Below are 115,343 nucleotides of genomic sequence, written 5' to 3' on the forward strand. Positions count from 1 at the left end.
TCGGAAGCAGCAATCACATCTGCCAGCTCCTGCGCCTTTTTCATGATGTCGCCGCGGACATAGAGGTCGCGGACATGAACCAATTTCAATTCTTGTGCTTGTTCAGACATGGGATACACTCCTTCTATTCAGCGCTGGCCGCTCACGCTTCCAAAGCGTGGACCGCTGCGATTTCACCTTTGAACAACCAGGTCTGAACCTCGGTGATCTTGACATCGATGAATTGACCTGTAAGCGAAGCCGGTCCCTTGAAATGAACGAGTTTGTTCGTTCTGGTGCGGCCGGAAAGGAATTCGGGATTGTTCTTGCTGACGCCTTCGACGAGCACTTCTACCGTCTGACCGCTCAGCTTCATGTTGTCCTTCAGACTGAGTTCAGCGACCAATTCATTCAAGCGATTCAAGCGCTCTTTCTTCACTTCCATCGGCACATCATCGGCCATCTTGGCTGCTGGCGTGCCCTCACGCGGAGAGTAGATGAAGGTAAAGGCTGAAGCGAACTCTGCTTCGCGCACCAGAGACATCGTCTCCTCGAACTGCGCATCGGTCTCGCCTGGGAAGCCCACGATGATGTCCGTTGTTAAGACCACGTTCGGAATCGCTTCTTTGATCTTGCGCACCAGCTCAAGATAGGACTCCCTCGTATACTTGCGGCTCATCTTCTTCAGGATCTCATTGCTTCCCGACTGCACAGGCAGGTGGATATGTTCGACCATATTGCCGCCGCGGGCCAGCACTTCGATCAGCTTATCATCGAAATCGCGCGGATGGGAAGTCGTGAACCGCACACGCGGAATATCGATCTTCTGAATATCCGCCATCAGATCGGCAAAGCGGTAGTCGATATCCTCGAAATCCTTGCCGTAGGCATTCACGTTCTGGCCAAGCAGCGTGATCTCCTTGTATCCTTGGCGAGCCAGCTCGCGTACCTCCGCGATTACGTCCGCCGGCCTCCGGCTGCGCTCCTTCCCTCTCGTATAAGGAACGATGCAGTACGTGCAGAACTTATCGCAGCCGTACATGATGTTCACCCATGCTTTCAAACCGGCGCGCTTCTTCGGCAGGTTCTCGATGATGTCGCCTTCCTTCGACCAGACTTCGACAACCATCTCCTTGGCGAACACCGCTTCGCGAAGCAGCTCCGGCAAGCGATGGATATTATGGGTGCCGAAGATCAGATCAACGTACTGATGTCTGGTCAAGATGCGATTGACCACGCCTTCCTCTTGCGACATGCAGCCGCATACGCCGAGGATGAGATCGGGCTTTTCCTTCTTCAGCGATTTGAGATGACCGAGTTCGCCGAACACCCTGTCTTCCGCATTTTCACGAACCGCACAGGTGTTCAGCAAGATGACATCCGCTTCCTCCCGGTTATCGGTCCAAGTGTAGCCCATCTCCTCGAGCATGCCCATCATCATCTCGCTGTCATGCTCGTTCATCTGACAACCGTAAGTTTGGATATGATAGAATTTGCCCTTGCCCATAGATTTAAGATCATCAGCGATCTTAAAATCATAATGAACACGAACATCCTCCTTACCGCGTCTCTTCGCGTCTCGGTAGGATGGCGGTTGAAAATATATCGAATAGTCCTTTGCAGGTTTCTTACGATCCGTCACACTGCGCACATCCTTTCTCTCGCAAACCTTTCACCATTATAGCACCACTGTGTGAATAAGATCAATTTCTAGCTTACACCAGCAAGGAAGCCGCAGTGCAACGGGTTCTGTGCGTAATTACGCTGAGATTGCAGCTCTGATCCAAAGAGCTGACCAGCAGGTCCGGCAGATCCTCTCACTGCTGCGATTATTCGTCGAGGATGATCGCTTCCCCGCCGTTTTTGACGCCGGCAGCATTGGCCTCATCCGTATCGATATGCATGTCCAAAGCGAATTGGTCGGAGACACGCGCGATGACATCTTCAAAGATGAGCGGGCGTTCACCGATGACTCTGACGCGCAGCTTCTGCTTGTCTTCGATGCCCCACTTCTTCGCATCCTCCGTATGGAAGTGGATATGGCGCGCTGCGACGATCACTCCTTCTTCAATCTCTACTTCACCGGCAGGTCCGATGATCTTCACGCCCGGCGTGCCGGCGATATCTCCGGATTCACGCACCGGTGCTGGAATGCCCAAAGCATAGGAATCCGTACGCGAAATTTCAAGCTGCGTCTTGCTCCGTGCAGGACCAAGAATACGAACTTTGTCGAATCTGCCCTTAGGACCGACAACGGCGACGGTTTCTTCTGCAGCATATTGCCCCGGCTGCGAGAGGTCTTTCAAGACCTTGAGTTCATAGCCCTTGCCAAACAGAATCTCAATATGTTCTTGAGAAAGATGGATATGTCTTGCCGATACGCCTACTGGTACTTTTTTCATAAACGATCACTTTCCTTTCTAAGTTCGATGGCATAAAAAGTATAGTATCATCATGCGTTATACAATTATAATTATACGCCAATAAATCATTATAAGCCAAAAACAAACAAGCGGCATACGGTCTTACCCGTTGCCGCCGGATGTTCATAAATTTATCTAAATTCCACCATCAATTCTTCAAAATCTTCCTCTGTTAATCTGATATCCTGATTGACAAGGGGTTCTTTCTTGAAACCCGGTACGAGATCTTCATAGGACTTGCGTGATGTATCTTGATAGATCAAGCCTGTCAGCAGCCCGTTCGTCTCCATGATCTTGCTCATCGCCATTACCCGGTTGGACGGGTCATAGTCCTCGAATTCGGCGAGATCAACGATATTCTCCTTGAACCAATCGTAGGTATTGATCTTGTTGAAGGTGACGCAAGGGCTGAATACGTTGATAAAGGCGAATCCTTCGTGTTTGATCCCCTGTTCGATCAGCTCTGTCAGCTGTTTGAGATTGCTGGAAAAAGACTGGGCAACGAAGGTTGCGCCGGCAGCCATCGCGATCTCAAGGGGCGAAAGCGGGGATTCCACGGAGCCCTCCGGAGTCGACTTCGTCTTGAAACCGAAGGCGCTGCGCGGTGAAGTTTGACCCTTCGTCAAACCATAGATCTGATTATCCATCACGATGTAAGTAATATTCACATTGCGCCGAATCGCATGAATCGTATGCCCCATCCCGATGGCAAAGCCGTCCCCGTCACCGCCGGAGGCGATGACCGTCAGATCACGGTTAGCCAGCTTCAATCCCTGAGCGATGGGCAGAGCGCGTCCATGGATGCCATGGAAACCATAGCAGTTGATGTAACCGGAGATGCGGCCGGAGCAGCCGATACCGGACACAATGGCCAGATTCTCCGGCTCTAAGCCTGCATTGGCCGCTGCCCTTTGGATCGCAGCCTGTACGGAGAAGTCCCCGCATCCCGGGCACCAGTTCGGCTTGACATTATTGCGGAAGTCTTTAAACGTAGCCATCTTAGATCAGCTCCTTACAAGCATGGTACAGTTCAGAAGGCAGGAACGGATTGCCGTCATACTTTAAGATATTGCGAATCTTCTCATGTGATCCGACATGTAATTTGATCTGATCAGCCAGCTGACCGGTGGCATTGTTCTCGACAACGGCGATGACCTTCGCCTTCTCGATATATGGTCTAAGTTCTTCTGCCGGGAACGGGCAGATCTGGCGAATCGTGATATGATTCGTCTTCGCATCGAGCCGGCTGCGCGCCTCATCGATCGTTCCGCCCGTGGATCCCATGCCGATGATCAGGAGATCCGGTTCTTCATGCGGCGCGTCTATCTTGATCGCATCGGTGATGCGCAGGTTCTTCAGCTTCTTCAGACGCTTCTCCATCATCTTCTTGCGGTTCACATGATTCTCAGAAGGCCTGCCTTCCTGGTCATGTTCGACACCTGTAACATGATGCAGACCATGCTTGTCGCCGGGGAGAACACGCGGCGATATCCCGTCCTCTGTGAATTCATACCGCTTGAACAGCTCATTGGCAGCAAGCGGCGGAAGGTCCCTTAACAATTTACCGCGTTCAATCTTTACCCGGCTGAAGTCAAGTTTCTCAGCCGACTGCTTGCCCAGAGACAATTGCAGATCTGTCATGATGATGACCGGGCATTGGTACTTCTCTGCGATATTGAAGGCTTCCACTGTATCATAGAAGCATTCCTCGATCGTGCTCGGAGCGATCACGACTTTCGGGATCTCTCCATGTGTGCCGTATACAAGCGCATTCAAATCACTCTGCTCTTGCTTCGTCGGCAGTCCCGTACTCGGGCCGCCGCGCTGTGTATCGACGATGACGATGGGCGTCTCCGTCATGCCGGCAAGGCCGATCGCTTCCATCATCAGCGACAATCCCGGACCGGCGGAAGCCGTCATCGCCCTGACACCGCCGTAGTTGGCGCCGATCGCCATCGTCACTGCAGCGATCTCATCCTCCGTCTGCACGACGGTGCCGCCGTACTTCGGCAGTTTCCTGATCAGGTACTCCATAATCTCGGAAGCCGGTGTAATCGGATAAGCTGCCATAATCCGACATCCGGCTGCAAGCGCTCCCAGTCCAATGGCGTCGTTGCCGATCATGAACAGCCTCTCCGCCCCGTCCCCCGGTGCCAAACGGAACTCTTCCAGCGGACCGCCCGTCAACTCTAAGATGTACTGCGCGCCCCGCGATACCGCTTCCACGTTTTTCTCAACAACAGCAGGTCCTTTGCGTCCAAACTCCTCTTCCACGACTTCCTTGATGACATCAATCGACAAACCCAGCAAAGCAGCAGATGCCCCCGTAGCCACCATGTTCTTCATCAGCGAAGTGCCAAGCTCCTCCGCGATGCCGGTGAAGGGTACAGCATACAACTTCGCAGACAGGTTTTCAGGAATGGTCGGGTTAAACTTTGCATCCGCAATAATAATTCCGCCTTCCCTTAATTCATGCGCGTTCAGATCGATCGTTTCCTGATCGAACGCAACCAGAATGTCCAGGTCGTCGGAGATCGCGCGGATTGGATAGGTGCTGATGCGAATCTTGTTGTTGGTATGACCGCCCTTAATCCGAGAAGAGAAATGACGATAACCGTACAGATAATAGCCTAGACGGTTAAGGGCTGTCGAGAAAATTCTGTCCGTGCTTTCCAAGCCTTCCCCTTGTTGTCCCCCGATCTTCCATGATAGCTGGCTGATCATGCAAGTTCATCTCCTAGAATTATTTTAATTTTAGTCTCTATCTCACCTTAAATATATGATTAGAGTATGGAAAAAGCAAGGGGTGGATAGATAGCTATTTTAGATTGAATCGATGTCGAATTGAGATCGATTAAATCGACATGCTTCGCGGTTTTCGGCCATATGAGAGGTGCCGAATAAATAAGAGATGAACCGAAGTTCATCCCTCTTATTCCGGCAAGTTGGCCTCGAGAAACCGCCGCCAATTTTGATGCAGAAATTTCTCAACTTGTTCGCTGCTGTAATGTTTGTGCAAGGCTTCAGTCAACTTCACATATTGTCCTGGATGAGTCAGTCCGTGTAGATATTCATCGATGCCGTCGAAATCCGAGCCAAAGCCGACATGATCTTCCCCTCCCAAGGAACATACGTGGTCAAGATGCTTCAGCACATCAGCGATCCCCTGCCCGCCGCCGATAAAATCCGGGACGAAGGTAATGCCGATGCATCCGCCGCGAACGATCACCGCTTGGATCTGCTCATCGCTTAGATTGCGAGGATGACCGGTGACCGCTGCTGCGTTGGAATGAGATGCGATGACCGGCCGCTTGCCAAACTCCAGCACCTCCCAGAATCCCGGCTCATTCAGGTGAGAGATGTCGATGATCATCCCGATCTCATCACAGCGGGCCACAAGTTCTCTTCCCTTAAGCGTAAGTCCCGCCCTCCTCTCCTCCAACACGCCGTCCGCCGCCCAGTTCGCATAGTTCCATGTCAGCCCGAGACAGCGCACACCCAGATCATAAGCCCGCTGCAAGTATTCCAGGCTGCCCATCAGTCCTTCTGCGCCTTCGAGGGTGAGGAGAGCGCCGATTCCGCCTTCCCGCTCTGCGCGGCTGAGGTCCTCACGGCTCTTGACGAAGACCATCTTCGGCCGGCTTAAGATCGAAGTGTGGAAGGCATGCACCGCTTCTTCTACCATCTCGAAGGTCGGCACCCGGTCCTCCGGCAGGAAGATGGCAAAGGCTTGCAGTCCGATCCCGCCCTCCACCAGCCGTTCATAGGTCACATCCAAGGTCTTGTCATCCGAGAAACTGAGTCTCGGCTCCAGCAGCATCTTATATAACACATCGCAATGCAGATCATAGATTCGCATGGGATCCCTCCGTAATTTCTTTGATGTTATCGCTGATCAAATGACATAAAAAAACCTGTTTACAACCGTAAACAGGTCGATGGATTATCTTCCACTCATACTTTATCTAGGTTCTACGATGAGCTTGATCGCTGTGCGATCTTCCCCGTCAATGACGATATCAGTGAAGGCAGGAATACAGATCAGGTCAACTCCACTAGGCGCTACAAATCCTCTTGCGATAGCGACTGCCTTTATCGCTTGATTAAGCGCACCTGCACCGATCGCCTGTAATTCAGCGGCGCCGCGTTCACGCAGAACGCCAGCAAGTGCACCAGCCACCGAGTTTGGGTTGGACTTTGCAGAAACTTTTAATACTTCCATGAACAGTACCTCCTCGGGAACGATGATGATTCCTGTAGTAATACTTATTCGAGAGAAGCAAAAAAATTCCTTCATTCCAGCGCCCGATTAATCGAAATATTTTGACACTTTGTTGGTTTTCAGTATGATTCGAACATCAGTTCATCCTCATACTGGCGAATGAGCTTGATCGCCTGCGCTTTGCCCGATGCCTCGTCAATTTCTATATATACACCATGGAACTGCCACTTTCCTTCATCCACCGTAAAACGTACGGGCAGCTGCGTAAGAAATTTCTGCAGAATGGGCTGTTTCTGCATGCCCAAGATTCCCTCATAGGAACCAACCATCCCGACATCGGTCACATAGGCGGTACCATTCGGAAGAATGCGTTCATCATGGGTCTGCACATGGGTATGGGTGCCCAGCACAACGGATACACGGCCGTCCAGATACCAGCCAAGTGCGATTTTCTCAGAGGTCGCTTCCGCATGGAAATCCACCAGGATGCACTTGTGCTTCTTCTTAATCTCTTCTTCCAGCAAAAGATCCATCAAGCGGAACGGGTCCTCCAAAGGCGGCAGATAGGTGCGGCCCTGCAGATTGACGATCACGAGTTCCTTGCCGTTGGCGCTGATGACTGTATATCCTCTTCCCGGTGTGCCCTTGGGATAATTCGCGGGTCTTATGATCCGCGGCTCCTCATCGATAAAGTCGAAGATCTCTCTTTGATCCCATGCGTGATTGCCCAGGGTCAAACCGTGTATGCCTGCCTCGAACAATTCATGGGCGACCGCCTGCGTCAACCCTCGGCCCCCGGCTGCATTCTCGCCGTTAGCGATAATGATATCCGGATTATACTTCTGTTTCAACAGGGGCAGGTATTGTTTAACGGCTCTGCGTCCTGATCTACCGACGATATCTCCAATAAACAGAACTTTGATCGTACTTCCTCCTATCTATTCTACGAGAAGAAAAGTGGCCGAATCAGCCACTTTCCCCCAATTACTTAGCGTATTCAACTGCTCTTGTCTCGCGGATCACCGTAACCTTAATATGTCCAGGATAATCGAGTTCGCTCTCGATCTTCTTGGAGATCTCACGCGCAAGACGGACGCTTTCCGCATCATCGATGCGGTCAGGATACACCATAACGCGAACTTCCCGACCGGCTTGGATCGCGAAGGATTTCTCGACGCCTTCGAAGGAGTCGCAGATCTCTTCGAGCTTCTCCAAGCGTCTGATGTAAGTTTCCAGCGTCTCCCGTCTTGCTCCGGGGCGAGCCGCAGACAGAGCGTCAGCTGCTCCTACCAGCGTAGCGATCACGGATGTTGGTTCCGTGTCCCCGTGGTGGGAAGCGATGCTGTTAATCACGACAGGATGTTCTTTATATTTTTTGGCCAGTTCTACACCGATCTCGACATGGGAGCCTTCCACTTCATGATCCAGCGCCTTGCCGATATCGTGAAGAAGACCGGCACGTTTCGCCAATGTAATATCTTCTCCCAATTCAGCTGCCATTAAACCTGCCAAGTATGCGACTTCCATCGAGTGCTTTAACACGTTCTGACCGTAGCTTGTCCGGAACTTCAACCGTCCCAGTATCTTGATAAGATCTGGATGCAGTCCGTGCACACCGACTTCGAAGGTGCATTGCTCACCGTATTCACGGATGCGTTCATCGATTTCCTTGCGGGATTTCTCCACCATCTCTTCAATCCGCGCTGGATGAATCCGGCCGTCCGCCACCAGCTTCTCCAGAGAAGTTCTGGCGATCTCGCGGCGAATCGGATCAAATCCAGACAGGATCACAGCTTCTGGAGTATCATCGATGATGAGATCAATGCCGGTAAGCGTCTCGAGTGCACGGATGTTACGTCCCTCACGACCGATGATTCGTCCCTTCATTTCTTCGTTCGGCAGCGTAACGACGGATACGGTCGTCTCAGCCACATGATCCGCTGCACATCTTTGAATCGCGAGCGCGATTATCTCTCTCGCACGTTTGTCGGCTTCTTCTTTTGCTTGCTGTTCGATATCTTTGATCATCTGCGCAGCATCATGGCGAACTTCCTTCTCAACGTTGGAGAGGATGATCTGCTTCGCCTCTTCCATCGTCAAGCCGGATACACGTTCCAGTTCGCGCACCTGTTGTTGCAAGATCTGATCGATCTGCGCCTGGGTTTCTTCGATTTGCTTTTCTTTGTTGGTGAGCTTCTCTTCTCTGCGCTCTAAAGATTCTAATTTTTTATCCAGCGTTTCCTCTTTTTGCAATAAACGGCGTTCTTGTCGGCCGATTTCGTTGCGTCGTTCACGAATGTCCTTCTCAGCTTCGGTTCTCAGCTTATGGATTTCATCCTTCGCTTCCAGAACCATTTCCTTCTTCAGTGCCTCGGCGTCCTTCGCTGCATCCTCCAAGATGCGCTGCGCCGCTTCTTCCGCACTGGAAATCTTAGCCTCAGCAAGAGACTTGCGGATAAAATAACCAATCCCAAAGCCTAGAGCTACACCAACGAGTGCTGCGATGATTCCAACAACAGTAGTGGGCATACTGTTTCACCTCCTCGTTGAGGACACCATGGGTCGCTTGGGATTTTCGGTTGTTCTGGAATAGTCAGTCCGTACATTTACCAATCTTCACAAGTCATACATACCGGCAAGAGCCGTCTTACATTCGAGCTTATGGTCAAGCTTACTTGGGGCGATGGTATCAATTGGCGGAATGTAGTCGCAGAATAGAGAGACTGCGAATATACCATCTTATTTATTGTATATTTTGTAAAATGAAATTGTCAAGGAGCAGACAGCGTAATCTTCGATAATATTCACAATAAACGCCTCAATCGTTCCATATCCTCCAAGAATCCTCCAGCAAGTGCCAGAATAGCTTCAAAAATCCTTGTGAATTCTCGGGACTATTAAGTTCAGGCGGATGCTATACGTGAGACAACAATAGGTGTTGTCTCAGACCGCAGCCAGCAGATTCTATCCGTGAGACAACACGATCTGTCGGTTCAGGTTATTCCCACTCTTCGTATGAATCGGACTCGACCTGATTCCGTTCCTGCTCCGCACATTCGTTCACCACTTTACGCACAATATCTGCAGGAAACCCCCTTCGCATCAGATAACCAGCTGTCTTATGCCTACGGACCATGCGTTCGCCTTTGGTTTGCCGCCATTTTTTGAGTCCTAGATGAAGGGCTTGCTCGTATTCCGTCTCATCGTCCAATGCGTTGAGCGCAGCATCGATATGCTCCTTCGCCACCCCTTTTTGCATCAGTTCATGGCGAATTAGATTCCTTCCCTTCTTCTGTGCGCGCACGCGCTGTTCCAGCCACTGTTCTGCAAAAAGACGGTCATTCAACAATTCCAGCTTGCGCAGCTTCTCTGTTACCGCCTCGATAACATCTTCTTGTTCGAATCCCGCTCGCCGTAATTTGTTCACGATCTCCTGCTCGGTATGCGGTCTACCCGCGAGCCAGCGGAGCGCCCTGTCCATCGCTTCATTGATACGTTCTTCCTGTTCAAGCCGAGCCAAATCCGCAGCATCCAGTTTCCGTCCTTTAAGCAGTTGCATCGTCACCAACGTATCTTCATGCACCGTATAGGCGAACTCTCCGTTCAGATAGATATCATAATGCCCGGCCTTCCTGAGATGCTGTTCGACCCGCGTAATCTCGTACTCTGTTTGATCTTCCTGCGGCAGTTCGCTGCGCAGATCTGCCATGTCAGCTTTCATGCCATGAGATTTTCCCATTCCAGCTTTCAAACGATCTCCCATGAACCTTGTATTGTCCATCGGCCACTCCTTATTTCAGATCAATCACATAAAAATAAAAGGGAAGAAAGTCCGCAATCAACGCACCGAATCGGCATGCGTGCAGGCTGATTACGAACTTCTGCCCTTTACATTGTACTCTTATTCGCAGCAAATGAACAGGTTTTATTCGAGTTCCAGTTCATCTGCAAATTCTTCAGCGTCATCGCCGGCACTGAAGGTCGCCGAAATCCCTTTGATCGTGGTCACTTCGCGGATGCGACTCTCGATGAGTTGAGCGATGTCTGGATTATCCTTTAAGTATTGCTTCGCGTTCTCACGCCCTTGACCGAGTCGTTCTCCATCAAAAGAGTACCACGCGCCGCTCTTCTGCACGATATCGAGATCCGTGCCGATATCAATGATGCTGCCCTCACGGGAAATTCCTTCCCCGTACATGATGTCAACTTCAGCTTGTTTGAACGGAGGCGCCACCTTGTTCTTAACAACCTTGATGCGAGTCCGGTTGCCGATCACTTCGCTGCCTTGTTTGATCGACTCCACTCTTCTTACCTCAAGACGAACGGAAGAATAGAACTTCAGAGCGCGGCCCCCCGGCGTCGTCTCGGGATTGCCGAACATGATGCCGACCTTCTCTCGCAGCTGGTTAATGAAGATGGCGATGGTCTTCGACTTGCTGATCGCACCCGACAGCTTACGCAGCGCTTGGGACATCAGGCGCGCCTGCAAGCCGACATGGGAATCTCCCATATCCCCCTCGATCTCAGCCTTCGGTACGAGTGCGGCAACGGAGTCGATCACGATGATGTCGATCGCACCGCTTCGTACGAGTGCCTCTGCGATCTCCAAAGCCTGTTCTCCGGTATCCGGCTGAGAGAGCAGCAATTCATCGATATTCACGCCCAAATTGCGAGCGTATAACGGATCCAACGCGTGCTCCGCATCGATGAAGGCTGCTTGTCCGCCAACTTTCTGCACTTCTGCGATCGCATGCAAAGCGACCGTCGTCTTACCGGAGGATTCCGGTCCATAGATCTCAATGATCCGCCCGCGGGGGAAACCTCCAACGCCGAGGGCTATATCCAGTGCCAACGCACCGCTGGACACCGTTTCTACCTGCATTTGAGCGTTCTCGCCCAGTTTCATAATAGATCCTTTACCGAATTGTTTCTCAATCTGGCGCAATGCCATCTCTAATGCAGCTTGACGATCTGTCACAAGCTCACTTCCCTTTTCTATCAATTATACGTATATGATACCGTCTTTCTCGGTCCTTGCCAAGTACTTTTCGAACATACATTCGGTTTATTAAATCATATGCACCTTGAATGCGTGTCTGTGGCTGGTGTGTGACAGGAACTGATGATATGCATAAGTGATATGCATATGTATGTGAATCAGCGCGCATGGGATGGTATCGGCTAAGGCGTATATATGTCTATGTTCGCTGATCTGTCGATGTGGGTCAGCGATCGATGCTTCGGTTGTATGCATATCAGTTGACGCAAATCAGTATCCGTCGAAGGAGATCAGTGAAATGTCTATCATTTGAACCCAGATAAGTTGAGCGTATGTTGGTTGTATAGAACAAACAGTTGCCGGCAACAAAAAAACCGCAGCATCTGGCGAGCAGTTGCTACGGTTCTTCCGCTAAGTTTGATTATATCATACAGAAATTTCAATAGACAAGAAGTTTTATGTACATTTTTGTGTTTGTTGTATAGCGATGCTATGACGATCTTATTTTCGTTCCGCATAGAGGCCCGCGCTCTTCCGCAAGCAGATATAACGGATTTTGCAATCTTAACACGTGGTCACGTCTGTCTGCACACTGAAACGGCATAATTTGTCGGCTCACGACTGAGTCGCGCCAGTACGCACACTGTATCGACACATTTTAGCGTCTCACGACTCGGTCACACCTGTCTGCAGTGACCCATCGTATTCGTCCGTATTAGCATCGATCATCCTAAACCGATCATCCTAAATGATGCCTCAATCACCCGCCCCGGCCGCTCCCTCTTTCAAATGCTGCCAAAGACGATAGAGCACCGACTTCGCCGCACGCAGCCGAATCATCTCGCGATCCCCGGCGAGCCGCAGGGCATAGGAGCAGACTCCCGCCTCGCCGGCTACTGCGATGAATACGGTGCCCGGCGATTTACCTTCGGATGGCCCCGGCCCGGCAACGCCGGTAACCGCAACTGCCCAATCTGTATGGAAGGCCCGCCTTGCCCCGAGCGCCATCTCCTCAGCGGTCTCTGAGCTGATCGTACCGTGCTTCGCGATGGTCTCCTCGCTTACGCCAAGTTGTTCGTGCTTCGCGCGAGCGGAATAGCTGATCACTCCACCTGCGTATACTTGCGAACTTCCCGGTATACTGGTAAGCAATTGTCCGACTAATCCGCCGGTGCAGCTTTCCGCAGCGGCTACCGTTTGTCCAGTTTGCTGCAACCATTCAACGACGGCCTGTTCTAAGGGAATATCCCGCTCCGCATAAAGATAACGACCGACGCGGCCTGCGATCGCTTCGATCGTCGGCTGCAGCTTTGCTTCGGCTTTTTCTTGACTTGGCGCCTTCGTAGACAGCCTAACAGCCACTTCCCCATCTTTCGCATATGGTGCGATCGTTGGATCCGTCTGCCCATCGATGAGATCGATCAACTCCTGTTCCAAAGCTGATTCGCCGATTCCTGAGAACTTTAAGGTGATCGAATACAAAGCTTCTGCCGATCCGTTCCGCGACTGGATCCATGGAACTGCATACCGCTCGAACATCACCTTCATCTCGCGCGGCGGTCCAGGCAGCAGCAGCCAATGCTTTCCTTCATGGGTTAGAGCAACGCCGACAGCCATACCGTTGTCGTTCGGGAGAACATCTGCTTCGGATAATATCATCGCTTGCCGAGCATTATTATCCGTCATGGTTAAGCCGCGAACAGCATAATATTCGGCAATCGATTCCAAGGTCGGCTCATGCATCAATAATTTGCGCCCCGTATATTCAGCCAGTACTTCCTTGGTGATATCATCCTGTGTCGGTCCCAGCCCGCCAGTAACGACGATGAGATCAGAACGGGCTGCCGCCGTCTGAAAGGCAGCGTTAATCCGCCCTGGATTATCACCAACGACGGTATGATAATAAACATCAGCACCGATGGCATTTAGTTGCTGCGAGAGATATTGGGCGTTGGTATTTACGATCTGGCCCAACAGAAGTTCTGTTCCGATCGCGATAATCTCCGCTTTCAAAGTCGCTGCACCTCTTCACTGCCGAAGCAAAGTATCACATATCACACCTTCTAACCCATCTTAATCTGATCCGTCTATGTGATCCATCTTCATGATCTATCCATTGATTCAAGCCTTGCTCCCAACTTTTGTTCCAATATCTTTCGCACAACAACATCTTGTGTTCCAGCATCTATTTCCTTAATCGAACAGATCCAGTCCCGCACCGCAAACCGCTTCTATTCCGCTATTGCGCTTATCAGCTGCACATACTGCGAGGCAGCTTACTCGATCGGGATAAGATCTCGATTTTTCACGAAATAGTCAATGCCCGAATAGATCGTGATCACCGCCATTACCCAGCTCGCGATGACATCGAATGGGAAGTTGATGAAATGGAACGGAAAGTTGTTGATCAATAAGAAAATAATCGCCGTGATCTGAACGGCCGTCTTCCACTTGCCCCACTTGCTGGCGGCCAGAACTTTGCCTTCTAAGAGGGCGATCTGGCGCAAGCCGGTTACCGCGAATTCGCGGCTGATGATCACGACGGCGATCCACGCATCCAGCTTGCCCATCTCGACGAGCGAGATCAAGACAGCCGCGACGAGCAGCTTGTCAGCCAACGGATCCAAGAGCTTGCCGAGGTTTGTGACCAGCTTATGCTTACGTGCTAGATAGCCGTCGATCCCATCGGTGCTCGCTGCGATGATGAAAATCAGCGCAGCGATAATCTGATTGTATGTAATCTGGAACGTTTCGATGCGAATCGGCGGCAGCTGCAGATTCACGAGCAGGAAGAACATGATCAGCGGCACCAGGAAGATCCGCGCTATCGTTATTTTATTCGCTATATTCATCCGATCCCAACCCCCGACAAGTCAAAATCATAAGCATGCGTGATATGTACAGGTATGATCGTGCCGATCTCGGCATGATCCGTCTTAACATATACCTCACCATCGATCTCCGGCGCATCATACTGTGTCCGGTCTATATAGACATCGCTGCGCCCATCATATTGCTCGATCATCACATCGAGGACTTGACCAACTTTACGGCTGTTGATCTCTCCCGCGATGGTTCTCTGCAGTTCCATAAGATAGGCTGCACGATATTCCTTCACCTCTACAGGCAGTTGATCTGACAGTCTGGCCGCCGGTGTATCCTCTTCCTGCGAGTAGGTGAACACACCCAAGCGATCGAACTGCATCTCCTCAACAAACTCGCACAGCCGCTGGAAGTCCGCTTCCGTCTCCCCCGGGAAACCGACGATCAACGAAGTCCGATAAGCCCGACATGATCTCCGAATCGACGAGGTTCTTCTCACAACCAAGCGTTACAACCTTTACTCGTTCAGTCATGGTTTCATTCCTCCTGTTTCCAAGTACGGATGTGATCTAAGTTCATATAGATGAGCCTAGATTTCACCGTCATTAAATGGACAAATGCCCCTAAACAAGGGGCTTCCATGCCCCATAAACCTGAACGAACGTTTCCTGTCCTCAATCGTTTCATCCTCGACCATATTCAGCCTCGACCGCCGCCAATACGACTCTTTATTACCAGCCAAAACCTCACAGATCCCTAGGACTATCTCAGGTTAACAAACTGAACATCTACGGGCAGATCGGCTTCCCTGCACATCGCCATCACTCGCTGAAGATCGTCCTTGCTCTTGCCGGACACGCGAATCTGATCTCCTTGAATCTGACTTTTCACCTTCAGCTTAGAATCGCGGATCATCGTGTTGATCACTTTCGCCGTTTCCTTGTCGATGCCTTGTTTGATCGTGATCGTCTGTCTTACCGTCCCGCCCGCAGCCGGCTCCATCTTGCCGTATTCGAGGCTTTTCAAGGAGATCCCGCGTCTGACGAGCTTGGATTGTAAGACATCGATGACGGCATTCAGCTTGTATTCATCGTCGGATATGACGATGACTTCGCTTTTCTCCTGCTTGATCTCACTCTTGCTTCCTCTAAAGTCATACCGGGTCTCAATCTCGCGCATCGCTTGATTGATCGCATTCGATAACTCCTGCAGATCCACCTTCGATACGATATCAAAAGAATATTCACTCATCCGTGATCTTCCTTTCTTGATTAAAGTCCACGTACAAATTATATCAAAAGTAATCCACTAAGGAAAAACCTGCACCATCTGCGGCCGCTTATTACACAAAAAGAGACTGCTGCCGAAGGCAAACAGCCTCTTGTTCAATGCGAAATCTTATTCCCGAGTCATCATTCTGACTTCTCAAGCTGGATCATGACATGGAACGAACCTTCCCTTTCGCTCGGTTTGAATTCGATGCCGTTCACCGTCAACTTGATCGTCTTCGCAAAACCGAGATGAAAGTGGCCGACTTCCTCGAATTCATAATCCTTTGCCTCTCCCGGCTTCAACATTCCGGTATCGATCTGATTCTGCCTGTACCCGCCGTCATAAATGGCATACCAACAGTCATTGCTCTCCGACTCCATGCGAATGTGAAGTTTGTCGACATGCTTCAGAACATAAAGATCCGCCCCGTTTTCGGTGCCTACTTTGGCCAGCACCGGCTCAGGCTGAGGTTCGGGTTCCGGCTGAAGAGGAATGGCGGGATCAGCGGAGGTGTCAGGTTCTATAACATGATCGCCGATGGTGCCGTCAGGATCTTCGGGCATCTCCTCTTTCTGAGTAATGGGGATATTCTCATCAATCTCGTTGCGAGGTTCGGCATTCTGATCAAGATAATAGTAGATGACGCCGACAACAACCGCAAGAAAACAGATGAAAACCAGCGTCGAAGCAAGCTTCGACCATTTCTCTGCGTTGATATTCTTGCGGCGGCGTGATTTTGTGTAGATCTCATTGTGGGTTTGGGAGTCGGGATCAGGCACCACATTGCGGTATAAGCGCATGACTTGCTCTGCATCAAGTCCTACGGTTTCAGCATAACTCTTAATAAATGCTCGAACATAGAAAGTTCCTGGAAGTACCTTGAAATCCCCTTTTTCGATCGCTTCTAGATACCGCTTGCGGATCTTCGTGATGTTCTCGACATCTTCCAGCGTCATTCCTTTCTCAAGTCGAGCTTCTCGCAGCAAATCTCCTAACTCCTTCACACTTTCACCTCCTAAAGCTCATATAATAGTTCATTTCCGTGTAAGCCACGATCGATCTAGATATCGGTTCCAAGTTATGAAAGCTGACATCCCAGGGATGATACCAAGAAATTCTGCATCATTCATCCGATAGAACGATGTTCCCCTAGGATCTCCAGTCCTATCCGCTTCAGCGCTTCTATGTAAGGATCAACCGCACAGGATTGATCCGAATATTCATTCTTCAGGTTCAGATCATAGAATCTGTGAACATTGAGATTCATAATCATAAGACCTATAAACTCATGCTTGCTATGAATCCAAAGAAGGATGATGGTTTGGGATAGTTTATGATCATAGACCCGTACCAAAGTCTTAATTAACACTCACCTTTATGAATGAGATTCTACAAAGTTCGTGGAATTCCTTCTCTAATCTACAAGAGGTTTAAAATTTCTAATAAAGGCAATGCCTTCCGGAAAGGAAGGCATCGCTGGACAAGCTTATTTCTGATCAACCAGCTTAACCATCAGCCTAGCAAGGGTTTTCCTTTCTTCCTCCGTACTGACATCCCACAGATCTTTGAGAAGGCGTTCCTCATTGTTCTGAGGGTCAACCTTCTTATCCAAAAATTCACCGATCTGGAAGGCGAGCTCTGAGATCGTCTCATCGCTCATGCCTACAGCTTGAGCTTGGTTCACTCGCTCTGCAAGGAAGGCCTTCCATTTCTCGAAGGTCTCAAGAACCGTATTCATACCAGTACCTCCTTGTACAAGAGTTTTGATGAACAGTCGTAATATTCGCAACTCTCGCCAAGAATATACCGGTATGCGTTGTTTTTTGGTGGTAAGCTGCAGAGACTGACCGTCTTAACTGCTTCCATCCCTTATGTTAACCATCCCCCGTTCGGACTGATGATCTGGCCGGTAATATAGCCCGATTCAGGCAAAGACAGAAAGTACACCAGTGCCGCAATTTCCTCTGGGCTCGCCAGGCGGCCGGCCGGAATCTCCTCCTTCAACGCCTCTAAGTCGTCGGTTTCCAGGTGCTGAAGCATCGAGGTATCCACCGCCCCGGGCGCCACAGCATTCACCGTCACGCCCGACGGTGCAAGCTCCTTCGCTAAGGCCTTCGTGAAGGCATTCAACCCTCCCTTGGCCGTTGAATACAGAACTTCGCAGGACGCGCCGGTTAGTCCCCAGATAGAGGATACATTGATGATTCGGCCGTACCGCTTGCTTACCATCTCCGGCATAAAAGCCTGCGTCATGAGGAAGACGCCTTTGAGATTGACGTTCATGACGTCATCCCATTCTTCTTCGGTTACATCGATCAGCATCCCGTAATGGGCGATGCCCGCATTGTTCACCAAGACGTCGGGCAGCATCCCGAGAGATTCCAGGTGTTGTTTCATCTGTACGATCTGCTGCTTTGATCTTAAATCCGCCGTCACCGTCACGGCCCGTGCACCGAGCTCTTCACATTGCCTGGCTGTTCGCTCAGCCTCCTCATGCGAGCGATTGTAATGGATGATGACATCCATCCCCTTGGCAGCGAAAGTTCGGGCGATGGCGGCTCCGATTCCCCTGCTCCCTCCTGTGACAAGTGCTGTATGATTCTTGCTGTGTTCAGCCACGTGTTTCCCCGCTTGTCACGATCGATACGGACATCCGATTCACAGCGAAGTGTTCCCGGATGCGCTTATTCACTTCATCAACGGTCAGGGCTTCATAGGTTGGGAGCAGTTGGAACCAATCGATGCCGCGGTATTTGTACTTCGTATATTCACTGACGATCGCCTCCGGCGAGTTCATCGAGCGCAGAAGCACGCCGATCCGCTTCCGCTTGCTGCGCTCGAAGGACGGCTCATCAACGCCTCGCTCGATATATCTTTGGATAAACTCCAGAATGCGTGTCGTCAGGCGGTCCGGATCCTTCGTATCGCCGCCGACTGCCGAATAGGCGAAGTCCGGATACAGATTAAACTCATGTCCAAAGTTATCCGTGATCAACCCTTCGTCATACAGTGTTTGATAACATTCGGAACTCGGACTGAACAGCACATCGAGCATCACGCGGCTTGCCGCTTCCGTCTTAAGCGGATCTTTGTTCGCTATACTGTTTACTTCTTTGAAGCCGATGAGGCACTTCGGCAAAGCAACAGGCAGCTGCGTGACCCTTCTGCTTTCAAGAACTTCTTCCGGTTCCGCTTCATAGAATCGCTTGATCCCGCCTTGCGGAGCAAAGGATTTCGCCGCTTGGTTGTCGCGGACCAGCTTGGCGATACGCTGTGGATCGACGCCGCCCGCAACGAAGACCATCATATTGCTCGGATGATAGAAGGCCTTGTGGCATGCAAGCAGCGTGTCGCGGTCGATCTGGCTGATCGATTCGATCGTTCCCGCGATATCGATGCGCACGGGGTGTTTCTGAAACAGCGCTTCGACCAATCCATAGTATAGACGCCAGTCCGGATGATCCTGGTACATCTTGATCTCTTGGCCGATGATGCCTTTCTCCTTATTCACGCTCTCCTCGGAAAAATACGGCCGCTGTACAAAATCAAGCAGCGTCTCCAGATTCTCTTCCACATGACTGGTTGCAGAAAACAGATAAGTCGTACGGTCAAAACTGGTGAAGGCATTCGCCGACGCCCCGCGTGAAGAAAACTTCGCGAACACATCGCCGTCCGGCTCTTCGAACATCTTGTGCTCCAGGAAATGCGCGACCCCGTCCGGCACGCGGATCGGTTCCCCGCCTTCCACCTGAAAATGGTTGTCGATCGATCCGTATCGCGTCGTAAATGTCGCATACGTCTTGCTGAAACCTTGTTTAGGGAGCACGTACAGTTCTAAGCCGTTGTCAAGCTGCTCAACATACAGTGTCTCGCGAACCGCTTCATAGTGAATCTGTTTCATTGCCCTGCCTCCCCGCCTTCATCGTTGCGTAAGAAATAGACGGTATCGAGTTCGACTTGCTTCGCAATCTCGACAACCGCCGCCGCATCCGCCGCCTGAATCTGATCGATCAACTCCTGTTTGCTGCGGGTTCTGCCGGATAACACCGTGTTAAAATGATACCCGATTTGCTCAAAAGCAGAATCATTCATCTCATGCAGAGTATTGATGATCATCGCCTTTGTTTTGTCCAATTCATCCTCTTCGAAACGCCCCTGCTTCAGATCCTCCAGCTGCTGACGGATGATCGCCTCTGCCTTCTCCTTATTCGCGATCTCGATCCCCGTCTGGATCGTCAAGATCCCTTTATGTCCGTCATAACGAGAAGAAGCATAATAAGCAAGGCTTTCTTTCTCCCGCACATGGATGAATAACTTGGAATGCGGATATCCGCCAAGGAGACCGTTATAAAGAAGGGCAGCCGGATAGGCATCGTCCCCGTATGTCACATAAGCACGCAGCCCCATGTTCAGTTTGCCCTGATTCACATCAAGCCGCTCGATTACTTCGCGGGGTTCGACCGCCTGGATTCTATCCCTCACCGGTTCATAGACAGAGAGCTTCGAGCGTTCCAGATCAAACTCCCTGCGGATAAGAGGTTCAACATCTTCCAAGGTCGTATTGCCTACGATATAGATATCGAAACAAGCTTGATCTAACAGCCTGCGGTAAGCATCATACAGCTGAGAAGCATCGATGCCATCCAGGTCATCGGCTATTCCAAGCGGCGATAAGCGATAGGGTTCATCCTTGCACATCTCCGCAATGCAGCGTTCCGCCGCATATTGAATCTTGTTGTTAACGATAGATGCAATCCGCTTGCGCAGCGTTTCCTTCTCAGCGCGCACATAGGATTCCTTGAATTTGCCGTCTTCAAGCACCGGGCGCAGCAAGGTATCCGCCATGAACTGGATGGCTTCCTGCAGCAGCGAATTCGATTCACTGCTGAGATAAGTGTCATCTACGATGTCCATGCGCAGGATGACGATCTGGTAGTTCCCCCGCTTCACGATATCGAAATTGAAGCCCGCGCCGTACAAGTCATCGAGCCGTTCACGAAACTGCTTCGTTTCCGGGAAGTTCACATTCCCCCGCCGGAGAACATAAGGAATAAGCGCCGTCGTCGTCACCGTATCCTCATTCAAAGGAACCCCCATGTAGACTGCAAGGGAATAGGTTTTGAACTGTTTCGACGGCAGCACGTGCAGACGCATGTGATTGACTTCAGCGCTGGCGAATGTTGGCATAGAGATCTCCTCCATTAACTTCCATTCTAACATACAAAAAAACGAATACCACCCTGCTTATGAGAGTCATATTCGCTTAGACCGGATTCCATACGAAAAAGTTTCTTGGCTCTAGATGGCTAGAACTTATCCTGAACTTATCCTGAACTCTGCTCACATACAGAAGATATGTTTGCCGATGCGCTTCACTTGCGGCCGGGACCAGATCCAAGCAGAGGTAGCGGTATCCGGATTAAAATAATAAACACAGCCGCCCGTCGGATCCCATCCGTTCAGCGCATCGCGCACCGCTTTCATCGCCTTTTCATCCGGCGTCAGCCAGATCTGCCCGTCGGCCACGGCGGTGAAAGCCCGCGGTTCGAAGATCACGCCGTAGATGGTATTCGGGAAATTGCTGGATTTAAGCCGGTTCAAGATCACAGCCGCGACGGCAACTTGACCTTCATAAGGCTCTCCCCGCGCCTCTCCGTAGACGGCATTCGCCATATAGCGCAGATCCGTCTCCGATAATCCAAGATGGCTCGAAGCGGTCATATTCAAGCTGCTTTGGTTCCCTTGCTGGGCAGACTTCGGCGGCGAAGCTGCATCATCCTGCCCAGGGCGCCAGGCTTTGGTCGCCTCCCACAGCTTCAACTTCGTCTTGCTGCCCGCGATCCCGTCAACTTTCATGCCGAAGGCGCTTTGGAAATGCTTGACCGACTGCAAGGTTTTATACCCGAAGATGCCGTCTACTTCTCCATGATAATAGCCGAGGTATTTGAGCCGGCCTTGCAGTTCACGCACATCACTGCCCGTGGAGCCGTACTTTATCGTCGCTTTGCTGAAGGTCGTCTCCGTCCGCCACAGATCGTAGAGGTTAAGTCCGCCTGCTGTGCACAATATGAAACTGATCAGGACCACGATAAGTCGTGTTCTATTATGCATGAGCGCTAACAGCCTCCCTTATCTCATCGAAACGATTGAGTTTAGTATGAGACAAGGGCCGAACTGCTATTCACTATTGAAGATTCACTAGTTATATCATGAACTGATGCGGCGCTGCTGATACTGTTCCATCGTCATCAGGACTTCACGCGGCTTGCTGCCCTCATATGGCCCGATGATGCCGTTCGCTTCCATCGCATCGATGAGACGTGCGGCCCTCGTATAGCCGATCCGCATTCGGCGCTGCAAGAGGGATACGGAAGCCTGCTTCGCCTCGATGACGATTTGCACCGCTTGATCATAGAGTTCGTCCTCATGTTCTTGTGCCTGTTCCTGCACTTCTTCGATCTCCGGAACAAGATCGGTGCGGTACTCAGCTTCGCCCTGCCTGCGGACAAAATCGCACAATGCTTCGACTTCCTGTTCGGTGAGGAAAGCGCCTTGGATGCGCAGCGGCTTGCTAGCGCCGACGGGCAGGAACAGCATATCCCCGCGGCCGAGCAGTTTCTCTGCACCGGCGCTGTCGAGGATCGTCCGCGAGTCGACCTGGGACGATACGCCGAAGGCGATCCGCGACGGAATATTCGCTTTGATCACCCCGGTGATCACATCCACCGACGGCCGCTGCGTAGCGATGATCAGATGGATGCCGGCGGCACGGGCCATCTGCGCAAGCCGCGTGATCGCTTCTTCCACATCGCCTGCAGCTACCATCATCAAGTCCGCCAACTCATCGACGATAACGACGATATAAGGAAGCGGCGCCTCGCTCTCGTCGCCGGAAGCGATTCGCTCCTGAATCAGCGCATTGTATCCCTCAATATTGCGCGTACCAGACTTAGAGAATAACTCATAGCGCTTCTCCATCTCAACGACGATCTTCTTAAGCGCGAGAGAAGCTCTGCGCGGATCGGTGACGACAGGGCTGAGCAGATGGGGGATGCCGTTGTATACATTCAGCTCCACCATCTTCGGGTCGACGAGCAGGAACTTAACTTCCGTAGGTTTGGCTTTGTATAGGATGCTCGTGATGATGCCATTAATGCATACAGACTTTCCGGAACCCGTCGCACCAGCTACCAAGAGGTGCGGCATCTTCGCGAGATTGGCGACGATTGCTTTGCCGCTGATATCCCTGCCCAGAGCAATCGACAGCTTCGAAGAAGATTCATGGAAGGCCGAGCTCTCCATCACTTCGCGCAGCGTGACGATCGAGATCTCATCGTTCGGCACCTCGATGCCGATCGCGGATTTGCCGGGGATCGGCGCCTCCATTCGGATATCCTTCGCTGCCAAGGCCAGGGCGATATCGTCGGTGAGATTGACGATCCGGCTGACCTTCACACCGATATCCGGCTGGATCTCATACCGCGTAACGGCCGGACCGCGCACGACTTCGAGGACCCTTGCACGCACGCCGAAGCTTTCCAGCGTCGCTTCCAGCTTGCGTGCATTCGCCATATAATCGGCCTGTCCCCCCTTGCCGCCCGGCGTGCTGGGTTTGTTCAACAAACTGAAGGGCGGCAGCTGATAAGGACGCTGCTGCTTCTCCGGCTTCGCGGAGATCTGCACGCGTATGCTGCCAGTTTCCGATGAAGCAGTCCCTTCTTCATCCTGCGCGTCTCCTTCCCGTGCAGGTTCGTCAGCGAACGCATCTTCATCTGCCGTGCTTGTCTCTGCAGGCAGTTCGTTAAAGGTTTCATTTTCCGATGGATCCCTTTGAAGAACGTCGGCCGGAACATCCAAGTTTTCCGAATCTTCGGCAGCATCCGCCTGCTCCGTTCCATTCACTTGCAGTTCGACACGGTCAAGGAAGTCGCGGAACACCGGCTCCGCAGTTTCTTCTCCATAATGAACGCCCGACATGCCGTCCAGTTCCTCATCATCATACGCCATCGCCTGCGTCTCATCGGTCCAACCGTCTTCATCCTGCTCATCCTTCTTCTGCTGATCCGGGAAGAACAGGTTGAAGAAAGCCGGACGCCGCTTCGGCTTGCGGTAAGGATTATAGGTTTCCTCGTCGATCACCGCCGGCACGGCCAGCTCATCCGCATCATCGGGATCGATTCTCTCAAGCTCCCGTTCAAGCCTCTTATGCTTGTTATGTTTCCTCCATTCGCGCCATCTGATCTTCAGCACCTTATAGAACTCACGAAGTTTAAGGCGCGTTGACTTGAAAATCTCGGTATAGGTAATACCGGTTATGTATACGAAGCTGATCGCAAAGAGCGCAATGACCATCAGGGAAGCGCCCAGATCGGCGAAGAGAAGATACAGCACGCCGTAGCTCAGCGCTCCGATTAATCCGCCGCCGGCATTCTGGCGGAAGGTGTCGTGATCGATCCCCATCTTGAGCACATCGCGTAAATTTTCGAAGGGCTTGCTGATGATATCACCGGCTGTATATGGCACCTCTAGATGCTGCATGAGGTTCATCTGATAGGTGATGAGCACCGCGATCACAGCCAGCAGAAGGCCTGTCCTGCGCGCTGTCCAACGCTTCGGCCACCTGCGATAGATCATCACATACAAGCCGATATATATAAAAACAAGCGGTATGACATATGGTATTCTCCCCGCTAAAAAATAACATATCGCTCCTAAACTGCGCCCAACACTCCCAACGCCGGCATCAGTGCCGCCGGTGCTAGCTAACGTAATGACCGAGAATATAAGGAATAATATACCGTAAACTTCGTATTTGAGCGTTTGTTTTACTGATTTTTTCTTGCGTTTCCTGGTTCCGGCCAACGTTCTACACCTCCGCCATCATTATAGCACAGAACGAAAACCGGAACACATATTTGGTCAATCGAATTTCGGTTCGAAGCGGATCGTATTGCCCGGCATATACGCAGGATTCAGATAATCATAGGGATTGCCGCTGATCAGCCGTTCAATCCGCACCCGTCCATCCGGCAGCGCCGATACCTGCATCGTGACGCTGCCGATCGTCACTTCCTGCAGGGGATGAATCGCTGACTCCCAGCCGGCATAGAACAGTTCCTCCGCCGGGACGATGGAATAATGGGTCATTGAACCACGCCTCCTGCAAGTTTTCTTCTCTCCTCGATACGTTTGTTCAGCTCGCTGATCGCATCGGCGATTCCCCCCACCTGTTTGATCAGCCCCTTCTTCACCGCATCGGCGCCGATGACCGTTGTCCCGATGTCGCGGGTTAATTCCCCCGTCTTGAACATCAGGGACTTCAGTTCCTCTTCTGTGATCGATGAATGATTCAGGATGAACCGAAGGACCCTCTCCTGCATCTTGTCCAGATATTCGAAGGTCTGCGGCACGCCGATCACCAGGCCGTTAAGCCGGATCGGGTGGATCGTCATCGTCGCTGTCTCGGCGATGATCGAATGGTCGCTGGATACAGCGATCGGCACACCGATGCTGTGGCCGCCTCCGAGCACCAAGGTCACCGTCGGCTTCGACATCGAAGCGATCATCTCCGCAATGGCCAGCCCCGCTTCGACATCACCGCCCACGGTGTTCAAGATGATCAGGATCCCCTCGATCTTCGGGTTCTGTTCCGCGGCGACGAGCTGCGGGATGATATGCTCATACTTCGTCGTCTTATTCTGCGGCGGCAGGATTATATGTCCTTCGATCTGTCCGATGATCGTCAAGCAGTATATATTCGAGTCCGTTTGCGTCGCTGTGATATTCGCTTGGCCCAGCTGCTGAATGCTGTCCACAATGCCCGACTTTCTCTTCTCATCATCGGTATGCGGTGCGTTGCTTTGATACGGGATCCGATGCATGATGTATTCCTCCGATTCTCTATCATGCTGATTACTGTGCAGCTTACTGTTCCGCGAACACATGGGCAGCAAACCTGATTCGACCATGCCGCATGTGCTTAGCGGACCCTTCCTAGTATTGAAGTGCAGGGGTGAATTTATGCATCGCCTGTTACACCTGGTGAGCTGATGCAAAATAAAAAAGCTTCCCTGCAGCGAAATCGTCAACACTGCAAGAAAGCTTCTTGTTCACTTAAGCTTGATTCATATCATGAATGTTGTTCTTTGTGCGTGCTGGTATGCTGGTAGCTGTGTATCTTCTTACACTTCCATGATGATCGGCAGGATCATCGGACGTCTTCTGGTTTGTTCATATAAAAATCGTCCTAGTGCTTCTTTAACATGGGTCTTAAGCGAGGCCCATTCACTGATATTCTCTCCAGTTAATTTCTGCAATGTGCCGCTTACGATGCGGTTTGCTTCGTCGAGCAGTCCTTCGGACTCACGTACATACACGAAGCCCCGTGAGATAATATCCGGCCCGGACACGATCTTGCCATCCTGCTTGCTGAGCGTTACCACGACCACGAGGATTCCGTCTTGCGAGAGCAGCTTGCGGTCCCTTAGCACGATGTTCCCCACGTCGCCTACGCCGAGGCCGTCGATCAGAACATTGCCCACTGGGATCTTACCCGCCTTGCGGGCGACACCGTTGTGAATCTCCACCACTTCGCCCAGATCGCAGATGAAGATGTTCTCCCGATCGATGCCGACGGATTCCGCTAGCAGTCCGTGTTGACGCAGCATGCGATACTCACCGTGGATCGGGATGAAGTACTTCGGCTTCATCAAGTTCAGCATCAGCTTCAGCTCTTCCTGCGATCCGTGGCCGGATACGTGAACGCCGCCTCCTCCGTTATAGCCGTAGATCACATTTGCTCCCAGGCGGAACAGTTCGTCCACTGTGCGCCCGACATACTTCTCATTGCCTGGGATCGGATTGGCGGCGATCACCACCGTATCTCCCGGCAGGATCTCGACCTTCTTATGGGTGGAACGCGCCATACGAGTTAAGGCAGACATCGGTTCGCCCTGCGAGCCCGTAGACAGGATGGCAACTCGATGGCTCGGCAGACGATTCACTTCATCCAGCTCGACGAGCATGCCTTCCGGAATATGCAGATAGCCAAGTTCTGCCGCGATTGTGATGACGTTCACCATGCTGCGGCCAACGATGGCCAACTTGCGGTTCGTATAAGCCGCTGCGTCAATCACTTGCTGCAAGCGGTGAACATTGGAAGCGAACGTAGCAACGATGACGCGCTGTTCGGCATTGCGGAACACTTCCTTGAGGGAAGCACCGACGGATCTTTCCGAGCCGGTGTATCCAGGCCGCTCTGCATTGGTGCTGTCCGAAAGAAGAGCAAGCACACCGCGCTTGCCGATCTCGCTCATCCGGTGGATATCTGCGAAGTCATTATTCACGGGTGTCTGATCGAACTTGAAGTCGCCCGTGTGAACGACGACGCCCTCCGGTGTATCGATACAGATCCCAACGGAATCCGGGATGCTGTGATTCGTCTTGAAGAACGAAACTTTGACCTTGCTGAATTTCAATACCGAATCCGCATGAACCAAGATCCGTTTGGTCTCCCCAAGCATTCCTGCCTCTTTCAGCTTGCTCTCAACAAGCCCCAAAGTCAGTTTCGTGCCGTATACTGGAACATTGAGATGTTTTAACACATATGGCAGTCCGCCGATATGGTCCTCGTGTCCGTGCGTCAGGAAGATTCCGCGAACCTTCTCCTTATTCTCAAGGAGATAGGTAATGTCCGGAATGACTACATCGATTCCAAGCATGTCCTCTTCAGGGAATTTTAGGCCGGAATCAATTACGATGATCTCTGAGCCGTACTGTACGACATACATGTTTTTACCAATTTCGCCCACGCCGCCCAGTGCGAAAATGGATAGCTTTTCAGCATTTGATTTTGATGGTTTCAAGAGAAAAATAACCCTCCCTAGTAATGAATTGACGACGATTTTTATATATGGAATATACAAACCAAAAAAAATACCGCACCAGTCACTTAAAGAACATTATACATGATCGAATTCGCATAATACAAGCAAAGGGCAACATCCTGTCCAAGATTAGCTCTATCTAAAGTGTTGCCATTCTGCCTTAGAACATGCGGAATTCCGTTGTCCGGACTGGGAAAACCGTTCATCACGCGAAGTACAGATCGCGGATAAAAGCTTCATCCTCTTCCGTTCCATCGACCAGCGGCAGACGTACGCTGCCCACATCGAAACCGGCTTGCCGCAGCGCCATCTTCACCATGACGGGATTGGTCAAACGGAACAAGCCGTTAAACTTGGGCTGCAGTTCACGATGCATACGCGCAGCTTCTGCTGTCCGCCCTTCCAAGTAATGATCCATCATCCGGCGGATCTCTTGTCCGATCAGATGGCTGGCTACGCTGACTACGCCGTACGCTCCGACTGCCATCATCGGCAGAGTCAGGATATCATCGCCGCTGTAGACGCGGAAGGATTCCGGCGTCTCGCTGATGATCGTCGTAATCGCATCGAGATCATCATGGGCTTCCTTCGACGACGTAATATTCGGAACATCCTGCGCAAGACGCACGATGGTCTGGGCCTCGATCTTCACGCCCGTCCTCTTAGGAACGTTGTAGAGCATCACAGGCAAACTGGTGGCCTCAGCGACCTTGCGGAAATGGGCATATAAGCCATCCTGCGTCGGCCGGTTATAGTAAGGCGACACAAGCAGCAACCCGTCCGCACCCAGTTTCTCCGCTTCTTGTGTCATTTCTATGGAGTAAGCCGTATCATATGTCCCTGTGCCCGCGATGATCTTGCAGCGGCCTTTCGCCTTCTGTACCGCGAAGCGTATGAGTTCCAATTTCTCTTCCGTTGTCAGCGTCGGAGATTCACCCGTCGTACCGCATACGACGATGCTGTCAGAACCTTGTACATCGATGAGGTGGTCAATGAGACGTTCAGCAACTTCCCAGTTAATCTTGGATTGTTCATCGAAGGGCGTTACCATGGCTGTAATCAGTCTGCCGAATTCCAATGTTATAACCTCCTTACATACTTGCTATCTCTCTGACAATGCAAATTGATCATGCAGTGCGCGCAATGCCAACTCCATCTCGTCCTGGTGTATGAGCACCCAGATCGTCGTATTGGAATCGGCAGATTGCAGGATGGATATATGATGAGCAGCAAGTGCAGAGACGATCTTCGACATGATACCCGGCACGCCGTTAATCCCGCCGCCGATGACGGCCACCTTCGCGCAGCCGGGGTTGAGCTCGGGAGCGTATCCGAGTTCCTCCAGGATGGTCTTCGCTCGAAGGGCTTCGCTGTCGCGCACCGTGTAAACGACGCCGGAGGGGTTCACATTGATGAAATCCACGCTGATCCCCGCCTTCGCCATCGCCTGGAAGACCTGCACTTGCAGATCGGGTTGATGGCTTTCAGCCGATACTTGAACCTGTGTCAGACCCTGCGTATGCGCAATCGCCGTCACATGGCGATCACTGACCCTTTCGTATTGCGGCAGTAAAGCGGGATCCATCACCCAAGTTCCCTCCGAGAAGGAGAACGTCGAGCGAATCCTGAGCGGGATTCGCGCATGCATGGCGATCTCCACCGCCCGCGGATGAATCACCTTCGCTCCATAATTCGCCATCTGACACACTTCATGGTAGGAGATTGCCGGCAGCGGTCTGGCATCCTGGATGATCCGAGGGTCTGCGGTAAGGATGCCGTCTACATCGGTGTAAATCTCCACTAGGGATGCCTGCAGGGCGGCGCCGAGGGCTGCCGCCGTCGTATCACTGCCGCCTCGTCCAAGTGTCGTGATCTCGCCGTCGGCTGTACTGCCCTGAAATCCGGTCACGATGACCACTTCACCGCATTTAAGCGATGCAGTAATACGCGCTGGAATGACCTTCATGATGCGAGCGTCGCCGAATCTCGCGTCGGTGCGGATGCCCGCCTGCCCGCCCGTTAAGACCGTGGATGGGATCCCTTCCGCCCGAAGAATGCTGCACAGCACAGCCGCGGAGATGATCTCGCCGCAGCTAAGGAGCAGATCCCGTTCCCTTGACGGCAGGCTGTCTCCGTTCTCATGGATAATTTGAAGCAAGGAATCCGTCGCATAAGGGTCGCCGTTTCTGCCCATGGCAGAAACGACGACGACGACTGCATCATATTCTTGGCGTGCACGTTTGATATGTTGAACGGCTTGGTTGCGGGCTTGTTTGGTGGACAGCGACGTACCTCCGAACTTCTGCACGATGATGCGCATACGGTACTTTCCCCCTGACTGAACCTTGGCTGTCTGACAAGCTGATCCTGTCTGACTGAACTTAAGTATGAGCGCCGATCCATGCCTTGGATCAAGCCCGCGTGCGTTCTACCAAAACGGGCTGCAGCTGCCGGCCTTGGAGCGCAGCCTCACAGGTCTCCATGATCAGATCCATGCGCGATACTAAGGAATTCGGCTTAGCGAAGGGATTATCCTGTCCGAAAGGAACAAAATAGATATGTTTGGCGAAGATTAGTTTCGCGATGTTCGCCATATTCAAGCCGAGTCCATCGTTGGTCGAGATTGCGAGAACAAGCGGACGTTGATTGCGCATCTGCGCCTTCGCCGCCATGAGCACCGGACTGTCCGTGATCGCGTTCGCCAGCTTGCTCGTCGTGTTTCCCGTACAAGGGGCGATCACCATCACATCCAGCAGTTTCGATGGTCCAAGGGGTTCCGCGTCAACGATCGACGCGATGATCCCATGACCGGTGATGTCCCTCAATCTCTTCTGCCACTGGGCGGATTCCCCAAATTTCGTATCCGTTGACATGACCGTATGGGATGCGATCGGTATGACATCGGCTCCCGCATCGACGAATCTCTGGATCTGCGGCATCACTTCATCATAGGTGCAGTGCGATCCAGTCAATGCGAAGCCAACCTTAATTCCTTGCCAATTCAATGCGTACTCCCCCGCTTCCTGTAATCATCTAGAATCAACTGGCTGAGCGTATTCGCTAGGATCCGGCCAGCTGTCTTCGGCGCGACGATTCCAGGCAAACCCGGGGCAAGAATCGCTTTGATTCCACGCTTCTCCGCATATCGGAAATCCGTTCCGCCCGGCTTCGACGCTAAGTCGATAATCACAGCGCGGTGCGGCATTCCAGCAATTACTTGCGCTGTGATAATCATAGTCGGTATTGTATTAAAAAGCAAGTCGATCTTCCTCGCTTGCGCGAGCAGATCATCCAGATAGAAAGGGTTAAAACCCGACTCCCATGCTCTCGCATAATGCTCCGGCCGTCTCACGCCAACAGAGATGTTCGCTCCTAACCCCTTAAGGGTGCGGGCCAATGTTAAGCCGGTGCGTCCCATGCCAAGCACCATGCAATTCGAACCATGAAGCGTGATGTCCGTGTTCTGAATCGCCAGCATCACCGCTCCTTCCGCTGTGGGAATGGAGTTATAGATGGCCACATCGTCCCGTTCCAGAAGTTCTACGATGGTGATGCCCGCCTTCGCACTCAGCGCCTTAAGATAGTCCGTCGCCATTCCTGTATAGATCTTGGCGTGCTTAGGCAAGGAACTTAGATGCTGGTCCGTCAGCACGAGATCTTCTGTAGAAAACACCGTCTGCACCTTGCCGTGTTCATCCGTCCCTACAACCGGCAGGATGACAGCGTCCACATCTTCGAACAACTCCGGCGTCAGCGGGCGTTTGGTGGCTCCGCTGAATTCATTTTGCAAGTTGTCAAAGCCGATCAGCGACACAGAAGCATCCAGCTCAGCCAGCTTTTGTATGACTTCTAACTGTCTGGCGTCACCCCCGAGGACGGCCGCATGTATGCCCGTCAGCATGCAGATCAATCAGCTCCTTTCCCATCGCTGTAAGATAGTTCATCCTATGCATGGACGCGCAAAAGGTGCCTGCCCGCCTTTGTCCCGAAAAACACGAAAAAAGGACGGGCTTCGTTAAACCCGTCCTCTATATACAAAGTTTAAGTTCCTGAGAGATTCCAGTCAGGGATATGGCTGCGATACAAAAAATCCCTTACTTCAAATTCATTAGTTTCTTCTAAATTACTCCTTATTTTGTCCCTGTGTGGCCGAAGCCGCCTTCCCCGCGGATCGTCTCGCTTAGCTCCTCGACCAGTTCAAACTGCACTTGCGGTACGAGCTGGAATACCATCTGCGCAATGCGCTCATTCCGTTCAATGGTGAACGGTTTTTGTCCCAAGTTGATGAGCAGCACCTTGATCTCCCCGCGGTAGTCGGCATCGATCGTACCCGGGGTATTCAGACAGGTGATCCCATGCTTCAGCGCCAAGCCGCTGCGCGGGCGGATCTGCGCTTCAAGCTCAGCGGGCATAGCGATGGCGATGCCGGTGGGAATCAATCTCCGCTCGCCCGGCTGCAAGGTCACCGGCTCCGGGACCGCTGCATAGAGATCGAAGCCGCTGGCATGTTCTGACATTTTCTGCGGCAGATGAATATCCTCGTTTCCTGGCAAGCGTTTCAGTTGTACGTTATACAAGTTGAACCCTCCTAAAGTTGGCGATCGCGTCATCGGAATCCCCTACCATCGCCAAAGCGAAGGGATGAGCGAACATCATTGCGATGGTCTCTTCGATCATCTCATGGGTGACGCGATCGATCTTCGCGATCATCTCATCGATCGTCTCATGCCTGCGCATCATCAACTCATTCTTCCCCTGTCGATTCATGCGGCTGCTCGTGCTCTCAAGTCCGATGATGAGATTGCCTTTGATCTGCTCCTTGGACTTGTGCAGTTCACTGTCCGTGATCCCATTCTGCTTGATGTCCTGCATGATGTTCATCGTCAGCTCAAGCACCTGCTGCGTCTGCTCCGGCGCTGTTCCTGCGTAGATTGTGAACATCCCGCTGTCCGCATGGGCGGTATGATAGGAATAGACCGAGTAGGCTAACCCGCGGTTCTCGCGGATCTCTTGGAACAGACGGGAACTCATGCTGCCGCCGATGACATTGTTCAGGATCAGCATCGGCATCTGCCGCTCATCATGCAGCGAACACCCGGGAAGTGCCAGACAGATATGATGCTGTTCCGTCTGTTTGGGATGGAAGATCGTATCCCCGCGGAAGACGGGCTTAGGAGACTCCGCCTGACTTCCCTGGCGCGTGAACTTGCCGAAGTGCGCCTCTAACAGATCGACGATGGTATGATCGACGTGACCAGCTGCGCTGATCACGATATTATCCACATGATAGTGTTGTTCGATATATTCTTTAAGATGTTCACGGGTCATCCTCTCCAGCTTCTCTTCCGTGCCGAGGATCGGATAGGCCAGCGAGTGATCCCCATACGCTGCTTGGGCGATCAGATCATGCACCAGGTCATCGGGGGTATCTTCATACATGGCGATCTCTTCGAAGATCACCTTCTTCTCCTTCTCTAAGTCTTCCTCGTCAATCCGCGCATGCAGGATCATCTCAGAGAGCACATCCACTGCCAGAGGAAGATGAGTATCCAATACTTTAAAATAATAACAAGTATACTCCTTCGCGGTGAAGGCATTCACGTTGCCTCCGATGCCGTCGAAGAGTTCGGCAATATCCTTCGCACTGTACTTGTCCGTGCCCTTAAACATCATATGTTCAACAAAATGGGAAATCCCATTCAACTCTTGCTGTTCGGTTCTTGATCCTGCTTTCACCCATATGCCGAAGGAGATCGAGCGAACCGTCGGGATCGGCTCGATCACCACCCGTATACCATTGGACAACGTATATCTCTCCATGCTGCCTCCTATAAGGTACGATGATGACGATGATCACGCCTGTCTAAACTTCTCTAATACTATCAAAAATCAAACCCACCCTCAATATCAAGCATACGCTTTGAAGATAGGACTTCCGACACCGTTCCAAAGGCATACCCCTTGCTGCGTATGGTCTCGATCAACCCCGGCAGCGCCTGTGCTGCCGATGATGTCGGGTGCATCAGGATGAGTGAACCTGGTTCCAGGCGGGCAGCGATGCGGCGAACGATCCAGTCCGGCTCGGGATTCTTCCAATCCACCGTATCGATCGTCCAGAGCACCGTGCGAAGACCATGCTGATAAGCGATCTCGACGGTCAACTGGTTATAATCGCCGGAAGGCGGCGCAAACCAGCGATTATCAACGCCCAGCTCGTCCTTTAACAGTGCTTCCGTCTTTAAGATCTCCTCTTCCTGTTTGGCCCGCGATAACCGGCTCATATTCGGGTGGGAGTACGCATGGTTCGAACATTCATGTCCGGCTTCACAGATCTCCTTCGCCTGCTCGATGTTCTTCGCCAGCCATGAACCGTCGAAGAAAAAGGTCGCCTGGATCCCTTCCTTCTCCAGCGTCGCCAGCATCCCGGGCAGATGTTCATCTCCCCAAGCTACATTGATCATAAAGCCGACCATCTTCTTCTTCGGATTGCCCTTATAGATCGGATGAGCCCCCAGATCTTCCAGCTGAATCTTCGGCTCAACTTCGCGATAGACGAAGATAAGATCTTCTGAAGCTCCCCTGCCCCGATTTGCCGCCAGGGTGGCATCCAGGTCCACTTCGATTCCGTTATACCCGGGAATGGCATGCCACACGCGGTCCACCCTCGCATCGATCGGCGCTTCCCGGAGCCGCTCAGCCTCGGCGCGGATCCTCGCCAGCAGCGCTTCCTCCAGCTGATCTTCTTCCCGGTCCGAACGCTTCTGCGGCTCTCCGCTCCGCATCCATGCTGCGGCATCCCCATCCACCGGAAGTTGCTGGACCGCAGCGATAAACTGCGCTACAGGCGAATATTCCAATAATATGTACATGCCGATGATGACTATGGCTGTAATGAACAGCAACCTTCCCCTCATCCCTGGTCCTCCTTCCGGCATTGGAGCCCCTTCGCTGTGTAACATGAAGGTGCGGAGTACATGGAGCTTTGTCCTATGCGTATGTATGATGGAGGACGATTATGACATGAAAGATCATCTAAGGGCACATGGAGATTCTGCTGTGTTTGAACATTGGAGAAACATCGTTAGAGAAATGAAAAAAGAGACAGATTCTTATGCTCCATCTCTTTCGTGTTAAGGTATGGTAAGGGATTATGACCTAAGTTTCCGGCTAGGGTCTCCTCCTTTGTCCGGGTCTTTCAGACCCTGTCGTTCTCGGAAGCTGCGGCAGCGTAGCCTTGCGGGACAGATTCACGCGGCCTTGGCTGTCGATCTCCGTCACCTTCACAGTGATCGGATCGCCAATCTTCACGACATCCTCCACTCGTGCCACGCGTTCCGTTGACAGCTGCGAGATATGAACCAGCCCTTCCTTGCCGGGCAGGATCTCGACGAATGCGCCGAATTTCTCGATGCGCTTGACGGTACCGAGGTAAGTCTCTCCGACTACAACTTCCCTCACGATATTCTCGATGATCTGACGCGCCTTCTCGTTGCTGGCCTCGTCCGTGGAGGCGATATAGATGCGGCCGTCCTGTTCGATATCGATCTTTACGCCGGTTTCATCGATGATCTTGTTGATGATCTTGCCTCCGGCGCCGATGACATCGCGAATCTTCTCAGGATTGATCTGCATCGTCAAGATCTTAGGCGCATACTTCGACAACTCCTTGCGCGGTTCTTGGATGACTTCCAGCATCTTATCCAAGATGAACATGCGGCCTTCACGTGCTTGCTCAAGCGCTTGCTGCAGGATGCTGCGGTCGATGCCGTCGATCTTGATATCCATCTGGATCGCCGTAACGCCTTTGGCGGTACCAGCAACTTTGAAGTCCATATCCCCCAGATGGTCCTCCATGCCTTGAATATCCGTCAGAATCGAAACTTGATCGCCGTCCTTGATGAGCCCCATCGCAATTCCAGCGACCGGCGCCTTGATCGGCACGCCTGCATCCATCAGCGCAAGAGTGCTGGCGCAGATGCTCGCCTGCGAGGTGGAACCATTCGATTCCAGAACTTCGGATACCAGACGAATAGTATAAGGGAATTCGCTTTCCGACGGGATAACCTTCGAGAGCGCGCGTTCCCCAAGGGCTCCGTGACCGATCTCGCGTCTGCCCGGTGGACGGATCGGACGTGCTTCTCCCACGCTGAAAGGAGGGAAGTTGTAATGGTGCATGAAGCGCTTCGACTCTTCCAGGTCGATGCCGTCCAGAATCTGCACATCACCCAGTGCACCGAGCGTACATACGCTGAGCGCCTGCGTCTGTCCTCTTGTGAACAGACCGGAACCATGGGTGCGAGGCAGGAGTCCTACTTCACAGGAGATCGGACGAATCTCATCAAGCGCCCGTCCATCAGGACGAATCTTCTCATGGGTGATGAGACGTCGAACTTCTTCTTTCACGATATTGTATAGAACTTCCTTCACATCGTTCATCTTGTCCGGCTCTTCTGCATAGATTTCAGCAAAATATGCCTCCGTCTCTTCATTGATCGCGTCGATGGCATCCTGGCGGGCTTGTTTCTCCGCGATCTTCACCGCTTCGATCAATCGAGCTGCAGCATATTCACGAACAGCCTGATCCACTTCAGGATCGATCTCATGCAGTTGAACTTCCATCTTCGGCTTGCCGGCAATGGCCACGAGTTCCTCGATCACATCGATGATCTTCTTGATCTCCTCATGACCGAACATGATCGCTTCCAAGATGACCTCTTCAGGAACTTCGTCTGCTTCGGCTTCCACCATCATGATGGCGTCCTTCGTTCCGGCAACCACCACATGGATATCACTTCTCTCTTCCTGTTCCACCGTTGGATTGATGATGAATTCGCCGTCGACACGTCCGACGATCACGCCGCCGATCGGACCGTTGAACGGTACATCAGAGATCGATAGTGCAGCAGAAGTTCCGATCATCGCAGCAATCTCCGGAGAACAATCTTGATCTACGCTGAGCACAAGATTGACGATCTGCACCTCGTTGCGGAATCCTTCAGGGAACAAGGGGCGAATCGGTCTGTCCGTCAGCCGTGCGGCCAGAATTGCCTTCTCGCTGGGTCTTCCCTCGCGTTTGATGAACCCGCCCGGGATCTTACCGACAGCGTATAGTTTTTCCTCGTAGTTCACGGTCAAGGGGAAGAAATCCAATTCCTTCGGCTCCGCCGAGGCGGTAACCGTGCTCAGAATCACGGTATCCCCATATCGAACCGTAACAGCCGCATTCGCTTGTTTAGCCAGTTTGCCCGTCTCCAGGATCAGCTTTCGTCCAGCCAGATCCATCTCCACTGATTGATGCATAGATACCCTCCTATTCATTAAGCGGCTTTTGGCTATGTAGATGTAATGGTGCTGTGATTATATTTGTAAAAAGCAACCCGGAATATGAATCGCCGCCGTCAGCAGAAGCTGATGCCGATCCATAAACAGGTTGCTTCTCACGTTGCATTATCTGCGCAGGCCTAATTTTTCAATCAGAGCACTGTAACGCTTCACATCTTTGTTCTTCAGATAGGCTAACAGTCTGCGACGCTGTCCTACCATCTTCAACAGTCCGCGACGGGAATGGTGATCCTTCTTATGAATGCGAAGATGCTCTGTCAAGTTCTGAATGTTCTCCGTTAGGATAGCAATTTGAACTTCAGGCGATCCTGTGTCGTTCTCATGCGTCTTAAATTCTTCGATGATCTGTTGCTTGCGTTCCTGTGTAATAGCCATCCTGTACACCTCCTTCTCATCTCTAATCGCCTGCAGCCCAGCATACGTCGGTGAGTCGTAAGCCGCGCTGAGGTTCCAACATATGGGCCGTATATTCGGCCACAAGGGATAGTATATCATGAAAGGACTGCACTATGCAAGGATTTGCTTCGCTCTTTGCGCATCCTTGGCGATCTGTTCGATGAGCATCTCCACGGAGGAGAACTTCATCTCCGGACGCAGATAAGCTGCGAACTCGATCTCTAACGTGCGGCCATATAGATCCTCATTCCGATCCAGGATATGAACTTCCAAGGTGGGCGGCTGCTCTTCATCTTCATGGAACGTCGGTTTGATGCCGATGTTCATAACCCCTTTCAGGGTTTCGCCGTCCAGATAGACACGCACGGCGTATACCCCTTGCCGCGGGATGACGTAGCGGTCCAGCGGCTCCAGATTCGCCGTAGGGTAGCCGATCTTCCGGCCCCGGCCCTCTCCTTTGACCACCTTACCCTGGATGCGGTAATGTCTGCCGAGCAATGACTTGACCCTCTCCAGCCTGCCAAGATGGAGCTGTTCGCGGATCAGCGTGCTGCTGATCTTCTCCCCGTCCATGTTGTGCGGTGCGATGACCTCGATGCTCTCGCCGGCCTTTGCGAGCTTAGCCAGCGTCTCGGCAGTTCCTTGACCGCGGTGACCGAAGGTGAAGTCGAAGCCGACGACGATCACCCGCGGTTTCAGCGGGTAGAGCATGTTCTTATAGTAATCTTCCGGAGATACCCGCGCTAACTCTGGGGTGAAGTGCACGATATAGACTTGGTCCACGCCCAGCTCGGCAAACAGCCGCATCTTCTCATCGATCGGCGTGAGGATCCTCGAATACTGGGCCTTGCCCAGTACTTCTCGGGGATGCGGGTCGAAGGTCATGATCGCAGCAGGAACACCGAGCGAACGCGCCCGTTCGATTGCTCGACTGATCACTTCGCGGTGACCTAAGTGAACGCCGTCAAAATCCCCGATCGCGATGACTTGGCCGTCAGGCGGTACGCTGTGCAATTCCGTGAAGGGATATTGAATTCTTCGTATGTCCATATGCATCCGCTACTTTCTTGAAGCTGTATTAGGTATGATTCATCTTGTGCGGGACGATTAGATGCCTCTGCAGCTTGCAGATTCCGACGAAGCGCTGATTCGGATCATAGACGCGGACCAGCCCCTGCGCCGGTGAGCTTCCGGCGGCACGCTTCACCCTCTGCCCCTGCAGCAGACGCTTGGCCGTCGTCTCGTCGATCTGCAGTTCCGGCAGGTTCGTCAGCACCTGATCCACAGGAACGATCCGCGCGTGGAGCGTTCCCTCTTCAAGCTGCTCCGTGATCTCTTCGATCGTCCAGCAGCGATCTAAGGGGATGCCGCAGGAGAGCGTGCGAACCAGCTTCGACATCACAGCGGGATAACCCAGCGCACGGCCGATGTCCTTGCACAGGGTGCGGATATAGGTGCCCTTCGAACAGAGGACGCGAAGCTTCATACGCGGGTACTTCTCTTCCAAATGCACAGCTTCAAGCTGAATGCGATGGATCTGCACCGTGCGCACCGGACGTTCCACCTCCACGCCTTCTCTAGCCAGCTCATACAACCGCCGGCCGGCCACGCGAACCGCGCTGTACATCGGCGGCACCTGCTTGATCTCGCCGATGAACCCCTCGATGACGCGCTCGACTTGCTCACGGCTGAGGATCACCTCTTCCGCCTGCTCGATCACTTCACCAGAGAGGTCCTCGGTATCCGTAGCGAAGCCTACGATCATCTCGGCCTCATATTCCTTGGGCATCTCTTGCAGATATTCGATGTATCGCGTGGCTCTTCCCAGCGCCAGAGGGAGCACACCGGTAACCGCAGGATCCAGCGTTCCCGTATGTCCGATCCGCTTCATCTTGAGCAGCCGGCGAACCTTCGCAACCACATCATGGGAAGTCCAGTCTGCCGGCTTATTCACAGCGAGGATGCCTTCAAGCTGATCCATTCGCCATCAGTTCCTTCTCTGCTTCTTGAACCACGGAACGTATGATGTCATCGAGCCTGCCCCGAACCGTACAGCCTGCTGCCCGCAGATGACCGCCGCCGCCGAAATGCTGCGCGATTCGCGATACATCGGCCGCGCTGGAGGAGCGCATGCTGACCTTGTACACCTCTTCCTGCACTTCCTTGAACAAGATCCCGATCTCCACGCCTTCGATATTGCGCGGATAGGAGACGAGACCCTCAAGATCCTCGTTGGATGCACCGGATTCCTCCATATCGGAGAGATGTACCGTGAGCCAGCATATCCTGTGATCCGCGTTGTAAGCGAGCGTATTGAGTGTCCGCTGGAGCAGGCGGATATGCGGTTTGCTCACTCTCTCCAACAGATGTTCAGCCAGCTCACCCGCTTGCACACCGTAATCGAGAAGCTGCGAAGCAACCCGCATCACCTTCGCCGTGGTATTGGTATATCGGAACCCCCCGGTATCCGTCAAGAGTCCCGTGTAGATGCAGGTCGCGATCTCTTGATTCCACTCAATGCCAAAGTACTCCAGCAGATCATAAAGAATTTCAGCCGTGGCTGCAGCATCCGCACGGATCAGGTGTGCATCGCCATAATAATCATTCGTCGCATGGTGATCGATATTCGCGATCTTCACATCCTCAGCGAACCGCTCGCTTACCTTGCCGATCCTCTGGTAATCCGCGCAGTCCACAGCGATGACATACCGATACTTATGGGCTTCTGCATGCGAAACCTCGATGATGTCCCGCGCTCCCCACAAGTAATGGAATTTCGCCGGGCACGGTCCCTCATTCATCATCGTATAAGATTTGCCAAGGGAGTTGAGCAGCCAGCCGACGGCAACGGTGGAACTGATCGCATCGCCGTCGGGATTCACGTGGGAGACGACGAGAAAGTCATCCCCGGATTCGATGAATTGCTTCATCCGCTGCAGCTGCTCATCATAGGTGAGTTGCTTGCTGCTCATATCAGGACTCCTCGCGGTTAATCTCTTGTAATAGTTGTTCGATCCGGCTGCCATATTCGATGGAAGTATCGAATTTGAACAGCAGCTCGGGGATTTGCCGCAGGCGAATGCGCCGTCCTAACTCGCTGCGGAGGAAGCCTTGCGCCTTATCTAAGGCGCGCAGGGTTTCCTCCTTCTGGGCATCATCACCCATGACACTGATATAGACCCTCGCCTGCGACAGGTCATTGGTCACTTCTACGCCGGTAACGGTGACGAAGCCGACACGAGGGTCCTTTAGTTCCATTTGCAGGATTTGGCTCAGTTCCTTTTTGATCTGTTCGCCGACGCGGCTCACGCGAATTCTCGCCATGGCAGATCACCTCTCAACAGTTTCCATAACATAAGCTTCAATAATATCGCCTTCCTTGATATCATTGAATTTTTCGAAGGAGATCCCGCACTCGTATCCTTGCGGAACTTCCTTCACATCGTCCTTGAAGCGTCTGAGGGAGCCGATCTGACCCTCGTAGATCACGATGCCGTCGCGGACGATGCGCGCTTCCGCAGAACGCAGGATCTTGCCGTCGATCACCATGCAGCCGGCGATCGTGCCGATCTTGCTCACCTTGAAGATCTCGCGAACTTCCGCATGGCCGATGATCGCTTCTCTGTACTCCGGCTCCAGCATTCCCTTCAGCGCTGCTTCGATCTCCTCGATCGCCTGATAGATGACGCGATAGAGGCGAATGTCGACCTTCTCCAGATCCGCTGCAGCCTTCGCCTGCGGTTCAGGACGCACGTTAAAGCCGATGATGATCGCATTCGAAGCTGATGCCAAGGCGACATCGGATTCGCTGATCGCTCCGACGGCGGCGTGAATCGTCTTCACCCTTACGCCTTCGATATCGATCTTCTCCAGCGAACTCCGCAATGCTTCAAGGGATCCCTGTACGTCTGCCTTCAAGATGACGTTCAATTCCTTCATTTCGCCTTCCTGGATATGTTTATACAGGTCATCCAGAGTAACGCGGGTATTAACATTAAGCTCTGCCTGACGAGCTTTCGTAGCACGGCGCTCAGCAATTTCCTTCGCCTTGCGCTCATCTTCGAAGACGAGGAATGGATCGCCTGCTTGCGGCACTTCCGTAAGACCCGTGATCTCAACCGGCGTCGACGGTCCTGCTTCCTTCAAACGGCGGCCGCGGTCATTGACCATCGCCCGCACACGGCCGAAGCGCACGCCGGCGACGAAGGCGTCCCCTACCCTTAAGGTACCATTCTGCACCAATACCCGGGCTACCGGACCGCGCTGTTTATCCAGTTCCGCTTCAATTACGGTACCTCTTGCCCGTTTGTTCGGATTCGCCTTCAGCTCTTGTACTTCTGCTACGAGCAGGATCGTCTCCAAGAGTTCATCCAAGTTGAGGCGCTGCTTCGCTGAGACATTGACGAAGATATTGTCGCCGCCCCATTCCTCCGGCACGATGCCGTGTTCAGTTAATTCCTGCTTGATGCGCTCCGGGTTCGCCTCCGGCTTATCGATCTTGTTGACAGCGACGATGATCGGTACATTGGCCGCTTTCGCATGGTTGATCGCTTCGATCGTCTGCGGCATCACCCCGTCGTCCGCTGCGACCACAAGAACCGTGATATCCGTCACTTGCGCACCGCGTGCCCGCATCGTTGTAAAGGCTTCGTGGCCGGGTGTGTCAAGGAAGGTGATCTTCTTGCCGTTTACTTCCACTTGATACGCCCCGATATGCTGCGTAATTCCGCCGGCTTCACCCTCGGTGACCCTGCTCTCGCGGATCGCATCGAGCAGGGTCGTCTTCCCGTGGTCAACGTGGCCCATGATCGTCACGACCGGCGGACGCGGCAGCAGATCCGCTTCATCGTCTTGTTCTTCGATCTCCTCGAAGTTATCCTCATCGACCGGGATCTTCAGTTCCACTTCAATGCCGTACTCGTCGGCAACCACTTGGATCGTATCCAGATCGAGCTCCTGGTTGATCGTCGCTACGACACCCATCATAAGCAGTTTCTTGATGACATCGGCTACATCTTTGTGGAACAGTTTCGCCAGTTCGCCGACGGTCATCGTGCCACGAACAATGACTTTCTTCGGAGTATTATCGACCTTCTCACGCTTCTCCTGCTGTCGGTTCTTGCCTTGTCGTTTGCCTTTGCCCTGTTTGATGTTGCTGGCTTTGTGATCGTCGAAGCGTTTATGATTCGGTTTGGTCTTCTTCGTCGTCTTGCCCTTCGTGGCATCATCCAATTTGCTCGCTTTGCGCGCTCCGCGGGCACCGGCAACGGCGATCAGATCATCGTCGACCTCAACGGCTTCAACCGCAGTTCTGACTACCGGCGCTTCGCCGCTATTGGTCTTATCTGCTGCGGCTTTGCCGCTTCCGCCTTGTCCCGAACGGCTGCGCTCCCGCTCCTGCTGCTGTGCCGCCGGTTTGGCTTCCCGTTCGCTCTTCGCATCGGACTTCCTATCTTGAGCTGCACGTCCCTTGGACTTGGACTGGGATCTGGTTGTTTTCTTCGCTTTATCCTTTGCTTCGGTCTTCTTCTCGTCGCTGGACGACTGTGCAGCGGTTTGCTGCGCTGCTTCTTGAGCAGCGGAGCTGGACTCCTTCTTCTGCGCGGTTTCCGCACCGGTGCGCTTCGCTTCGGCGCTTGCCTTGATATCGCGGAAGAACTGCTCGACTCTCTCGATCATCTCCGGTTCCATCACGCTCATATGATTATTGACAGGCATGTTTACCCGCTTTAGGATCGTAATGATTTCCTTGCTGCTCATATTCAGCGACTTCGCGTATTCGTATACTCTAATTTTTTCCTTGTTTCCTTGTTTGCTCAATACCTTTCACCTCCATATGGTTCTGGCTCACTCTCATTCAACGCTCTTGAGCATAGCGTCAGCGAACCCTTCATCCATCACAGCGATGACGACCCGTTCCATTCTTCCGGTAGCCTTTCCCAGAGCCCCCCTGTCCACTTCCTGTATGAGCGGAACTTGGTAATATCGACATTTGTCCTTGAACTTCTTCGCGGTATTTGCTGAGGCATCCACAGCCAGGATCACGAGATGAGCCTTGCCCTGTTGAATCGCCTGCAGTGCTTTCTCTTCTCCGCCGGCCAATTTGCCTGCTCGTTGGGCTAGCCCGAGAAGGGACAGGAATCTATTCCTCATCGTCCATCCCCGTTTCACGCTGCGCCAGGAATTCATCCTCCACTCGTATGAAGTCTTGTGCCAGCTGCTCATAGACCTCCAGGCCGACACTAGCTTTCAACGAACGGTCAAGAGCGCGTGATTTCTTCGCAAGTTCGAAGCAGGCGACATTCCCGCACAGATAGGCGCCGCGCCCAGATTTTTTGCCGGTAACATCGATCATGATCTCACCTTCCGGCGTGCGGACGACTCGGATCAGCTCTTTTTTGCTCTTCGTCTCCTGGCAAGCGACACACTTGCGCAGCGGTATTTTGCGTCGTCTCACAGACCATCCCCCCTAAGGTCAGCTTACTCAAAGCTGTGCATCCTGTTCTCCATCTTGAACGGATTCTTCTGCTTCTTGATGTTCGCGTGACCGCGCGAGCTCTGCCTCAGCTCGTTGCGATTCGCTCTTGATATCGATCTTCCAGCCGGTTAATTTAGCGGCTAGACGGGCATTTTGGCCTTTGATGCCGATCGCCAGCGACAGCTGATGATCGGGCACGATGACCCGGGCAACTTTCTCTTCTTCCAGTGCGATCACTTCGATCACTTGTGCGGGGCTTAAAGCGTTGGAGACGAATTCCTCGACATCTTCTGACCAGCGGACGATATCGATCTTCTCCCCGCGCAGTTCGTTCACAACGGTCTGTACACGCATCCCCTTCGGACCGACACAGGAGCCGACGGGATCCACTTCCTCATCGCGGGAATAGACGGCGATCTTCGAGCGGAATCCCGCTTCACGCGCTACGGACTTGATCTCCACTACTCCCTCATAGATCTCCGGCACTTCCAGCTCGAAGAGGCGTTTCAGCAGCCCCGGATGGGTGCGGGACAGGAAGATCTGCGGACCTTTGGTGGTGTTTTCTACTCTGGTGATGTAGGCTTTGATGCGTTCGCTTTGCTGGAATTTCTCGTTCGGCATCACTTCATTGAGCGGCAGCACTGCTTCTACTTTGCCAAGATCGACATAGATATTGCGTGTGTCTTGCCGCTGTACGATGCCCGTGACTATATCTTCTTCCTTATCGATAAAAGCTTCATAGATAAGTCCGCGCTCCGCTTCGCGGATGCGTTGCGTAACGACTTGCTTAGCGGTCTGTGCAGCGATGCGGCCGAAATCGGCCGGCGTCACCTCGATCTCGACGATATCATCAAGCTGATAGTTAGGATTGATCTCCCGGGCAGCATCCAGAGAGATCTCCAGCCGCGGATCCAGGGTTTCTTCCACCACCGTCTTGCGGGCGAATACTTTAATAACCCCCGTTTCGCGATTGATATCCACGCGGACATTCTGCGCAGTATTAAAGTTTCGCTTGTAGCTCGAGATCAAAGCTGCCTCGATCGCGTCAAGCAGAATATCCTTGCTTATGCCTTTCTCGCGTTCAATCTCATTCAGCGCTTCTATAAAATCAGTGTTCATGATGAACGTTTCCTCCCTTCACACTCTCCAACATTCCTACATCTCTATCGCAAGTCTCGCCGAGGCAACTTTCTGCATCGGTACGGTGTACAACTTCTTGCCGATATGTATGGTGATTTCATGTTCATCGTAGCTTTGCAGGTATCCTTCAAACTCTTTCAGACCGTCAACGGGTTCATAAGTCTTCACATAGACATATTTGCCGACGGCCCGCTCAAAGTCGCGCGGTGTCTTCAGCGGCCGCTCGGCTCCCGGGGACGATACTTCTAAGAAATACGCATCGGGAATCGGGTCTTCCTCATCCAGCCGGAAGCTCAGATATTCACTGATCTTGGCGCACTCCTCGATATCAATACCGCCTTCCTTATCAACAAACACGCGCAAGAAGCGATTGCGCCCTTCCTTGACATATTCGATATCAACGATCTCGAACTCCGGATGTTCTTGCAGATATGGTTCAAGAAGTTGTTCTACGATTTGCTTGATGGATCCGCTGCTCAACAATCGCATCCTCCTTCATGTATGGACATTTATGGGCAAAATGTAAAGAGTGGGTTGCCCCACTCTTACAGCCGAAAATATCGAAAAGTTAACAAGTATAATTATAACATAAACATGTAAATGTTTGCAAGAGTGGTTTGGGATTGCTTAGAATAGCGACAACTGGTTGGTTTCAGGCAATCCTTGGAAGCAGCCCATCTGGCTCAGAATCTCGACGATCGTCTTCGAAGCCTTGGAACGCATCTGGAAGTCCTCGACGGACAGGAAATCTCCCTCTTCCCGCGCCGCCACGATATTCCGCGCTGCGTTCACGCCGACGCCCGGAATCGCGGAGAACGGCGGAATGAGCTTGTCGCCGTCGATGATGAAGCGGGTTGCTTCGGAACGGTACAGATCGATCGGTTTGAAACCGAAGCCGCGGGCCGTCATCTCCAATCCCATCTCGAGGATCGGGATCATCGATTTCTCCTTCGATGTTGCCTGGAAGCCCTTCGCCTCGATCTCTTCCAGCTTAGCCCTGATCGCATCGTAACCTTGGGTGAACAGCTCGACATCAAAATCTTCTGCCCGTACTGAGAAATAGGCAGCGTAGAAAGCGATCGGATAATACACTTTAAAATATGCCGTGCGCACAGCTGAGATAACGTAAGCGGCAGCATGGGCCTTAGGGAACATGTACTGGATGCGCTGGCAGGACTCGATATACCAATCCGGTACGCCGCACTTCTTCATCTCTGCGATCCATTCCTCCGTTAGACCTCTGCCCTTCCGCACGCTCTCCGTAATCGTAAAGGCCAAGCTCGCATCCATGCCCGCCTTATAGATCAGATACAGCATGATATCATCGCGGCAGCCAATGACCGTCTTGATCGTGCATGTACCGTTGCGGATCAATTCCTGTGCGTTGCCAAGCCATACCCCGGTGCCGTGAGACAGCCCGGAGATCTGCAGCAGATCCGCGAAGGTCTTCGGCTGCGTCTCTTCGAGCATCTGGCGGACAAAGCGGGTCCCCATCTCCGGCACGCCGTAGGTGGCCACCGACGACTTGATCTGCTCCGGCGTGACGCCGATCGCTTCAGTGGAGCTGAAGATGCTCATCACCTTCGGATCGTTCATCGGGATCGTCGTCGGATCGACACCGGTCAGATCCTGCAGCATCCGCATCATCGTCGGATCATCGTGGCCGAGGATATCCAGCTTGAGCAGGTTTGCATCATAGGCGTGATAGTCGAAGTGCGTCGTCTTCCATTCGGAACTGGTGTCATCGGCGGGGTACTGCACCGGTGTAATGTCTTCGATCTCCATATAATCCGGAACGACGACGATTCCTCCGGGATGCTGACCCGTGCTGCGTTTAACGCCGGTACAGCCGCTGGCGAGCCGCGCCTCTTCGGCGCTGCGCCATTTGATCTGGTGATCTTCCTCATATTTCTTAACGAAGCCGTAGGCGGTCTTCTCTGCTACGGTGCCGATCGTCCCTGCACGGAAGACGTTCTTCTCACCGAACAACTCCTTCGTATAGTTATGCGCATGGGGCTGGTATTCGCCGGAGAAGTTCAAATCGATATCCGGCACCTTGTCCCCTTTAAATCCAAGGAAGGTCTCAAAGGGGATGTCCTGTCCGTCGCCTTTCATAATATGACCGCACTTCGGACAGTCCTTATCCGGCAGATCGAAGCCGCTCGGGATGCTGCCGTCAAGGAACCATTCACTGTGCTTGCATTCTGGATTGCGGCACAGATAGTGCGGCGGCAGCGGGTTGACCTCCGAGATGCCGAGGAAGGTGGCAACAACGGAGGAACCAACGGAGCCCCGGGACCCGACGAGATAGCCGTCTTCATTGGACTTCTTCACCAGCCGTTCAGAGATGAGGTAGTTCGCAGAGAAGCCGTACTTGATGATCGGCACGAGTTCCTTCTCCAAGCGGTCGACCACCACTTGCGGCAGCGGATCGCCGTACATCTCCTTAGCTGTATTGTAGCACTTCTCACGGATCTCCTCATCGGCGCCTTCGATGACGGGCGTGAACAGCTTATCCGGGAACAATTCAAATTCTTCCACGCTGTCTGCGACTTCATTCGGATAGCGGATCACAACATCATAGGCATCCTGCTCGCCGAGATGCGCCATCTCCTCCAGCATCTCCTTCGTCGTACGGAAATGCGCCTCAGGTTTGCGCATATCCTTCAGCGGACTGAAGCCCGTGATGCCGTGGATCGTGATATCCCGCAGCAGCTTGTCCCGCGGATGGAGATAATGGGCATTGCCCGTTGCCACGACAGGCTTGCCAAGCTTCTTGCCAATGGCGACGATCCTGCGGTTCGCTTCCTCTAATTGCTGGATACTGCCGACGAGCCCCTTGTCGACGAGATGCAGGTTCATGGAAACGGGCTGTACTTCCAGTACATCGTAGAACTGCGCCACTTCCTCTGCTTCTTCCTGGGTCTTGTTCAGCACCGTCTCGAACAGCTCGCCCTTCTCGCAGCCAGAAGACAGAATTAAGCCCTCCCGGTACTCCTGCAGAACACTTCTCGGGATGCAGGGCACCCGGTTGAAGTATTCCGTATGCGACAGCGAGATCAGCTTATAGAGATTCTTCCTGCCCTGCGGGTTCTTCGCATAGATGCAGATGTGGAAAGGCCGGGCATTCGAAAGATCCTTGCCGACATAATCGTTCAGCTGCTCCAATCGCGTGATATTGCGCGCTTCGCATTCCTTCAGCAGCTCGAGGAGAATCGACGCCAAAGCTACGGTATCGTCGATCGCCCGGTGATGGTTCTCAAGGCTGACCTTAAACTTCTCCGCCAGCGTGTTCAGACGATGGTTTTTCATTGACGGGAAGAGCATCCGCGCCAGTTCCAGAGTATCGAGCGACGGGTTCGCCAGTTTCGGCATGCCGAGCTCCTGACATGCCGCCTGGATGAAGCCCATATCGAACTGCGCATTGTGCGCGACAAGCACGCTGTCGCCGACGAATTCGATAAACTGCGGGAGCACTTCTGACAGATCCGGTGCGCCCTTGACCATCTCATCGTTGATGTTCGTGAGCTGCATGATATGATAGGGAATCTTCTCATGCGGATTCACGAAGGTGGAGAACCTGCCGACTTCTGTGCCATTCTGCAGCTTCACACCGGCTATCTCGATGATCTTGCTGTGATTGATCGAGAGTCCCGTCGTCTCGATATCGAACACCACATAGGTCTCCGACGCCAGATCCCCTTCCCGCGGCTGTGTGACGATCGGCACGGCGTCGTTGACGACATTGGCTTCCACGCCGTAGATCGGCTTGATGCCGTATTTCTTGGCGGCCTTAGCCGCCTCCGGGAAGGCTTGAACACCGGCGTGGTCGGTGATGGCGAGCGCCTTATGTCCCCAGCTGGCCGCCAGCTTCATATATTCCGAGATCGACGGGATCGCATCCATCGTGCTCATGTTCGTATGGAGATGCAGCTCCACCCGTTTCTCTTCGGCATCATCGATTCGCTCCGCCGGCGGTTTGATCTCGCAGAGGTCGTTCGGTACCATAACCAGCTCCGGCACCTGCATGAAGCGGTCGTACTCCACCCTGCCGCGCGCCAGGAGCCAGATTCCCTCCCGCAGTCCTTCCATCTTTGCAAGGTCATTTTTGTCCTTCACGAACAGCTTCACCGACAGTGAATCCGTATAATCTGTTATATTGAACAGATACAGCGTCGTGCCGTTGCGGAGTTCCTTCACTTCCAAGCCGAAGACAGTGCCTTGGATCGTAATCCTCCTCTCTTCATCTCGAACTTCCTTAATCGGCACCGGCTCATCCTTGATCTCATAGCCGAAGACGAAGCGTTCGCTGCTGCCGCCGGCGGCGGTTGGTTTCACTTTAGCCGCCTCCGCTTCTTCCAGCATCGTCTGCATCAGAAGGCGTTCTTCCTCTTCCCGCTGCTGCTGGAAGCGTTCGTACTCCTCTTGCAGGGTTTCTTGCAGCGCTTCGCTCAGCTTCAGCTGAACGCGGAATTCCCGTGAGAAATAATCGCGATAGAAACGAACGATATATTCATCGACTTGCTTGCGTTTGGCCAGTTCGAGACCGGTGGCATCGGCCAGCAGCACCGTGATCGTCTCCTTGTTCACTTCGATGGCCGATTTGGCCAGCCAACCGTTCACGGAGACCAGCTGACGCTTAATCCATTCCGCGCAGAGGCTCCAATACTCCTCCACGAGCGAGCGGTGATCGACGGCCCCAGTATAACGCATCACGAAAGTGACCGCCGCGATATGGGAGAAGTGCTCCTGAATCTTCTTCGTAAACGTAAGAAAAACATGCTTCGGCAGCAGTTTATCCTTTACGATATAGAACGTCCATGCGCGGTTGGTACGGCTGACTTCTACTGTATCGATATACCCGTCCGTGAAATATTCATTCACCATCTCGAGCGACAGGCCTGTTTGCTTCAGAAGCAGTTCGAAACGGCTGCGTTTCTCCGCTGTTAGTCCCACGAGTGCTCCCCTCCCGAATAAATAAGCCAAGGGCTGTCGGAATCCTTAGAATCCTAAGCCCTCTCAAGTCTAACAACATCATACATTGACGGTTAAGCGACGTATAGAACGCGACCAGCAGGCACGATCAGATGCGAAGCTCGATTAATATGCGCGTGCAAAAACTACGGTATGCTTCGCCTGTTCTTCGCAGACCAGGCACTTGCTCTTGTGCTCATCGACGATGAATGGAATATTGCGGCTTGTCGCCTTCGTCTCAAGCTTCACCTGATGCTCGCATGCCTCCGATCCGCACCAGCCTGCATATACGAAGCCTCGTTTCTCCGTGAACAGCTCCTTCAGCTCATCCAGGGTGTCCACTGAGTAGGTGTGTTCCTTCATGAAGGCAAGGGCGCGGTTAAACATCTCCTGCTGGATCTCTTCTAAGGTGCGCTGCACTTCTACGAGCAGGTCTTCCTGCTTCACCGTCCGCTTCTCGCCGAGACGGGTTGCCAGCACGACTTGTCCGTTCTCGAGATCCCGCGGCCCCAGTTCGATGCGGAGCGGTACACCGCGCATCTCATACTCGTTGAACTTCCAGCCGGGGCTTAAGTCAGGACGATCATCCACCCGCACGCGAATGCCGGCTTGTTTCAGAAGTTCATAGTATTCGTCCGTCTTCGCCAGCACCTGCTCCCTCGTCTTCTGCGGGCCAATTGGGATCATGATCACCTGGGTCGGCGCAACTTTAGGCGGCAGAGCCAGTCCTTTGTCATCGCCGTGAACCATGATCAAGGCGCCGATCAGACGCGTGCTGACACCCCAGGAGGTGGTATGCACATATTGATGCTTATTCTCCCGATCGAGATATTTGATCTCGAAGGCTTCTGCAAAGTTCGTTCCAAGGTAATGGCTTGTTCCAGCTTGCACCGCTTTGCCGTCCTTCATCATCGCTTCGATCGAATAGGTATCTACGGCACCGGCAAACTTCTCCGACGGCGTCTTCTGGCCGACGATTACCGGGATGGCCAGCACATTCTCGACGAAGTCCCGATAGATCTCCAACATCCGCATCGTCTCTTCGCGCGCCTCTGCTTCCGTCTCATGGGCCGTATGCCCTTCCTGCCAGAGGAACTCACTGGTTCTGAGGAACGGCAGCGTCCGTTTCTCCCAGCGGACGACGTTCGCCCATTGGTTGATCAGAAGCGGCAGATCGCGATAGGAATTGATCCACTTAGCATACATATGACCGATCATCGTCTCCGATGTCGGGCGAATCGCCAGTCTCTCTTCCAGTTTCTCTCCGCCGGCTTCCGTTACCCAAGGCAGTTCCGGGTTAAATCCTTCGACGTGCTCCTTCTCCTTCTGGAAGAAACTCTCCGGAATGAACAGCGGGAAGTAGGCATTGCGATGTCCTGTCTCCTTAAAACGGCGGTCCAGTTCGCGCTGACATAGTTCCCAGATCTCATATCCGTCCGGCTTGAAGACCATGCAGCCGCGCACCGGCGCATAGTCCATAAGGTCAGCCTTGCGGATCACATCGATATACCAAGCTGAAAAATCCTCACTCTGCGGAGTGATGAACGACTTCTCTTTCGCTTCTTTACTCACCCGTTTCACCTCTCGCTATCTCTGAAATAACGCTATGATATCGTAATAAGTGACTGCGATCATCAGCAGGAACAAAGCTGAAAAACCAATCAGATGAACGAGGCTCTCCCGTTCCTGAGAGATCGGCTTGCCGCGCACACCTTCGACGGCGAGGAAGATCAGCCTGCTTCCATCCAAGGCTGGGACCGGCAAGAGATTGAAGATGCCAAGGTATAAGCTGAGCACCGAAGTCCACAGAATCAGCGTCGTCAGTCCTGCTTGTGCTGCCTGTCCCGTTGTCCGTGCGATATCGACGGGACCGCCGAGATCTTCCAGCTTCACTTCCAACGTAACGAGTTTCTGAAGACCGATGAAGATCTGCTCTGTCCAATAGACCACCTGGTTCCAAGTGCCGGAAGCAGCTTCGACCAGGGTAGGCCGGCGATAATCATAGGTCAGTCCGATATAGACCCCTGCCTTGGCCGACTCACCGTCCGTAATCTGAGGCGTTACCGTGAGCTCTATGATCTCTCCGTCCCGCAGCACTTGCCAAGTCATCGGTTTATTCTCGGAAGCGCTGATCATACGGGTCATGCGCTCGCTGTCCTCGCCCAACGTCTCACCGTTGACCTTCACGATCTGATCTCCGGCGCGAACGCCTGCTTCTGCTGCCGGCGACCCCTCGATCACATCGGCGATGACCAGTTTGCCTGTACCTTCAACGGGCACGCCCAGCATGAATACATATACCGTAAACAATACCAGAGCAAGAACGAAGTTCATCAGCGGTCCGCCGAAGATCGTCATCATCCTCTGACCGACGCTCTTGCTCATAAACTGCCGATTAAGCGGTGCGATCTGGTTCTCTTGATTGCGGGCGACGATCATCGCCTTCGGATCGATCTCATATCGCGTCACATCGCCCTTGCTGTCAAGCTCCACATGAAGATCCCGTTCGATGTCCAGTTTAACGACCTCGCCTTGCGTTAGATGCGAATAGCGATCCAATTGATCCAGATAGATATGGGTGACGATCCCATCCTTCAGCCGCAGAGCAATCGTCTGTCCCGGATTGATCTGTATGAGTTCGGGATCTTCACCGGCCATTCTAGCGAAACCACCGAAGGGAAGCAGGCGGAAGGCATATTTGGTCTCGCCCTTCTTAAAGGACAGCAGCTTCGGACCGAAGCCGATGGCGAACTCTCTTACGAGAATCCCCGCACGTTTGGCAAAGAACATATGCCCCCATTCATGGATCCCTATGATCACGAAGAACACGAGAATCGTGTACAGGATAGTCGTTAACAGGTTCAAAACATCTACTCCTCCTTCGCGGAATAACCGGACAACATCATGTCGCTCTTAGATTAACATTATTCACAGCATTTATTCAAGAGAACCGTTGGTCGGATTCGAGTGATGCTTGATCTTCCACGGGATTATGGCGATGAGTGACGATCACATGATCTTCGCTTGATGCTGATCAGATCCTCACATGACGCTAACGGAACTGCAGTACCTTATTTGAGACAAAAAACGTTTCTCCCCATCCTAACGGAACGTCATTCCCTTATTCTCATAGAAACCGCCGATTTTACCTTAGTTCTAAGCAAAATAACGTATCCACGTTCCGTTAGCTCGGCAAATTCCGGCATTTTCGGGATAATAACGAACCCACGTTCCGTCAGCTTCACCCCAAGCCTGATCTTAAAACGCTCCGCGTTACCTGCCTCTGTCCAAATCTCGCTCACGCAAACAGGCGGCGGGCTTCCATACGCGCCCATTCATCGGCGGATAAGATCTCCTCCAGCTCCGGACGGGCGATCACTGTATGCCTGTTCATCACCTCAGCGATGATGTCTTCGATCTGAAGGAAGGAGATCTGTCCTTGCAGGAAACGTTCCACGGCAATCTCATTGGCAGCATTGAAGACCGTCGGCATCGTACCGCCGCATCTTCCTGCATCATAGGCCATGCGGATGCAGGGGAAACGCTCTTCATCCATCTCATAGAAATGAAGCTTGCCCGCACGGACCAGATCCAGCGATTGGAACGGGCCGGACTTACGCTGCGGGTAAGTTAGTGCATATTGGATCGGCACGCGCATGTCCGGCAGGCCCATCTGGGCGATGATGCTCGTGTCGACGAATTCAACCATCGAATGGATGATGCTCTCAGGATGGATCACCACCTCGATCTGGTCATAGGCAAGCCCGAACAGCCAATGGGCTTCGATCACCTCGAGCCCCTTGTTCACCATCGTCGCAGAATCGACGGTAATCTTGGCACCCATCGACCAGTTCGGGTGCTGCAAGGCTTCTTCCACCTTCACATCGACCAGCTCTTCCCGCGAACGGCCGCGGAACGCACCGCCGGATGCCGTCAGGATGATCTTCTTCACCTCTCGCCGCTCTCCACCATTCAGACATTGGAAGATAGCAGAATGCTCGCTGTCAATCGGAATGATCGGCACCCGTTTCTTCCTTGCAGACTCCATGACGAGGTGACCGGCGCTGATCAGGGTCTCCTTGTTCGCCAGTCCAATGGCAATACCTGCATCGATCGCAGCCAGAGTGGGCGAAAGCCCCCTCGCACCGATGATCGCAGTGATCAGCATATCCGCTCCGGCATGGGCTGCCACTTGCAGGAGTCCATGCTCGCCATGTTCAATCTCTACCTTATATCCGAGCCCGCTTGATATGAGTTCTTCACGAAGCTCTGCCGCGCTCTCCTCATCGATGCAAGAGACAAGTCGCGGGCGAAACCGCTTGACCTGTTCGGCAAGCAAAGCGGTATTACGCCCGGCAGCTAATGCAACGACTTCGTATTCGTCGGGATGAGCGGCGATGACATCCAAGGTCTGTGTGCCGATCGAACCCGTCGATCCGAGAATCGCTATTCGTTTCTTCACGCAAGTTCTCTCCTTATCTACAGCTCACTAACTGCGGCAAACCTGCAGTCAAATCCGCGACATTCTGCAGCATCTGAAGCTGCGCAATCCGTCACCATATCCTATCTCAGACATGCTATTACAAGCCGCGTCCATGCCTAGACTACAACAAGCCTAAGAGGTGAATCGCAGGGAAGACGATGAGCCAGCTGTCTACTCGATCCAGGATGCCTCCGTGGCCAGGAAACAGCTTGCCGGAATCCTTCACTCCTTGCAGGCGTTTATAGGCGCTTTGGATCAGATCGCCAAGCTGCCCGAGGACTGCGATGAACGCACCAAGCAGCATGGCTTGTCCAGCACCGATCCAATCTGGATTGAACAGGGCGAATCCAAACGCGAACAACACCGCGACGGCGATCCCGCCGATCGCTCCTTCGATGGTCTTCTTCGGGCTGATCTTCGGTGCCAGCTTGTGTCTTCCGAGCAGCATACCGGAAAAATACGCTCCGCTGTCCGTAAGCCAAATGCAGCCGAAGATGAAGAGGGACCAAAGCAATCCGTCCTCCGGCAGCATCCTCGTGACAATCATATATCGAAAACCATAGCCTATGTACAGGACTCCAACCAGCAGAACCGCGATGCGATGCAGATTCGTCCTATGATGAAAGAATACTGTCATCAGAAGCAAGATGAATACGGTGAACCATATGTATGTACGATCGCTGAATGGAATATCCGGCCACATCAAATCAAGAGGCAAGGTCAGCCCGATCACCGCTATGTAACCTGCGTATACGCCGCTTCCCAATCCCTGGATTCGATTCATTCGCGCGAACTCATAGAAACCGATCGCAGCCATCAACGCGATGAGCAGTTGATACGCATACCCGCCCCATACCAACATCCCGACAAAGACGAGTACGGCGATCACGCCGGTAATGATTCTCTGCTTCAACGCATCACTCCCCCATCTTCCATACTGCGATATCCCCGCTGTACTTTGCTGTGCATGTTGCCGATATATGATGCAGCTTCGATGGATATAACCCGTATATTGCAAATTGTGTTAATCCTATCGCGCATAATGATATACCGTATATCGCAACTCGTGATAACATGTCTATTGCATCTTGATCTATCGATATCCTGCAATTCGTTATAATCCGATGTACGCAGTCAAATGCAGCGATACATAGCGATACATTCAGAACGATCCCATAAACCGATCGACACAGCAAAGGGATTAAGTAACCAATCCTCCATACCGTCGAACCCGCTGTTGATAGATCCGAATCGCTTCATAGAAGTGTTCTTTCGTGTAGGCCGGCCAGTATACATCGGTGAAGACAAATTCCGTATAGGCGCATTGCCACAGCATAAAATTACTGATGCGAATCTCACCGCTGGTTCGGATCAGGAGATCCGGGTCAGGCAGCTCGCTCGACAGCAGACGTTCCGTGATATGCCGATCCTCCAGATCCTTGGGATCGATGATCCCGGCTTGCACATCCTCCGCGATTTTCCTCACCGCTTCTACAATCTCTCGCCTGCTCCCGTAATTTAAGGCGAAGTTCAACACGAGGCCCGTATTGTTCTTCGTGCTTTCAATCGCTGTTTCAACGGCTTCTAAGGTATGTGCCGGAAGACCATCGGTCCAGCCCATCATGCGGACTTGGACGTTGTTTGCGATGAGCTCATCCAGTTCGATCGCCAGGAACTCCTGCGGCAGCCGCATGAGGAAGTCGACTTCTTCCTTCGGTCTCTTCCAGTTTTCCGTAGAAAATGCGTACATCGTCAAATACTTAATACCAAGCTCATTGGCAGCGAGCGTGATATTCTTCACGGTCTTCATTCCGGATTGATGACCAGCGATTCTAGGCAGGCCCCGCTGTTTCGCCCATCGTCCGTTGCCATCCATGATAATCGCGACGTGCTGCGGGATGTTATCGGGAGACACGGAGGATTGTCGAGCTGCTGCGCGGGGTTGGCTTTTTTTGAACCAATCGAACATGGATCCTTCCCCCATGATAAGATCTAGACCGGCTTTAGGTTACCCCACCGAAGAAGCGGTGGGGTGAACGGTTAGATGTCCATGATTTCTTTTTCCTTAGCCGCTAGTACTTTATCGATTTCTGCGATATATTTGTCCGTCAGTTTCTGCACTTCATCTTGATAGCGGCGGGATTCGTCTTCGGAGATCGAGTCTTTCTCCAGCTTCTTGATCTCATCGTTGGCATCGCGGCGAATGTTGCGCACAGCAACCTTCGCATCCTCGCCGTATTTTCTGGTCAGCTTGACCAGTTCCGTACGGCGTTCTGCCGTAAGCGGCGGAATGTTGATGCGGATCACCGACCCGTCATTCACCGGTGTCAGACCGAGATCCGATTTCATGATCGCTTTTTCGATTTCGCCGATCGAACTCTTATCCCAAGGCTGAATCATAAGCGTACGCGGATCCGGTACAGAGATGTTGGCCAACTGATTGATCGGTGTCGGAGTACCATAGTAATCTGCTTGGATGCGTTCCAACAGCGACGGAGTTGCGCGTCCGGCGCGAAGCGAGCCCAATTCCCGCTTTAGGGCTGCAATGGCTTTTTCCATGCGTTCCCTAGCGTCCTGCATTACCGATTGTGGCATTAGACAACACTCCCTCTTACGATCGTTCCGATTTTTTCTCCTAGCACAGCTCTTCTGATATTGCCTTTCTCCGTGATGGAGAATACGATGAGCGGTATATTGTTATCCATGCACAAGGATGAGGCTGTGGAGTCCATCACTCCGAGTCCCTTGTTCAGCACATCTAGATATGTAAGCTCATCATACTTCTCAGCATCTTTGTACTTGAAGGGATCTGCTGAGTATACACCGTCAACCTTGTTCTTCGCCATCAAGATCACTTCTGCCTCGATCTCAGCGGCGCGCAGAGCAGCTGTGGTATCCGTAGAGAAGTAAGGATTCCCCGTTCCGCTCGCGAAGATGACGACGCGTCCTTTCTCCAGATGGCGGATCGCTCGGCGACGAATATAGGGTTCTGCAATCTGCTGCATGGCGATTGAAGTCTGTACGCGCGTAGGTACGCCAATCTTCTCGAGGGCATCTTGGAGCGCCAGTGAATTCATCACCGTCGCCAGCATTCCCATATAATCAGCCGTCGCCCGGTCGATGCCTTGCTCGCTGCCGGAGATTCCTCTCCAGATATTGCCGCCACCGACCACTATCGCGACTTCCACATTGAGTTCCACCACTTCTTTGATCTGTTCAGCGATCGAAGCGATCGTCTGTGCTTCGATGCCGTATCCAACTTGGCCAGACAGAGCTTCACCGCTCAATTTTAGTACGACCCGTTTGTATACAGGCTGCTGACCCACCAATAGATCCCTCCGTTTCTCTTTGCCACTTCTATACTCGAATTCGAAGGATTTTCTTGCGATGATTGTATCTCTTTATAAAGAAAGGAACACGCGGGTGTTCCAATCTCTCATCGGTTCATTGCTGTTTTACTTGCGCCATAACTTCTTCGACAAAGTTATCTTCCTTCTTCTCCAAACCTTCGCCAAGCTCGAAGCGCGCGAAACGGCGGATCGTGATGTTCTCGCCGATCTGAGCGATCATCGAGTTGAGCAGCTGACCAATGGTTAGATCCGGATCCTTGATGAAGGATTGCTCAAGCAAGCAAACCTCTTCATAATACTTAGCCATACGGCCTTCCACCATCTTGTCAACGATCTTCTCCGGCTTGCCTTCGTTCAATGCCTGTGCACGAAGAATCTCGCGCTCCTTGTTCAACTCTTCTTCCGGAACTTCGTCCTTGCTCACATACTTCGGAGCTGCAGCAGCGATCTGCATCGCGATATCGCGGACAAATTGCTTGAAGTTATCGGTCTTCGCTACGAAGTCTGTCTCACAGTTCACCTCGACGAGTACACCGATGCGGCCTTCACCGTGGATGTAGGATTCAACCAAACCTTCGGTAGCCAGACGACCTGCCTTCTTAGCCGCTGCGGACAATCCCTTCTCGCGAAGGATCTTCATCGCTTGCTCCATATCACCTTGCGCTTCCTCAAGCGCCTTCTTGCAATCGAGCATACCTGCTCCTGTCTTCTCGCGTAGCTCCTTAACTTGGGCTGCTGTTACTGCCATCTTAATCATAGCCTCCTTAAAGTTCAATGACTCATCAGATCGTTAAGTTAGCGTGTATACTCTCCCAAAAAAAGGGCGGTGATAGGTTTATACAACCTTCAAACCACCCTTTGTTCGCTTGTTCCTATTCCTTATGCGGACGTTTCTTCGCCTTGACGCGCTTCGACAACGGCATCGGCGATCTTCGATGTGAGCAGTTTCACCGCGCGGATCGCGTCATCGTTGCCTGGGATCACGTAGTCGATCTCGTCCGGATCACAGTTCGTATCGACGATCGCGATGATCGGGATACCAAGCTTGCGAGCTTCCGAAACGGCGATGCGCTCTTTGCGCGGGTCGATGACGAAGAGTGCGTCCGGCAATTGCTTCATATTCTTAATGCCGCCGAGGAATTTCTCCAGGCGCTCTTTTTCCTTGCGCAGGATGATTACTTCCTTCTTCGGCAGAAGTTCGAAAGTGCCGTCCTCTTCCATGCGCTCCAGTTCATGCAGACGCGCGATGCGCTTCTGGATCGTCTGGAAGTTGGTCAGTGTACCGCCAAGCCAGCGTTGGTTGATCCAGAACATGCCGCAGCGTTCTGCTTCTTCTCTAACAGAATCCTGCGCCTGCTTCTTCGTGCCCACGAAGAGAATCGTACCGCCTGATGCTGCAAGAGATTTTACGTAGTTGTAAGCTTCTTCTACTTTCTTAACTGTCTTCTGGAGATCGATGATATAGATCCCGTTGCGTTCGGTGAAGATGTACTTTTCCATCTTAGGGTTCCAGCGGCGAGTCTGGTGACCGAAGTGCACCCCAGCCTCGAGCAGCTGTTTCATGGAAATCACTGCCATCTTCACGCACCTCCTTATATTGGTTTTGTGTGTTGCCCTCCGCCCGTGTCATCTCCTGCCAGAACTCCCTTATGGAAGCACCGTTGGTCAGGATTCACAAGCGTGTGTTCTTAACACCGTCAATTAATATACCATAATCATGAACTCCTATGCAACTACAAGAAATGCCGAGCATCTCCCTCATAACGCCCGGCCCATTCATTCTTTATTGTATAACATCTTCGCCATCTGCATATTCGTCCTGGGCTATACACCACCGGCATCTTCATCTGCAGCATATGCCGGGTCTTCACCTTCAGCAGATTCATCTTGTGCTGCTGTAACGCGTACACCGCTTGTCAGCACATCCAGCAGCTCAGCAAACGTCGGATCGTTCATAAATTCATAATATCCCGGCTGGATGCTGCGTTCATCCGGAAGATCTGCTGCTGCAGTGAGGAAAGCCTCCTGCGCATCCAGGAGCTTCGCTTGCGTTAAGAGTTCCGCGATCTCCTCGAGATTCATCTCAGGGGGAATATAGATACTGCGAATCGTGCGATCATAGGCGATGGTTATCTTCTCATATTCGGAGACCAGACGATATCCATAGCGCGCCGCCGCTTCTTGCAAGGCTGCCTCATCGAGCATCTCAGGGCTTGCACCGAAAGTCAGCAGGCGGATTAGGAGCGCGCCGGTGATCAAGCCGCTCCCTAATCCGAGCCAATAGATCGACTTCTTATTCAATGTTCACCGCCCCCTGCGTCGGCTAGCTGCAGGATGAAACGAACTTCGCTGGGATTCATCCCCGTCTCCTTGACGATCTGGCTAGTTGTCAGCCCCCGTTCCTTCAGCTCCAACAGCTGCCTGAACCGGTCCTGAAAGCTCTCTGCAGCTTGTGCTTCGGCCTGTATATCGGTACTTGCACCGGTCTTAGATGCTGCCGCCGGCTTCAGTCCGTCCCCATGCTGTGCAGCCCCATCCTCCAGCACCTTGATGCGTTCTTCCAATCTGCGCAAGCGATCCAGCCATAGCGCGCGTTCCTTCTGCTGCTCCTGCTTAAATTGCACGAGCTGATCGAGCACCTCTTGGTTGCTTGCTTCGATCTCCTCAACGTGTTGGTCCAGCACCTGTTCCAGATCGTGGAGCAAGGCGGGATGTTGATCGGGTGCGGCGTATTTCTTCCGAAAGATCCAAGTATAGACGATGATGACGCAGCCGAGCAGGGCAACGATCTGCCACGCTTCCACCCGGCACCCACTCCTTATAGTGATAGATCGATATGTTTCCCTTTGTATGGATGTACGGATTGCACAGCCTTGCGATCCGCGGATGTTTCCCTGCGGCCGCGCTGCTGCCGGCCGCTGTCATCCCGCTCCTCGCTGCCTTCATCTTCACCAATCATCCGCGTGTGTGCTTCATCGACTTCGGTGCTGCGCTTCAACTGCATCTCAGCTTGCTTCGCTGTCTGCATCGCGAGCATATTCTGGTCGTAAGCAGGCTTCTGAGCGAGTTGATGCTGGATGTTGCCCGCGTCGTTCACCCGCGGCAGAGCGATCTGCATCTCGATGGATCTGAGCGTCATATCCGCCACTCCTTCACATCATGTTATGGCCTGCATCGTGATCTCGCCGTCTTCATAGCGGAATACCACATGCTGTGCGGCATCCTTGATGAAGCGGGTGTATCGGCCGATGACGATCTTCGATCCTCCGTAGATCACACCGCCGACTTCAACTTTTGCAAGGTCTGCGTTCTCTATGATGTGTTCCAACTCTTGGATGCGCTCTCTTGAGATCGCTTGCTGTTCGCGCAGCTGCCGTCTGGTCCGCTGGAACTTGCTAAGCAGCTCCTGCTTATCAGGCGGAAGCGGCGCTCCTGAAGCCATCTGTTCTAAGATTTTTAAGCCTTTTTCGGTCTTATCCAGATTCTCTGATAACGTTCGCATGTTCTTATAAAGTTCATTCAGTTCATTGCGCACTTCCGGCATGACGCCGACTTCGATGGAAGTGGGGGTATGGGTCATATTCCCGATCGTCCTGGCGATGACGGCCTCTCCTGCCTGGACGATCCCGCCGACGATGAGACCCTTGGCGCCGTTGCAGATCACGGCTCTGCCCGCACGAACATTGGAGTGCATGATACTCTGATTGACGATCAGATCTTCTCCAGCTTCCACATTGGCATCCTGGATGAAGGAACAGCGGATCGATTTAGCGGCTTTGACTATACCTTTGTTGTGTGCAACGATGCCCTCACCGATCTCGATCGAGCCGGCTGCGATGATCTCCGCCCCTTCCACGCTTCCTGTGATCCGGATATCTCCTTCAGCCTTCACTTTAAAGCCGGAGATCACATTCCCGCGAACGACCACATTGCCTACGAAGTCGATATTGCCGCTGCGATAGTCCACGTCTCCATTGACTTCGAATACTGGGAAGACATTCACCTTATCCTGTTCGGTAAAGGTGACCATCCCATCGATCACCGCGTACATCCGCATGAGGTTATCATCAACTACCACGTTCTTGCCTGGTTTCAGATAGGCTTCCTTCACTTTAGGAGGGGGGATGGGCTCCCCAGTTACGCCTTTGCCGGGTATACCATCTACTGCTTCTATGCGCTGTGCGATCACTTGACCTTTCTTGACGTTATTGATCCTCCTTACATCGCGATAATCGACTCGCCCGTCATCCAACACCTGGGGCCGGGGGGAATCGTCTTCCTTCTGAAAGAGATATTCGATCCTGCCGTCTACACCGGGTTCCGGAGGATCCCCCTGGGCTACGACCAGCGGCCGGGTGTAGGCAGTCGGGTTGGCGGCGAACCTGGCCAGTTGATCGTCCATGATGCCGTGTTTGATCCCGTTTGCGCGCAAGAGTTGGCGGAGCTGTTCGATGTCATACGGGCCAAGATCCTCCTTGCCGGTATAAGCGATAGAAGCAGACAGCTTATCCGCCGAGATGGTAACCGCGATCAAGTTGACGCTAGGGTTAAGCGCCTCATTCATCTTCATCCCCCCTGATTACTGACAGGTAATCATTCGCTGAACAATTGATGCTTGCTGTTAGCCAGTACACCTTTAAGCCGGAGAAGCGCTTTGGAATGCAATTGCGAAATCCGTGATGGAGAAAGGGACATCACCTCGGCTATTTCACTTAGAGACAATTCTTCAAAATAGAATAGAGAGACAACGGTGCGTTCTTTCTCAGTCAGACGATCGATGGCTTGACTGAGCATCTCATGCAGATACTGCCTGTGTAACGCTGATTCGGGATTCGGTGCTTTGTCGTCAATTACCGTCGCGATCCTCGTCTCACTATCTTCCTCCTTGATCGGGTCTTCAAGAGAGAAAACGGTCGTCACCGACACGTCGTGCAACATCTGCTGAAACTCCTTCAGCGTAATCCCAAGGTACTCACAGACTTCTTCATCCGTCACAGATCGCAGATACTGCTGTTCCAATACACCATAGGCTTCCTCGATTCGTTTGGCCTTCTCGCGGACCGAGCGGGGCACCCAGTCGCCCTGCCGCAGCGCATCTTGAATGGCACCGCGAATCCGCCATGAGGCATAAGTCTCAAACTGCAGCCCCCGATCGAGGTCGAATTTATCAATTGCATCTATTAGTCCCATTATACCATAACTGATTAAGTCATCTTTAGAAATGCTGCTAGGCAAGCCTATGGACATCCTAGAAGAGACGTATTCCACTAAGGGAAGGTAGGACTCGATCAGTTGGTTCTTCGCTTCCAGCGAACCGTGTTCCTTCCACTCTTTCCATAGATCTAGATTGGCAAGCTTAGACGATTTTTTAACATTCATAAATCATCTTCCTTAGTCTTCTGTCAGTCGTCTTACCACTTGTGCAGCAGTCTCCGGATCGATCGCCGGCCGCTCCCGTTCTTCCTCTTTCAGCGTAATACGAGGGGGCTGAAAGGCTTGGAAGAAAACAGCCGGATCAGCTTGTTGTCCAGGTTGTTTAGCTTGCTTCTTGCGTTCAGGCTGATCAGATTCACCCGCTTTAACCGAGGCCGGATCAGGCAGTTCGATGTCCTCATCCGGCGTCTCGATATCGATATGCCGGCCGATCTCTGCTGCATCAGCTTCATCGTCCGGTCCGCTAACCTGAACATCCATCATAACCAAAGCCAGCAACCACCTGAAGAGGAAAGTCATGACGAATAGAATGCCGAAACTAATGACTCCCCGAATGGTTGCTGTCAGCAGCAAATTATCATTCATCAGGGCTAAGGCAAAGGATAACAACCCTGCCCCGGCACCGATTACGATATTCCATATAATCGAGCCGATCATAACAGCTTTACTCCATTCTGCACACTTCTAATCCTTAATACTCCGTTAGAACTGTCGATCTCAATCGAACGTCCGTAATTGCCCCCCGTATCCTCCGCGATTAAGGGAATCCTATACTTTTGCAACATTTCTTTGCAGCTCTCAACATTGCGCGGACCGATTCTCATCGTATCATGATTAAGCACGAACATCTGTGCTCCGCCGGCCATCTTCGCCTGCAAGCTAGAAACCTTGGCGCCCAGTTTGGTCATGCGTTCGATCAGCGCAGGGATTGCTGTATCAGCATACTTCGCCTCATTGATCGTCTGTTCCCGGGCGATATCGGATGAAGGGAGCATGATATGAGCCATGCCTGCGATTCGCTGTATCGGATCATAGAGGATAAGACCGACGCAAGAGCCAAGCCCAGAGGTCTTCAACAGTCCAGGTGACTTGATCGCATTCAGATCCGCCATCCCGACCTTGATGATGGGGGCGCTGGAAAGCGTCATGCCTACTGCACTCCCAGGACTTGGAAGATCTTGCTTACAGAGTCCGGGTCCGGGATTAAGAAAAAGTGCCCTTCCACTTCTTCGCTGCCATCCATAAACATCGTGTCAATAAACAAAGCTTGTTCCCCCATCTGGCCATACTCGATCATCCCGTAGCTCATAATCGCTCCAGCCATATCGATCGCTAGAGCCGGAACCGTCGGTTGCATATTAATCTTGATAAAATCTGACAAAGAGGATAGATAGGATCCGGCTAATATATTACCAACCTCGGACAATGCGCTTAATTCCAGATCCGAGTATCCATCCGCAGTCACTTCGAGGCCGATCATGCCCTTGAGCAATTTCTTAGCAGAATCATGGGTGAGCACGAAGAACAGATTGCCCGGGGCATCCCCTAAGACTCGGAAATAGACGGCGACGACCACCTGTTCCTCCCCGCCGAGGCTGTCCGTGATCTGATCAAAAGGGACCAGCTTGGCGTTGGGAACGTTCATGTCCACCTGCTTGTCGAGCATCTTAGACAACGCTGTTGCAGCGTGACCGGCGCCGATATTCCCGATCTCCTTCAGCACATCCATCTGAAATTCTGCAAATTGAAATTGATTCACATTAGTCTTCCCCTAACTGTTCCAGTTGAATGATCTCATCTTTGTTCAATACTTCTTGGAGATTCAACAGCACCAGGAGACGATCATTTTCCAGCTTGGCGATTCCACGCAGATATTTCGCCCGAATGCCGCCGACAATCTCAGGAGGTTCTTCGATATGATCTTCATTCACATCGACGACGTCATTCGCCGAATCGACGATCAGACCAACCTCGATTGACTGCTGATTCACGACAATAATCCGCGTGTTGTCCGTGTATGGGGCCGCCTCTAAACCGAAGCGCTCCCTTAAGTCGATAATGGGCACAACAACACCGCGCAGATTGATCACGCCTTTGACGAAATCCGGAGTCTTAGGCACGCGGGTGATCGGCTGCATCCGCTCGATGGTGCGCACCTTATCGACTTCTACCCCGTATTCTTCCGGACCCAAGGAAAACACGACGACTTTTAAATCTTCATTCATGTGTTATGTACCTCCCCTTATCTGATCAAAGCATTCGTATCCAGAATCAATGCGACTTGACCGTCCCCGAGAATCGTTGCTCCCGAGACAGCGAAGACCTGGTTCAGGTATCCTCCCAGGGTTTTCAGAACGATCTCCTGCTGTCCGATAAATTCATCGGTGATGAGTGCAACCAGTTTGTCCCCTTTGTGAACGATGACGACGTTCAGCTCTTGGCTCTGCTGCTTCTCTTCGTGACCAGGAACTTCAAGCACAGAAGCGAGATCGATCAGCGGAATGACATTATCGCGGAATTGAATCATCCGCATGCCGTGGACATAGCGAATATCTTCGTCGTTGACAAGTGCCGTCTCAACTACCGAACTGATCGGGATCGCATATTTCTCCTCGCCAAGGCGGATCAACATCGCCGTGATAATCGACAGCGTCAGCGGCAGTTGAACGGTGAACTTCGTCCCCACTCCTAATGTCGAATCAACGGTGACATCCCCGCCCAGAGAAGTGATCTTCGTCTTAACGACGTCAAGACCGACACCGCGTCCCGAGATATCCGAGATGACTTCTGCCGTGCTGAAGCCGGAAGCGAACAGCAGTTGATATACCTCGCGGTCGCTGAGCCGCTCGGCATCTTCACTCTTCACCACACCGTTCTGGATCGCTTTGCTGAGCACCTTCTCGCGATCGATGCCGCGCCCGTCGTCTTCAATCTCAATGAATACATGGTTGCCGCTCTGATAGGCCCGCAGGTGAACGGTACCCGTCTCCGGCTTGCCCGCCTTGATCCGATCCTCCGGCCCCTCCAGCCCATGGTCCACAGCATTGCGCAGCAAGTGTACGAGCGGATCACCGATCTCATCGACAACGGTGCGGTCGAGCTCGGTTTCGGAACCGGTGATGATCAGATCGACCTTCTTGTTCAATGTCTTCGCCAGGTCGCGGATCATCCGCGGGAAGCGGTTGAATACTGTTTCGACCGGCATCATGCGAAGCTTAAGCACGATGCTCTGCAGATCGCTGCTCACCCTGGCCATGTGCTCCACGGTCTCAGTCAGCTCATGCCTGCCGATCTCCGAAGCCAGCTGTTCCAGCCGGACCCGATCGATCAGCAGCTCGCTGAAGAGATTCATGAGCGTATCCAAGCGTTCGATATCGACGCGGATCGTACGACCTGCCACCTGCTGATTCGACGCGCCGCCTGCACTTGTTTGGCCTTTGGCCTGCTTCTTGCTGTCTTGCTTAGGCTTCTCTGCAGCAGGTTCAGGCTGCGGCTTTGCATCCTGCAGACTTCTGTCTTGCAGTTCTTTCAGTTTCTGTTCGTCGATCGTCTCGATCACGGCATCTTCAATCTCTGAGACGTCCATGATCAGTTTTTTCACTTCTTGTGCATGTAATTTGGTTATGTAATAGACGATGAATTCATGGTCGAATTTCTCCTGTTCGATCTCCTGAACCGATGGAATCGAGCGCGCGATTTCACCGCTTCGTTCGAGCGCATCGAAGACCATATAAGCCCTGGCTGCTTTCAGGACGCAATCCTGTCTGATCTTGACGCGGACTTCATACACCTGAAAACCGGAGGATAGGGATTGTTTAATGATCGACAACTGATATTGGTCGAACGCTTCGGCTAGTACTTTCGCTTCACTGCTCGTCGATGAGACCTGCCCGGTTTCCGCTGCTTGGGATGGGCTGTAGCTGCCATTCAGAATCGCCTGCAAGTGATTCACGATCTCGCTGACATCCGCTTGCCCGTCTCCGCCGGCGATGATATCGTTCACCATTGCCTCAAGGGCATCGAAACTCTTGAACAACACATCGAAGATATAGTCGTCCATGCTGAGCTTCTCATGGCGCACGAGATCCAACACATTCTCCATCTCATGGGTAAGATTCGCCAGATCCTCGAATCCCATCGTCGCAGACATCCCTTTCAGGGTATGCGCGGAACGGAAAATGTTCTGCACAATGCTGAGATCCGACGGGCTTTGCTCAAGCTGTAACAGGTTCTCATTCATCGCTTGCAGGTGTTCTTTCGATTCGTCGATAAACATCGCTAAGTATTGGTTGGACTCCATGTCCTCACACCTCCTGGTAAGCTTCAAATGCCTAGAGTCTCATCGCACGAGCTCCATCAGTTTGGGCGGGATATCGTCAAGCGGCAGGATGTAACGCACCGCTTGCAGCTCGATGGCGACCTTAGGCATACCAAACACAACACATGTTTCTTCTGACTCCGCGATCGTCGACCTCACCCCTGAATCGTACAAGCGTTTCATCGCATGGGCACCGTCCCCTCCCATCCCCGTCAGGATAACAAGATGACGTTCAAGTTCGCTGTACTCAGCCAGTGAATCAAAGAGCACATCTACCGAAGGCCGATGGCCGTTGCGCAGCGCATCTTGATGCAAGTGAATGACATATTGGTTGGAACGGCGGCGATGCAGCACCATATGCCAATCCCCGGGAGCGATGTAAGCTGTGCCTACTTCCACCTTCATCTCGTGCTCAGCCTCGACAACCCGGATCTGCGACATCGCATCCAGCCGCTGTGCCAGTGACCTGGTGAAGTTCGGGGGCATGTGCTGTACGATGAGGATCGGCGCCGGAAAATTCCGCGGCAGCGTCGGCAGGATTCGCTGCAGCGCCTTTGGTCCTCCCGTCGATGTTCCGATTGCTACCAGATGCCGGAACATCTTCGCCGGTTTCCCCATAGTGTCAGGCGGCGCTTCAGGTCCGACGGAACGGCCGGAACGGTTCACGGGAACTTCGCTTCGCTTCGGCAAGATCCTGGCGTTCAATGCCGCGTGCAGTTTCTCCAACAGAACTTCTTTGATTTTATACAGATCAACGGATATCGTACCCGATGGTTTCTTGACGAAATCGATGGCACCTTTCTCAAGCGCCTCGAAGGTGAGCATGTCTCCCTCGTCGGTGTGGCTGCTTAAGATGACGACCGGTGTGGGGCACTTCGCCATGATCTCTTGCAGCGCCTGAATCCCGTCCATCACGGGCATCTCCACATCCATCGTGATCACATCCGGCTTGAGCCGCAAGGTCATATCCACAGCTTCTCTGCCGTTCTTAGCTGCGCCAATCACTGTAAAATCAGGATCGCTTGCGATTAAATCTGCAATCAACTTGCGCATGAACGCCGAATCATCCACTACGAGCACTTGATGTTGTCGAACCATCGCCGTTCACTCCCTGGAGTCTATAGTATCTAATGCTGTGTCTTAATTTTGAAGCAATCTGATCATGCGTGACAAGAATGACCTGACGCCTCTTCCGGAATCGGCGGTTTGTTCCCGTGCCGACAAGAATTGGTCGACTAATTCCGATACCGCCTTGGAAGCGGCGCTGTGGGGATAAGCGATGGTGAAAGGAACTTGACGTTTCACAGCTTTGGACACATGTATATCATCCAGCACATAACCGAGTGCAGGGATGTCCAGATCGAGAAATTGTTTGGCGACCATCGAGATCTTGTCCGCCGTTAACTTCCCTTCGCGTCGTTCTGACACGCGATTGATGATGAGACGAAACTCTACATCATAATTCATGTTGGAAACCATCTTAATGATGGCATAGGCGTCTGTAATCGCCGTAGGCTCCGGCGTCGTGATGACAAAGGTTTCATCGGAGGCGATGATGAATCTCAGGGTTTCCTTGCTTAAACCTGCACCTGTATCGAAGAAGATATAATCCACATGACCATTCAGCTTATTCACTTCGTTCACGAAATGTTCCAAATCCTGTTCGCTCAACCGGAGCAGCTCCTGGAACCCTGAACCGCCCGCTATGTAGAGCAGATCATAATAGCGATGAATGATCTCCCAGATCGTCTTCTGGCGTTTCAAGAGATGATAGAGATTATAGCGCGGGGTCTCCCCCATCAGAACATCGAGATTGGCCAGCCCGATATCGGCGTCGAAGATGAGCACCTTATACCCGCGTCGCTGCAAGGTCAAGGCGAAATTCAGCGTGAAGTTGGACTTGCCGACGCCCCCCTTGCCGCTGGTCACGGTGATGATGCGGGTGGTATGGTTGCCTTCAGCCGGCTGACGAGTTTGGAACAGTTCGCGCAAACCTTGTGCCTGATCAACCATTCGCATCTTCTCCTAACAGGTGTTCCACGACGGCTTCTGGATTAAGAAGCGAGATATCGTCAGGTACATTTTGTCCGTTTGTGATATATGAGACTGGCAGCGAATACTCATACAGGACATTCAAGATTGAGCCGTAGCTGGACGTCTCGTCCATCTTCGTCCACAGCACTTTGTCCAATTTGAAATGCTGGAAGTTATCGATAATCGCTTTGATATCGTTGTACTTGGAAACCAGGCTGACCACGAGATAGGTTTCGCTTTGACCGTGCTGGCTGATCAGTCCATTAAGCTCATCAACACTTGCTTGATCACGGTAATTGCGCCCTGCAGTATCCATGAAGATGAGATCGCAGTCATTCAGCTTCTGCAGCGCCTCTTCTAATTCCTCCGAAGTGAAGACCACCTCTACCGGGACATTTAAGATCGAGGCATAGGTTTTGAGCTGGTCGATGGCAGCGATGCGATAGGTGTCAGAAGTGATAAAGCCGATCCGCTTGTTATGTTTCAACACTTGCTCTGCTGCCAGCTTGGCGATGGTCGTCGTTTTGCCTACTCCGGTCGGGCCGATGAATTGGACGATCCGGCTGTTGTCCGAGATCCCCGCAGGCGGGCTGAACAATTGCAGCAGATATTCCTTATATAAGGCACGTGCCTGCTGGGCATCGATCGGCTGTGAACCGACAGCAGCCTTGACCCGTTCTTTCAGTTCGGCGGTGATCGCCGGCAGCACCCCTTGTTCTAGCAGTCGTTGATCCAGACCATCTAAGCTGTCGTAAGCGCCTTCCTTTCCTGCCTCATTGGCTGATGCCCCGTCAGTAAGCTTAGCAACCAAGGCTTTCATCTCCTTGATCTCTTGCAGCAATTCCTCGGTATCTACGGATGGAGACTTCGCCGGGCTTGTTCTGGCCGCGGCTTCCTCAATTGTCTGTCTCGCTGCTTGCTTGAAGCGCTCAACGGCATCAACGGTCTGCTTCTCCTCAATTGCGGACCGCTCCTTATGTTCAACAGGAGGAACGGCAGTCATAGGTGCCGCTTCTGCTCTCATCGCTGATGGCTTCTTCGCCTGCAGATGGCTGCTTGTATGTGCAGGGGCTGCGGCGGCTGTGCCCGGCAGGCGGGCATCTAACCCGGGAGCATGATCGGCATCCTTGGTTTCAGCGACAGCTGTCATCGCCTGGTTGACCGAGCGATATGCCCTGGCTGCTGCCCGGCTCCCTACATGCGGGCGGTTAGGTTCCCGTTCAGAGGAAGCTCCTTGAATTGCAGCAGCGGCTGCCGCTGAAACCGATTGCGGCGCCGCCTTTCTGACCGGGGTACCGCCGTCTCGTGCAGCACCGCCGTCCACGGCAGCGATCACCTCGATCTTCTTCTTGCCGAACAGCCCCAGAAAACCGCCGGTTTTCAGCTGTTTGGTATTCAGGATCACCGCGTCCTGTCCCAGTTCACGGCGAATCATTGTCAGCGCATCAGGCAATGAATCGACGACATAACGCTTTACCCTCATAGGTTAACAACCCCTACACTTTGAATTTCGACGCTGGGCTCCAGTTCATTGTAAGAGAGAACGGGAACATCGGGCATCGTTCGATCCACGATCTGTCTTACATACATTCGGATGTTAGGGGAAGCGAGGATGATCGGCTGGTTGCCTGCTTCCACGATTCGCTGTACCTGTTCGGTCAAACGCTGATAGACCTGTTGAGTCGTCATCGGGTCGAGGGCCAGATAAGTGCCCTGCTCGGTCTGTTGAACAGCTTCGGCGATTCGCTTCTCCAGCACAGGTCCAATCGTAATGACCCTAAGCGTATTATCCTCAGGTGCATATTGCTGCGTGATCTGCCGCGCCAGGGCCTGTCTCACATATTCCGTGAGAATATCGGGATCCTTGGTATAGATCGCATAGTCAGCCAGCGTCTCGAAGATCGTGACGAGGTCGCGAATCGAGATCTTCTCCTTCAGCAAGCGGATCAGCACCTTCTGTACATCGCCTATGCTCAACAGATTGGGAATGAGCTCGTCCACAAGGGCCGGATAAGAATTCTTGAGATGATCGACGAGCGCCTTCGTCTCTTGGCGGCCGAGCAGTTCATGGGCATGCTTCTTGATCATCTCCGTCAGATGCGTGGCTACCACGGAAGGCGGATCAACGACGGTGTAGCCTGCCAGCTCTGCTTTCTCCTTCATCGCCTCATCCACCCACAGGGCAGGAAGGCCGAAGGCCGGTTCCATCGTCTCGATGCCAACAATCGACTCATCATCGTACCCTGGACTCATGGCGAGATAGTGATTAAGTAATAATTCACCACGAGCGATCGTATTTCCTTTAATTTTAATGACATATTCGTTCGGTTTTAGTTGAATATTGTCGCGAATTCGGATCACGGGGACCATGATGCCAAGTTCAAGGGCCAACTGTCGCCGGATCATGATGATGCGGTCCAGAAGATCCCCGCCCTGCTGCGCATCTGCGAGCGGGATCAAACCGTATCCGAATTCGAATTCGATCGGATCCACGGTCAAGAGACTCACCACGCTCTCCGGACTGCGCACCTCATCGATCTGCTCTTCTTCCACCTGCTGTTCTTCTTCGACGACTTTAAGCTGCAAGCTCTTATTCATCCGATAGCCTGCGTAGGTAAGCGCCCCGGCCAGCGGCCAGGTAACGAGAACACCGATCGGCGTAAAGCCCAGCACGGCTAAAGTGCCGGCAACGATGTACATCAGCTTCGGATAAGCGAAGAGCTGGTTCATGATATCAGCGGACATGTTCTCCTCGGAAGCGGAACGGGTGACGATCATCCCCGCTGCCGTTGAGATGAGAAGCGCCGGAATCTGACTGACCAGACCGTCGCCGATCGTCAGGATGAAGTAGGTTTCCGCTGCATCCCCGAAGCTCATGCCCTTCATCGCGACACCGATGATGAGACCGCCGATGACGTTCACGAGCATCGTTATGATGCTGGCGATAGCATCCCCTTTGACGAACTTACTGGCACCGTCCATCGCTCCGTAGAAGTCCGCTTCGCGCTCAATCTTCTGCCGCCGTTCTTTGGCCTGTTGCTCATTGATCAGTCCGGCATTAAGGTCTGCATCGATGCTCATCTGTTTACCAGGCATAGCGTCCAGCGTGAATCTTGCACCGACTTCAGCTACACGCTCCATGCCCTTCGTGATGACGATGAAGTTAACCACGACCAATATGAGAAACACGACAAAACCGACGGCCAAATTGCCTTGAGCGACGAACAATCCAAAGGTCTCAATCACCCGTCCGGCATCGGCTTGGGCTAAGATCAGCCTTGTCGAAGAAACGTTGAGGGCAAGCCGGAACAATGTAGTCACCAGCAGCAATGACGGGAAGATCGAGAACTGCAGCGGCTCCTGTGTATTCATACCGACCAGCAGAATCAGCGCAGCTACAGCAATATTAATGACCAGCAGGATGTCCAGCAGCCAGGTCGGCAATGGTATGACGAACATCAAAACGATGCCGATGACTCCGATTAGTATGGTTAAGTCGCGAAATTTCACCCTCGTCGTAACCCCTTCCTGAATGCCCTATCACACTTCTAAGCTAGCGAATTCCCTTAACCTTGTAGACATAAGCAAGCACTTCAGCTACAGCTTGGAACAGATCCGGCGGGATGCTCTGTCCGATCTCCACTTGATCGTACAATGCCCTTGCCAGCGGCGGGTTTTCCATCGTGATAACGCCATGTTCTTCAGCGATCTCACGGATCTTGAGTGCGATGTAATCCACGCCCTTGGCGATCACTTTAGGTTCTTCCATCACTGTAGCGTCATACTGCAAAGCAACCGCATAGTGCGTAGGGTTCGTGATGATCACATCGGCTTTGGGCACTTCTTGCATCATCCTTGCCATCGCCATGCGGCGTTGTTTCTCGCGAATTCTGCTTTTGATCAGCGGATCGCCTTCGAGTCTCTTATATTCATCTTTAACCTCTTGTTTGGACATGCGCAGCTGCTTGTTGTGCTCATAGCGCTGGTACATATAATCGAGTATGGCCAGGATAACCAGCACCGCGCCGATCTTCACGCCGAGGAGCGTCGTCAGCCGGCCTGCATAACGCAAGAGATCCTCAAGAGGAACAGAAGACAATGCAAGGAGTTTCTCCTTCTCGCCCCAGAGCGTCGTCCAAACAACGGCCGCCACGATGATGAATTTCAAGCTGGCCTTTAGCAGTTCCACCAGCGCGCGGAGCGAGAAGATGCGCTTCGCCCCCTGAATCGGATCGAGTTTGCTCAGCTTCATCTTGAGCGGCTCCCCAGTCATGAGGAAACCGACCTGCACATAGTTGCCTGCAATGCCGATGATGAGTGCAATGAGCAGGATTGGAGCGACAAACAGCATCCCCTGGACGATCAGCTCGCGGAACATCGCCAGCGTATTCGTTACCGTGATGTCCCACAGCATGTACTCATTGAAGGTCACGGTGAACAGTGAGTACAGCTTGTCCTCGATCAAACCGCCTAATGCATAAAGAGCTAAGAAAGTGAAGAATAAAATCAGCGCTCCCGGCAAGTCAGAACTCTTAGCGACTTGCCCTTTTTTGCGGGCGTCTTGTTTTTTGCGGGGAGTGGGCTTCTCCGTCTTCTCCTGCGCGAACAACTGCAGGTCGAGTTTCAGACTATACTTATCCACAGACGATTCCCTCCCCGGCTCGAAGCTGTATGATCATCCCTGGAGCGTCACCAACATCTCATTAAGCGCTGCGAAGAGATGGCTGAACAACTGTTGGAACAGGAACAGAAATCCTGGAATCATCACCAAGTAGACGATGTAGCCGACTAAGATCTTCAGCGGCAAGCCGATCACGAATACGTTAAACTGCGGCGCCGTACGCGCCAGCATTCCCAAAGCCACATCAACCAGGAACAGCGCTGTGATCAGCGGTGCGGATAACTGGAATGCCAGCACAAACATCGTGCTCAGCGTGCGCAAGAGGAAGGTCGACACACTGCCTTCGTAGATCCTGGTGAAGAATTCATTGTCCAGGGGCACCCAATCATAGCTGTTCATGATGCCCATTAACAGATAATGGTGGCCGTCGATGGCCAAAAAGGTAAGAACCGCCAAAAAAAACTTAAGGTTGCCCAAGATTGGGCTTTGCGCCCCTGTCATCGGGTCAACGACGTTCGCGATCCCAAATCCCATCTGCATATCGACGAAGGAACCTGCGATCTGTGTAACGGTAAAGATTAAATAGGCAACAAAACCCAGCAATATGCCGATCAACACTTCGCGGATCACCGTCATTATGTATATCCCATCCATCGGGACAGGCTCGACATTCATCGACAGTACGGTAAATAAGCTGACAAAAAAGGCGATGCCCACCTTAAATTGCGCAGGTACACCGCGCATGGAGAAGATCGGCACGGTAACGAAGAATGCTGTGACCCGGCTGAGCACGAGCAGAAAAGCAGGCAGCACTTGCATCAGTAGTTCTATCACGACAGCCTCATCCTATAAAACGATACAAATTATTAAACAACCCGTAAGCAAAATCGTAGAGCACGGTGATGATCCATTCTCCGAATACCAGCACAGCTAAGAATACTGCGAAGATCTTCGGAATAAATGCAAGGGTCTGCTCCTGAATCTGCGTCGTCGCCTGAAAGATACTCACAATCAATCCCACGATCAAAGCCACCAATAAGAGCGGTCCGCTGACCTTCAAGATGGTTGTGATCGCTTCCCCTGCCAGGCCTATGATAAAGTCAGCACTCATCATCATTCCCCCTGTCTGTTACGCAGACTAGACATTGAAGCTCAGAAGCAGGGACCTCACCACCAGATGCCAGCCGTCTACCAGCACGAACAGCAAGATCTTAAACGGCAAGGAGATCATGACCGGAGGCAGCATCATCATCCCCATCCCCATTAAGACACTAGAGACAATCATGTCGATGATCAAAAAGGGGATAAAGATCATAAATCCCATCTGAAAAGCCGTCTTTAGCTCGCTTATGGCAAATGCGGGAATGAGTGCTGTTAAGGGCACCTCATCCACATTCGTCGGTTTCTCCGCTTGTGAGAATTCCAGGAAGAGCAGCAAGTCCTTCTCCCGAGTCTGGTTCAGCATGAATTGTTTGATCGGCCTGGCTGCGTTATCCAGTGCTTCTGCTTGTGTAATCTCGCCTTGCAGGTATGGCTGCAAAGCAACTTGATTGACTTGTCCCAAGGTGGGTGCCATCACGAACAGGGTCAAGAACAGGGCCAGTCCGATGATCACCTGATTAGGCGGCATCTGCTGTGTAGCTAAGGCTGTTCTGACGAATCCAAGGACGATGACGATGCGCGTAAAGCATGTCATCAAGATCAAGATCGCAGGCGCCAGACTTAATACGGTAATCAGCAAGATGAGGTTTACCGTATTCCATACATTGTCTGGTTCGCTTGTATCTCCCAGGTCGATTCCGGGAATCATATCAACAGCGTACGCGTGACTCGGCAATGTGACAGCAATGGTAATAATAAGCATGAACCATATGGAAATCTTACGTCTAATCATCGTTCCGACCGCTCTTTCTCATCCTGTTGAATATCTGACATGATCTTGTCGATCTGACGGCTCTGCCCGGACACACGCTCCAGTCTATCCTGGAAGATCTGTTGAAAAGTCTGCTGATTGGGCAGATCGGACGCTATGTCGCTGCTGCGGCGGCGGTTGATGAAGCGCTGCAAGCGTTCAAAGGCAGGTATGAAAGAGCTTGTATCTTGAATGTCGAATTGTTCGATAATCAGAGATGCAAGCTCTTGATCGGTAATCTTATCGATTAATCGAACGTCATCACCAACACCTAGAACATATACGATACCGCCGATTTCGATGACCTGCACGGACTTGTTGGGAGCTAACTGGATACCGCTCAGCACGCGGATGGAGCGGCCGCCAAACCAGGTTTGATTTTTCTTGGCGAGAAACCTCACCAGCATGTAGATCAAACCGATGATTACAATCAATATTAGAATCACTTTCAGCCAGCTCAACCAAAGGGAAACAGAATCCGTGCCTCTGCCGATGACCAGTTCCCCTTCATCGTCTGCTTCGGATAGAGCATAAGCAGTGATATGCATCGAACCCAAAGTGAGCACACCGATCACCAGTGAAAGCATCATCCTTCTCAGCCGTCTAAGTATGGGTGTTGCATGATCCGGCGAATGCTTGATCGCCTTGAATGGCTTAAACAGCTCCATGATCAGCCCAGCGTCTTCTTGATCGCTTCGATGACGCGGTCTGCTTGGAACGGTTTGACGATAAAATCTTTCGCGCCGGCTTGGATCGCATCGATAACCATCGCTTGCTGACCCATCGCAGAGCACATGATAACCTTTGCGTTGGGGTCGATTTTTCTAATCTCTTTCAGTGCGGTGATCCCATCCATCTCAGGCATCGTGATATCCATCGTCACTAGATCGGGAGACAGTTCCTTGTATTTCTCGATGGCTTGGAGACCGTCGCTGGCCTCACCGACAACTTCATAGCCGTTTTTGGTCAGGATGTCTTTGATCATCATCCGCATGAATGCTGCATCGTCAACTATTAATACTCTGTTCGCCATATGTGTCTTCCTCCTATGATTATTGAAGCTTAATGATTCGGTCACGCTGACTGATGATATCCGTCACCCGAACCCCGAAGTTTTCATCGATCACGACTACTTCGCCTTTGGCGATCAGCTTGTTGTTGACCAGGATGTCTACGGGTTCACCGGCCAGTTTATCCAGCTCGATAATCGAACCCTGGGACAATTCGAGAATCTCCTTGATCAATTTTTTGGTTCTCCCCAGCTCAACCGTTACCTTCAGCGGAATATCCAGCAGCAGATCAAGATTCGGTGTATCCGCGTGCACCGATGCCATCGGATTCAGATCGGCATATTGCACCGGCTGTACGTTAACGTTCCTCTGAATCCCTTGATGCGCACCGCTGTAAGACGGCTCTTGATAAGCTGGATTCGGCATGGCTTGCTGTTGATAAGATGGTTGATAGGGCTGCTGATTCGGCATCGGCTCATGTTGGACCGATGGCTGGCTGTCTAGTTGGTCTGGATTCGGTTTGTTCGGAACCGGATCAACCATTTGCGATCCTTCTGTAACTGGTGTCTTCTGTGCATGAGAAGTTTCCTTTGGCATTTGATCCTGAGAACCCCCACTCATTAAAGAATGCACCATTTCCTTTGCAAAATCCACTGGCAGCAACTGCATGATCGTAGAATCGATTAGATCACCGATGGTTAATCGGAAGGATACCTTGATGAACACCTGTTCATCAGGCAGACTGTCAGCCCCCTCTCCAGCAGGCAGATTCAATATATCAATCCCCGGAGGAGATATATTGACGAAGCGATTGAAGATTGTGGACATCGACGTCGCCGAGGAACCCATCATTTGATTCATGGCCTCTTGCACGGCACTAATATGTATATCGTTCAGCTCCTCATCCGGGTCGACTTCGCCGCTTCCGCCCAGCATGAGATCGGCGATCACCTTGGCATCTGCGGTTTTGATCACCAGAAGATTTATCCCTTGGAATCCTTCGACGAAGTTCACATGAACAGCAACGTATGGTTTTGGAAACTCTTCCAGCAGGTTCTCCTGCAGGACCACCGACACCTTGGGCGTGGTGATCTCCACTTTCTTCCCAAGAAGCGTGGACAAGGCCGTCGCTGCACTGCCGAAGGTGATATTCCCGATCTCTCCAAGGGCATCTTGCTCCATGGAGTCCAGATAATCGGAGACAGCACTAGATAATCCATTTCCGGACTCTTTGGACGCAGCCTCTAGATCGGGAACATCGGCCATCGCTTCATCTTCCGCCGCTCGCTTCAGCAGAGCATCGATCTCTTCTTGGGAAAGATAATCCTTATTATTCATCAAGATCCTCCTCTTCCGTTACAGTATCCACGATTTGGACGGCCATTTTGCCATTCACCGTTCCCGGGTTCGCTATATATTTGATTTTCTCGCCTACCCTCACATCGAGCCCTTCGTTCAGCTTCTTGTTCAGCTTGATCACATCACCAGCGGACATCTGCAGGAATTCATGCACCGTAATGGTGGAGGTGCCGAGTTCCACCGTAATCGGCAGTTCCGTCTTATAGACCCTCGATTCGAGAATCTCAACTTCCTCCGGAGCACGGTTTTTCTTCTGCGAGACGAACCAATGATGCTGCGACAGCCGAGGCATGATCGGTTCGATGACAACATGCGGGATACACAAGTTGATCATCCCCGATGTATCGCCGATCTTCGCACTGAGGGAGATCAGCGCGATCGTTTCGTTCGGTGAGACGATCTGCATAAACTGCGGGTTCGTCTCCAACGCCTCAAGGCGCGGTCGGATATCCAGCACCGTCTTCCATGCTTCCTGCAAGCTGTCGAAAGCGCGGCTGAAGATTCGTTCCATCACGATCGTCTCGATCTCGGTAAGCGATTGAACCCTGCCAGCGGCATTGCCGGAGCCGCCCAACAGCCGATCTAACATAGCAAAGGCTACGTTGGGGTGAACTTCCAACACCATACGTCCTTCAAGCGGTTCGGCTTCGAACACATTGAGGATCGTCATCTTCGGTATGGAGCGGATAAATTCATCATAAGGAAGTTGTTCCACTTGCACAACATTAATCTGTACGAAGGTTCGAAGCTGCGCCGAGAAGTAAGTCGTCAGATATCTGGCGAAGTTCTCATGGATTCGCGTCAGGCTGCGAATATGATCCTTAGAGAAACGAACGGCGCGTTTGAAGTCATAGGCGCGAATTTTCCTCTGTGATTCTTCCTTTTTCAGCTCTTCCGCATCCATCTCACCGGATGACAGCGCTGCAAGCAAGGCGTCGATCTCATTCTGCGAGAGCACATCGACCATCTATGTCACATCCTTCATTACAGCGTTACAATCTATCAACACAGCATTATAATCTATCGACGACGAAGCTTGTAATATCGATTTGCGTGATTTTGCCCAAGGTTAACAGAGGATTAATCTCATTCATCAACTGTGCCGCTAAATTATCGAAGCCGTTCTCCTCGAACAGTTCATCTGGATGCGTCGTATGAAGCAGTTTCAACACGATCGGTTTGATCTTCAGCGGTTTGAGCGTCTCGAATTCAGAATAAGCCCGCTCATTGTCCAATTGAAAAGCCAGGCTGATGCTGACCACATGATTCTTGTCAGCAAGATTCGTAGTTACGTTATCCAGTAACGAAGTGCGCGCAACGATCTCCTCAGCGGTTAGTCTCCTGGCTTCCGTCTGTGCAGCTAGATTTGCAGCTTGACCAGCCGTGTTCAGCAAATTGTCCTTGTTGATGACGAACATCCATACGATGGCAGCGGCGCACACCAATAATGTCACACAGACCAAGATGATGACGACGACGTTTAAGATTCTATTCTTGAACAAGGATCATCCCTCCGAATCATGGCTCTTCACGGTTGCCTGTATGAAACCGATCTTGCTTAGGTAGGCTTGAATCTTCTCGATCACTGCGGGAACATCTTCCTGCACGATGATCTTGTTCCCCGTCGTCAGACAGATGACGGTATCCGGAATCTCCTCGATCGTTTCGATCAACAGTGCATTCACCGTTACACGCGAACCATTAAGCCTGGTTACGGTTATCAATGGCGGCAACCTCCGTTATATCGGGGGGACATCTAAGTCCCCCTTATCCTATGATTATCGTTTCAGATTTACCAGCTCTTGCAAGATCTCATCCGAAGTGGTGATGATCCTGGAGTTCGCTTGGAATCCGCGTTGTGCGATGATCATCTCCGTGAATTCTGTGGTGAGATCAACGTTCGACATCTCCAGCTGTCCGGAGATAATGCTGCCTGTACCCATCTCCATGTTAGCAGCTGTGGTCAGTTCCCATTCCCCTTCGAAGACGGCGTTAGGCGTGATCTGATACAAACTGTTCCCGAGCTTCTCCAGTCCCGCCGGGTTCACCACATTGATCAAACCGATGAAGATCTCAGTGTTCACCGTATCGCCTTCCTGGTTCTTAGCGATGATCTCACCGGTCTGGGAGATCGAGATTGAAGTCCAATCATCTTCCATGATGATCGGCTCGCCGTCGCTGCTCAGTACCAGCAGTCCATCGTGGGTAACCAGCTTGCCTTCCGCATCCAGGGTGAAGCTCCCTAAGCGAGTAAGGTAAGGGATCTCCTGGTCCTCGTTCGCGATGACCGCGAAGAATCCGTCACCGTCGATGCGAAGATCCAATACATTGTTCGTAGTCATCGCACTGCCGCCGGTGTGGATCGTTGTGATCGCTGCGATCTGTGAACCAAGACCGATCTGCATCGGGTTCACACCGCCGCGGCCTTCCGTCGGTGCCGTAACACCTTGCAGCGTCTGGCTGAGCATGTCTTTAAAAGTCACTCTGGAGGCTTTGAAGCCCGCTGTATTCACGTTTGCGATGTTATTGCCGATCACGTCGAGTTTCGTCTGAAACCCGCGCATTCCGGATACGCCCGAATACAATGATCTTAGCATACTGACTCCTCCATATCATTATCAATAGTCTCCATCTTAGCGGACTGCTTCGGTCGATCAGCAAGTCCAAAGGGGCTTCCTGTTCGGGCCGGCCCCGTTTGATCTAATTAAATCTATCATCTATCAATTTAGGTGCATCACAAGATCTAAGCATCTACGATCACGGCGCTGTCGATCTGTGTAAACACATGCTGCTGCAGGGATGCGTGATCAATCGCTGTGACGACAGTCCGATTCTTGACATTGACGATGAATGCCGCATCGGAGGTCAAGATCAGCGATTCCTTAGCTCCCTTTGCCTCGGCTTGACGCACGGCTTTCTCCAGCTTGGCCAAGGATTCCGCATTCATGCGAATTCCCCGCTGCAGCAGCCTCGCTTCAGCATGATGACTGAACTTCAGCAGGTTCGCTTGCAGAAGCTGCTCGAAGGAACGGGGCTCCGCACTTCTTTCTGCAGGTTTAGCCGCTCTGGACGACTGCTGTATAACGGGCTGGATGCGCTGATATAACTGACCTGCTGTGATCTTATCCGTCATTCAGCTCACCGCCTTCATCCTGCGGCTCCTCGGGTGCCGGCGGATCCTCAGCTGCCGGCGGCTCTTCGCTCGCTGTCCGCGTGATGCGTACGATCTGATCGTACGTGATCTCCTCATCGCCGATGACGATGAACGGTTCTCCATCACGCAGCACGATCGCATCCACTACGCCGCTGCGAAGGGAATCCCCGCCGTCATGCCACTCTACGGTGGCGCCTATGAGATCGGAAGACAGGCTTAACATCCTCCTAAGCCCCCGAATCTCATTGGCTACATTATTCATCTGTTCAAGGGAGCTGAACTGCGCCATCTGCGCAATGAATTCCCGGTCTTCCATTGGATTCGTAGGGTCCTGGTTAGCGAGCTGAGTAACCAATAACCGCAGGAAATCATCCTTGCCAAGGATCGTATTGTTGGCTGATGACTGCCCGCTGGTCATCGTCTTCTGTTCCATGGCCGTTGATCTTGCTGTTCCTGGTATGATCGTCGTCAATCTGCTCACCTCCTCGCGTTACGCTGTTGCGTGGAACGAACTTCTGCCTGTATGCTCCTCCGGATCTGTATCGATCCAGGACAGATCGTAGCCGACCTCGATGAGTTCTTCATCATGGGTCTTCGCGTTAGAACGCTGCTGCTGTTCGTACGATCTCGACTGCTGCTGGCTTTGATCTTTCAGGAACGTGGAAGCCGACAGCGTCTGTTGCTGCGTCACTTCCAGCCGCTCGACCTGTATGCCCTGGGTTTGCAGTGCTGTGCGCAGCGCAGCGATCTGCTGCTCCAACATCTCACGGCCATGTGCGGTTTCAGTGATCAATTGTGCCGTGAGCTGGCCGTTTTGCATCGTCAGTTGGATCTCAACATGCCCTAGATGCTCTGGTACGAGGGTGATACGCGCTTCTGTTCTGCCGCTCAACAGTTGATTGATCTGGAACGAGCGAACTGCGAACTGGCTCAGTTCTTCCGCGAAGCGGTGAACCGGCACATGGGTTGGCATCGGATGAGCATGTTGTCTAGGCACCGCCTGTTCCAAAGTCAACTGCAACGGTTCCCCGGACAGTGTTACAAGCGCAGCGCCATCAACCGGTTTCGCATCTGATACCGCTGTTTCCACTGCATCACTCAGAGCAAGATTCAGCAGTTCTGGTCGGAGCAGGTCCGTTCTTGGCAGCATTCCTTTCTTCGTCACATGTACGACCATTTGTCCTTGTTGCGGCGTTTCAGCCATTCGTGCACCATTCGTCATCGCGATATGCTGCGATTTTTCCCCGGAAGCAGGTACTTCGAATGGCTGAAGCTGCAGTGCAGAACCGTCATGGCTCCGAAGGATCCCTTCATGTCCGCGAAGTAATGCTGACTGGTTCGCCGGCGAAGGTGCAAGCTCAAGTTCCGCTTGATCTTGATAAGCGGCCAGAAGCGGCTGGAGCGCCTGCTTGAATTCCTTTGCCTGTCCTAGCACTTGCTGATGATCACTAGTCCCATTAGAGGACAACTTCGTGATGAACTGCTGGATCCGGTCCTTAAGCTGGCCTGGCAGCGCTGATTTATGCTGCAGAGAGGTCTTCACAGCCCCTTCATCGGAGGCGAACGTCTCTGCTTCATCTGGAAGCACGGTATTCGCTAGGGTTGCGGCCAGGAACTGAGCGAGTTCAGGGTGTTGTTCGATGAAGCTTTCGAACTCCGCCTCTGCACGCTGGAGCAAGTCCAGGGTTTGCAGCAGCCATGCCAGAGCCTCGGCTCCCTCAAGCTCAGATGATCCCGGATTCATAAGAGGCATCAGTTCGTTCGCCCCGAGCAGCTGTCCTGCCTGAGCCATAGTTCCGGCATCCTGCATCTCTCCCTGCGCGGTGATCCGTGCGAGCAATTGGCGGAAGCCGCCCGCTTGCCGTGCAGAGGAATCCACCCTTGCAGGCATCCCTGCACTTCCAGTGCTGCCATTAACACGCTGCGGCGAGCCCTGTGACGACAGCATATCCGTCAACAACATCTGCATCTGCTTCACCTCCTTTCAAAGGAATACATGACAGCGTTGAGATAGAGTAAAAATTAATAAAAGTTAGTAATAGAAATACAATTATAGATTTAAGTATAGAAAAGTAAGTATAGAAAAGAAAGGTTTGTAACGATATACTTACCGCCAAGTTTGATTCATCATTCCCCGTACTCAGCCGCTCAGTTTGGACGATAAGCGTGCTGCCGCAGATTTGTCCAGGTCCGAGATCTGTGCCAGAATCGCCGAGCGCGACGGCAATTCCATGGCCCGCAGGATGTTGATGACTTCACCTTCATTCTGCTTAAGCATCTCAAGCAGAACATTGGCTGCGCTTGACGCATCCATCACGGCGAAGGTCGCTGCCAGCTGCTCCGTTGTTAAGGCATCCGCGCGGCCGGCTAGTTCCGTCTCCAACTGCTGGATCCGTTCTTTAAGGGCTGTGATCTGGGCATTTTCGATCGATTCCATATCGATCATCATGCTCGTCACTTCCGCAGCCGTCTCCGGATCCATCCGTTCCAAGAGTGCACTTCTCTGGTCCATCGTCATATAGCTTAGGACTTGGACGAGTTCTCCCTTGGACAAGTTCTCCAAGATCGGAGCAGCTTTGCTCGGCCTCATGTTGGCATACATCCTGGCCAGTGAGCGCAGATTCTCTTCATATTGCTCTGAGCTCACCTCTTGGTCAGTTCTTAGCGTTTCAAGTTCTGCAATTCTTTCCTGGAGTGCGGCGATCTCACTGTCCTTCTGCCTGCTCGCTTCGATGGCTGACCGGAGTTCGCTCTCTAATACCGCCACTTGTTGCTTAGCTTCTTGCTGCAATCGTTTGACTTCCGGATCCTCCATGATCTGCTCATAGGCGCGCGGATCCTCCTGCTTCACATCGGGCACCAGCTCGCGGATCACCGGAATCTGGTTCGCTGTCCTTAGAAAGGACGTCCGCACATCTTCATTGAAGATGATGAACAATACAAACACGAGCACTGAGGAATAGATCAGCGGTATGAGGAAGTAATACAAGAAGCGCTCAAATGCAGTGTAGGTTGCACGCTCTGTATTCGCATTTGCATTAGTCATCTTGCGCTCCTCCCAGCACGTTATGTTTTGCCGAAGCGGACGGCGGCCATCTCATCAAGTTCCAGCTGTTCCCGGCGGAGATACTCGGCTTTGAATGCCGCGAAGCTTCGATCTCTGGCTTTGAGCCAGATTTTCTCATCCTTCATCTTCGATACAAGCTGTTCACTCTTGTCTGCCACATCTTGTTTGGCTTGGAGCAGGGATTCCTGCTTCTGTTTGATCAGCGTATCGATATACTGAAGATAATCCTGCAGCACACCGAGCTCCGCTACAGAGATCTTAACGGATGCCGACTCCTGGAGAAGTTCTTCGATCGAACGCCGCGTCGCATGCAGCTGTTCCAGGGATTGTTCTTCCATCTTTAGCTTTGCCAGCGCATTCGAGAGGATCCACTCCGCCTGCGCTTTCTCATTGGACTTGAGGTCCACGATCTTCTGCAAATGATATCGGAATCGTCGCAATCCTAACCATCTCCAAACTGTTTGATCAACCATTCACTTGCTTCTGAGAAGGACACCTTCTCGTAGATACTCTGCTGCAAGAACTTCGAGATCGTATCATACATGCGAATCGCTTCATCGATCTCAGGATTGGAACCAGCCTGATAGGCGCCGATATTGATCAAATCTTCCGAATTGCGATACACGGACAGCAGCCGTTTCAATCGATTCGCTGCCGCAATCTGCTCAGGCGGGACGATATCGTTCATCACCCGGCTGATACTCGGCAGGATATCGATAGCTGGATAGTGTCCGCGGCTGGCCAGCTTCCGATCGAGGACGATGTGTCCGTCGAGGATGCCTCGCACGGTATCCGCGATCGGCTCGTTCATATCGTCACCATCAACGAGTACCGTGTAGAAGGCCGTTATAGAACCTTTTTGCGATGTTCCGGCTCGTTCGAGCAATTTGGGCAGGTTGGCGAAGACCGACGGCGGATAACCCCGCGTCGCCGGCGGTTCACCAACCGCAAGTCCTACCTCCCGCAAGGCCATCGCATACCTTGTGATGGAGTCCATCATCAACATGACATTCAGTCCGCGGTCACGGAAGTACTCTGCGATCGAAGTGGCAATCAGCGCGCCTTTGATGCGAATCAAAGCCGGCTGATCGGAAGTAGCGACGACCACCACGGAACGGGCCAGCCCTTCGGGCCCAAGATCGCGCTCGATGAAATCTAACACTTCCCGACCTCTCTCGCCGATGAGTCCGATCACGTTGACATCTGCAGAGGTATTGCGCGCGATCATGCCGAGCAGGGTACTCTTCCCGACTCCGGAGCCGGCGAAGATCCCCATCCGCTGCCCTTTGCCGATCGTCAAGAGTCCGTCAATCGCTCGAATGCCTACGCTGATCGGCTCCTTCACCCGGGGCCTGTGCAGGGGATTGCTCGGCGTATTGGTGGTGGAGTACGAACTCATGTGGATGGACAACGAAGAACCGTCCAGCGGTCTTCCCAGCCCGTCGAGCACCCGGCCAAGCAATTCATGTCCGACCCGGACCATCAAGGGCCGGCCGGTCGCCACGACCTCGCTCCCCGGCGAGATCGCTTGAATATCGCCGAGCGGCATCATGATCACTCGATTGTCTCGGAAGCCAACGACTTCTGCCATCACCGGTTTGCCCGTACGAGGATGGATATAGCAGATATCGCCGATGCTGACATTCGGCCCTTCCGATTCAATCGTCAGGCCGATGACCTGTGTCACACGGCCGTTCCTGCGCACCGGATCGATCATCCTAAGGTGCTGTATGTATTTGTTCGCGTCCAACACAGCGTTCACGCTTGATCCTCTCCTTGTTCGGATGCATAGACCTGCATGAGCGCTTGTTTGATCTCTGTCAACTGCGAATCAATGCGTGCATCCAGGCTTCCGAAATCGGTGCGCACGACACAGCCGTACCCTTGCACCGAAAGATCCGGAACGATCTGCAGTTCCGCCTGCGAATCAAGCACCATCTCGAGTTCCTCACGGGATTCGCGGATGAACGGGAACTGCTCCGGCGATACGCAGAGGGTAACAACTCCTTTGCGCCGTTCGCGCGCAAGCACCTGCTGCACCATCTCAATCACCCATTCCGGCTGAAGAGACAGCTGCCGCCCGATGATCGACTCTGCGATCTCCACACTCAGACTCAAGAGGAAGGGCTCTGCTTCCGAGATGATCTGCTTCTTCATCGCGTGGGCATCTTGCAGGACTTGAGCGGCGGCTTCAATCGATTGCTTCCAATTCTCCCGTCCGTCCTGTTCCCCCTTCTCCAACCCTTCTTGATACGCTGCTTCCCATGCCTCCCGTCTGATCGTCTCCAACTTTGCAGCGGCTTCCTTCTCTTGTTCCTCGCGCCAAGCGGCAATCTCGTCGGCTGCCTGCTTGCGCAGCTGCTCTGCTTCTTCGCGGGCCTGAGCGATGATCCGCTCGGCTTCCTCTCTTGCCTCAGCAAGGATCGCTTCTTTGGCGGCTTCCAGCTGCTTGTCGCGAACCGCTTGTTCCAGATCCGCCGCCTGGTGGGCGCCGGAGGCGTCGGCAGAAGCAGCTTGTCCCTTCTCGGAGCGGCGCGGCGGCTTCCATGTCGCCGCCTCGATAAACTTCTTATCATCCAATGGGACATATTGGGAGGATTTGATCACATTAGACAATGATATCATCTCCTCCACCGCGGGCGATGATGATCTCACCCGCTTCTTCTAAGCGGCGAATCGTCGCAACAATACGGGTCTGCGCTTCTTCAACATCACGCAGCCGCACGGGCCCCATGTATTCCATCTCTTCGCGGAAGGTATCCGCCATCCTTTTGGACATGTTGCGAAAGATCGCTTCGCGCACTTCTTCGCTGGCCACCTTGAGCGCCAATTGAAGATCGCTGTTGTCGACATCGCGGATGATCCGTTGGATCGAACGGTTGTCGAGGTTGACGATATCCTCGAAGACGAACATCCGCTTCTTGATCTCCTCAGCCAACTCCGGATCCTGAATCTCCAAGGAGTCGAGGATCGTCCTCTCAGTTCCACGGTCTACACCGTTCAGGATCTGGACGATCGCTTCGATGCCGCCAGCCGACGTATAGTCTTGGGTTACCGTAGCCGACAACTTCTGTTCCAAGACGCGTTCAACTTGGCTGATCACTTCCGGAGAAGTGCTGTCCATCATCGCGATACGCTTCGCTACATCTGCCTGCTTCTCCTGGGGGAGAGCTGAGAGGATGAACGATGCCTGTTCCGGTTGAAGATAGGACAGAACCAGAGCAATCGTCTGGCTGTTCTCGTTCTGTATGAAGTTAAAGATCTGCGAAGGATCCGCCTTCCTTGCGAAGTCGAAAGGACGGACTTGCAGCGAAGCCGTCAGCTTATTCAAGATGTCAACTGCCTTCTCCGGCCCCAGTGCCTTCTCCAGAATATCCTTGGCGTATTCAATACCGCCCTGCGTGATATACTCTTGCGCAACGCAGATCTGATAGAACTCTTCCATGATGGCCTCTTTCTCCTCGGGATCCACCTTGCGCACATTGGCAATCTCCAGGGTCAGCTGTTCGATCTCTTCTTCACGGAGATGTTTGAAGATCTCTGCCGAGATCTCCGGACCCAGGGAGATCAGCAGGATCGCAGCTTTCTGGCGGCCGGTTAACGGCATATTGCTTTGTTGCAATGGTCTGGCCACTCGTTACACCTCTATTCGTCTACCAACCAAGTCCGCAACAGATTCACAAAATCCTCCGGCTTATTCCGAGCCAGATTGCTGAGCTGTTGACGAATCTGCGCTTCCTGCGTGAGCGGTTCTGGCTCTTCCGGCAGCTCCGCCGGCACCTCGGTTGGTGTGATCGGTTCTTCGATGTATTCGATATCTCCTGCTTCCGCTCGTCTGCGTCTTGCGACCGCGAACGCGCCGCCCCCGATCAGCAGCGCAGCGGCAGCTCCAGCGAGCGAGTACAACCACCATGCATTAGCGGCACCGCCCTGGTCAACAGCCGAGGGAGCTTCCTTGCCGCGGAACGGCTGTGCGAAGACCAGCACCTTCTGCTCCAGCTGCTCCTGCGTGTAGTCGACGCCGTTGTTCGCAAGTGCCGCCCCGACGATATTGACCAGCAGCCGCTGCACGGCATCCCGCATCTCCTGCGTCAGGGAATCCGGATTCTCAGGATCCGGCGGCTCAATGCCGACATTGATCGTCAGATCCATGATCGCATAAGGGCTTCTAACGATCTCATTGGTGATGCGGTTCACTTCATAATTGACGATCTGTTCAAATTCCTCGGAATTCGTCACGCCCCCGCCGGCATCGGCAGCCGGGTAATTGGCGATATCCCCCGTGCCTGTACCGACGATGCCGCCGGCAGACGGAGCTCCTTCTGTAGTAAAGGATTTCTGAATCTCCTGCAAGCTGATCTCGATGCCCTTCTGGTCTACGGTGTTCACGGGTGTAACCAGGTGTTCGACGCTGTTCTTCTTATCGAAGTTTACGGTAGCAAACACGCTGGCCACCACCGAATCGTGCCCCATGATCGGCCGCAGCAACCCTTCGACATTGCTGCGTATATCTTCTTCAATCTGCCGTTTGATCCTCATCTGTTCGCTGAAGGTAATCGCAGCTCCGCTTCCGGATTCGTCTTCCTGGAAGGACGGGATCAACTGCCCCTCTGGATCAGCGATGATGATATTCTCCATCGGCAGGCTCGGCAGCGTCATCTGAACCGTGCGGTACATGCTGTCGATCTGCTTCTGTTCGGGTCTGAATCCCGGCTCGAAACGCACCTGAATGGCGACGCTGGCTTGCTGTTCTTTTTCCGTATTGATAAATGCACTCTCCGTCGGGAGGTTCACGACGGCCTTCGCTTTGACCACTCCTTGATATTCAAAGAGGAGCTTCTCGATTTCCCCTGCCAGCGCATCCACCTTCAGAACCTGGAATTGATTCTCCGTCATGCCGAAGGATCCGATATTCTCTCTGAAGATCCCGAACCCGATCGAACCGCTGTGTATGAGATTCTGCTGAATGGCAGCAGCCTTCACCTCGGTGACCATGCTCGTCGGTACACCGACGGCACTCATGTCCGGCGTAAATTCATAGGGAATTCCTCTTTCGTCCAGAAAGTTCTTGATCGCTGCAGCATCTGCCTGGTCCAAATTTTTGAAGGCTACCGAGTACTCGGTCCTAGATGCGTTATAAACGACGATCGCAATGGTAATCAACATGAGAGCGACAATTGCGACAATCAAGATCTTATGTGTACGGCTAAATCTATTCCAGTACTCGAAAGCGCGTCTCCGGTACTGTATCAATTTCTCGTTCACGGAGTCACCCCATCATATTCATCAGCGTAGTTCTATTCGGTAGATAAGTATAATAAGGTATGCGCATACATTAGAGCTGCATACGCATGATCTCTTGATAAGCATCGATGACCTTATTGCGAATCTGCACCGTAAGTTCCAAGGCCATAGAAGCCTTCTCAGCTGCAATGGTCACGCTGTGAACATCAGAGATTTGACCTAAAATAAATTGCTGCGTCAGAAGATCTGCTGCTTGCTTCTGCGCATTAACGGATTCCAGTGCATCGTTCAAATATTCACCAAAAGTCTTAACAACATCTACCGCACCGACCTTCTGTTCTGCTGCTGGATTCACAGCTCTAGGCGCAAGATGTTGTACCTTCATCATATCCATCATCATATTCCCTCCCCGTCCATCTAGCATTCTTCTCATGAGTCAAATGTTGAGTTTGGCAGTTCACTAAGATTCCCGTTATGCATCTTACTTGCCGATCTCTAACGCCTTTATGAACATCGACTTCGCGGCGTTCAGCGCAGTGACGTTCGCCTCATACGAACGCGTAGCACCCAGCAGATCAACTTGTTCTTTGAGCAGATCCACATTGGGCATGAGGACATACCCGTCTTGATCCGCGTCTGGATGTGTCGGATTGTAGACGCGTTTGAACGGTTCCGTGTCATGAACGATCCTCGTGACACGAACTCCCTGTCCAACGGAATTATGTACAGCTTGGTCCAAGATCGCAGAGAAAGATGGTTTCGCAGGACTAGGTTCCATGACCACCATCTTGCGCTGATATGGGACCCAGCGCCCATCTGCGTATTGCGCTCTGGTCGTCTCTGCGTTGGCTATGTTCGAAGCGATCACATCCATTCGCAGCCTTTGCGCTGTTAGTGCAGATGCACTAATCCTGAAACTGTCCCACATCCTGATCATCTCCTGTCGATTGCTGTTCGCAAGTTCTTGAAGTATCCATTCGTCCGATCAATCAGCAGGTTATACCTAAGCTGATTCTGAGCGAGCAGAGCCATCTCATACTCGATATCGACGTTGTTCCCGTTGTGGTTGAACGTCGTGCTGTTATCGGTGACCACTTGCGGCAAACTCACCGTGCCGCCCGGCCTTCTGCCGATCGGAATGTGCCTTGGGTCAGTGCGATAACCGACGATGGACTTGCGCTTCCCATCGAGCTCTTGTCTCAGCAACTCCTCGAATCTTACGTCGGAGCGTTTATAATTCGGCGTATCGACATTCGCGATGTTGTTAGCAATGACCTTCTGTCTTAGTGCTGCTGCATCAAGCGAGCGCTCCAATAGACTTAAAGCGCGAGTCTCAAACACTATGAACCCACCCTTCGAAGTAAAAATTAACCTTAAATCTTATTCCACATTCATGACCTTTTTCCTTCTGATTTCGACAATTAGCATCAAAATATTCATAAAAAACGTGAAAAACGGCGAAAAATTAAGACGTTCTTTGCAAAAATCAGAGGAGAATACCGTGAGAATACTCCCATAATATTGAAGAAGTTTGTCGAAAATATGAATTTAGTACTGGTCATGATTTCCTCTCGTGGAATCTTAAGTGAATATTTCGTTAGTCGAAAAGGGTGAAAAAAACAACCGCCCTAGGGCGGTTGAAGGATCGTATCTGTTATCGTTTCTGATTCAATTCTTCTAAGAGTTTATCGTTTAAGATGCGAATATAAGTGCCTTTCATACCAAGAGATCTTGTTTCGATCACGCCCGCGCTCTCCAGTTTGCGCAACGCATTCACGATAACAGACCGCGTAATCCCAGCTCTGTCCGCTACCTTGCTGGCGACGAGCAGGCCTTCCTTCCCGTCTAGTTCCTCGAAGATCTGTTCTGCAGCGTCCAGCTCGCTGAAAGACAGCGAGCCGACGGCTACTTGCACAGCAGCTCTGCTGCGTGCTTCCTCCTCGATCTCCTCTGTTCTCTCCCGCAGGATCTCCATGCCGATAATCGTGGAACCGTACTCGGCCAAGATGAGATCATCATCCACATATTCGTCCTGTTGACGGGAAAGGACCAGCGTCCCTAGCCGCTGACCGCCTCCCACAATCGGAATCACAGTCACGATCGGATGCACGAACAACTGGATGATCTCTGCCGACGCAGCTTCCCCGATCTTCAGATCGGCCGCAGAAGAGGTCTCGTCGATCATCAGCAGGATATCATTCACCTCGCTCGGAATGCGCCGCTCTTCGAAGAGCATACGGCGCGACTCTTCCTTCTCCAGGAATCCGGCAGCTCCATAGCCGAGTACTTTGCCTTTGCGGCTCAGTACGTAGATATTAGCATTGATGGTATCGCGCAGTACTTCCGCCATCTCCATGAAGTTTACATGCTGCCCGGCGGCGCGCTGCAGCAAGCGGTTTAAGCGACGTGTTTTGGTCAGCAAGTTCATGGCAATCCTCCACTACAACTATCCGTTACATCATAGAATATATTGGCTCAAATCCCGATTCTGTGCAATGCTCTCCAATTTCTCCCGCACATATTCGGGGGTGATGACGATGCTTTCCAGCATGATGTCCGGCGCTTCGAAGGACAGATCCTCCAGCAGCTTCTCCAGCAGCGTATGCAGCCTGCGTGCACCGATATTGTCTGTATTCGAATTGACTTCTACGGCGATCTTCGCTAATTCGCGTATCGCTTCCTCTGAAAACTCGACCTTGATCCCTTCCGTTTCAAGCAAGGCTGCGTACTGTTTGGTAAGAGCATTCTTCGGCTCCGTCAGGATGGAGACGAAGTCTTCCATGCTGAGGTTGTTCAGTTCAACGCGGATCGGGAAGCGGCCCTGCAGTTCAGGGATGAGATCGGACGGCTTCGCATTGTGAAAAGCCCCGGCAGCGATGAACAAGATATAGTCTGTCTTCACCGGACCATACTTCGTCATCACCGTCGAACCTTCCACGATCGGCAGGATATCCCGCTGTACGCCTTCCCGCGATACGTCCGGACCTGTGGCTTGATTCGTGCTAGCAATCTTATCGATCTCATCGATGAAGATGATGCCGCTTTGTTCTGCTCGGCGGATCGACTCCTGGATGACCTCATCCATATCGAGCAGCTTCTGAGCTTCCTCATTGATCAGCACTTTGCGCGCTTCCGAGATGGGCAAACGGCGCTTCTTCGTACGCTTGGGCAGGAGGTTGCCGAAGAGCTCCTGCATATTGAAGCCCATCTGATCCCCGCCTTGACCTGCAAGCATATCGAAAACCGTCGGCGCATTGTCCTCGACCTCGATCTCAATCTGCTGCTGCTCAAGTTCGCCGTTCAGCAGCTTGGCTCGCACTTCAGCACGGCGGGCAGCCACATCCTGCTCAACATGTTCTTCCCGCTCCGTCGTATCCTGCGTTTGTTGACCGAACAGCATCTCGAACGGATTACGCCCGGTGCGGCTGCGATTGCCCGATGGCACGAGGATCGAAACGATGCGTTCGTTAGCCAGTTTTTCTGCTTTGTCCTTTAACTGCTCGGTCTTCTCTGCTTTTACCATGCGGATCGATGTCTCGACGAGATCGCGCACCATCGACTCCACATCTCTTCCCACATATCCGATCTCCGTGAACTTCGTCGCTTCGACTTTCACGAAGGGAGCGTTCACCAGTTTGGCAAGCCTTCTAGCGATCTCCGTCTTGCCCACACCCGTCGGACCGATCATCAGGATATTCTTCGGCATGATCTCATCGCGCATCGACTCATCGAGCAGACTTCTCCGATATCGATTGCGCAGAGCAACAGCGACCGCCTTTTTGGCTTGTTTCTGTCCGATGATATATTTGTCCAGTTCGGCGACGATCTGTCTTGGAGTCAGCGCTTCTCTGTTCACTAACGTTCCCCCCGCTTCACTATTCAATCTCTTCTACGATGATGTTGGAATTGGTATAGACGCATACTTCAGAAGCGATCTTCAGCGCTTCATAAGCCATCTCCTTCGCTTCCAGATGCGAAGCATGCTGTTTCAAAGCACGCGCAGCTGACAAAGCAAAGCTTCCTCCAGAGCCGATCGCCAGCACATCATCGTCGGGTTCGATGACCTCGCCGTTGCCGGAGATGAGGAGCAGCGATGAGCGATCCATCACGATCAGCATCGCTTCCAGCCGTCTCAACACCCGGTCCGAACGCCATTCCTTGGCCAGCTCCACCGCCGCCCGCTGCAGATTGCCCTGATGTTCTTCGAGCTTCCCCTCAAACTTCTCGAACAAGGTGATGGCGTCAGCGACGGAACCGGCGAACCCCGCCAGTACTTTCCCCCGATACAGCCGGCGCACCTTGCGCGCCTTATGCTTCATGATCATATTCTGCCCGAAGGTGACCTGCCCATCGCCGGCAATGGCACCTTTGCCGTTGTGCCGGACGGCGCAGATCGTCGTCGCATGAAAACTCCAATCCATATTCTGACCTCCTCAGCTAAGCATGTATGGTCTTGATTCTATGCGCGCGGATGCGCACGATTATAGACGGACTGCAGATGATCCCGAGTCACATGGGTATAGATCTGCGTCGTCGAGATATTCGAATGTCCCAGCAGTTCCTGTACCGTTCTGAGATCGGCACCCGCTTCGAGCATATGGGTGGCAAAAGTATGGCGAAGCACGTGCGGACTGATCTTCTGACTCTGCGATGCCTGCTGCATGTATTTGTCGATGAATCTGCGGATACTGCGGTCGCTGAGCCGCCCGCCTCTGCTGTTGAGGAATAAAGCTTGACCTGACTCAGCGGTCACTAGCTGCGGCCGTCCCCGCTCGATATACAGTTTAATGGAATGCAGCGCATATTCGCCTAAGGGCACATAGCGCTCCTTAGACCCTTTGCCGAAAACCAATGCCACTCCATTGGCAAAATCCACCGAATCCAGATCCATTCCGACGAGTTCCCCCACCCGCATGCCGCTTGCATACAACGTTTCCATCACGGCGCGGTCGCGCAGGCCAACGGCCGTCGCCAGGTTGGGAGCGGCCAGGAGAGCCTTGATCTCTTCCGGATACATAAACCTGGGCAATTTCTTATCCAGCTTAGGAGTATGCACTTGCGCGAAGGGGTTTATGCCGACGACGCCCTCGCGCAGCATATACAAATAAAAAGAGCGCAGCGCCGATAACTTTCTGGCAATACTGCGCCTAGCATACTCACGTACATGCAATTCCGCCAGATATGAGCGAACATGGATATAAGTGACTTCTGCATAATCGGCGATCCCCTGCTGCTCCATATAATCGATAAATTGGCGGATATCGCGCTTATAATCTTGGATCGTATGGTGCGAAGCGTGTTTCTCCGCCTGCAGATAGCGCAGAAAGTTGTCCAGCCGTGTCTCAAGCATCGAACCGCCACCTTTGTCCATATCAAAATCTATTACCCGATCCAGATCTTGACAATGTCTGCATGAGTATAGAAGAAACAGCCAACACTTGCTGCCAACTCTTATCGTAACACAGCAAACTTATCCATTACAAGGAGGCAGCGGAAAGCATGTTGCCGGCAAAACCCTTCACCGCTTGCAAAGCGCGTTCAGCGAGGCGTTCATTCCTCAACTTCTTATCGCGGACACGCTCGGCCAATGGCGGCAGCAATCCGAAGTTCGTATTCATCGGCTGGAAGTTATCCGGCGAAGCAGATGTGATATAGTGCGCCAAGCTGCCGATCGCACTCTCACGCGGTGCTGTGACGGGCTCCAGGCCCCGGGCCAAGCGTGCTGCATTGATCCCGGCGATGAGTCCCGAAGCTGCAGACTCCACATACCCTTCGACGCCCGTCATTTGGCCGGCGAAGAACAAAGTGTCTCGCTGCTTCAACTGATAGGTCGGCTTCAGCAAGCGCGGCGAATTGACAAAGGTATTGCGGTGCATTACGCCGTAGCGGACAAATTCCGCCTGTTCCAGCCCCGGGATCAGCGAGAAGACCCGCTTCTGTTCTCCCCACTTCAGATGGGTCTGAAAACCTACTATATTAAATAGAGTTCCGGCCGCATTGTCCTGCCGCAGCTGAACGACGGCATAGGGCGTCCGTCCCGTACGAGGGTCCACAAGACCCACGGGCTTCAGCGGTCCGAATAAGAGCGTCTGCTTGCCGCGTCTGGCCATGACCTCGATCGGCATGCATCCCTCGAAGAAGATCTCCTTCTCAAACTCCTTAAGCTCGGTTGTTTCAGCGGTGATCAATGCCTCATAGAAGCGGTCGAACTCTTCTTCATTCATCGGGCAATTCAGATAAGCGGCATCTCCCTTATCGTATCGCGATGCCAGGAAGACCTTATCCATGTCGATCGAATCCCGCTCAACGATGGGGGCAGCTGCATCATAGAAGTATAGATAGGACTCGCCGGTCAGCTCGCGCAGTTTCTCCGACAGCGCAGGTGAAGTGAGCGGTCCGGTGGCGACCACAGTGATGCCTTCCGGCAGCTCAGTGATCTCTTCATGACGCACCTCGATGAGCGGATGCTGTTTGAGCGCCTCCGTCACCGCAGAGGAGAACCCCTCGCGGTCGACGGCAAGGGCTCCGCCCGCAGGCACTGCATGTTGGTCCGCACTGCGAATAATCAATGAATCGAGGATGCGCATCTCTTCTTTGAGCACGCCCACCGCATTGGTCAGCGAATTTGAACGCAGCGAGTTGGTGCAGACTAACTCCGCGAATTTGTCCGTATGGTGTGCAGGTGTCATGCGGATGGGTCTCATCTCGTACAAGATGACCGGAACTCCTTGTTTGGCGATCTGCCAGGCCGCTTCGGAACCGGCCAGTCCCGCTCCGATGACCGTTACTTTGATGTTAGACATAATTACCCCCCACTTCCTAAGATGATCGATCGATGATCCGCTGCGGAGATTCGCCTCGCGGTTATTCCGCGGCGGATTCATCGTCAGGATTCGCTTGCTTCTCCTTGTGACCGCAGCTTGGACACAAGATCGTAACCTGACCGCGTGCTCGCTTCTCCACGGTATAGGAACCGCATTCCGGACAAGATTTGGCCAGCGGTTTATCCCAGGAGACGAATTCACAATCCGGGTATCTGTTGCAGCCGTAGAAGATGCGTCCCTTCTTGCTGCGCCGCTCGACGATCTTTCCTTCGCCGCAGCCGGGGCAGTCCACGCCGATTTCCTTGATGATCGGTTTCGTATTCCGGCATTCCGGGAACCCCGAACAAGCCAAGAACTTCCCGAAACGTCCCATCTTATAGACGAGGTGACGGCCGCACTTCTCACAGACTTCATCCGACACTTCATCCTGGATCTCGATCTTGCTCATCTCGGCTTCGGCAACTTTAAGCCTCTTCTCGAAGGTCTGATAGAAGTTGTCGAGCACTTTCACCCAGTCGGCGATCCCTTCTTCGATATGGTCGAGTTCCTCTTCCATCTCAGCCGTGAATTCCACATTGAGGATCTCCGGGAAGAATTCTTCCATCAGTTGATTAACGACTTCACCCAGCTCTGTAGGCACAAATCTCTTATCTTCTAACCGGACATAACCGCGTTTCTGCACCGTTTCCAGCGTCGGTGCATAGGTGCTCGGCCGGCCGATGCCCAGTTCCTCCAGCGTGCGCACGAGCCTCGCCTCGGTATATCGCGGCGGCGGCTGCGTAAAATGCTGCTTCGGTTCGATCTTGCGTGTTTCCACTTCGTCGTCCTTCTTCAGCGGAGGCAGGAATTTCTCCTCATCATGGCTGCCGGTTCCGTCATCGCTGCCCTCCACATAGACTTTCATAAATCCAGGGAACTTGATCTTGGAACCGGCGGCGCGGAAGAGCACATCCCCAGCCGAGAGATCAACGGTCATCGTATCGAGCACCGCCGATGCCATCTGGCTTGCTACGAAGCGGTCCCAGATGAGTTTGTACAGGCGGTATTGGTCCCGGCTTAAGTAGGGCTTCACTTGCTCCGGCGTGCGATGCACCGAAGTAGGACGGATCGCTTCGTGAGCGTCCTGCGCACTGGCATTCTTCTTCGTGTAGACCCGCGGTTTGTCCGGCACATAGGCTTGCCCGTACTTCTGGATGATCCACTCCCGCGCTTCTTCTTGCGCAACAGGAGAGATTCGCGTGGAGTCCGTACGCATGTAAGTGATTAACCCGACGGTTCCCTCCTTGCCGAGATCGACCCCTTCGTACAACTGCTGAGCTACCGACATCGTCTTCGATGCACGGAAGTTCAACTTGCGGGCCGCTTCCTGCTGCAAGGAACTGGTGATGAACGGCGCCGCCGGATTGCGCAGCCGCTCCCGCTCCTTCACATCAGTGACGACGATCCGAGCGCCTTCGATCGCTTTGAGGATCTCCTGAACTTCGTTCTCATTCTTCAATTCGAGTTTCTCGCCGTTTCGCCCATAGAACTTCGCTTCGAATTCCTGACCTTCATGGGCGGCAAGCAAGGTGATCGTCCAGTATTCCTCGGGCACGAATGAACGAATCTCATTCTCCCGATCGATGATCAGCTTCACGGTAACCGATTGGACGCGGCCGGCGGACAGCCCCTTCTTTACTTTCTTCCAGAGCAAGGGACTGATCTGGTAACCGACCAGGCGATCGAGGATCCGCCGCGCTTGCTGCGCGTTCACCAGATCCATATTGATCGGTCTGGGCGACTTGAATGCGTCCTTAACTGCCTGCTTCGTAATCTCATTGAATACGACCCGGCAATGCTCATTCTCGTCCAATTCCAGATAGTGTGCCAAGTGCCAAGCAATCGCCTCGCCTTCGCGATCGGGGTCCGCTGCGAGATAGACTTTTTTGACCTTTTTGCTGGCGTCTTTGAGCTCCTTAAGAATCGCTCCTTTGCCTCGAATGGTGATGTATTTCGGTTTAAATCCTTGTTCAATATCTACGCCGGTTTGGCTCTTCGGTAGATCGCGAATATGACCCATCGATGCTTTAACGATGTAATTCTTGCCAAGATATTTACTGATCGTCTTTGCTTTTGCCGGCGATTCTACGATTACGAGCGAATCTGCCAAAAATGACTCCTCCCCTCCGAGGTCAATATATCGATACATATGTTGATCCTGGAGTTTTTTGAATCTGTTTCTTAATTAGTAAAGATAGCAGAACTGTGTGCAAATGTCCAAACTGGTATTGCGTCAATTCCAAAATTTCATCAATCGATCGTTCCTTCTCGGCGATGATTTCGAGCACCCGCCGCTCGTCCTCCGTAAGCTTCACACGGGCGCTGGGCTTGCGGCTGGAAGGCCTGAGCCGGGATATAATATGCGTATATTTTTCCGCGATTTCAACGCCGCTTGTCACACATTGCGAAGGAAAATTTTTGATCTCCGCCAGAGTTCCTTGGCTCTGCTCCGAAAAGATCGAACCGGGAACAAAGTACACATCGCGGTCTTGTTCAACGGCATACTCAGCTGTGATCAAGGCTCCGCTCTTCATGCCGGCCTCGACGACCAAGGTCCCCAGCGTCAAACCCGAGATGATGCGATTGCGCAGGTGAAAGAGTCCTTTGCTTGCCGGTGTGCCGAGGGGCCACTCGGAGACGAGAACGCCTTCCTGTGCCATGCGGTCGATCAAGAGAGCATTCTCCCTGGGATAGATGATATCCAGTCCCGTTCCCAATACGGCGGCGGAGGGAGCCCCTTCCGCAAGGCTCGTGCGATGGGCCTCCGTATCGATACCGCGTGCCATGCCGCTGACGATGCCCAACCCGGCGGCACACAGCTCGCTCACCAGCCTGCGCGCGGCTCGCTTCCCATAAGGGGTCGCCCGCCTTGTGCCGACGACGGCAATCGACGGGTGCTTGAGTTTCTCGATATCTCCCTTTACATAGAAAACATAAGGTCGCTGATAGATTTCCCTAAGGAGCGGCGGATAAGCTTCATCCCCATCGACGATGACCTGAACTCCCGCCTTCCGGTACCGCTCATATCGCTCTGCGATGAAATCTTCCGTCATTGTTTGTTTGATCGCTCGTGCTTTGTCCTCCGGGATTCCGAACGAGCGTAAGTCCTTGATCGACAGCTGGGATACATCGGGAAACAGTCCTTGGTTGATGTGTTTCTCCATGTGTTTCAAAAAATTCTGCACGGTCACCAGGCCGATGCCCGGGATCTCCTTGAGCCCGAACAGCCAATCTCTGCGATCCATCATCCTGCCTCCATTCTAAGTTATAAAATAAAAAAGCAACCCTCCACATCTCATCAACATGGAAGGTTGCTTACCTTCAATCAAACCATCGATATGATATATAATGTAAGGATTATTTCACTGTAATGCACTTCTCCAAGATGCCATGCTCCTTAAGCGCTTCGACAAGGGTATCGCCGATATCCGCAGGGGTCGGTGCCACACGGATGCCGCAGGCTTCCATAACCCGGATCTTCTCAGCAGCCGTTCCCTTGCCGCCGGAGATAATCGCACCGGCATGGCCCATGCGCTTCCCTGGAGGCGCCGTTTGACCGCCGATGAAACCTACAACGGGCTTCTTCATATTCGCCTTGATCCATTCCGCGGCTTCCTCTTCCGCGGTGCCTCCGATCTCACCGATCATGATGACCGCATAGGTGTCCGGGTCCTCGTTGAACAGCTTCAGGATATCGATGAACTCCATACCCTTCACCGGGTCCCCGCCGATCCCAACTGCCGTGGATTGACCGATGCCGCGGCTCGTCAATTGATGCACAGCTTCATAGGTCAGCGTGCCGGAACGGGAGACGACGCCGACATGACCAGGCGCATGGATATAACCGGGCATGATACCGATCTTCGACTGTCCCGGTGTCGTGATCCCCGGGCAGTTCGGACCGATGAGCTTCGTCTTCTTGCCCTCCATATAGCGCTTAACCTTAACCATATCCAGCACCGGGATGCCCTCGGTGATGCAGACCACGAGGTCCAGCTCCGCATCCACCGCCTCCATGATCGAATCGGCGGCAAAAGCAGGCGGCACATAGATGACCGAAGCGGTTGCCCCCGTTGCTTCCTTGGCTTCGAGCACGGTATTAAAGACGGGCAGGGTCACGGTCTCGCCGTTGTCCAGATGAAAGTCCACCTGCTGTCCGCCTTTGCCCGGGGCGGTGCCGGCGACCATCTGCGCACCGTATTCGAGACAGCTCTTCGTATGGAACATCCCCGTCTTACCGGTCATGTTCTGCGTGATAATCTTCGTATGCTTATCCAGTAGTATACTCATGGTATCGGTCACATCCTCCTATTGATTTACGAGTGAGACGATCTTCTGTGCACCGTCAGCCATTGAATCCGCTGCGACGATATCAAGCCCAGAATCCCGCAGGATCTGCTTGCCGAGGTCAACATTCGTCCCTTCGAGACGAACGACCAGCGGTCTGTCCAAGCCGACCTGCTTCACCGCTTCTACGATGCCGTTGGCGATCGTATCGCAGCGCATGATCCCGCCGAAGATATTGACGAAGATCCCCTTGACATCCTGATCGGAGAGGATGATCTTGAAGGCCTCCGTCACCTTCTCCGTCGTCGCGCCGCCGCCGACATCGAGGAAGTTCGCGGGCTCTCCGCCGTAATATTTGATGATGTCCATCGTCGCCATTGCCAGTCCCGCTCCGTTCACCATGCAGCCGATATTGCCGTCCAATGCAATGTAGCTGAGGTCATGCTTCGAAGCTTCGATCTCCTTCTCATCTTCCTCATCCAAATCGCGCAATTCCAAGATATCCGGATGGCGGTACAATGCGTTGGAATCGAAGTTCAGCTTGGCATCCAGCGCCATCACTTCACCGTCGCCGGTAACGACGAGCGGGTTGATCTCCGCAATGGAACAATCCTTATCGATGAAAGCGTTGTAAAGTCCAAGCATGAAAGCAACCGCCTTGTTAACCAGCTCGTTCGGGATGTTGATTGCATAGGCTAACTTGCGGGCTTGGAACGGCAGCAAACCTACGGCGGGATCGATCACTTCCTTGAAGATCTTCTCCGGTGTCGCCGCTGCTACTTCTTCGATCTCCGTTCCGCCTTCCGCGGAAGCCATCATGACAACCCGTCCCGTGCCGCGATCGACGACTACGCCGAGATAGTATTCTTTCTTTATGTTGCAGCCCTGCTCGATCAGCAGCCGCTTGACAACCTTACCCTCGGGTCCTGTCTGATGCGTGACCAGCACTTTGCCGAGGATCTCGGAGGCATGCGCCCGCACCTCATCCATCGTCTTCGCGACTTTGACGCCGCCTGCTTTGCCCCGTCCGCCGGCATGGATCTGCGCCTTCACAACGACGGGCAATCCGAGTTCTTCGGCAGCCGCTGCTGCTTCTTCCACAGAGAAGGCGACCCTGCCTTCAGGAACTTTGACGCCGTAGCGTTTCAGAATTTCTTTACCCTGATACTCGTGGATATTCATCCATACTCCTCCTGTTCAGTACTCATGAGATAGAGAGACTCGATGCGTCATGCTGTTTGATAGATGCCGGTTTGGTTATGTAAGCGATTAAGCATTGCAGTTGTCTGCTGCGAATGATATTGCTTTTACTGGTATGAATACGAATACATATGGAATGAAATCACAGGCTCCATATATTGTATCACGATTTTTCGAAAGTTTCTTTACATTTTTGTGACAGGTTCGTTGATATTTTGCCATATTCTAAGTTTCGTTTGCGATCTTTCTCTGATTTCTAGGGATTTCAGCCATTTACTAGAGGGATATCCAGAGCACGGTATTGGATCGCCTCGGCCAGATGCGCCGTATCGATCTGTTCGTGATCGTCGAGATCGGCGATTGTCCGGGCGATCTTCAGGATACGGTCATGGGCGCGGATGCTTAAGCCGAGCGCTTCGTAGTATTCTTGCAGCATCTCCCCCGCCTCCTTGGAGATCTTGCAGTATTTGCGCAGTGCCTCTCCTCGCAGATCACCGTTGCAGCGGATGGTCTTCTCTCGATAACGGCTAGCTTGCCGCTGCTCCGCTGCCGCGATCATCTCCCGCATAGCAGCTGAGGTCAGGCTGCGGCCGGCATCGCCGCTTAGTTCGGCATATTCGATATATGGCACTTCCACGTGCAGATCGATGCGATCGAGCAGCGGACCGCTGATGCGGGAGATATACTGTTCTTTCCGATAAGAAGGGCAGGTGCAGGCGCGTTTGCTGCTCGTGCTCCCCGAGAATCCACAGGGACACGGATTCATCGCGGCAACCAGGAGAAATTTCGTTGGGAACGTACAGATCGCTCGGGCTCGACCGATCGTCACGATTCCGTCCTCAATCGGCTGCCGCAGAACCTCCAGGGTCGATCTTGAAAACTCAGGAAGCTCGTCAAGGAACAGCACGCCGTGATGGGACAGGCTCACTTCCCCCGGCTTCGGACTGGCGCTGCCGCCGATCAGTCCGGCCGGAGAGATCGTATGATGGGGGGCGCGGAAAGGACGCTGCCTCATCATTCTGCCATTCGCATGAAGCCTGCCGGTTACGCTGTAGATCTTCATTACTTCCAGGGCTTCCTCTTCGGACATCGGAGGAAGAATCGACGGCAGGCGCCTTGCGATCATCGTCTTCCCCGATCCGGGAGGGCCGATGAGCAGCATATGATGCCTGCCGGCAGCTGCGATCATCGCCGCCCGTTTCGCTTGATGCTGCCCTTGTACATCCCCGTAGTCGATATCGGGTGTTTCTATGGCTTGGGCATCATCCGCCGCTGTGCTTAAGCTGTACTGCAGATGGACGGAGAACAAGCCGTTCCGCTGTGCGCTGTCCTCTCCCCCAAGCGGCTTAGGAAGCGATCCGTCGGCTTCCATCGCACGCAGATGCTCAAGACTGCGAATCGGAACGATCTCGATGCCGCTGATCAACCCTGCTTCTGCTGCATTCTCAGCGGGAAGGATCACGCGCTTGAACCCCGCTTGCTTGGCAGCTGCCGCCATCGGCAGCACACCGGGTACGGGACGGACTTTGCCATCGAGCGAAAGCTCGCCGATGAACATCGTCCGGCTGACATCCGCCTTCACCTCACCGGACGCAAGGAGTACGCCGGCGGCAATGGCAAGATCGAAGGCCGTACCCTCTTTGCGCAGATCCGCCGGTGCTAGATTGATCGTTACGCGTTCCTGGGGGAAGCGATAACCCGTGTTCTTGATCGCTGCGCGGATCCGATCGATGGATTCGCGAACGGCTGAATCGGGCAGTCCGACCAGATGAATCTGCGGCAGGCCGCGGGCGAGATCCGCTTCGATCTCCACGACCACCCCTTCAATGCCGTGAATGCAGCATCCATACACTTGTCCATACATAACAAAGAACACCCTCTCTACTGTTAATCGGCTCACCCGGCTTGAATGTCAGCTGTAACGGGTGTCCGCTCGTATCAGAACAGTTAGAATAGGGTGCTTCCTCTTATTCTACTTATCCATTGATCTATGAGACTTGATCCATATGAGCTGGATTTACCTATGACACTATATTGCTAATACGACATAGATCTGGAATTTCCTTCTTCACGAGATGAATTCTGGGGATGAAATTACGCTATTGGGGCAATACTTTACATGAGGTGATGAAAGGATGGAGAACAAACCGTACTACTGCCCGAACTGCAGGTCCAATCGGGTCAAATTCAATATCATCTCAAGCACTTGCCAGCGAATGATCAAAGATGCAATTACCGGCGAGGTGCTCGCTTTGGAGGAACCGGAAGCACTTCCGCAGGAAGAGGCGACGATCCAATGCTTGGTATGCCAGTTTATGGGCAATGAGATGCGTTTTATCAAACAAGCGGAACGGGAACCTCGAATTCCTCAGCCGCAGCTGCTAAGTTAATGCCCGATGTTGTTATGAGCGTATTCTCGGATGAACCGAGGATACGCTCATATTTTGGTTATATGTATCAAAAAGCTTCCGGAATATGCTCGATCTGAACCCCTCCGTCAGCCAGCATACGAACGGCAATTACATCGAACCTCAGCCGCGTATCCTGCGGATAATGCTTCTCTTTCATATAGAGGAGCGCCAATTGCCGCAGCTTGCACTGTTTGCGCGCGTCGATGGATTCAGCGGCGCTGCCGAATCGGTCGCTGGACCGCGTCCTGACTTCCACGATCACCAGCTGCTCGTCCAATCCCGCCACAACATCGATTTCACCTAAGCGGCAGCGCCAATTGCGGTCGATAAGGCGATAGCCGCGCGACAGCAGATAGCTGCAAGCCGCCTGCTCCCCCTTCTGTCCCAGCCGCCGGCGATAATCACCATACGTCATTCGCTTGACTCCATTCCTTCGCCTTCCGATCCGTTCGATAGACGAAGCTTAATACTTCAGCGACCAATTGATACAACTCCAGGGGGATCTGTTGATTCAGCTCCAGCTTCGACAGCACTTCAACAAGAGAGGCGTCCTCCTGGATCGGTATACCGTGTTCCTTGGCTTTGTCAATGATATTCCTGGCGACCAGACCCTTGCCCTTCGCCACGAGGATGGGAACCTCATGTTCACTCGGTTCATAGCGCAGAGCAACGGCTTGTTCTCGCTTCTGTTCCTTCGAACGACGCTTCCCTCTCATATGCGAAGATCGACTCCTCTATAAGCAGCGCCGGCCGCATATCTTCTTAGCCCCTGGATGTCTTGTTGTTTCACTGCAGATGCCTCCCCGCCGCAGGTCTTACCAGCCGGCGGAGCATCGTATCCGGGCAGCGGATACGCCTGCAGGGTGGACAAGTGATATCCCAGTTCCTCCAATGCCTGCTGGATCTGCTCCTTCCCTTCCTGCATAAGCATCTGCGACAGGGGATGATCATTGTAGATGCGAAGCGATACGATGCGCTCTGTCACCTGCATATCGATCATCATCTCTCCCAAGGCTTCTAGCTCAAGATCGAAGAACAGATGGCAGTTCGCACTGTCCAGCTCGCCGCGTTTGCCGCGGCGCGTCTGGATATGGACCGAAGCCAGATGCTCCCCTTGTTCGTTCATTACCGGCACAAACATGGTCACATAGGTAATCGGCGAATGGCGATCCCCGCTGAGCAGCAGCTGCTGTCCCGTGATCGCCTGCGCGGCCTGTTGGATGGTCTCGCGCAGGGCCGCCGGCAGTTGTTCGATCGTCGAAGCCTGCAGCAGCAAGCTCTTGATCGTCTCCGCAGCGGGAGGCGGCGCCGCACCTGCTGCCTCCTGTGCTGCAGCTGCTTGCTCTGCTGCGGGTGCCGATATTATCGAATCCGCCGTTGGGGGATTCATGATGTTTGCTGCGCGGTCCGGCTGCTGCAGAATGAGGCGCTCCATGAGCCCATATTCATAATCAAGTCCCAGGGTCTGCAACAGCTGACGCAGCAAGGAGCCGTCCAGACGTGCTACTTCGCCGGCAGCGTAGATTCTTCCCGCGGATGCTGTTTGCGCATCAAGAGCCTGTGATGGATTGGACGGCAGTGTACGCAAGGAATCTGCCGAAGCTTTACCGGAGGATGCTCCTGCTCGAGCTGACGCAGAAGCGGGTATCAAATGCGGCGCCGCGCCTGAACCGCTGGGGCCTCCCAGCTGCACCATCTGTGAGCCCCTGCCATTGCCAGCGGTTAAAGAAGAAGCATGGCTCGAAGCATTTCCAATGTTCGGTCGTTTTAGCGGCGGTGTATCGGCGGGAAGGGATGCTGGGGCCGGAACTTGCTGCCCGCTTGCCGCGGATCCCGGCTGGGCCGCTTGTGTTCCCGGCATCTGTGATCCCGGAGAAGCAGTACTTGGCACCGCTGTATTTGCCGCAGCCGTCCGTCCGACCGCAGCCGTCTGCAGGGACTGCATGCCGCCGGCAGTGCCTCCCTGCATCCAGGTCGCGCCGCCTTGACCGCTGAAAGCCGCAGGCATACCGCGGGCTTGAGCGAACCATTGGGCGATGGCATCGGCCAGCCTTGTCAGGATGCCATGTGCCTGTCCAGACAGCGAGAAGACGCCCCCATGTTCGGAAGAGGAAGCGAGCAGTGAAGCAATCTCTGCTGCGATGGAGGACAGCAGCTGCGGCAGCGGTCTGCCATGGATGACCTGCGCGATGCTTAGCACCGCCTCCCGGCTCAGCGGCAGACCGCGCTGCACAGCGATGATGCTGCTCTGCATCCATCCGGCCGCATCGACATGTGCAGGCTGCTGCGACAGGAAGCTGGACAGGAGGCGTGCTTCCTTGGTCTGCAGCTGCACGCCCAGCTGCTGCGCTTGCCGCAAGAGCTCACGATGAAGCGGGGTATCGGGCAGCCCAAGCTGCTGCAGCAAACGGGTGAACAGCTCCTCCCCTGCTCCCTCGTTCATCATCACCGTGCGCAGGACCAACTGTCCATCTGTACTCCCGGCCTGCACTTGCAGCCATGCCGCTTGGCCGGCCTCCAACGGGGTCTCTAGACGCGCCCTTACGTGAACACCGTTCAATGAGATCAGCGCATCTTGACCCTCCAGCAGCTGCAAGACGACGCCGCGCACGACTTGGCCCTCTCTAAGTTCCAGCCTCCGAACATCCTGAGACTGAACCTGAAGATCGCCCAGCAGCCCGCGCATCATATGACCAACGTGCATCCTTCTTCCCTCCCTTCCGTTCTAAGCAGCGATGAACAGCGTCTGGAAAACGTGATTCGACATGCAGAATCGATCTAAGCGATAAGTCCGTGTTATTTTGTTCTTATTAACCTATATCGGTTAAACGTATGTATACTTGAAGAGTTAGAACAGCAGTTGCTGCTGAGCAAGGAGATTCGTGAGGAATGAGCGGCGGTGCAGCGGACAGGGGCCATGGATCAAGATGCTCTCGCGATGCGCTTTGGTCGCATATCCCTTGTGCTTGGCGATCCCGTATTCCGGATACTGCAGATCCCACTCCAGGCAGAGCCGATCCCGGGTCACTTTGGCGACGATCGAAGCCGCAGCGATCGACTGGCTCAGCGCATCACCGTGAATAACCGACAGCTGGCGAATTGGTGAGTCCACTTTCTCCGCATCGATCAAGAGATATTCCGGCTCGACAAGAAGCGCCTCCAGCGCCTTCCGCATCGCCAGCCGAGCCGCCTGCTTGATATTGATTCGATCGATCGTCTGCGCATCCACGCGGCCGATGCCCACGGCCACGGCCTGCTCCATGATCACGTCATAAAGCTCGTCCCGTTTCTTCGCACTCAGCTTCTTCGAATCATCAACGCCCTGAAGCTCCAGATGCTGCGGCAGGATTACCGCCGCGGCGACCACATCCCCTAGAAGACACCCGCGCCCCGCCTCGTCGATGCCGGCGATCCGCGTATACCCCTGTTCCCAAAGCTCTTGTTCATATCGCAACATCACGCGTTCCTGCCTTCCCCATGATCTGTTAATAGAGATCTTTCAAAATTCGGTCCTGTCATTTCATTCTGTTAAGGGTATCTGCCATCTTACAATATCTACTAAGTCTAAACCCGTTAAGGCCTGTCCAAGCTGATCCTGCCAAGTCTGCCGCTGCGCAGATCCCGCAAGATGACCAGAGAGGCCTTCTCCAGGTCGATCGCACCGCCGCTCATCAAACAGCCTCGCCGGCGGCCGATCGCTTCCATCAACTCCACGATCTCATGCGGATTGTCCAGGTCAACTTCCCCGTACTCCACTTGATAACGCTCCCTAAGAGCATCCGGATAGTGCTGCAGCAGCTGTTTGACGGCATAGAAGGCGACATCATCGACGTTAAGGATTTCCTCCTTAATCGCCCCCGTCGCTGCCAAGCGCAGGCCGACCTCCTGGTCTTCGAACTTCGGCCACAGGATGCCGGGGGTATCCAGAAGTTCCATATCGTGTCCCACTTTGATCCATTGCTGTCCCTTCGTTACGCCGGGCCTGTCCCCCGTAGCGGCGGCACTCCTGCCGGCCAGCCGATTGATCAGCGTCGACTTGCCGACATTGGGGATCCCGACGATCAACGCGCGAATCGCCCGCGGGCGCATGCCTTTGCGCCGCTGCGCTTCCAGCCGGTCCTGCAGGATCTCACGGCTGAGCGCGAAGATCTGCTGCACATTCATCCCCGACGAGGCATCGACCGGCAGCGCTTGCAGCCCCTCATCGGCAAAAAAGCGGACCCACTCCTCAGTGATACCTGGATCCGCCAGATCAGCTTTATTCAACAGCACAAGACGTCTCTTTCCAGACAAGATCTCATCGATCATCGGATTGCGGCTGGAGATCGGAATCCTCGCATCCAGAAGCTCGATGACGATATCGATCAGCTTCAGCTTCGCTTCGATCTGCCGCCGGGCCTTCGTCATATGACCCGGAAACCACTGGATCGTCACGGCAGCACCTCCACATCTCCATGGTGTATAAATTGCATGTTTTCATAAGGCCAGATAATCATGTCCGCTCTGCCGACGATACGGCTGTACGGCACCATGCCCACACTCAGGCTTCTGCTGTCGACGCTGTTGGGCCGGTTATCTCCCATCACGAACACATGGCCGGCTGGCACGAGTGTTTCCGGGTAATCAAGATGATTGTAACCGCCGGCGGCTTGATGACTTTGGATCTCTTCCTCGATGTAATATTCCCGCAGCAGAGAGCCGTTTATGTAAACATGATCTCCTTCTACCCGAACCGTCTCCCCAGGCAAGGCAATAACCCGCTTGATATAATAATCGCCGGCTGACGTGCGGAAGACGACCACATCCCCGCGCTTCGGCTTGGCGAACCAATACGCCCATCGATCGACGATCACATATTGGCCGTCAGAGAAGTTCGGCTTCATCGAGTCACCCTTAACCTGTGTCGGCGTGACGACGAACCAGAGCATAAAATGCACGATAACATAAGCCGTCACGGCAGCAAGCAGCCACCGGTAGATCAGATTGGTACGAAAGTCGATCGTATTCACCCCATCTCATCTTATCGCCCATGCAAGAGCTGCATGAGAGCCCGCAATATGATATGACCATAAGATGGAATGAATGTCAATAAGATGTCTCCAAGAAAAAATAATCTCTGTAATGAATGAAAAAGAGGCTTGTTGTGCTCAAGCCTCTGCTTCTGTTCTTATCGTTTTTCTTCGATTCTTGCAGCCTTACCGCGCAGATTACGCAGATAATAAAGTTTCGCGCGGCGAACTTTACCACGGCGAGCCACTTCAATTCTATCGATTCTCGGCGAGTGCAGCGGGAACGTACGCTCAACGCCCACCCCGTACGAGATCTTGCGTACGGTGAAGGTTTCGCTGATGCCGCCGCCGCGACGCTTGATGACCACACCTTCGAACAACTGGATCCGTTCACGGCTGCCTTCACGAACCTTCACGTATACCTTCAAGGTATCACCAGGACGAAAAGCTGGTATATCTTGACGCAGTTGTTCGCGGGTAATCTCTTGTACGATATTCATATGACTCCCTCCTTCCACTAAGGTGTTCTTGCCGCTATGGGAGCCTTATCTCCCAATCATCGCCTGAGCAGAGGACCACCCGACCTGTAACACAACGAGTATAATAATACCACAGCGGCTGTGGAAATACAATCATTTTTCTCGGTTGCGCCGGCGAATGATCCCGGGACTAGGCTTCATCCGATTCTTGCCTGCTGTCAGCGCCCCGTTCTTCCTCCCATTCCCGCAGCCATGCGCGTTCCTGTTCGCTTAACTCCCTGTTCTGAAGCAGATCAGGCCTGCGCTGCCACGTCCGCCGCAAGGACTCACGATGCCGCCACTTAGCAATCTCGCCGTGATGTCCGGATAAGAGGACATCCGGCACCGACCAGCCGCGGAACTCGGCCGGCCGTGTGTAATGCGGATGCTCGAGCAGGCCAGTGCTGAAGGAATCCGTGACTGCAGAGATCTCGTTGCCGAGGACGCCGGGCAAGAGGCGTATGACACTGTCCATGACGACCATCGCCGGCAATTCGCCGCCCGTCAGCACATAATCGCCGATCGAGAGCTCGTCGGTCACCAGATGCTGACGGATGCGCTCATCATACCCTTCATAATGACCGCAGATGAAGATCAGATGCTCCTCCTCCGCCAGCTGCTCAGCGATGCGCTGCGTATACGGGACGCCTTGCGGGCACATGAGGATGATGCGCGGCTTCACCGCTTGCCCTGCGATCAGATCTTCGACCGCCAGGAAGATCGGTTCCGGTTTCAGCACCATGCCTCCTCCGCCCCCGTAAGGGTAATCATCCACCGTCCCATGTTTGTTCGTCGCGTATTCGCGGAAGTTCACAGTATTGACTTGTACGGCGCCTTTTTCAATTGCCTTGCCGATGATGCTCTGGGATAAGAAGCCCGTGAACATCTCCGGAAACAGCGTCAGGACATCGATCCGCACGTCAGATCAAACCTTCCATCAGATGTATCTTCACCCGTTTATTCTGCACATCGACTTCCTTGACCACTTCATCGATATAGGGGATGAGCACGGGCTTGCCCTTCTCCCGCTGCACGACCCAGACATCGTTGGCCCCCGGCGCCAGAATCTCGCTGATCACGCCGAGTACTTCGCCATCCTCTGTGATCACTTCGCAGCCGATGATCTCGTGGTAATAGTACTCGCCCGGCGGCAGCTCGGAGAGATACTTCGAGCTGACCTTCAAGAGGCCCCCTTTGAATCGCTCAACTTCATTGATATCATCGAATTGTTCGAATTTGATCAGATAGGTTTTCTTATGAAGCTTGACCGATTCTACAGTAACAGGGATCCGTGCGTCCAATTTCTCATGTTCGATCACTAATTCGCTGCCTTGACTGAAGCGCTCCTCAGGAAAATCCGTCGTAGGCCAGATCTTAAGATGCCCTCTCAGCCCGTGGGTGTTGACGATTTTGCCGACAGTGTAGAAGGTTTCCTGCATAGCTCTCTCTCCTTATGCGGTGATCGAAAATATAGAAAAAGGGCGAGGAAGGATCCCTGCCCTACGATAGAATATCGACAGCTACCCGTTTCTGCTCTTTCACTGCCGCTGATGTAACGACCGTGCGGATCGCCTTGGCGATCCTCCCCTGTTTGCCTATCACTTTGCCGACATCGCTGGGATGAACCGAGAGTTCATACACGATCAGATGTTCCTTCTGTTTCTCTGTAACGCGGACTTCTTCGGGATGGTCAACCAATCTCTTGGCGATGACACTGACTAATTCTTTCACCATTATATCCCCCGAATCCAAACATTATTTCTGCAGTTTGCTTTCGTGGAACTTCTTCATGATGCCGGCTTTGCTGAACAGGCTGCGAACCGTGTCCGACGGCTTTGCGCCGACCTGCAGCCACTTTAGGGCTTTCTCCTCATCGATCGTCACTGCAGCAGGATCAGTCAGCGGGTTATAAGTACCGATCTCCTCAATAAAGCGACCGTCGCGCGGAGAACGGGAATCCGTTACGACCAAGCGATAGTAAGGTCTCTTGCGAGCACCCATGCGCTTCAGACGAATGCGTGTTGCCATGTTGTCTTCACCTCCTTCTCAGAATCTTGCTGTTATAAGTCATTTGGGATAGAAAAAAATCGGTAATCATTTATTTAACGCCCGGTGTATCAGCCGAACGGGAAGCGGAAGCCCTTGTTCTTGCTGAGTTTCTTCAGCGCCTTGCCCCTGCTGCCGCTCATCATGTTCGAGAATTGCTTCATCATCTTGCGCATGTCTTCGAACTGCTTGAGCAGGCGGTTCACATCCTGCAGAGTGGTTCCGCTGCCCTTGGCGATGCGCTTGCGGCGGCTGGCATTGATGATCTCAGGCCGGCGGCGCTCCTCTGGGGTCATCGACTTGATGATCGCTTCGGTGCGCGCCATCTGCTTCTCGTCGACCTTCAGGTCTTTGAGCCCTTTGGCCTTGCCGATGCCCGGCAGCATATCGAGAAGCTGATCCAGTGGTCCCAGCTTCTTGATCTGCTCCAGCTGTTCCTGGAAGTCCTCCAGCGTAAACTCCGCCCGGCGCATCTTGCGCTCGAGTTCCGCTGCCTTCTCCGCATCGATGCTGGCCTGCGCCTTCTCGATCAGCGAGAGCATATCGCCCATGCCGAGGATGCGGGAGGCCATTCGCTCTGGATGGAAAGGCTCCAGCGCATCGATCTTCTCGCCCATCGCTGCAAACTTGATCGGGCAGCCGGTGACGGCCTTGACGGAGATCGCTGCACCGCCGCGGGTATCGCCGTCCAGCTTGGTCAGCACGACGCCCGTCAGCTCCAATTGCTCGTTGAAGCTCTGCGCCACATTCACCGCGTCCTGTCCGGTCATCGCATCGACGACGAGCAGGATCTCATCCGGCTTCACCGCATCGCGGATCTGCTTCAGCTCATCCATCAGCTCTTCATCGATATGAAGGCGTCCAGCCGTATCGATGATCACATAGTCGAGATGGTTCTCCTTGGCATGTTCAACGGCCTTCGCCGCGATCTCAACCGGGTTCGTCTCGCCAAGCGAGAACACGGGCACCTTGATCTGTTCGCCCAGGATCTGCAATTGTTTGATCGCAGCCGGGCGGTAGATATCCGCCGCGACGAGAAGCGGCTTGTGATTCTGCTTCTGGAGCAGGCGCGCGAGCTTCCCGGAAGTCGTCGTCTTACCCGCACCCTGCAGCCCCGCCATCATGATCACCGTGGGCGGGCGCGTCGAACGGGCCAGCTTGCTGTGGGTGCCGCCCATCAGCTCCGTTAATTCCTTATTGACGATATCGATGACGACCATACCCGGCGTGAAGCTCTTCAACACTTCCTGACCGATCGCGCGTTCTCTGACTTTATTGATAAAGTCTCTGACGACCTTGAAGTTCACGTCCGCTTCCAACAGCGCCAGACGCACTTCTCGCAGCGCTTCGTTAACATCTTCCTCCGTTACCTTGCCCTTGCCGCGCAGCTTGCTGAACACACTCTGCAGCCTGCCGGTCAACCCTTCAAACGCCACAGGATCTCCTCCAATGCTAAGGGAAATTCCAATATCATCAACATACTGCAGCGATTATGTTCGGTCTACTTCCTCCAACTGCATGAGCAGCCGTTCGATCGCTGTTCTCTGCTCATCTGACAGCTGTCTCGCGATCTCTCTCATCTCATGAATCGTCCGCTGCCTCTGTTCATGGCGGGACAGAAGACCGAGCTTGTCCTCGTAATCCTCGAGGATCGCCTCAGTACGTTTAAGTTGATCATACACTGCTTGTCTAGACACTGCAAACTCGGCAGCGATCTCACTCAGCGAGTAATCATCATGGAAATAATATTGCATATATGTGCGCTGTCTCTCTGTGAGCAGCGAGCCGTACCAATCAAACAGGAGGTTCATGCGCGTCGTTTTGGCTAACATTTCTTGTTCGGATGCATGCTTCACCATGCGTCATGCCCCCTTTCCTTCAAGAGGGTGTAAAGGAACTATCCTTGACACTGATCATAACCTCTACTATATTAACGAATCCATCTATGGCTGTCAAGCTGATTTTCTTGTCACCTCTATGAACCGCAAAAAAACCGATGACTCTACAGCAAGAGATTCATCGGCGATCGTTCATTGATGACTCATTGATAATTTTTTAGGAATCATTGGGGGGGCTTTGGTGATTCTTGTGGATTCATCGGCGGTGATCTATCCCCGACTGATCGATCGGGATCTATCATCGACCTATCGGTGATTCTCATCGATTTATCGGTGATTAAGCGGTACTCAAGCGGCGGGCTGGTGAGGAAGCATTGCTCGAATGATTGGATCAACCTCTTAAGGCTGCTGATCGTTCTCCGGATTTTGTATGATTTTTAGGATAAAACACCTGCAGTTGCAGCTTTTCTTTCGGAAATTGTACGATTTTTAGGTCAAAATCTGCTAGATTCGCCATTTAATGCACCATCTTATACGAAATTTCGTACAAAACACTGCGGCAGATGGCTTGTCCTCCAGCCTTTATCCCATTTTTCGTATAAAACTCCTTGGAACAGATATCCCCAACATGTTTTTGTTCTATATTCTTACAAAACTTTCGCTTGCTCCATGTTCAGCCCCATCTATGCTCTGGCTTATCCATGCTTTGGATCATCCACGATTTGGGCCCATCCATGCTTTGATTCATCCACGCCTCCCACTCATGCTCCGCTCCACGAATGTTCCATCGACGAGAAACCAAGCATCTGTTCTCCCAATCTATTGCAAGATTCCCATGCTTTCGATATGCTTCTTCGTCTCAGGAGTTCCGAGCTCATGGATCTTGCGGTAGATAGCCTTAAGCTGATCATCATATCGGTCATTCTCGGCGTCATCATGGTATTGCACATAGGGGATATGCGATCGCAGCGCGGATTCGCGGTCCAGGTCATCCAGTGCCTCAAACATCCCTTGCAGGGATGCCACATCCTCTTCTGAAGCAAGAATTTCAAATTCATATGCACTGTCGCTTTGCTGCTCCATAACCGATTCAGCCTGCACCGAAACATAATAAGTTCGTTTGTCCATCATCTTTGCCCTCCCGATGTCATGCGTTCTATGGTACGTCATACGTTTCACGGCTCGTCATTCGTTATACATAACATCATGTCTTCAACGCTGCGTCCGACCGTACTTTTTCAGATCCTGTACTCGTCCGGGCTTCATGTTTCGCATCCTCATATCCTGTTTCTTTAACATTAAGTTCATTACTCGTTTGATGCTCTCCTAATGCTTTTCTTTATGCTCTCTTTGCTCCGCCGACATCCTGCCCCGTACTTCCCAAGATGATGCACTACCCGCCTGGATACGCGCCTCCGGGATACTTTATCAAAAAGTATACGGCTACGAATAAGATGAGAATTATGAAGATC

115 protein-coding genes and 1 pseudogene (1 of these 116 cut by a window edge) are annotated in these 115,343 nt (G+C 52.9%); 1 reads left to right on the forward strand and 115 read right to left on the reverse strand.

The window, feature by feature from the left end:
- From PRECH8_RS04640 to PRECH8_RS05135, 101 genes and pseudogenes are all read right to left on the reverse strand, one after another.
- A protein-coding gene (locus PRECH8_RS04640; protein WP_200965930.1) for a YlbF family regulator crosses the window boundary here: on the reverse strand, positions 1-110 show its 5' portion. Its footprint begins 328 nt before the window's first position; 110 of the gene's 438 nt are visible here — the first part of the coding sequence; it begins with the start codon at positions 108-110; its stop codon lies off the left edge, out of view.
- Positions 111-142: 32 nt separating this feature from the next.
- Positions 143-1,621 (reverse strand): tRNA (N6-isopentenyl adenosine(37)-C2)-methylthiotransferase MiaB, encoded by a 1,479-nt coding sequence (miaB, locus tag PRECH8_RS04645; protein WP_200965931.1) that lies wholly within the window; start codon positions 1,619-1,621, stop codon positions 143-145.
- Between the two features lie 187 nt (positions 1,622-1,808).
- On the reverse strand, positions 1,809-2,381 hold the full coding sequence (pduL, locus tag PRECH8_RS04650) for a phosphate propanoyltransferase (RefSeq protein ID WP_200965932.1): 573 nt from the start codon (positions 2,379-2,381) through the stop codon (positions 1,809-1,811).
- A 152-nt stretch (positions 2,382-2,533) separates the two neighbouring features.
- On the reverse strand, positions 2,534-3,400 hold the full coding sequence (locus PRECH8_RS04655; protein ID WP_200965933.1) for a 2-oxoacid:ferredoxin oxidoreductase subunit beta: 867 nt from the start codon (positions 3,398-3,400) through the stop codon (positions 2,534-2,536).
- Between the two features lies 1 nt (position 3,401).
- Positions 3,402-5,126, reverse strand: coding sequence for a 2-oxoacid:acceptor oxidoreductase subunit alpha (locus PRECH8_RS04660; protein ID WP_200965934.1), 1,725 nt, complete (start codon positions 5,124-5,126; stop codon positions 3,402-3,404).
- A gap of 208 nt (positions 5,127-5,334) precedes the next feature.
- Positions 5,335-6,261, reverse strand: a complete 927-nt coding sequence (locus PRECH8_RS04665) for a dipeptidase (protein WP_200965935.1) — start codon at positions 6,259-6,261, stop codon at positions 5,335-5,337.
- A 102-nt stretch (positions 6,262-6,363) separates the two neighbouring features.
- Positions 6,364-6,624 carry a stage V sporulation protein S gene (locus PRECH8_RS04670; RefSeq protein WP_006286829.1) on the reverse strand — a complete coding sequence of 87 codons (261 nt, stop codon included), beginning with the start codon at positions 6,622-6,624 and terminating at the stop codon, positions 6,364-6,366.
- A 119-nt stretch (positions 6,625-6,743) separates the two neighbouring features.
- A complete protein-coding gene (locus PRECH8_RS04675; protein ID WP_200966079.1) occupies positions 6,744-7,547 on the reverse strand; it encodes a TIGR00282 family metallophosphoesterase in 804 nt (267 codons plus the stop codon).
- A 61-nt stretch (positions 7,548-7,608) separates the two neighbouring features.
- A complete protein-coding gene (gene rny / locus PRECH8_RS04680; protein WP_200965936.1) occupies positions 7,609-9,153 on the reverse strand; it encodes a ribonuclease Y in 1,545 nt (514 codons plus the stop codon).
- A gap of 469 nt (positions 9,154-9,622) precedes the next feature.
- On the reverse strand, positions 9,623-10,345 hold the full coding sequence (locus tag PRECH8_RS04685; protein ID WP_207161769.1) for a regulatory protein RecX: 723 nt from the start codon (positions 10,343-10,345) through the stop codon (positions 9,623-9,625).
- 204 nt (positions 10,346-10,549) lie between these two features.
- Positions 10,550-11,602, reverse strand: coding sequence for a recombinase RecA (recA, locus tag PRECH8_RS04690; RefSeq protein WP_200965938.1), 1,053 nt, complete (start codon positions 11,600-11,602; stop codon positions 10,550-10,552).
- Positions 11,603-12,379: 777 nt separating this feature from the next.
- Positions 12,380-13,636, reverse strand: a complete 1,257-nt coding sequence (locus PRECH8_RS04695; RefSeq protein ID WP_200965939.1) for a competence/damage-inducible protein A — start codon at positions 13,634-13,636, stop codon at positions 12,380-12,382.
- Positions 13,637-13,899: 263 nt separating this feature from the next.
- Entirely contained in the window at positions 13,900-14,475 is a 576-nt protein-coding gene (gene pgsA / locus PRECH8_RS04700) for a CDP-diacylglycerol--glycerol-3-phosphate 3-phosphatidyltransferase (RefSeq protein WP_200965940.1), read from the reverse strand.
- Positions 14,472-14,909: pseudogene (locus tag PRECH8_RS04705) on the reverse strand (30S ribosomal protein S12 methylthiotransferase RimO); the annotation flags it as partial. The gene pgsA and the pseudogene PRECH8_RS04705, both read right to left, overlap by 4 nt.
- Before the next feature lie 299 nt (positions 14,910-15,208).
- The gene (locus tag PRECH8_RS04710) at positions 15,209-15,697 is read right to left on the reverse strand and encodes a YajQ family cyclic di-GMP-binding protein (protein ID WP_200965941.1); all 489 of its coding nucleotides are present in this window, start codon (positions 15,695-15,697) and stop codon (positions 15,209-15,211) included.
- Positions 15,698-15,858: 161 nt separating this feature from the next.
- Positions 15,859-16,722, reverse strand: a complete 864-nt coding sequence (locus tag PRECH8_RS04715) for a helix-turn-helix domain-containing protein (RefSeq protein ID WP_200965942.1) — start codon at positions 16,720-16,722, stop codon at positions 15,859-15,861.
- Between the two features lie 122 nt (positions 16,723-16,844).
- Complete coding sequence (locus tag PRECH8_RS14375) at positions 16,845-16,985, reverse strand: hypothetical protein (protein WP_207161770.1); 141 nt, start codon at positions 16,983-16,985, stop codon at positions 16,845-16,847.
- Positions 16,986-17,204: 219 nt separating this feature from the next.
- Positions 17,205-17,456 (reverse strand): DUF3243 domain-containing protein, encoded by a 252-nt coding sequence (locus PRECH8_RS04720; RefSeq protein WP_200965943.1) that lies wholly within the window; start codon positions 17,454-17,456, stop codon positions 17,205-17,207.
- 131 nt (positions 17,457-17,587) lie between these two features.
- A complete protein-coding gene (ymfI, locus tag PRECH8_RS04725; protein ID WP_200965944.1) occupies positions 17,588-18,337 on the reverse strand; it encodes an elongation factor P 5-aminopentanone reductase in 750 nt (249 codons plus the stop codon).
- Entirely contained in the window at positions 18,330-19,619 is a 1,290-nt protein-coding gene (gene yfmH / locus PRECH8_RS04730) for an EF-P 5-aminopentanol modification-associated protein YfmH (protein ID WP_200965945.1), read from the reverse strand. The genes ymfI and yfmH overlap by 8 nt, the downstream gene beginning before the upstream one ends.
- The gene (gene yfmF / locus PRECH8_RS04735) at positions 19,616-20,905 is read right to left on the reverse strand and encodes an EF-P 5-aminopentanol modification-associated protein YfmF (protein ID WP_242457437.1); all 1,290 of its coding nucleotides are present in this window, start codon (positions 20,903-20,905) and stop codon (positions 19,616-19,618) included. Before yfmF ends, yfmH begins: the two co-directional genes overlap by 4 nt.
- A 153-nt stretch (positions 20,906-21,058) precedes the next feature.
- Positions 21,059-21,829 carry a spore cortex-lytic enzyme gene (gene sleB / locus PRECH8_RS04740; protein ID WP_200965946.1) on the reverse strand — a complete coding sequence of 257 codons (771 nt, stop codon included), beginning with the start codon at positions 21,827-21,829 and terminating at the stop codon, positions 21,059-21,061.
- Positions 21,830-21,925: 96 nt separating this feature from the next.
- Entirely contained in the window at positions 21,926-24,352 is a 2,427-nt protein-coding gene (locus PRECH8_RS04745; RefSeq protein WP_371871175.1) for a DNA translocase FtsK, read from the reverse strand.
- 285 nt (positions 24,353-24,637) lie between these two features.
- Positions 24,638-24,865 (reverse strand): YlzJ-like family protein, encoded by a 228-nt coding sequence (locus tag PRECH8_RS04750; RefSeq protein ID WP_200965947.1) that lies wholly within the window; start codon positions 24,863-24,865, stop codon positions 24,638-24,640.
- Positions 24,862-25,599, reverse strand: coding sequence for a ClpP family protease (locus PRECH8_RS04755; RefSeq protein ID WP_200965948.1), 738 nt, complete (start codon positions 25,597-25,599; stop codon positions 24,862-24,864). The genes PRECH8_RS04750 and PRECH8_RS04755 overlap by 4 nt, the downstream gene beginning before the upstream one ends.
- A 300-nt stretch (positions 25,600-25,899) precedes the next feature.
- Positions 25,900-27,582: a ribonuclease J gene (locus PRECH8_RS04760; protein ID WP_200965949.1), complete on the reverse strand. Its 1,683-nt coding sequence runs from the start codon at positions 27,580-27,582 to the stop codon at positions 25,900-25,902.
- A 226-nt stretch (positions 27,583-27,808) separates the two neighbouring features.
- Positions 27,809-28,681, reverse strand: a complete 873-nt coding sequence (gene dapA / locus PRECH8_RS04765; RefSeq protein ID WP_200965950.1) for a 4-hydroxy-tetrahydrodipicolinate synthase — start codon at positions 28,679-28,681, stop codon at positions 27,809-27,811.
- Positions 28,682-28,705: 24 nt separating this feature from the next.
- Complete coding sequence (gene dapG / locus PRECH8_RS04770; RefSeq protein WP_200965951.1) at positions 28,706-29,923, reverse strand: aspartate kinase; 1,218 nt, start codon at positions 29,921-29,923, stop codon at positions 28,706-28,708.
- A gap of 91 nt (positions 29,924-30,014) precedes the next feature.
- Entirely contained in the window at positions 30,015-30,608 is a 594-nt protein-coding gene (locus PRECH8_RS04775; RefSeq protein ID WP_200965952.1) for a dipicolinate synthase subunit B, read from the reverse strand.
- Positions 30,605-31,504: a dipicolinate synthase subunit DpsA gene (gene dpsA / locus PRECH8_RS04780; RefSeq protein WP_200965953.1), complete on the reverse strand. Its 900-nt coding sequence runs from the start codon at positions 31,502-31,504 to the stop codon at positions 30,605-30,607. The genes PRECH8_RS04775 and dpsA overlap by 4 nt, the downstream gene beginning before the upstream one ends.
- A 229-nt stretch (positions 31,505-31,733) precedes the next feature.
- Positions 31,734-32,180, reverse strand: a complete 447-nt coding sequence (gene dut / locus PRECH8_RS04785) for a dUTP diphosphatase (RefSeq protein ID WP_276569089.1) — start codon at positions 32,178-32,180, stop codon at positions 31,734-31,736.
- The gene (locus tag PRECH8_RS04790; protein WP_200965955.1) at positions 32,173-33,423 is read right to left on the reverse strand and encodes a M16 family metallopeptidase; all 1,251 of its coding nucleotides are present in this window, start codon (positions 33,421-33,423) and stop codon (positions 32,173-32,175) included. The genes dut and PRECH8_RS04790 overlap by 8 nt, the downstream gene beginning before the upstream one ends.
- Positions 33,424-33,485: 62 nt before the next feature.
- The gene (locus PRECH8_RS04795; RefSeq protein WP_242457439.1) at positions 33,486-34,517 is read right to left on the reverse strand and encodes a polysaccharide deacetylase family protein; all 1,032 of its coding nucleotides are present in this window, start codon (positions 34,515-34,517) and stop codon (positions 33,486-33,488) included.
- Between the two features lie 253 nt (positions 34,518-34,770).
- The gene (pnp, locus tag PRECH8_RS04800) at positions 34,771-36,903 is read right to left on the reverse strand and encodes a polyribonucleotide nucleotidyltransferase (RefSeq protein WP_200965956.1); all 2,133 of its coding nucleotides are present in this window, start codon (positions 36,901-36,903) and stop codon (positions 34,771-34,773) included.
- A gap of 147 nt (positions 36,904-37,050) precedes the next feature.
- On the reverse strand, positions 37,051-37,320 hold the full coding sequence (gene rpsO, locus PRECH8_RS04805) for a 30S ribosomal protein S15 (RefSeq protein ID WP_200965957.1): 270 nt from the start codon (positions 37,318-37,320) through the stop codon (positions 37,051-37,053).
- Positions 37,321-37,452: 132 nt separating this feature from the next.
- A complete protein-coding gene (locus tag PRECH8_RS04810; protein WP_200965958.1) occupies positions 37,453-38,391 on the reverse strand; it encodes a bifunctional riboflavin kinase/FAD synthetase in 939 nt (312 codons plus the stop codon).
- Between the two features lie 28 nt (positions 38,392-38,419).
- Positions 38,420-39,322, reverse strand: coding sequence for a tRNA pseudouridine(55) synthase TruB (truB, locus tag PRECH8_RS04815; protein ID WP_200965959.1), 903 nt, complete (start codon positions 39,320-39,322; stop codon positions 38,420-38,422).
- On the reverse strand, positions 39,309-40,313 hold the full coding sequence (locus PRECH8_RS04820) for a DHH family phosphoesterase (RefSeq protein ID WP_200965960.1): 1,005 nt from the start codon (positions 40,311-40,313) through the stop codon (positions 39,309-39,311). The genes truB and PRECH8_RS04820 overlap by 14 nt, the downstream gene beginning before the upstream one ends.
- Before the next feature lies 1 nt (position 40,314).
- The gene (gene rbfA / locus PRECH8_RS04825) at positions 40,315-40,665 is read right to left on the reverse strand and encodes a 30S ribosome-binding factor RbfA (protein ID WP_200965961.1); all 351 of its coding nucleotides are present in this window, start codon (positions 40,663-40,665) and stop codon (positions 40,315-40,317) included.
- A 6-nt stretch (positions 40,666-40,671) separates the two neighbouring features.
- The gene (gene infB / locus PRECH8_RS04830; RefSeq protein WP_200965962.1) at positions 40,672-43,161 is read right to left on the reverse strand and encodes a translation initiation factor IF-2; all 2,490 of its coding nucleotides are present in this window, start codon (positions 43,159-43,161) and stop codon (positions 40,672-40,674) included.
- A gap of 33 nt (positions 43,162-43,194) precedes the next feature.
- Positions 43,195-43,494, reverse strand: coding sequence for a YlxQ family RNA-binding protein (locus PRECH8_RS04835; protein WP_200965963.1), 300 nt, complete (start codon positions 43,492-43,494; stop codon positions 43,195-43,197).
- Entirely contained in the window at positions 43,484-43,798 is a 315-nt protein-coding gene (gene rnpM, locus PRECH8_RS04840; protein ID WP_200965964.1) for an RNase P modulator RnpM, read from the reverse strand. Before rnpM ends, PRECH8_RS04835 begins: the two co-directional genes overlap by 11 nt.
- Before the next feature lie 27 nt (positions 43,799-43,825).
- On the reverse strand, positions 43,826-44,938 hold the full coding sequence (gene nusA, locus PRECH8_RS04845; RefSeq protein WP_200965965.1) for a transcription termination factor NusA: 1,113 nt from the start codon (positions 44,936-44,938) through the stop codon (positions 43,826-43,828).
- 36 nt (positions 44,939-44,974) lie between these two features.
- Positions 44,975-45,439 (reverse strand): ribosome maturation factor RimP, encoded by a 465-nt coding sequence (gene rimP, locus PRECH8_RS04850; protein WP_200965966.1) that lies wholly within the window; start codon positions 45,437-45,439, stop codon positions 44,975-44,977.
- 147 nt (positions 45,440-45,586) lie between these two features.
- Positions 45,587-49,915, reverse strand: a complete 4,329-nt coding sequence (locus PRECH8_RS04855; protein ID WP_200965967.1) for a PolC-type DNA polymerase III — start codon at positions 49,913-49,915, stop codon at positions 45,587-45,589.
- A gap of 144 nt (positions 49,916-50,059) precedes the next feature.
- Complete coding sequence (proS, locus tag PRECH8_RS04860) at positions 50,060-51,505, reverse strand: proline--tRNA ligase (protein ID WP_200965968.1); 1,446 nt, start codon at positions 51,503-51,505, stop codon at positions 50,060-50,062.
- 15 nt (positions 51,506-51,520) lie between these two features.
- Positions 51,521-52,798: an RIP metalloprotease RseP gene (gene rseP / locus PRECH8_RS04865; protein ID WP_200965969.1), complete on the reverse strand. Its 1,278-nt coding sequence runs from the start codon at positions 52,796-52,798 to the stop codon at positions 51,521-51,523.
- Between the two features lie 433 nt (positions 52,799-53,231).
- Positions 53,232-54,395, reverse strand: a complete 1,164-nt coding sequence (locus PRECH8_RS04870) for a 1-deoxy-D-xylulose-5-phosphate reductoisomerase (protein WP_200965970.1) — start codon at positions 54,393-54,395, stop codon at positions 53,232-53,234.
- Positions 54,396-54,537: 142 nt separating this feature from the next.
- Positions 54,538-55,329, reverse strand: a complete 792-nt coding sequence (locus PRECH8_RS04875; protein ID WP_200965971.1) for a phosphatidate cytidylyltransferase — start codon at positions 55,327-55,329, stop codon at positions 54,538-54,540.
- 288 nt (positions 55,330-55,617) lie between these two features.
- Positions 55,618-56,385, reverse strand: a complete 768-nt coding sequence (uppS, locus tag PRECH8_RS04880; RefSeq protein ID WP_200966084.1) for an undecaprenyl pyrophosphate synthase — start codon at positions 56,383-56,385, stop codon at positions 55,618-55,620.
- Positions 56,386-56,456: 71 nt separating this feature from the next.
- Positions 56,457-57,011: a ribosome recycling factor gene (gene frr / locus PRECH8_RS04885; RefSeq protein ID WP_200965972.1), complete on the reverse strand. Its 555-nt coding sequence runs from the start codon at positions 57,009-57,011 to the stop codon at positions 56,457-56,459.
- Positions 57,011-57,742: a UMP kinase gene (pyrH, locus tag PRECH8_RS04890; protein WP_200965973.1), complete on the reverse strand. Its 732-nt coding sequence runs from the start codon at positions 57,740-57,742 to the stop codon at positions 57,011-57,013. Before pyrH ends, frr begins: the two co-directional genes overlap by 1 nt.
- A gap of 118 nt (positions 57,743-57,860) precedes the next feature.
- Positions 57,861-58,523, reverse strand: a complete 663-nt coding sequence (gene tsf / locus PRECH8_RS04895; protein ID WP_371871176.1) for a translation elongation factor Ts — start codon at positions 58,521-58,523, stop codon at positions 57,861-57,863.
- A gap of 122 nt (positions 58,524-58,645) precedes the next feature.
- Positions 58,646-59,344: a 30S ribosomal protein S2 gene (gene rpsB / locus PRECH8_RS04900; RefSeq protein ID WP_200965975.1), complete on the reverse strand. Its 699-nt coding sequence runs from the start codon at positions 59,342-59,344 to the stop codon at positions 58,646-58,648.
- A gap of 246 nt (positions 59,345-59,590) precedes the next feature.
- A complete protein-coding gene (locus tag PRECH8_RS04905; protein ID WP_200965976.1) occupies positions 59,591-60,067 on the reverse strand; it encodes an endolytic transglycosylase MltG in 477 nt (158 codons plus the stop codon).
- Positions 60,064-60,570: a hypothetical protein gene (locus tag PRECH8_RS04910; RefSeq protein WP_200965977.1), complete on the reverse strand. Its 507-nt coding sequence runs from the start codon at positions 60,568-60,570 to the stop codon at positions 60,064-60,066. Before PRECH8_RS04910 ends, PRECH8_RS04905 begins: the two co-directional genes overlap by 4 nt.
- Positions 60,571-60,584: 14 nt before the next feature.
- Positions 60,585-60,905, reverse strand: coding sequence for a hypothetical protein (locus PRECH8_RS04915; protein WP_200965978.1), 321 nt, complete (start codon positions 60,903-60,905; stop codon positions 60,585-60,587).
- Between the two features lie 18 nt (positions 60,906-60,923).
- Complete coding sequence (locus PRECH8_RS04920; RefSeq protein WP_200965979.1) at positions 60,924-62,330, reverse strand: flagellar assembly protein A; 1,407 nt, start codon at positions 62,328-62,330, stop codon at positions 60,924-60,926.
- A 29-nt stretch (positions 62,331-62,359) separates the two neighbouring features.
- On the reverse strand, positions 62,360-63,145 hold the full coding sequence (locus PRECH8_RS04925; protein WP_200965980.1) for a FliA/WhiG family RNA polymerase sigma factor: 786 nt from the start codon (positions 63,143-63,145) through the stop codon (positions 62,360-62,362).
- A gap of 12 nt (positions 63,146-63,157) precedes the next feature.
- On the reverse strand, positions 63,158-63,637 hold the full coding sequence (locus tag PRECH8_RS04930; RefSeq protein WP_200965981.1) for a hypothetical protein: 480 nt from the start codon (positions 63,635-63,637) through the stop codon (positions 63,158-63,160).
- A complete protein-coding gene (locus PRECH8_RS04935; protein ID WP_200965982.1) occupies positions 63,634-64,128 on the reverse strand; it encodes a chemotaxis protein CheD in 495 nt (164 codons plus the stop codon). The genes PRECH8_RS04930 and PRECH8_RS04935 overlap by 4 nt, the downstream gene beginning before the upstream one ends.
- Positions 64,129-64,130: 2 nt before the next feature.
- Positions 64,131-64,709 (reverse strand): chemotaxis protein CheC, encoded by a 579-nt coding sequence (locus PRECH8_RS04940; RefSeq protein ID WP_371871178.1) that lies wholly within the window; start codon positions 64,707-64,709, stop codon positions 64,131-64,133.
- Positions 64,710-64,740: 31 nt separating this feature from the next.
- Positions 64,741-65,205, reverse strand: a complete 465-nt coding sequence (locus tag PRECH8_RS04945; protein WP_200965984.1) for a chemotaxis protein CheW — start codon at positions 65,203-65,205, stop codon at positions 64,741-64,743.
- A gap of 17 nt (positions 65,206-65,222) precedes the next feature.
- Entirely contained in the window at positions 65,223-67,280 is a 2,058-nt protein-coding gene (locus tag PRECH8_RS04950) for a chemotaxis protein CheA (RefSeq protein ID WP_200965985.1), read from the reverse strand.
- 39 nt (positions 67,281-67,319) lie between these two features.
- Positions 67,320-68,396 (reverse strand): protein-glutamate methylesterase/protein-glutamine glutaminase, encoded by a 1,077-nt coding sequence (locus PRECH8_RS04955; protein ID WP_200965986.1) that lies wholly within the window; start codon positions 68,394-68,396, stop codon positions 67,320-67,322.
- A 42-nt stretch (positions 68,397-68,438) separates the two neighbouring features.
- Positions 68,439-69,311, reverse strand: coding sequence for a MinD/ParA family protein (locus PRECH8_RS04960; protein ID WP_200965987.1), 873 nt, complete (start codon positions 69,309-69,311; stop codon positions 68,439-68,441).
- Entirely contained in the window at positions 69,304-70,815 is a 1,512-nt protein-coding gene (gene flhF / locus PRECH8_RS04965) for a flagellar biosynthesis GTPase FlhF (protein WP_200965988.1), read from the reverse strand. The genes PRECH8_RS04960 and flhF overlap by 8 nt, the downstream gene beginning before the upstream one ends.
- Entirely contained in the window at positions 70,812-72,842 is a 2,031-nt protein-coding gene (flhA, locus tag PRECH8_RS04970; protein WP_200965989.1) for a flagellar biosynthesis protein FlhA, read from the reverse strand. Before flhA ends, flhF begins: the two co-directional genes overlap by 4 nt.
- A gap of 43 nt (positions 72,843-72,885) precedes the next feature.
- Positions 72,886-73,974, reverse strand: coding sequence for a flagellar biosynthesis protein FlhB (gene flhB / locus PRECH8_RS04975; RefSeq protein ID WP_200965990.1), 1,089 nt, complete (start codon positions 73,972-73,974; stop codon positions 72,886-72,888).
- 33 nt (positions 73,975-74,007) lie between these two features.
- Positions 74,008-74,784, reverse strand: coding sequence for a flagellar biosynthetic protein FliR (gene fliR, locus PRECH8_RS04980; RefSeq protein ID WP_200966085.1), 777 nt, complete (start codon positions 74,782-74,784; stop codon positions 74,008-74,010).
- 10 nt (positions 74,785-74,794) lie between these two features.
- Positions 74,795-75,064, reverse strand: coding sequence for a flagellar biosynthesis protein FliQ (gene fliQ / locus PRECH8_RS04985; protein ID WP_200965991.1), 270 nt, complete (start codon positions 75,062-75,064; stop codon positions 74,795-74,797).
- 27 nt (positions 75,065-75,091) lie between these two features.
- Positions 75,092-75,847: a flagellar type III secretion system pore protein FliP gene (fliP, locus tag PRECH8_RS04990; protein ID WP_200965992.1), complete on the reverse strand. Its 756-nt coding sequence runs from the start codon at positions 75,845-75,847 to the stop codon at positions 75,092-75,094.
- A complete protein-coding gene (locus PRECH8_RS04995) occupies positions 75,844-76,533 on the reverse strand; it encodes a FliO/MopB family protein (RefSeq protein ID WP_200965993.1) in 690 nt (229 codons plus the stop codon). Before PRECH8_RS04995 ends, fliP begins: the two co-directional genes overlap by 4 nt.
- A 2-nt stretch (positions 76,534-76,535) precedes the next feature.
- Positions 76,536-76,898, reverse strand: coding sequence for a response regulator (locus PRECH8_RS05000; protein WP_200965994.1), 363 nt, complete (start codon positions 76,896-76,898; stop codon positions 76,536-76,538).
- Between the two features lie 19 nt (positions 76,899-76,917).
- Complete coding sequence (gene fliY / locus PRECH8_RS05005) at positions 76,918-78,213, reverse strand: flagellar motor switch phosphatase FliY (RefSeq protein ID WP_200965995.1); 1,296 nt, start codon at positions 78,211-78,213, stop codon at positions 76,918-76,920.
- Positions 78,206-79,201 (reverse strand): flagellar motor switch protein FliM, encoded by a 996-nt coding sequence (gene fliM / locus PRECH8_RS05010; protein ID WP_200965996.1) that lies wholly within the window; start codon positions 79,199-79,201, stop codon positions 78,206-78,208. The genes fliY and fliM overlap by 8 nt, the downstream gene beginning before the upstream one ends.
- Positions 79,202-79,247: 46 nt before the next feature.
- Positions 79,248-79,736 (reverse strand): flagellar basal body-associated FliL family protein, encoded by a 489-nt coding sequence (locus PRECH8_RS05015; protein ID WP_200965997.1) that lies wholly within the window; start codon positions 79,734-79,736, stop codon positions 79,248-79,250.
- 3 nt (positions 79,737-79,739) lie between these two features.
- Positions 79,740-79,958 carry a flagellar FlbD family protein gene (locus PRECH8_RS05020; RefSeq protein ID WP_200965998.1) on the reverse strand — a complete coding sequence of 73 codons (219 nt, stop codon included), beginning with the start codon at positions 79,956-79,958 and terminating at the stop codon, positions 79,740-79,742.
- Positions 79,959-80,012: 54 nt separating this feature from the next.
- A complete protein-coding gene (gene flgG, locus PRECH8_RS05025) occupies positions 80,013-80,831 on the reverse strand; it encodes a flagellar basal body rod protein FlgG (protein ID WP_200965999.1) in 819 nt (272 codons plus the stop codon).
- A 146-nt stretch (positions 80,832-80,977) separates the two neighbouring features.
- Entirely contained in the window at positions 80,978-81,367 is a 390-nt protein-coding gene (locus tag PRECH8_RS05030; RefSeq protein WP_200966000.1) for a TIGR02530 family flagellar biosynthesis protein, read from the reverse strand.
- Positions 81,357-81,860 (reverse strand): flagellar hook assembly protein FlgD, encoded by a 504-nt coding sequence (gene flgD, locus PRECH8_RS05035; protein ID WP_242457440.1) that lies wholly within the window; start codon positions 81,858-81,860, stop codon positions 81,357-81,359. Before flgD ends, PRECH8_RS05030 begins: the two co-directional genes overlap by 11 nt.
- 18 nt (positions 81,861-81,878) lie before the next feature.
- Complete coding sequence (locus PRECH8_RS05040) at positions 81,879-83,357, reverse strand: flagellar hook-length control protein FliK (protein ID WP_200966001.1); 1,479 nt, start codon at positions 83,355-83,357, stop codon at positions 81,879-81,881.
- A gap of 171 nt (positions 83,358-83,528) precedes the next feature.
- Positions 83,529-84,434, reverse strand: coding sequence for a MotE family protein (locus PRECH8_RS05045; protein WP_200966002.1), 906 nt, complete (start codon positions 84,432-84,434; stop codon positions 83,529-83,531).
- 20 nt (positions 84,435-84,454) lie between these two features.
- Positions 84,455-84,874 carry a flagellar export protein FliJ gene (gene fliJ, locus PRECH8_RS05050; RefSeq protein ID WP_242457441.1) on the reverse strand — a complete coding sequence of 140 codons (420 nt, stop codon included), beginning with the start codon at positions 84,872-84,874 and terminating at the stop codon, positions 84,455-84,457.
- 23 nt (positions 84,875-84,897) lie between these two features.
- Complete coding sequence (gene fliI / locus PRECH8_RS05055) at positions 84,898-86,172, reverse strand: flagellar protein export ATPase FliI (RefSeq protein ID WP_242457447.1); 1,275 nt, start codon at positions 86,170-86,172, stop codon at positions 84,898-84,900.
- Between the two features lie 41 nt (positions 86,173-86,213).
- Positions 86,214-87,062 carry a FliH/SctL family protein gene (locus PRECH8_RS05060; RefSeq protein ID WP_242457448.1) on the reverse strand — a complete coding sequence of 283 codons (849 nt, stop codon included), beginning with the start codon at positions 87,060-87,062 and terminating at the stop codon, positions 86,214-86,216.
- 1 nt (position 87,063) lies between these two features.
- On the reverse strand, positions 87,064-88,062 hold the full coding sequence (gene fliG / locus PRECH8_RS05065) for a flagellar motor switch protein FliG (RefSeq protein WP_200966087.1): 999 nt from the start codon (positions 88,060-88,062) through the stop codon (positions 87,064-87,066).
- 38 nt (positions 88,063-88,100) lie between these two features.
- Positions 88,101-89,720, reverse strand: a complete 1,620-nt coding sequence (gene fliF, locus PRECH8_RS05070; protein WP_200966005.1) for a flagellar basal-body MS-ring/collar protein FliF — start codon at positions 89,718-89,720, stop codon at positions 88,101-88,103.
- A gap of 70 nt (positions 89,721-89,790) precedes the next feature.
- A complete protein-coding gene (fliE, locus tag PRECH8_RS05075) occupies positions 89,791-90,093 on the reverse strand; it encodes a flagellar hook-basal body complex protein FliE (RefSeq protein ID WP_242457442.1) in 303 nt (100 codons plus the stop codon).
- Positions 90,094-90,180: 87 nt separating this feature from the next.
- Complete coding sequence (flgC, locus tag PRECH8_RS05080) at positions 90,181-90,627, reverse strand: flagellar basal body rod protein FlgC (RefSeq protein ID WP_200966006.1); 447 nt, start codon at positions 90,625-90,627, stop codon at positions 90,181-90,183.
- 5 nt (positions 90,628-90,632) lie between these two features.
- The gene (gene flgB, locus PRECH8_RS05085) at positions 90,633-91,043 is read right to left on the reverse strand and encodes a flagellar basal body rod protein FlgB (protein WP_200966090.1); all 411 of its coding nucleotides are present in this window, start codon (positions 91,041-91,043) and stop codon (positions 90,633-90,635) included.
- Positions 91,044-91,353: 310 nt separating this feature from the next.
- Positions 91,354-92,127 carry a GTP-sensing pleiotropic transcriptional regulator CodY gene (codY, locus tag PRECH8_RS05090; protein WP_200966007.1) on the reverse strand — a complete coding sequence of 258 codons (774 nt, stop codon included), beginning with the start codon at positions 92,125-92,127 and terminating at the stop codon, positions 91,354-91,356.
- A 30-nt stretch (positions 92,128-92,157) separates the two neighbouring features.
- Entirely contained in the window at positions 92,158-93,555 is a 1,398-nt protein-coding gene (hslU, locus tag PRECH8_RS05095; RefSeq protein ID WP_200966008.1) for an ATP-dependent protease ATPase subunit HslU, read from the reverse strand.
- Between the two features lie 19 nt (positions 93,556-93,574).
- Positions 93,575-94,120 carry an ATP-dependent protease subunit HslV gene (gene hslV / locus PRECH8_RS05100; protein WP_200966009.1) on the reverse strand — a complete coding sequence of 182 codons (546 nt, stop codon included), beginning with the start codon at positions 94,118-94,120 and terminating at the stop codon, positions 93,575-93,577.
- Positions 94,121-94,158: 38 nt separating this feature from the next.
- On the reverse strand, positions 94,159-95,049 hold the full coding sequence (gene xerC / locus PRECH8_RS05105; protein ID WP_200966010.1) for a tyrosine recombinase XerC: 891 nt from the start codon (positions 95,047-95,049) through the stop codon (positions 94,159-94,161).
- A 127-nt stretch (positions 95,050-95,176) separates the two neighbouring features.
- Positions 95,177-96,502, reverse strand: coding sequence for an FADH(2)-oxidizing methylenetetrahydrofolate--tRNA-(uracil(54)-C(5))-methyltransferase TrmFO (trmFO, locus tag PRECH8_RS05110; RefSeq protein ID WP_200966011.1), 1,326 nt, complete (start codon positions 96,500-96,502; stop codon positions 95,177-95,179).
- Between the two features lie 61 nt (positions 96,503-96,563).
- Positions 96,564-98,672: a type I DNA topoisomerase gene (gene topA, locus PRECH8_RS05115; RefSeq protein ID WP_200966012.1), complete on the reverse strand. Its 2,109-nt coding sequence runs from the start codon at positions 98,670-98,672 to the stop codon at positions 96,564-96,566.
- A gap of 22 nt (positions 98,673-98,694) precedes the next feature.
- Complete coding sequence (dprA, locus tag PRECH8_RS05120; protein WP_200966013.1) at positions 98,695-99,807, reverse strand: DNA-processing protein DprA; 1,113 nt, start codon at positions 99,805-99,807, stop codon at positions 98,695-98,697.
- A 112-nt stretch (positions 99,808-99,919) separates the two neighbouring features.
- A complete protein-coding gene (gene sucD / locus PRECH8_RS05125; RefSeq protein WP_200966014.1) occupies positions 99,920-100,852 on the reverse strand; it encodes a succinate--CoA ligase subunit alpha in 933 nt (310 codons plus the stop codon).
- Between the two features lie 18 nt (positions 100,853-100,870).
- Positions 100,871-102,031, reverse strand: coding sequence for an ADP-forming succinate--CoA ligase subunit beta (gene sucC / locus PRECH8_RS05130; protein ID WP_200966015.1), 1,161 nt, complete (start codon positions 102,029-102,031; stop codon positions 100,871-100,873).
- A 283-nt stretch (positions 102,032-102,314) separates the two neighbouring features.
- Positions 102,315-103,913, reverse strand: a complete 1,599-nt coding sequence (locus PRECH8_RS05135; protein WP_200966016.1) for a YifB family Mg chelatase-like AAA ATPase — start codon at positions 103,911-103,913, stop codon at positions 102,315-102,317.
- A 271-nt stretch (positions 103,914-104,184) separates the two neighbouring features.
- On the opposite strand from PRECH8_RS05135, the gene PRECH8_RS05140 reads away from it, so the two are divergent.
- The gene (locus PRECH8_RS05140) at positions 104,185-104,439 is read left to right on the forward strand and encodes a hypothetical protein (protein WP_200966017.1); all 255 of its coding nucleotides are present in this window, start codon (positions 104,185-104,187) and stop codon (positions 104,437-104,439) included.
- A gap of 67 nt (positions 104,440-104,506) precedes the next feature.
- Here PRECH8_RS05140 and PRECH8_RS05145 read toward each other — a convergent pair whose 3' ends face one another.
- From PRECH8_RS05145 to PRECH8_RS05210, 14 genes are all read right to left on the reverse strand, one after another.
- On the reverse strand, positions 104,507-104,875 hold the full coding sequence (locus PRECH8_RS05145) for a YraN family protein (protein WP_200966018.1): 369 nt from the start codon (positions 104,873-104,875) through the stop codon (positions 104,507-104,509).
- The gene (locus PRECH8_RS05150) at positions 104,862-105,176 is read right to left on the reverse strand and encodes an EscU/YscU/HrcU family type III secretion system export apparatus switch protein (protein ID WP_200966019.1); all 315 of its coding nucleotides are present in this window, start codon (positions 105,174-105,176) and stop codon (positions 104,862-104,864) included. Before PRECH8_RS05150 ends, PRECH8_RS05145 begins: the two co-directional genes overlap by 14 nt.
- Positions 105,173-107,164 carry a TP0910 N-terminal domain-containing protein gene (locus PRECH8_RS05155; RefSeq protein ID WP_200966020.1) on the reverse strand — a complete coding sequence of 664 codons (1,992 nt, stop codon included), beginning with the start codon at positions 107,162-107,164 and terminating at the stop codon, positions 105,173-105,175. The genes PRECH8_RS05150 and PRECH8_RS05155 overlap by 4 nt, the downstream gene beginning before the upstream one ends.
- Positions 107,165-107,308: 144 nt before the next feature.
- A complete protein-coding gene (gene rnhB / locus PRECH8_RS05160; RefSeq protein WP_200966021.1) occupies positions 107,309-107,917 on the reverse strand; it encodes a ribonuclease HII in 609 nt (202 codons plus the stop codon).
- Between the two features lie 116 nt (positions 107,918-108,033).
- A complete protein-coding gene (ylqF, locus tag PRECH8_RS05165) occupies positions 108,034-108,894 on the reverse strand; it encodes a ribosome biogenesis GTPase YlqF (RefSeq protein WP_200966022.1) in 861 nt (286 codons plus the stop codon).
- Positions 108,891-109,469 (reverse strand): signal peptidase I, encoded by a 579-nt coding sequence (lepB, locus tag PRECH8_RS05170; RefSeq protein ID WP_242457443.1) that lies wholly within the window; start codon positions 109,467-109,469, stop codon positions 108,891-108,893. Before lepB ends, ylqF begins: the two co-directional genes overlap by 4 nt.
- Before the next feature lie 158 nt (positions 109,470-109,627).
- On the reverse strand, positions 109,628-109,969 hold the full coding sequence (gene rplS / locus PRECH8_RS05175; protein ID WP_200966023.1) for a 50S ribosomal protein L19: 342 nt from the start codon (positions 109,967-109,969) through the stop codon (positions 109,628-109,630).
- Between the two features lie 169 nt (positions 109,970-110,138).
- Positions 110,139-110,906 carry a tRNA (guanosine(37)-N1)-methyltransferase TrmD gene (trmD, locus tag PRECH8_RS05180; RefSeq protein WP_200966024.1) on the reverse strand — a complete coding sequence of 256 codons (768 nt, stop codon included), beginning with the start codon at positions 110,904-110,906 and terminating at the stop codon, positions 110,139-110,141.
- A gap of 1 nt (position 110,907) precedes the next feature.
- On the reverse strand, positions 110,908-111,426 hold the full coding sequence (gene rimM, locus PRECH8_RS05185) for a ribosome maturation factor RimM (RefSeq protein ID WP_200966025.1): 519 nt from the start codon (positions 111,424-111,426) through the stop codon (positions 110,908-110,910).
- Between the two features lie 61 nt (positions 111,427-111,487).
- Positions 111,488-111,718: a KH domain-containing protein gene (locus PRECH8_RS05190; protein ID WP_200966026.1), complete on the reverse strand. Its 231-nt coding sequence runs from the start codon at positions 111,716-111,718 to the stop codon at positions 111,488-111,490.
- A 24-nt stretch (positions 111,719-111,742) separates the two neighbouring features.
- A complete protein-coding gene (rpsP, locus tag PRECH8_RS05195; RefSeq protein ID WP_200966027.1) occupies positions 111,743-112,015 on the reverse strand; it encodes a 30S ribosomal protein S16 in 273 nt (90 codons plus the stop codon).
- An 89-nt stretch (positions 112,016-112,104) separates the two neighbouring features.
- Positions 112,105-113,469 carry a signal recognition particle protein gene (ffh, locus tag PRECH8_RS05200; protein ID WP_200966028.1) on the reverse strand — a complete coding sequence of 455 codons (1,365 nt, stop codon included), beginning with the start codon at positions 113,467-113,469 and terminating at the stop codon, positions 112,105-112,107.
- A 54-nt stretch (positions 113,470-113,523) separates the two neighbouring features.
- Complete coding sequence (locus tag PRECH8_RS05205; protein ID WP_200966029.1) at positions 113,524-113,892, reverse strand: putative DNA-binding protein; 369 nt, start codon at positions 113,890-113,892, stop codon at positions 113,524-113,526.
- A 798-nt stretch (positions 113,893-114,690) separates the two neighbouring features.
- Complete coding sequence (locus PRECH8_RS05210) at positions 114,691-114,999, reverse strand: hypothetical protein (RefSeq protein WP_200966030.1); 309 nt, start codon at positions 114,997-114,999, stop codon at positions 114,691-114,693.
- Positions 115,000-115,343 lie beyond the last annotated feature (344 nt).

Source organism: Insulibacter thermoxylanivorax, from assembly GCF_015472005.1.
GTDB classification, from domain to species: domain Bacteria; phylum Bacillota; class Bacilli; order Paenibacillales; family DA-C8; genus Insulibacter; species Insulibacter thermoxylanivorax.

Excerpts from the sequence above, each read along its gene's own strand:
- pduL (WP_200965932.1), bottom strand. The coding sequence starts at position 2,381 with ATGAAAAAAGTACCAGTAGGCGTATCGGCAAGACATATCCATCTTTCT.
- PRECH8_RS04655 (WP_200965933.1), bottom strand. The coding sequence starts at position 3,400 with ATGGCTACGTTTAAAGACTTCCGCAATAATGTCAAGCCGAACTGGTGC.
- PRECH8_RS04660 (WP_200965934.1), bottom strand. The coding sequence starts at position 5,126 with ATGATCAGCCAGCTATCATGGAAGATCGGGGGACAACAAGGGGAAGGC.
- PRECH8_RS04665 (WP_200965935.1), bottom strand. The coding sequence starts at position 6,261 with ATGCGAATCTATGATCTGCATTGCGATGTGTTATATAAGATGCTGCTG.
- PRECH8_RS04670 (WP_006286829.1), bottom strand. The coding sequence starts at position 6,624 with ATGGAAGTATTAAAAGTTTCTGCAAAGTCCAACCCAAACTCGGTGGCT.
- rny (WP_200965936.1), bottom strand. The coding sequence starts at position 9,153 with ATGCCCACTACTGTTGTTGGAATCATCGCAGCACTCGTTGGTGTAGCT.
- PRECH8_RS04685 (WP_207161769.1), bottom strand. The coding sequence starts at position 10,345 with ATGAAAGCTGACATGGCAGATCTGCGCAGCGAACTGCCGCAGGAAGAT.
- pgsA (WP_200965940.1), bottom strand. The coding sequence starts at position 14,475 with ATGAATATAGCGAATAAAATAACGATAGCGCGGATCTTCCTGGTGCCG.
- PRECH8_RS04710 (WP_200965941.1), bottom strand. The coding sequence starts at position 15,697 with ATGAGTGAATATTCTTTTGATATCGTATCGAAGGTGGATCTGCAGGAG.
- PRECH8_RS14375 (WP_207161770.1), bottom strand. The coding sequence starts at position 16,985 with ATGAATCTCAATGTTCACAGATTCTATGATCTGAACCTGAAGAATGAA.
- PRECH8_RS04720 (WP_200965943.1), bottom strand. The coding sequence starts at position 17,456 with ATGAATACGGTTCTTGAGACCTTCGAGAAATGGAAGGCCTTCCTTGCA.
- yfmH (WP_200965945.1), bottom strand. The coding sequence starts at position 19,619 with ATGAAACAGATTCACTATGAAGCGGTTCGCGAGACACTGTATGTTGAG.
- yfmF (WP_242457437.1), bottom strand. The coding sequence starts at position 20,905 with ATGCCAACATTCGCCAGCGCTGAAGTCAATCACATGCGTCTGCACGTG.
- sleB (WP_200965946.1), bottom strand. The coding sequence starts at position 21,829 with ATGCATAATAGAACACGACTTATCGTGGTCCTGATCAGTTTCATATTG.
- PRECH8_RS04745 (WP_371871175.1), bottom strand. The coding sequence starts at position 24,352 with ATGATCTATCGCAGGTGGCCGAAGCGTTGGACAGCGCGCAGGACAGGC.
- PRECH8_RS04750 (WP_200965947.1), bottom strand. The coding sequence starts at position 24,865 with ATGACCCATTATTCCATCGTCCCGGCGGAGGAACTGTTCTATGCCGGC.
- PRECH8_RS04755 (WP_200965948.1), bottom strand. The coding sequence starts at position 25,599 with ATGCATCGGATCCCGTATCAAAGCAACGCACCGCATACCGATGATGAG.
- dapG (WP_200965951.1), bottom strand. The coding sequence starts at position 29,923 with ATGCGCATCATCGTGCAGAAGTTCGGAGGTACGTCGCTGTCCACCAAA.
- dpsA (WP_200965953.1), bottom strand. The coding sequence starts at position 31,504 with ATGCTGACGGGCATACATGCGGCCGTCCTCGGGGGTGACGCCAGACAG.
- PRECH8_RS04790 (WP_200965955.1), bottom strand. The coding sequence starts at position 33,423 with ATGGAGAGATATACGTTGTCCAATGGTATACGGGTGGTGATCGAGCCG.
- PRECH8_RS04795 (WP_242457439.1), bottom strand. The coding sequence starts at position 34,517 with ATGAGGGGAAGGTTGCTGTTCATTACAGCCATAGTCATCATCGGCATG.
- pnp (WP_200965956.1), bottom strand. The coding sequence starts at position 36,903 with ATGCATCAATCAGTGGAGATGGATCTGGCTGGACGAAAGCTGATCCTG.
- rpsO (WP_200965957.1), bottom strand. The coding sequence starts at position 37,320 with ATGGCTATTACACAGGAACGCAAGCAACAGATCATCGAAGAATTTAAG.
- PRECH8_RS04810 (WP_200965958.1), bottom strand. The coding sequence starts at position 38,391 with ATGGACATACGAAGAATTCAATATCCCTTCACGGAATTGCACAGCGTA.
- truB (WP_200965959.1), bottom strand. The coding sequence starts at position 39,322 with ATGGATCAGCTTGAAGGCATCCTCGCTGTGAATAAGCCGGCAGACTGG.
- PRECH8_RS04820 (WP_200965960.1), bottom strand. The coding sequence starts at position 40,313 with ATGAGCAGCAAGCAACTCACCTATGATGAGCAGCTGCAGCGGATGAAG.
- rbfA (WP_200965961.1), bottom strand. The coding sequence starts at position 40,665 with ATGGCGAGAATTCGCGTGAGCCGCGTCGGCGAACAGATCAAAAAGGAA.
- PRECH8_RS04835 (WP_200965963.1), bottom strand. The coding sequence starts at position 43,494 with ATGAGGAATAGATTCCTGTCCCTTCTCGGGCTAGCCCAACGAGCAGGC.
- nusA (WP_200965965.1), bottom strand. The coding sequence starts at position 44,938 with ATGAACACTGATTTTATAGAAGCGCTGAATGAGATTGAACGCGAGAAA.
- uppS (WP_200966084.1), bottom strand. The coding sequence starts at position 56,385 with ATGTTCGATTGGTTCAAAAAAAGCCAACCCCGCGCAGCAGCTCGACAA.
- frr (WP_200965972.1), bottom strand. The coding sequence starts at position 57,011 with ATGCCACAATCGGTAATGCAGGACGCTAGGGAACGCATGGAAAAAGCC.
- tsf (WP_371871176.1), bottom strand. The coding sequence starts at position 58,523 with ATGATTAAGATGGCAGTAACAGCAGCCCAAGTTAAGGAGCTACGCGAG.
- rpsB (WP_200965975.1), bottom strand. The coding sequence starts at position 59,344 with ATGGCAGTGATTTCCATGAAACAGCTGCTCGAGGCTGGGGTGCACTTC.
- PRECH8_RS04915 (WP_200965978.1), bottom strand. The coding sequence starts at position 60,905 with ATGACGCTCAGATCCATCGAGATGCAGATCGCTCTGCCGCGGGTGAAC.
- PRECH8_RS04920 (WP_200965979.1), bottom strand. The coding sequence starts at position 62,330 with ATGAATGAGGCGCTTAACCCTAGCGTCAACTTGATCGCGGTTACCATC.
- PRECH8_RS04925 (WP_200965980.1), bottom strand. The coding sequence starts at position 63,145 with ATGAATGTTAAAAAATCGTCTAAGCTTGCCAATCTAGATCTATGGAAA.
- PRECH8_RS04930 (WP_200965981.1), bottom strand. The coding sequence starts at position 63,637 with ATGATCGGCTCGATTATATGGAATATCGTAATCGGTGCCGGGGCAGGG.
- PRECH8_RS04935 (WP_200965982.1), bottom strand. The coding sequence starts at position 64,128 with ATGACGCTTTCCAGCGCCCCCATCATCAAGGTCGGGATGGCGGATCTG.
- PRECH8_RS04940 (WP_371871178.1), bottom strand. The coding sequence starts at position 64,709 with ATGGATGTGCTGAAGGAGATCGGGAATATCGGCGCCGGTCACGCTGCA.
- PRECH8_RS04945 (WP_200965984.1), bottom strand. The coding sequence starts at position 65,205 with ATGAATGAAGATTTAAAAGTCGTCGTGTTTTCCTTGGGTCCGGAAGAA.
- PRECH8_RS04950 (WP_200965985.1), bottom strand. The coding sequence starts at position 67,280 with ATGGAGTCCAACCAATACTTAGCGATGTTTATCGACGAATCGAAAGAA.
- PRECH8_RS04955 (WP_200965986.1), bottom strand. The coding sequence starts at position 68,396 with ATGGTTCGACAACATCAAGTGCTCGTAGTGGATGATTCGGCGTTCATG.
- PRECH8_RS04960 (WP_200965987.1), bottom strand. The coding sequence starts at position 69,311 with ATGGTTGATCAGGCACAAGGTTTGCGCGAACTGTTCCAAACTCGTCAG.
- flhF (WP_200965988.1), bottom strand. The coding sequence starts at position 70,815 with ATGAGGGTAAAGCGTTATGTCGTCGATTCATTGCCTGATGCGCTGACA.
- fliQ (WP_200965991.1), bottom strand. The coding sequence starts at position 75,064 with ATGAGTGCTGACTTTATCATAGGCCTGGCAGGGGAAGCGATCACAACC.
- fliP (WP_200965992.1), bottom strand. The coding sequence starts at position 75,847 with ATGATTAGACGTAAGATTTCCATATGGTTCATGCTTATTATTACCATT.
- PRECH8_RS04995 (WP_200965993.1), bottom strand. The coding sequence starts at position 76,533 with ATGGAGCTGTTTAAGCCATTCAAGGCGATCAAGCATTCGCCGGATCAT.
- PRECH8_RS05000 (WP_200965994.1), bottom strand. The coding sequence starts at position 76,898 with ATGGCGAACAGAGTATTAATAGTTGACGATGCAGCATTCATGCGGATG.
- fliY (WP_200965995.1), bottom strand. The coding sequence starts at position 78,213 with ATGAATAATAAGGATTATCTTTCCCAAGAAGAGATCGATGCTCTGCTG.
- fliM (WP_200965996.1), bottom strand. The coding sequence starts at position 79,201 with ATGGTCGATGTGCTCTCGCAGAATGAGATCGACGCCTTGCTTGCAGCG.
- flgG (WP_200965999.1), bottom strand. The coding sequence starts at position 80,831 with ATGCTAAGATCATTGTATTCGGGCGTATCCGGAATGCGCGGGTTTCAG.
- PRECH8_RS05030 (WP_200966000.1), bottom strand. The coding sequence starts at position 81,367 with ATGACGGATAAGATCACAGCAGGTCAGTTATATCAGCGCATCCAGCCC.
- PRECH8_RS05040 (WP_200966001.1), bottom strand. The coding sequence starts at position 83,357 with ATGCAGATGTTGTTGACGGATATGCTGTCGTCACAGGGCTCGCCGCAG.
- PRECH8_RS05045 (WP_200966002.1), bottom strand. The coding sequence starts at position 84,434 with ATGACTAATGCAAATGCGAATACAGAGCGTGCAACCTACACTGCATTT.
- fliI (WP_242457447.1), bottom strand. The coding sequence starts at position 86,172 with ATGATCGATCCGGTGCGCAGGAACGGCCGTGTGACACAGGTCATCGGC.
- fliG (WP_200966087.1), bottom strand. The coding sequence starts at position 88,062 with ATGCCGTTAACCGGCCGCCAGAAAGCTGCGATCCTGCTGATCTCCCTG.
- fliE (WP_242457442.1), bottom strand. The coding sequence starts at position 90,093 with ATGGATATGATGAAGGTACAACATCTTGCGCCTAGAGCTGTGAATCCA.
- flgC (WP_200966006.1), bottom strand. The coding sequence starts at position 90,627 with ATGTGGGACAGTTTCAGGATTAGTGCATCTGCACTAACAGCGCAAAGG.
- codY (WP_200966007.1), bottom strand. The coding sequence starts at position 92,127 with ATGAACTTGCTGACCAAAACACGTCGCTTAAACCGCTTGCTGCAGCGC.
- hslV (WP_200966009.1), bottom strand. The coding sequence starts at position 94,120 with ATGGATTGGAGTTTTCATGCGACGACGATCTGCGCCGTCCGGCACAAC.
- xerC (WP_200966010.1), bottom strand. The coding sequence starts at position 95,049 with ATGCTTGAGACACGGCTGGACAACTTTCTGCGCTATCTGCAGGCGGAG.
- trmFO (WP_200966011.1), bottom strand. The coding sequence starts at position 96,502 with ATGTCTAACATCAAAGTAACGGTCATCGGAGCGGGACTGGCCGGTTCC.
- dprA (WP_200966013.1), bottom strand. The coding sequence starts at position 99,807 with ATGGATCGCAGAGATTGGCTGTTCGGGCTCAAGGAGATCCCGGGCATC.
- sucD (WP_200966014.1), bottom strand. The coding sequence starts at position 100,852 with ATGAGTATACTACTGGATAAGCATACGAAGATTATCACGCAGAACATG.
- sucC (WP_200966015.1), bottom strand. The coding sequence starts at position 102,031 with ATGAATATCCACGAGTATCAGGGTAAAGAAATTCTGAAACGCTACGGC.
- PRECH8_RS05135 (WP_200966016.1), bottom strand. The coding sequence starts at position 103,913 with ATGTATGGACAAGTGTATGGATGCTGCATTCACGGCATTGAAGGGGTG.
- PRECH8_RS05140 (WP_200966017.1), top strand. The coding sequence starts at position 104,185 with ATGGAGAACAAACCGTACTACTGCCCGAACTGCAGGTCCAATCGGGTC.
- PRECH8_RS05145 (WP_200966018.1), bottom strand. The coding sequence starts at position 104,875 with ATGACGTATGGTGATTATCGCCGGCGGCTGGGACAGAAGGGGGAGCAG.
- PRECH8_RS05150 (WP_200966019.1), bottom strand. The coding sequence starts at position 105,176 with ATGAGAGGGAAGCGTCGTTCGAAGGAACAGAAGCGAGAACAAGCCGTT.
- PRECH8_RS05155 (WP_200966020.1), bottom strand. The coding sequence starts at position 107,164 with ATGCACGTTGGTCATATGATGCGCGGGCTGCTGGGCGATCTTCAGGTT.
- rnhB (WP_200966021.1), bottom strand. The coding sequence starts at position 107,917 with ATGTTGCGATATGAACAAGAGCTTTGGGAACAGGGGTATACGCGGATC.
- rplS (WP_200966023.1), bottom strand. The coding sequence starts at position 109,969 with ATGAATATCGTACAAGAGATTACCCGCGAACAACTGCGTCAAGATATA.
- rimM (WP_200966025.1), bottom strand. The coding sequence starts at position 111,426 with ATGCAGGAAACCTTCTACACTGTCGGCAAAATCGTCAACACCCACGGG.
- rpsP (WP_200966027.1), bottom strand. The coding sequence starts at position 112,015 with ATGGCAACACGCATTCGTCTGAAGCGCATGGGTGCTCGCAAGAGACCT.
- PRECH8_RS05205 (WP_200966029.1), bottom strand. The coding sequence starts at position 113,892 with ATGGTGAAGCATGCATCCGAACAAGAAATGTTAGCCAAAACGACGCGC.
- PRECH8_RS05210 (WP_200966030.1), bottom strand. The coding sequence starts at position 114,999 with ATGGACAAACGAACTTATTATGTTTCGGTGCAGGCTGAATCGGTTATG.